Genomic DNA, 113647 nt, shown 5'->3' with positions numbered 1-113647 from the left:
CCGGCAACCTCGACTCCCGCTCCGGCGCCGAGGTGCTCGCGTTCCTGCAGCGCTCCGTCCGGGAGTACGGGCAGACGATCGTCATGGTGACCCACGACCCGGTCGCCGCGTCGTACGCGGACCGCGTCGTCTTCCTCGCCGACGGCTCGATCGTCTCCGAGCTCTACGAGCCGACGCCCGAGTCGGTGCTCGACACGATGAAGCGCCTGGACGTCCTCACCGGTGAGGCGGCGGCCTGACATGTTCCGCGCCACGATGAAAAGCCTGCTCGCCCGCAAGCTCCGGCTGGTGTTGTCGGGGCTGGCGGTCGTGCTGGGCGTGATGTTCGTGTCGGGTGCGTTCGTGCTCACCGACACGCTCGGCCGCTCCTTCGACGCGGTCTTCTCCACGGCCTACTCGCAGACCGACGTCGGCGTTGCCGCCAAGCCCAAGGTGAACGTCAGCGAGTTCGAGGGCGAGGAGGCGGCGGCGCCGTTCCCCGCCTCCACTGTGGACAAGGTCGCGGCGGTGCCCGGTGTGGCAAAGGTCACCGGCTACGTCTCGACCGACGGCGCCCGGCTCATCGGCGACAACGGCAAGGTGGTCACCTCGTTCGGCCCGCCGCAGCTGGGCGAGAGCTGGAACCCTGACGACGGGCTCATCGAGCTGCGCGACGGGCGCGGCCCCACCGCCGACAACGAGATTGCCATCAACAAGACGCTCGCCGACGCCGGCAAGGTGAAGGTGGGCGACAAGGTGGGCGTGCTCACGCGCGAGCCGCGCCAGGACTTCACGATCGTCGGCATCTTCGGGTACAGCGGCGACCGCGACAGCCTCGGCGGCGTGCAGCAGGTGGAGTTCACGCCACCGGTGGCGCAGAAGCTGATGCTCGGCGAGAGCGGCGTGTGGAACCAGATCACCGTCAAGGCCGCCGACGGCGTCTCGCACGAGAAGCTGCGCGACGACATCGCCGCCCAGCTCGGCAGCGGGTACGAGGTGAAGACCGGCAAGCAGCTCGCCGACGAGGCGTCCGGCTCGCTCAAGGAAGGGCTGAGCTTCTTCAACAACATCCTGCTCGGCTTCGCCGGCGTGGCTTTGTTCGTCGGCATCTTCCTGATCCTCAACACGTTCTCGATCATCGTGGCGCAGCGGACGCGGGAGCTGGCGCTGATGCGCGCGGTCGGCGCGAGCCGAAGGCAGATGGTCGGCTCGGTGCTCATCGAGGCGGTGGTGATCGGCCTTGTCGCCTCGGTGCTCGGCCTCGGCGCGGGCGTCGGCGTGGGCGCGCTGCTGGCGTTCGTGTTCGGCAGCATCGGCGGCGGGCTGGAGATGGCGTCGGTCGGTGTGCCGGCCGCCGCGGTCATCAGCTCCTTCGTGGTCGGCCTGCTGGTGACGGTGGTCGCCGCGGTCCTGCCGGCGCTGCGCGCGTCGCGCATCCCGCCGGTCGCCGCGATGCAGGAGGTCGCGACGCCCGACCGTCCACTCACGAAGGTCACCGTGTGGGGCGCCATCGTCGGCGCCGCGGGCGGCGCGCTGCTCGCGCTCGGGCTCAGCGGCAAGGCCGGCGACGACTGGACACTGTGGACGATCCTGGGCGGTGTGCTGGTCACGTTCATCGGCGTGGCGCTGCTGACCCCGCTGGTGAGCAGGCCGGTGGTGGGCCTGCTCGGCCGCATCTTCTCGTGGTCGGTGCCGGGCAAGCTGGGCCGCCTCAACTCCGGCCGCAACCCGCGGCGCACCGCCATCACGGCGGCCGCGCTGATGGTGGGCATCGCTCTGGTCACCGGCGTCACGGTGCTGCTCGGCTCGGCGAAGTCGAGCATCACCAAGCTCGCCGAGGACACCATCAACGCCGACCTCGTCATCTCCGGCGCGCAGAGCGGTCCGCGCCCGCCGAGCTTCGACCCGGCGGTGCTCGACGAGGCCAAGGCGATCCCGGGGGTGAAGGCGGCGACCGGCACGTACGCGGACCTCGGCACGGTCAACGGCGACAAGGAGTACCTCACCGCCGTCACCGACATCGCCGCGCTGAAGGACGTGTACCGGGCCGAGCCGTCGTCCGGGAGCATCGACTCGCTCGGCGCCGACCAGGTGCTCGTCGACTCGGGCACCGCGACGGACAAGGGCCTGTCGGTGGGCTCGCGCCTGACGGTGCAGCTGTCCCGGGGTGACGCGCACACGTACACGCTGTCTGGGATCTACAAGGAGTCCGATCTGTACGGCGGCTTCGTGCTGCCGGTGCAGGCGACCAAGGACTTCGCGATCCCGCAGCCGACGCAGGGGTACATCCAGCTGAGCCAGGGCGCGACCGTCGCACAGGTGGAGCCGCAGGTCGACAAGCTGCTCGCAAACAGCCCCGAGGTGTCGGTGGCCGACCGGAGCAAGTTCATCGAGCAGCAGACCAGCGGGTTCGACCAGATCCTCACGATGATCCAGATCCTGCTGGCACTGGCGATCCTGATCGCGGTGCTGGGCATCGTCAACACGCTCGCGCTGTCGGTGCTGGAGCGGACCCGCGAGCTGGGCCTGCTCCGCGCGATCGGCCTGCGCCGCGCGCAGACGATGCGCATGATCACGGTCGAGGCGGTGGTGATCTCGATGTTCGGGGCGATCCTGGGCGTCGTGGTCGGCACGGGTCTCGGCGCCGCGGTGGTCCGCGCCCTCAAGGACGACGGCATCACCGAACTCGTCCTTCCCTGGTCCCAGATGGGGCTTGCCGTGGTCGTGGCAGCGATCGTTGGAGTGGTCGCCGCGATCCTGCCCGCGATCCGCGCCGCGCGCCTGAACGTGCTCGGCGCCATCGCACACGAATAGCCCACGGGGGACAGATGGGGGCGGCTCGGGCGGGCCGCCCCCATCGGGCGTTTATGCCCGAGGCCGACCGCGCTCCCCGCGGGCCGCAGAGCCGGCGCGGGTTTGAGACGCGGACGGTGAGGCCCCGGGAGGAACGGTCCGGACCACGACGGGCATCGCGGTAGCTCGGATCCCGGTTTGAAAGATCTTGCGCTAGCGGCGCGACCACGCGGCGGCGCGGATGTCCCGCAGCGCCTGCCGGCGGGTGTCGCCGCGGAGCGTGTCGATGTAGAGCTTGCCGTCGAGGTGGTCGGTCTCGTGCTGCAGTGCGCGCGCGAGGAAGCCGCTCCCGCTGATGGTCAGCGGCGCGCCGTACTGGTCGAAGCCCCGCACGGTCGCGAACATGGCGCGCGGCGTCGGGAAGTACAGCTCGGGGATCGACAGGCAGCCCTCGTCACCGTCCTGCATCTCTTCCGACAGCTCGATCGTCGGGTTGACCACGTGGCCCACCTCGCCGTCCGCGTCGTAGACGAACACGCGCGCGCTGACCCCGATCTGGGTCGCCGCGACCCCGGCCCGCCCGGGCGCGCCGAGCAGCGTGTCCATGAGGTCGGTGACGAGCGCGTGCAGCTCGGTGTCGAAGGAGGTGATCGGTTCGGCCGGCGTACGCAGGACCGCGTCGCCCAGCAGCCGGATGGGCCGCATCGTCATGGCCGTCAGGCTATCCGGTTCCTTACCCGCCCGCCTTCCCCGCTCGTGTCGCGCCACCGTTCCACGAGGCCCGCGCGAGCGGGGCGGGGTCTCGCGGTCTGGACGCTGCCGGCCCGGGGCCAAGCGCGGGTCAGGCCTCGCCGGCCAGGGCGGCGCGGAGGGGTGCGGCCTTCGCGGCCGCCTCGTCGACCTCGGCCTCGGGGTCGCTGCCCCAGGTGATGCCGCCGCCGGCCCACAGGTGCAGGCGTTCGCCGTCGGCGGCGGCGGTGCGGATGGTCAGTCCCAGGTCGATCCGGTCGTGGCCGACCCAGCCGAGCGCGCCCATGCTCGCGCCGCGGCCGACCGGCTCCAGCGCGGCGATCTCGCCGAGCGCGGCCAGTTTGGGTGCGCCGGTCACCGAGCCGCCGGGGCACACCGCGCGAAGGAGGTCGGCGAGGCCGAGGCCGGGTGCCGGCTCGGCGGAGACGGTGGACTCGGCCTGCCAGAGGTCGCACCAGCGCCGGATCGCGTACAGGTCGTCGACCCGCACCGAGCCCGTGCGCGCGATCCGGGCCAGGTCGTTGCGCTCCAGGTCGACGATCATGATGTGCTCGGCGCGCTCTTTGGCCGACTCGAGCAGTTCGCGCCGCCCGGCGGCGGTCGCCGCGCGCGTGCCCTTGATCGGCCGGGTCACCACGCGGCCGCCGGAGACCTCCACCAGCGTCTCCGGTGACGCGCAGCCGATCGCCCAGCCGGCGCCGGTGAGCACGCCCGCGTACCGCGCGCCGCGCAGCCCGGCCAGCCGCCGCAGCGCGGGCAGGGGTCACCGAAGTAGGGGGCGGCGGCGTGCCCTACGACGTTCACCTGGTAGACGTCGCCCCGGGCGATCGCGCCCCGCACCGCGCGCACCGCGTCGGCGTGCGCCGCGGGCGTCCAGCTGGAGCGCCACCGGCCCAGCTGCCACCCGCCGCCACCCCGGGATTCGCCATAAACCGGACCGGAAGGACGCGGCAGGCTGGAAGCGGGCACCGGGCCGGCGCTCGTGTGGCCGCTGGCCTCACCCGCGTGGTAGGGCTGGTAGGTGACCGCATCGCCGGCGAGGCCTTGGGAGCCACCGGCGAGGGCGAGCGGTGGGCCGGTTCCCGCGTGGGCGGGTGGCGCCGGGTCGTACACGACGGCGACCAGGTCGGGCACGGCCGGCGCCGGGCTCGGCGGGCCGATCGGCGCGCCCGCGGCCCAGGCACCGGCGGCCGCTGAGACGAAGACCGACGCGCCGGCCGCGGCACCCGGACGGTCCGGTGTGTCGCCGATCCGACCCAGATCCCGCACCGGGAGTCCGTGCCGGTCGAGGAAGGCTTGGAGAACATGGAAGGGATCGCCACCGTGGTCGATCCGCCACTCAATGCGAGAACGCTCTCTGAACGCGCCGTAACGGGAAGGCTGCGCCCCGCTGACAACGTTTAACGTAGTTGGGAGCGTTCCCAGTACGAGTGGGTCGAAGTGCCTCATCCGAAGGGTGGATTCTCCCGTGTTAGTGCCATTACTTGTTCGAAAGAGTGTCGTTTTGCTTGGTAGCGTGCGTCACTGGTCATGTGAACCGTGACACAGCACCCCACAGCCCGGAGAACCCGATGTGTTCGCACAAACCCCCTGCCCCTCCGCTGAAGCCACCGATCGGGATGCCGCACGCGTCGTGGCGTGTTTCCCAGAGCAAGGCTGGAGCCTTCTCTGCAACGGCGTCATCGTCTTCGAGGACACTGGCGAGCTCCTGCCTGACGGCCGGTCCATCGCCCCGCACCGCGGCCCGGCGCGCCACGCCCTCGCCGCCTGAGACAGGGCACGCTCCATCTGAGTGAGCATGCCACCAGCCTCGCCCTCAACGTTCGCGGGCTGAGGCTCTCGACGGACACCGTCGTCCCTCCCCGGTAAGGCCGCCCGACCAAGCGGCCATGCCACCGCGCCCATGCCGGCCCTCCCACCGCCGCCTCGACGCCGCAGGCGCCCGGCCGAGCCCCGCCGCGTGCCCGCGCCGCTCCCACACCTCCGAAACCCGGCCGCGTGCGCCTCCGCTCCCCCGCACCGCCGCACCCAGCCACGCCCTGCCGCGTGCCCACCCCGCGCCGGACCGCCGGAACCCAGCCGAGCCGGAAACACCCGAACGGCCCGAATCCCGGCCGAGCCGAGAACCACCCGGACGGGCCGAACGGCCGGGCCAGAACAACCGGGCCGAGCACGTAACGCCAACACGGGCCGAAACCCCACCAAGCGGAACACCGGGGCGAATCGAACCCCGAAGGGCCGGCCGAAGCCGGCCCTCGAAGCGATCACGCGTACGAGTCGACCGGCGGGCAGGCGCACACGAGATTGCGGTCACCGAAGGCGCCGTCGATGCGGCGGACCGGTGCCCAGTACTTGGCCGCACGGTCCACGCCTGACGGGTACGCCGCCACCGAACGCGGGTACGGGTGCGTCCACTCGTCAGCGGTCACCATCGACGCCGTGTGCGGCGCGTTGGCGAGCGGGTTGTCCGCGCCCCACGACCCCACCGAGTCGATCTCGGACCGGATCGCGATCATCGCGTCGCAGAAGCGGTCCAGCTCGGCCAGGTCCTCCGACTCGGTCGGCTCGACCATCAGCGTGCCGGCCACCGGGAAGGACATGGTCGGGGCGTGGAAGCCGTAGTCGATCAGGCGCTTGGCCACGTCGTCCACGCTCACGCCGGTCGCCTTCGTCAGCGGCCGCAGGTCCAGGATGCACTCGTGGGCGACCAGGCCCTTGTTGCCCGTGTACAGCACCGGGTAGTGCTCGCGCAGCCGCGCCGCCACGTAGTTGGCCGCGAGGACCGCCGCGCCGGTCGCGCGCATCAGGCCGTCCGGGCCCATCATGCGCAGGTACGCCCACGGGATCGGCAGGATGCCGGCCGAGCCGTACGGTGCGGCGGAGACCGTCGTGGACAGGAACGGCGCGAGGTGCGAGCGCACCGCGACCGGCCCCACGCCCGGCCCGCCGCCGCCGTGCGGGATGCAGAACGTCTTGTGCAGGTTGAGGTGTGACACGTCGGCGCCGAAGCGGCCCGGCTTGGCGTACCCGACGAGCGCGTTGAGGTTGGCGCCGTCGACGTACACCTGGCCGCCGGCGTCGTGCACCTTCGCACAGAGCGAGGCGATGCCGGTCTCGTACACGCCGTGGGTCGAGGGGTAGGTGACCATGACGGCCGCGAGGGCGGAACGGTGCGTGTCCACCAGGCGGTCGAGGTCGACGAGGTCGACGTTGCCCTCGTCGTCGCAGGCCACGACCACGACGCGCATACCGGCCATCACCGCACTGGCAGCGTTCGTGCCGTGGGCGCTGGACGGGATGAGGCACACGTTCCGCTCGGTGTCGCCGCGCGACAGGTGGTACGCGCGGATGGCCAGCAGCCCGGCGAGCTCACCCTGGGAGCCGGCGTTGGGCTGGACGCTCACCGCGTCGTACCCGGTGATCTCGGCCAGCCAACCCTCCAGCTGGGAGATCAGCTCGGTGTAGCCGGTCGCCTGGGCGGCGGGCGCGAAGGGGTGCACGTCCGCGAACTCGGCCCACGTCACCGGCTCCATCTCGGTGGTGGCGTTGAGCTTCATCGTGCAGGAGCCGAGCGGGATCATGCCGCGGTCGAGCGCGTAGTCCTTGTCGGCCAGCCGCCGCAGGTACCGCAGCATCGCGGTCTCCGAGTGGTGGCTGTGGAAGACCGGGTGGGTCAGGTACTGCGACTCGCGCGGCAGCGGCACCGTCGCGGTCACCGGCTCGACCGGCTCGACGCCGAACGCGGCCCACACGTGCGAAAGGTGCGCGTACGTCGTGGTCTCGTCGCACGCGATCCCCACCGCGTCCTCGGACACCAGCCGCAGGTTGACCCCGCGCGCCTCGGCCGCTGCCACCACGGCGGCGGCCCGCCCCGGCACGAGCGCGGTCACCGTGTCGAAGAAGTCGTCCGAGGCCAGCGAGACCCCGCCGGCCCGCAGGCCCGCGGCGAGCGTCGCGGCGCGGCCGGCCACGCGGGACGCGATGGCGCGCAGGCCCTCGGGACCGTGGTAGACCGCGTACATGCTGGCCATCACGGCGAGCAGCACCTGGGCGGTGCAGATGTTGCTGGTCGCCTTCTCGCGGCGGATGTGCTGCTCGCGGGTCTGCAGCGCGAGCCGGTACGCCGGGGCGCCGTCCGCGTCGCGGGACACGCCCACGAGGCGACCGGGCAGCATCCGCTCCAGGCCCGCGCGGACCACCAGGTAGCCGGCGTGCGGGCCGCCGAATCCCATCGGTACCCCGAAGCGCTGCGTGGTGCCGGCCGCGATGTCCGCGCCGATCTCGCCCGGCGGGCGCAGCAGCGTGAGCGCGAGCAGGTCGGCGGCGACGGTCACCAGCGCGCCGACCGCGTGGGCGCCGTCGACAAGCGCGGCGTCGTCGCGGATCGCGCCCGAGGCACCGGGGTACTGCAGGTGCAGCCCGAAGAACTCCTCCGGCAGCGGCTCGGCCGCCAGGTCGACGACGCGCACCGTGAGGCCGAGCGGCTCCGCCCGGGTGCGGATGACGTCGATGGTCTGCGGCAGCGCGTCGGCGTCCACCACGTACACCTGGCTGGTGCTCTTGCTCGCGCGGCGGGCGAGGGTCATCGCCTCGGCCGCGGCGGTGGCCTCGTCGAGCATCGACGCGTTGGCGGTGGTGAGGCCGGTGAGGTCGGCCACCATGGTCTGGAAGTTGAGCAGCGCCTCGAGGCGACCCTGGCTGATCTCCGGCTGGTACGGGGTGTACGCCGTGTACCAGGCGGGGTTTTCCAGCACGTTGCGGCGGATGACGGCCGGCGTGTGGGTGCCGTGGTAGCCGAGGCCGATCATCGAGACGGCCACGGTGTTGCGGGTGGCGAGCGCGCGCAGCTCGGCGAGCGCCTCCTCCTCGGAGGCGGCCGGCGGCAGGTCGAGCCCGTCGTGCCAGCGGATGACCTCGGGGATCGCGGCATCCATCAGCTCGTCCAGCGAGCCGTACCCCACGCTCTCCAGCATGCGGCGCTGCTCGGCGGCGGAGGGGCCGATGTGGCGGGCGGCGAAACTCATGGGCGGCTCCCGGAAGGTCGGTGATCCAACCTCCCCCTCTGTCGCACCAGTGCGCGCTTCAGAGTCGCCTGCCCTCGCGGTCCTTCTGCCTGAGAGGTTCCGGGGAGGATTTGCCCCTTCGGCGCCGCCAGTCGAGGCTGGCGGTCTCTCCCGCGCGGGTGGTACCGGCAAGGTCCAACTTACCAGTACCCGTGTTTCCGCTGGATGTCACAGGCTGCGGCTAAGGTCACGCCGTGACCTACGAAGCCGCGGGTGACCGCTACGAGTCCATGACCTACCGCCGCTCCGGGCGCAGCGGCCTCCGGCTGCCGGCGATCTCGCTGGGGCTGTGGCACAACTTCGGGCACGCCCGCCCCCTGGAGACGCAGCGGGCCATCCTGCGCCGCGCGTTCGACCTCGGCGTGACCCACCTCGACCTGGCCAACAACTACGGCCCGCCGGGCGGCGCCGCCGAGGAAAACTTCGGGCGGATCCTGGCCACGGACTTCGCGGCATATCGGGACGAGCTGGTCATCTCATCCAAGGCCGGCTATTACATGTGGCCCGGGCCGTACGGGGAGTGGGGCTCCCGCAAATATCTGGTCTCCTCGCTCGACCAGTCGCTGCGCCGCATGGGCCTTGACTACGTGGACGTCTTCTACCACCACCGCCCGGACCCCGACACTCCGGTCGAGGAGACGATGTTGGCGCTCGACCACATCGTGCGCTCGGGCAAGGCGCTCTACGTGGGCATCTCCAACTACAACTCGGAGCAGACCGCGGCCGCGGCAGCGGTGCTGCGCGAGCTGGGCACTCCGCTGCTGATCCACCAGCCGTCGTATTCGATGGTCAACCGCTGGATCGAGCGCGACGGCCTGCTCGACACGCTCGAAGAGGCGGGCGCGGGCTGCATCGCGTTCAGCCCGCTCGCCCAGGGCCTGCTCACCGACCGCTACCTCGGCGGCATCCCGGACGACTCGCGGATCGCGACCGGCGGGTTCCTCAAGGAGAGCGCGTTGACCGAGGAGACGATGGGCAAGGTCCGCGCGCTCAACGACATCGCCGGCCGGCGGGGGCAGACGCTCGCCCAGCTCGCGCTCGCCTGGGCACTGCGCGACCCGCGCATGACCAGCCTCATCATCGGCGCGAGCAGCGTCGCCCAGCTCGAGGCGAATGTGGCGGCCCTGGACAACCTGGCGTTCACCGCCGAGGAGCTCGCGGAGATCGACAAGCACGCGACCGAGTAAGCCGCCGTGCGGAATTCCGCAAGATCAGGTCACGAAAGGGTCGCAGGCGTGGTCGAGGCTTGACCGCTGCTGGTTGCATGGGCCGTCTGATGCCGCCGGCCAGCGCAGCGGGTCCGTCACTGAGCCCGATGGTTCGCTCGCAGGCTCGCTCACTGGCGCCGCACGGGGGAGGTGTCGATGCTTCGATCCCACGATTCCCTGGCGGCGAGTGCGCCCGCGCCCTCGCTGGTGCCATGGGGGGTGTCGCCGGACGCGGACCTGGTCTACCGGACGCTTGCCACGTTCGGGCCGGCCGCCGCGACGGACCTGGAGCGCAGCCTCGGCATGTCCCGGCGGCGGGTGGTCTGCGCGCTGGACGAGCTTGCCGCCACCGGTGCCGCACGGGGCGGCGCGGTGGCGACGGTCCGGCGCGGCGTCGTCTGGGCCGCGCGACCACCCGACGAGGTGATCGCGGACCGGCGGCGCGCCCGGCTTCGGCTGGTACGCACGGGGTGCAGGAAACGCGCGAGCCGCTTGCGCTCGGCGACGACCTGCGGCACCTGCCGAGCCGGGCCGCCGCCCGCGAGCGCCTCGCCGAGCTTGTCTCGATCGCCTGCCACGAGCACCTGGCGATCAACACCGAGCCGCGGTTCGACGCCGAGTCGAGCCGTTCCGCCGCGCCGATGGACCGCGTCCTGATGAGCCGCGGGATAAGGGTTCGCGTGCTCGGCGTGCAGCCGCCCGACCGGCGCTGGCTCGTGCCGCCGACCGAGAAACCGGACGGGAGACGTCCGGAGTACCGGGAGGCCCCGTCCGTTCCGATGAAGCTCATCGTCGTCGACCGCAAGGTCGCGCTCTTTCCGGTCTCCCCCGCCGACTTCGGCCGCGGATATCTGGAGGTGGCGCAGCCGCCTGTCGTGTCCGCCCTGGTCGCCCTCTTCGAACGGCACTGGGAGACCGCCCAGCCGCCGCAGGAGCACACCTTGTACGACATCGCGCTCGACCCCCGCGAACGCTCACTCGTCGAGCTGCTCGCGCGGGGTCACACCGACGCAAGCGCCGCCCGTGAGCTGCGCATCAGCGCCCGTTCGGTCTCCTACATCCTGCGCGGCCTGATGGACCGGCTGGGCGTGGACAACCGTTTCCAGCTGGGGCTCGCGCTCGGCGCCATGCGCGCCGCCCAGCCACCCCCTTCGACCATGCCGCAGGCGCCCCCGCCGTCGGGAGAGGACGACCGATGATCCGCCGCGCCGTCATAGCCGCCGCCACCGCGGCCGCGCTCCTGCTCGGCTCCTCCCCCGCCTCCGCGGCGTGCCCGTCCGCCTGGTCCACCCGGCTGCGGTGCGTCGAGGGCGACATCGAAAGCGTGTGGCTCGACGAAAACTTCATGACCATGCTCGACGGATGGATCGACCCGTGCCGGCGGCCGGGCCCGCACGAGCGGTTCGGCTTCATCTACTACTCGCAGCGGCCGGGCGCGCCGGAGCCGCAGGGGTACGTGTTCCTGCCCCGGCTGCGCGCGTACGAGGGCGAGCGAACCAAGTTCGTGGGCACGATCGACCCGGCCGTGGAGCCGCTCAACGGCCCGCTGGTGGCCGTCTGCCTCGCGTACGGGCCGGGGAAGGTCATCGACTGCGTCCAGCCGCTGTGGCTGCCTGAGGACGCCGATCCGCGCCCGCCGGTGCCGCCGCTCGCGGTCCTGCGGGCGGCGCCGGTCGTCGTGGAGGAACCGGACGGCACGGACCCGAACTGCGCGACCTGCGTGTAACCGGCCGCGATCCGCGGGGAGGACTCAGCCGGCGCGGCGGCGGGCGCGGCGGGCGGCCAGCTCGTCGCCGACGGCGCCCGGGTCCTCCTCCTCGACCACCTCGGTGGTCACGGGAGCGCCGGCGGCCGGCTCGGCCGGCAGGTGGGACAGCGAGCCCTGGATCTCCTTGAAGGCGCCGCCGATCGCGATGCCGAAGACGCCCTGCCCGCCCTGCAGCAGGTCGACGACCTCCTCGGGCGAACGGCACTCGTACACCGTCGTGCCGTCGGAGATGAGCGTGATGCCGGCCAGGTCCTCGACGCCGCGCGAGCGGAGGGTCTCGATGGCCTTGCGGATGTTCTGCAGGGAGACGCCGGCGTCGAGCAGCCGCTTGACCACCTTGAGCACGACGAGGTCGCGGAACGAGTACAGCCGCTGCGTGCCGGAGCCCGAGGCGTCGCGGATGCTCGGCACCACAAGGGCGGTGCGCGCCCAGTAGTCGAGCTGGCGGTAGCTGATCCCGACCGCGTGGCAGGCGGTCACACCGCGATATCCGACGGTGTCGACCTCTGCGCCACCCACGGCGACGGAGGGGGAACCCTCATCCATGTGGCAACCTCCCAACGGGGCCGTGCAAGCTGCCCACTCGCGCAAAGCCCGGGAACGGCCCAACCCTATAGCGCACCAGGAGTGTTGCCGGGGAAGGTTTGGCACGACACGCCGCGCCCGAGGGACGGTTCACCCTCGCCGGGCACCGCCGCTACCCGGCGAAGTCCTCCGGACGCACCTGCTCCAGGAACTCCCGGAACTTTTCCACCTCGTCTTCCTGCTCGTCCGGAATTACGATGCCGGCCTCGCTCAGCACCTGGTCGGAGCAGCGGATCGGGGCACCCACGCGCAGCGCCAGCGCGATCGAGTCGCTCGGCCGGGCGGAGACCCGCAGGCCGTCGCCGATCAGCAGGTCGGCGTAGAACACGTTTTCCTTCAGCTCGGTGATCTCGACCGCGCGCAGCGGGGCCTTCAGCGCCGCGAGGATGTCGCGCAGCAGGTCGTGGGTGAGTGGCCGGGCCGGTTTGACGCCCTGCTGCTCGTACGCGATCGCGGTGGCTTCGACCGCGCCGATCCAGATCGGCAGGTAACGGTCGCCCTCGACCTCCCTGAGCAGCACGATCGGCTGGTTGCTGGGCAGCTCCACCCGCACCCCGACCACGCTCAGCTCGCGCACCGCCGCCTCCGTGTGGTTGTGTCTTTCCGCCCTCACCGTCACGGTACACGGACCGCCGGTGGCCCGTCCCCCGCGGTTTGTGTCAACGAGCAGTACCCGTTGACACGAAACCTCACCGCCCCAACGCCTCCCGGAGCCCGGCCCGCACGAGCGCCGCGTGCAACTGCTGTGAGAGGCGCACCAGGTCGTCCGCGGTCTGCCCGGCACGGGCGCGCGCCGCCGGGTCGTTCTGGCGGGCCAGCGGCGCCACCAGCTGGGCGAAGAGCCCCACCTCGCGGTCGGCCGCGGCGCGGAACGCGCGCAGGTGCCGCGGCTCCAGCCCGAACGCGGCGAGCCCGGCCACGGCGGTGGCGACGGCGAGCGCGTCGGCGTCGTACCGCCCGGGTGCGATCGGGGCGAGCAGCCCCAGCCGCTCGACCTCGGTGAGCGTCGCCGCGTCCAGCCCGGAGCGCTCGACGAGCTGGTCGCGGGACAGGCGGGAGTCGGACTCCTGCGCGGGGCCGACCGCCACCAGGCGCACGGGCGTGGCGTCGCGCGCGGCGAGCTGCTCGCGGATCACGCGCAGCGGCAGGTACTGGTCCCGCTGGGCGCTCAGCACGAAGCGCAGGCGGGCGATGTCGTCCCAGCTGTACTTGCGGTAGCCGGCCGGCGTTCGGCGCGGCTCCACGAGCCCTTCAGCCTCGAGGAAGCGCAGCTTGGAGATGGTGGTGTCGGGAAACTCCGCGCGCAGCTCGGCGAGCACCTCGCCGATGCTCATCAGCGCCGGCGGGGGTGACGGCGAGCCCGCCGACGCGGCTGGCGAAGCCGACACCCGCTACCGGATGTCCTCGTCCGGGCGCGGCCCGGCGATGAACACCAACCGGAACTTGCCGATCTGCACCTCGTCGCCGTTGCTGAGCGTGGCCGCCTCGACCCGCTCGCGGTTCACATACGTCCCGTTGAGGCTGCCCACGTCGCGCACCGTGAAGGTGCCGCCGTCGCGGTGGAACTCCGCGTGCCGCCGCGAAACCGTCACGTCGTCGAGGAAGATGTCGCTGTCCGGGTGCCGTCCGCTGGTCGTCACGTCGTGGTCGAGCAGGAAGCGGGCACCGGCGTTCGGCCCGCGCCGGACGACGAGCAGCGCCATACCGGGCGGCAGCGAGCCGGACATGCGACTCGGCACCACATCTGCGTCAGGCCCTTCGAGGACCTCGTCGAGCGAACCGAGGTTCAGCGTGGACGTGACGTCGAGTGGGGGAAACTCGTCGTCTGGGCGAGTCATCTGACCACCTCACGGATCTATTCGGGCAGCGCTGAACACCTGCCTGGCTCGACTGGGCGAGCCTAGCCAGCGCCGAAATACAGGGTCAACCAGACGCGCGGGCAGAAGCCGCGCGGTGTCAGCTCGCCGTCAGATCTCGGTATGCCGAAGCGGTCAGAAGCCCGTCCAACGCGGCGGGATCGGCCGGCTCGATCTCGACCAGCCAGCCCGCGCCGTACGGATCGGTGTTGATGACCTCCGGCTCCTCGCCCAGCTTGTCGTTGCGGGCCACCACCGTGCCCGTGAGCGGCGCGTATATCTCCGACACGCTCTTTGTCGACTCGACCTCGCCGAACGACTCCCCCGCCGTCACCGCCGTGCCGGGATCGGGCAGCTGGACATAGACGATGTCACCGAGCGCGTCCTGGGCGAAGTGGGTGATACCCACCCGCACCGGTCCGCCACCCCCGCCGGCCACCCACTCGTGCTCGGCCGTGTAGCGCAGATCCTCGGGAATCACAGACGATCCTTCACCTCAAGAAGTGGGACGAGCGTGCTGCAGGCTGGTCGGGGCTCGCAGAGTCGACACCTCGACCACTTCGTGCTCCTGGACGATCACCGTACCGTTGTCGTTTCCCACCGACTCCACCACCCCGCCGGGAATCTTCAGCGCGGTCTCCATCGTCCGCGGCTCACCGATGACCGTGATCGTGTAGGGCGCGGAGAGCTTGCGCCCGTCCACCTCGATGCCACCGTCCCGGTCGAGGAACCAGGTCGAGGCCACGATCCGCACCGCCGTGCCGTCGCCGCCGGCGATCTGCATCGCCTCCGCGCCCGCGCCGCGCAGCTCCTGGACCGCGTCGAGGATGGCCGACGCCTTGAGCCGCTCCGAACCCTCCTGGAACCGCACGGTCAGCCCCGGCCCCCGCGCCCCGAGCGTGCCGGCGAGCACGCCGAGCTCGTCCGCGCGCCGGGTGGCCTCGTCGAGCGCCGCCTGCCGCCCCTCGGCACCGGAGGTGAGCTGCCGCTGGCTGTCCTCCAGGTCGGCGATCTCGTCGCGCAGCCGCTCCTCGCGCGCCTCCAGGTCGGACAGGATGCGCACCAGGTCCTCCTGCCGCGCCGAGGCCAGGCCCGAGTCGGCCGAGTTGCTCTTGACCTGCACCACCAGCGTGAAGCCGAGCAGCGCCAGCAGCACCGCGATGATCACACCGGCCGAGCTGATCCGCCGCTTGGCCGCCGCCGGCCGCGCGATCTCCGTGGTCTCTTCCTCAGGCAACCCCTCGTCCGGTACCGGCGCCGCGTCCTCGGCGACGGACGGCGACTCGGGCTCGGGGCGGGGCTCCGGCGGTGGCGGCCCGGCGGGCAGCCGCTGCGTCTCCGCCTCCGCGAGGCCGGTCTCGGCCTTCGCCAGGTCGGTCTCGGCCTCCGGCGCCGGTTCGCCTTCCGGCCAGCCGGTGCCTGACGGCTTGTGGTCGTCGCTCACGGCCGTCCTCGCTTCGCGCCGAGCCCGATGTTTCGCTCGCTCATGTCGTCACGCCTTGAACAGCCGCCGGCGGATGGCGGCCACGTTGCCGAAGATCCGGACACCGAGCACGACGACGACGCCCGTCGACAGCTGACCACCCACGCCGAGCTGGTCGCCCAGGTAGACGATCAGGGCCGCGACCAGCACGTTCGAGATGAACGAGATCACGAACTGCTTGTCGTCGAAGATGCCGTCCAGCCGCGCGCGGACGCCCCCGAAGACGGCGTCGAGCGCGGCCACCACCGCGATCGGCAGGTACGGCTGGAGCGCGGCCGGCACCGTCGGGTCCAGCACGACGCCGAGCACGACCCCGACGGCCAGGGCGAGTACCGCGATCATTTTCCGCCTTCCGTGGTGCGAGGGGTGGGCGTGGCGGTCGGCGAGGGCGTCGCGAAGCGCAGCTGCGGGTCGGACGCGGCCGGGAGGGTGATGTCGTCGACGCCGCGTACCGAGAAGGACATGCCCTCGTCCTCGACGAGCGCGCGGAAGAGCCGCGCCGTCGCGCTGTCCTTGAAGTCGTCCTCCAGGTCGCCGGGGCCGATCGCGCGCACCACGTACGGGCGGTTGACCGGCCGGAAGTCGACCAGGATGGCCGAGCCGGCCGCGCGGATCGTCGAGGTGGCGGTCAGCCGCTGGTCGTTGATCGCGATGGCCTCCGCGCCCGCGCTCCACAACGCGTTCGCGATGTCCTGCAGGTCGCGGTCGAGGACCCGGCCCAGGTCCGGCTTTCCCGCACCGGTGACCGCGTCGACCGCGTCCGGCGCGTCGTCGAGCCGCACCTCCACGCCGTCACCGCGCACCCGGGCCAGCCCCGCGGCGGCCTCCTGGTCGCGCAGCCGGGCGGCGTCGCGGTCGTTCAGGACGGCGTCGCGCTGCCGGGCCACCTCGTCACGCAGCTGGTCGGCGTCGCGCTGCAGGTCGTCGGTGGCCGCTTGGCGCTGCTCGATCTGGTCGACCAGCCCGGCCCGCGCCTGGCTGCGGGACGGCTCGTCGGCCATCGTCTGCTTGTACGCCACCACGAGCAGGAAACCGACCGCGACAAGCGTCAACGCGCTCACCAGCCGCACGCCGGTGGCCTGCCAGCCGCGCGGCTCGCCGCCGAGGGCCTTGCGCTTGGCCGCGTCCGCGTACCCCTGGTCGAGCGGGTTGCGGAACAGGTCGGTGAGGAAGTCCGGCGTGTACACCCGGGCCTTGTCGTCGTTGCTCTTGTCGTCGCTCACCGCGTGGCCGCCTTCGCGCGGACGAGCTGGGCGGTCTGCACGACGTAGAACGCCGCGGCCACCCAGTAGAGGACGAGCCCCCACCAGGCGAGGCCCCACCCGATCGGGAACGCGACCGGCGCCGCCCCGTCGGAGGCGTGCGCCAGCAGCAGCACCGGAAACGCGGCCAGGATGATGAACGTGGCCGTCTTGCCCACGTAGTGCACGGGCGGCGGGCCGTACCCGTACCGCCGGAGCACCGCGAGGCTCGCGATCAGCACCAGCTCGCGGGCGAGCAGCGCGGCGGTGAACTGCCACGGCACCACCTCGCGCACCGTGAACGCGAGCAGCGTGGCCAGGATGTACAGCCGGTCGACGGCGGGGTCGAGCAGCTCGCCGAGGCGGCTGACCTGGTCGAGGCGGCGCGCCACGTACCCGTCGACCCAGTCGGTGGTGCCCCCGACGGCGAGGACGACCACCGCGGCCACGTCGTACTCCGGGCCGAGCAGGAGATAGAGGAAGAGGGGGACGCCGAGCAGCCGCACGAAGCTGATCGCGTTCGGAATGGTGAGGACCCGGGAAGCCTGGGCGCCCTGAACCGACACCGAGCCTCCCTCCGCTCCCCCTTTGCAGCCGTTGCACTATATCCACCTCACCTTCGAGCCCTGCGCGGCGCACCCCGCCTGACCTCCTCCGGGCGGTTACTTAACCGGTTGATTTGACCTAGGCATTCATCTACGCTGATGCCGTCACCCAGGGAGCCGGGTGGTCTTTCGCGGGGCTTTGGGCACAGCCCCCGTCCACTGCCCTATGGGCTGCTTCTTGAGGTGATCCATGAAAAGAAAGATCGCTATCGTCGGCGCGGCGGCCCTGGCCCTGCTCGCGTCCGTCATCTTCTTCGTCAAGCCGGCCGACGCCGCCGTGGGCCTGCGCATCAGCAGCGGCCGCATCGTCGAGGCCAACGGCACGAACGTCGTCATGCGCGGCGTCAGCCACCCGCATGTCTGGTACACGAGCCAGACGAGCTCGTTCGCCAACATCAAGGCGACCGGCGCGAACACCGTCCGGGTGGTGCTCGGCAGCGGCCAGCGCTGGGGCCCGAGCAACGACCTCTCCACGGTCGTCAGCCTGTGCCGCACCAACCGCCTGCTCTGCGTGCTCGAGGTGCACGACACCACCGGGTACGGCGAGGAGGGTGCGGCGGCCACGCTCGACCAGGCGGCCAGCTACTGGATCAGCCAGCGCAGCGTGCTCGCCGGCACGGAGAACTTCATCGTCATCAACATCGGCAACGAGCCGTTCGGCAACAACGAGACCGTCTCGGCCACCTGGCCCACCGCCACGTCCAACGCGATCGGCCGGCTGCGCACCGCCGGCTTCGAGCACCTCATCATGGTGGACGCGCCGAACTGGGGCCAGGACTGGCGCTTCATCATGCGCGACAACGCGCAGGCGGTCTTCAACTCCGACCCGCAGCGCAACACGGTGTTCTCGGTACACATGTACGGCGTCTTCGACACCGCCGCCGAGATCACGGACTACCTGGGCCGCTTCCGCACCGCGGGCCTGCCGATCGTGGTCGGCGAGTTCGGCCACAACCACTCGGACGGCAACCCCGACGAGGACACGATCATGTCGTACACGCAGGCCAACGGCATCGGCTACATCGGCTGGAGCTGGAGCGGCAACGGCGGCGGCGTCGAGTACCTCGACATGGTCACCAGCTTCAACCCCGCGCAGCTGACCAGCTGGGGCCAGCGCATCATCAACGGCGCCAACGGCATCCGCCAGACCTCGCGCGAGCTGAGCTGGTTCGGCGGCAACCCGACCACCGGCCCGACCACCCGCCCGCCGACGACACCGCCCACCACTCCCCCGACCACCGCGCCGACCACCCGCCCGCCGACGACACCACCGCCGGGTGGCCGCACCTGCACGGTCGCGTACTCGGTGACCGGCCAATGGCAGGGCGGCTTCCAGGGTGACGTCCGGGTGACCGCCGGCAGCTCGGCGATCAGCGGGTGGACCGTCACCTGGACCTTCGCGTCCGGGCAGACGATCAACCAGGCCTGGAACGCCACGATCACGTCCAGCGGCTCGAGCGTGACCGCCCGGAACGTGAGCTACAACGGCAACCTGGGCGCGGGCGCGAGCACGACGTTCGGCTTCATCGGCTCGTGGAACGGCACGAACACCAACCCGACGCCGACCTGTACCGCCAGCTGATCCCCGCTGGAAGAGGGCCCCGCCGCACCCGCGGCGAGGCCCTCTCACCGTCTACGGCAGGAGCGCGCCCACGTCCACGGGGGACTCGATCAGGCCGTCCTGCAGCGCCAGGTCGGCGAGGGTCTGTACCGAGGCGCGGTTGACGTCGGCCGGCCACTTCGGGAGCGTGACCTGCGCGATCACCTCGGGTGTGATCTTCGTGTACGTGCCGATCACGCGCCGCGCCTCGTCCGGGTGCGCGTCCGCGTAGGCCAGCGACTCGCGCATCGCCTCCGAGAAGCGGCGCACCAGGTCGGCGTCGCGCTCGACGAGGGTCTGCGAGGTGAAGTACACAGCCACCGTCAGGTTGGGCGCCGCGTCCACGTAGCTCGACGCCACCGACCTCGCCCCCTGCGCACGCGCCGCCGACTGGAAGGGCTCGACCATGAAGGCGGCGTCCACCTTGCCGCCCGCCAGCGCCGCCGGCATGTCCGGGAAGGCCAGCTCGGTGAAGCGCAGCGCGGTCGGGTCGGCGCCGGCCTTGCGGACCGAGGCGCGGACCGTGGTGTCGACGATGTTGCGGAGCGTGTTGACGGCGATGCTGTGGCCGGGCAGGTCGGCCGCCGTGCGGATCGGGCTGTCGCCGCGGACCAGCACGCTGCCGAAGTCCTTGCCGTCCTCGCCGGTGGAGTTGTTGCCGTTGCTGACCACCTTGAGCGGCAGGTTCTGCGAGCGGGCCAGCAGCAGCGACACCACGTTGCTGAAGCCGAACTGGTACTGGCCGCTCACCACCGCCGGCACGATCGCCGCGCCACCCTGTGCGGTGGTCAGCGTGAGGTCGATGTCGCGCGCGGCGAAGAAGCCCTTCTCCTTGCCGAGGTAGATCGGTGCCACGTCGAGGATCGCGATGACCCCCACGTTTACCTTGTCGGGGCCACCACCGTCCGATTCGGACGGAGAGCCGTCGCCGCCACAGCTGACGAGCAGCACGCACGCGACGACGAACGAGAGCCGGCGCACCATGCGGTCACCCCCACACCTCTTGTGCGGTCTCCACCACCAGTCGCAGCTTCGCGACCTGCTCGTCGTACGTGAGCGCGTTGCCCTCCACAGTCGACGAGAAGCCGCACTGGGGTGAGAGGCACAGCTGCTCCAGCGGCACGTACCGCGTGGCCTCGTCGATGCGGCGCTTCAGCTCGTCCTTGCTCTCCAGCTCCCCGCGCTTGGTGGTGACGAGGCCGAGCACCACCATCTTGCCGGGCGGCACGAACCGCAGCGGGCCGAAGCCGCCGGAGCGGGCGTCGTCGTACTCCAGGAAGAAGCCGTCGACGTCGAGCTGGTTGAACAGGGCCTCGGCCACGAAGTCGTACCCACCCTCGGCCGCCCACGAGGACCGGAAGTTGCCCCGGCACATGTGGGTGGTGACGGCCATCTCGGGCGGGCGGCCGGCGATGGCCGCGTTGATCTGGCGGATGTACCGCTCGTGCTGGTGCATCGGGTCACCGCCGTGCGCCGCGACGAGCTCGCGCTGCCGCGGGTCGTTGAGGTAGGCGAGGCTGGTGTCGTCGAGCTGGAGGTACGTGCAGCCGAGCAGGCCGAGGCGGCGCACCTCCTCGGCGTACGCGGCGGAGAGGTCGTCCCAGAACTGGTCCAGGTCCGGGTACACCCCCTCGTCGATCGCCGCCCGCCCGCCGCGGTAGTGCACCATGCTGGGTGACGGGATCGTGAGCTTGGGGACGTTGGTCTTGACCTGCGACTGGAGGTAGGTGAAGGCGTCCACGAAGATCGGCTCGGCGAGCGAGACGCGGTCGTGCACGCGCAGCGCGGCCGAGCTGAACTCCAGCGTGCCCTCGTCGTTGAAGAACCGGACGGTCAGCTTCTCGTCGGCGGGGTCGATGCCGCCGAGCTGGTAGATGAAGTCCATGTGCCAGGAGGTCCGGCGGAACTCGCCGTCGGTGGCCGAGCGCAGGCCGACCTCCTCCTGCATACGGACGACCTCGGTGATCGCGTCATCCTCGACCGCGCGGAGCTGCTCGGCCGTGATGCGGCCGGCCGCGCGGTCCTCCCGGGCGCGCAGCAGCGCGGCGGGACGCAACAGGCTGCCGACGTGGTCGGCGCGGAATGGTGGGCGGTTACGCGCATCCATGGGGCTAACGATAGACCTCGATACGCATCCACACCTTCAAGTCGTCCCGGCCTGTTTCGCGAAAGCCGAGGCGGGCGTAGAGGTCGTACGCCCGGGTGTTGACCACCAGCACCTCGAGGCAGATCGCCTGCCCGCGCGCGGCGGCCTCCGCGATCAGGTCGCGCAGCAGGCGCCCGCCGGCACCCTTTCCCTGGTACGCGGGTAGCAGCTCGATCAACCCGACGTAGAGCTCGTCCGGCCGGCGCTCGACGTCGAGGCGGCCGGCGTCCACACCGTTCATCGTAATGATCTTGGTGTGGGGTGGGTCGAAGCCGCGCGCGTGGAAGTCCCGCTGCACCGCCTCGTCCCATCCCCAGACGGCCGTGACGTACGGCCCGAGCGCCGCCTCGTGCAGCGCGAAGCAGAAGTCACTGTCCGCGGGCGTGGCGTCCCGCAGTCCCACCTCCATGCGACGCACGCTACGGCGCGCGCCGCCGGTCGCGGTGGCCGTAAAATCTGATCATGGAGGAGACGCGCTGGCTGACGGACGAGCAGCAGCGTGCCTGGCGGCGCTTCGCGGCCGTGGTGATGCAGCTGCCCGGCACCCTCGACACTCAGCTCCAGCAGGACGCGCACCTGACACACTTCGGCTACTGGGTGCTGGCGATGCTGTCCGAGGCGGAGGGTCGCGCCCTGCGGATGAGCGAGCTCGCCACCCTCTCCAACGGCTCCCAGTCCCGCCTCTCCCACCTTGTCGGGCGGCTGGAGGAGCGGGGCTGGGTGCGCCGCGAGCGCACGCCAGAGGACGGCCGCGGCTACGTGGCGGTGCTCACCGACGAGGGGTACCGCAAGGTGGTCGAGACCGCGCCCGGCCACGTGGAGAAGGTGCGCTCGGTGGTGTTCGACGCGCTGACCCCGGAGCAGGTCGCCCAGCTCGACGAGATCAGCGCCGCCATCCTCTCCCGCATGAACCCGGCCGCCGACTGCTGACCCGGCGAGGGCGGGCGGCGGGCCCACCGCCCGCCGCCCGCCCCCTGGGCGGAGCCTCAGATCGGAGTTCAGATCCGCCCGGTGCCGGCGCCGCTCGTCACCGACGACTTCACGCTGCTCGCGCTGTCCATCTGGTACGAGTACGGGATGCCGGCAACACTGCCACCCGTCTCACCGCTGCCGGAGTTGACGAAGTGGTTGTTCCGCGCGACGAGGTTGCCGTCGGGCGAGCTGCCCTCGCCGCGGTGGAACGGGTCCTCGACGTTCTCGAAGTAGTTGCCCTCGACGAGAACGCCGGCGCCACAGGTCGACGCGACGCCGTAGCTGCCGATGTTGCTGTAGTAGTTGTTGAACACGTGGACCGGGTTGCCGAAGCGGACCCGCGGGTGGCGCTGGTTGGTGCCGTCGAACCAGTTGTTGTTGTACGTCACCCGCAGCTTGCCCCGGTCCTCGCCGCCGTTGTCGTCGGAGTGGCCGAGCAGCGCGGTCTTGTCGTGGTTGAAGAAGCGGTTCCACGAGACCGTGACGTAGTCGGACGCGCGCTTGATGTCGACCGCGCCGTCGCTGCCCGAGCTGAAGCTGTTGTGGTCGATCCAGACCCGGGTGGAGTACTGCACGTTGATCGCGTCGTCACCCCAGCTCCGGAAGTTGATGTTCCGGATGATCACGTTGCTGACGCTGGCGACGTTGAGCCCGCCACCGGTGATGGTGGCACCGCTGCCGACACCGATGATCGTCTTGTTGGCCGCCACCTTCTGCATGCCGCTGATCGAGATCGTGCCGGACACCCGGATCACCCGGGCGCCGCTGGCCTGCATGTTGCTGATCAGCGCTGACGACGTCGTGACGGTCACCGGCGAGGCGCTGCCGCCGCCGCTCGTGCCGCCGCCCTGCGTGGCCCAGCCCTGCAGGTTGAACGTGGCGGCGGACGCGTCCGGCATCGCGACCAGGGCGCCGGCCGCGGCGAGCGCGAGTGCGGCGGCGCCGATCGCCGGCCCACGCCAGCGGCGCGAGCGTGGGCGCTCGGCTTGGTCGGTGCGGTGGAGCGTCATGGGGAAACCTCCCGTGGGACAGTGCGCCGCGCTCGGCCGGCGGCGAGGCAGATCGGCACCGGCGGGCCCGGCGTAGCGGTAGCCCGGAGGACAGGAAAACGCTTTCCAGATCCAACCGTATCGATGTTCATGAATCGTGTCAACCGAGGGGATGCCGGCGCGGATGCGCGCGGGTTACGCTTTTCCGCGCCGGCGGCACCGCCGGACCCCTCGCCCGGCCCCCACTCGGGCGACCTCCGCAGTGCCGCCCCCCGCAGGAGACGACCGAGTGCGCGACCGCACGGACCACCCCGGCACCCGCCCCGCCCGGCCGGCAGAGCCACGCCACGGGGTCTCCTCCGGTGCCCGTTCCCGCCTGCGCCGCCCGAGCCGCTCCGAGGTGCTGCTGCTCTGGGCGCCGACCGCCCTCGGCGTCTCGGTGGCCGTCACCATCATCGCCGCGGTGCTCGTCACCCGCGGCTCCGGCGCCGCGCCGGCACCGCGCGCCTCCATCGACTACGCCTGGACCCCGCCGGTCGCCGACTACACGCCGGCCGTCGCCGTCACGACCCGCGCACCCACGCCGTCGCCGCCGCGCAACACCCTGCCGCCGCTGTCGCCGACGCCGCCCAAGCCCACCACGGCCAAGCCGCGCCCGCCCGCGCCTCCCCCGCCGCCGGTCACCGGCCGGTACACGGTCGTCGACACCTACCGCGGCGGCTTCATCGCCGAAGTCCTCGTCACCAACCCGTCGCCCAACCCTCGCGACTGGACGGTCCGCCTCGACTTCCCGCGCGACGTCGGCCGCCTGCACACCTTCTGGGCCGAGGGCGCCCCACCGCCGGAGCTCGACCGCCTCGGCGACGCGTACGTCTTCACCGGCCGCGCCCCGGTCGCCGTCAGGGGCAAGGTCGCCCTCCGCGTGCAGTTCGAGCGGTGGGGGCGCGACATCGACCCCACCGCATGCACCGTCAACGGCACGCCCTGCACCACCACTTGACAGATCAGGGCTACCGCGACGTCCGCCGTGGTCCGGACCGTTGCTCCCGCGGCCTCACCCCTCGCCGGGGTTGGGCTTGGCCCGCGGACCTCGCGGCGGAGGTCGGGGAAGTCGGCGAGCCCTGCGAGCCGCCGACCTCCGCGTAGCCCGCGGGAAAGCACCCAAAGAAAAACGCTCCGCTGCGCTCCACGTTTCCCCCGGGCCCGCGCATACGGTCCGCAGGTGACGCGGACGCGGGCAGATCAAATCCCACGAAGGCGCGTGCCGCGGTCGTAGAGTGGCGGGCCATGGTGCCGGCGCTCGACCTGTCCGCCGCGGAGCTGGGCAGGCGGATCGCCGCGCGGGAGCTGTCCGCGCGGGAGGTGGTCGGCGCGTTCCTCGACCGCGTCGCCGAGGTCGACCCCGCGCTCAACGCCGTGGTGGAGCTGCGCGCCGAAGCCGCCCTCGCCGAGGCCGCGGCCGCCGACGAGCGGGGGTCGGGCGGGCCGCTGCACGGGGTGCCGTTCACGGTGAAGGACTGGATCGACGCCGCCGGCCTGCGGTGCGCGGGCGGGCAGCCGGCCCACCGCGAGCGCCGCCCGGCCCGGGACGCCACCGCCGTGGCGCGGCTGCGCGCCGCCGGCGGCATCCTGCTCGGCAAGACGGCGGCCGGCCCGGACAACCCGCTCTACGGTCGGGTGGGCAACCCGCACGACCCGCGCTTCACGCCGGCGGGCAGCTCCAGCGGCGAGGCGGCCATCATCGCGGCCGGCGGTTCGGCCCTCGGGCTGGGCAGCGACTCCGGCGGCAGCATCCGCCAGCCGGCACACTGCTGTGGCATCGCCGGCCTGCGGCCGACCACCGGGCGGGTGCCGTTGACCGGGCACTTCCCGTTCATCTGCGCGACCGCCGACCCGCGCACGGTGATCGGCCCCCTCGCGCGGCACGTGGAGGACCTCGCCCTCGCGCTCCGCCTGATCGCCGGCCCGGACGGCGCGGATCCGAGCGCGGTGCCGGTCCCGCTCGGCGACCACGCGGCCGTGCGGCTGGCCGGGACCCGCGTCGCGCTGTACCTCGACCACCCGCACACCACCCCCCACCCCGCCGTGGTCCGCGCCACCCACGCGGCCGCCGCGACGCTCGCCGCCGCGGGGCTTGTCGTGGAGGAGGCCACGCCGCCCGGACTCGCCGACGTCTACCCGCTGACGCTCGACTACTGGCGCCGCCCCGAGTCCGACTCGCCCGACGAGTGGGTGAACGGCGGCACCTTCGACCCCGCCACCCTCGGCCCGATCTCCGCCGAAGACGTGGAACGCTCGCTCTTCACGTGGGACCGTCTGCGCCGGCGCATGCTCCCGTTCATCGGGGCACATCCGCTGGTGCTCTCGCCCGCCGCGGAGAAGCCCGCCGTGCCGCACGGCGAGGACGGCGGCGGCATCCCGTACACGCTGCTGTGGAGCCTGGTGGGCTATCCCGCCGTGGTGGTACGGGCCGGCACGACGGTGGAGGGCCTGCCGGTGGGCGTGCAGATCGCCGCCCCGCCGTGGCGCGAGGACCTGGCCCTGGCGGCCGCGTCCATCGTGGAGCGCACCCGCTAGGAGACCGCTGCGGGGGCGATCTGGGCGACCGCAGGGGTGAACAACGGTCTGGACCACGCTGGCTGCTTGATCGGTCAACAAAGCCCTGCACGGTACAGATCGTGGTCGTTTGCTGCCCCTACAGGGGCAGTCGACGTCCACGATCTCAACGGGACCCGGGGTTGAGCTCGCCCAGCGGGGAGGGAGAGGCCGCGGGAGCAACGGTCCGGACCACCACGGACGTCGCGGTAGCCCGGACCTGTTTCGAATTAGATCTTCTGAACGGCGACCACGATCGCACCCCACCCTGACGTCGAGAGGTCGGCTACAGGCGGACCAGCATCTTGCCGAGGTTGGCGCCGCGCAGCAGGCCGAGGAAGGCGTCCGGCGCGTTTTCCAGACCGTCCACAAAGGTCTCGTCGTAGCGGACGCGGCCCTCGGCCAACCACCGCGTCATGTCGGCGTGGAACGCGGGCGCCAGGTGCCCGTACGACGTGACGATGAAGCCGCGCAGTGTCAGCTGCTTGCCGATCGCCAGCGCCAGGTTGCGCGGCGCGGGCGTCGGCTCGGTCGCGTTGTACTGCCCGATCGCCCCGCACAGCGCCACCCGCCCGTGCGTGTGCAGCGCGCCGATCGCCGCCTCCAGGTGGTCGCCGCCGACGTTGTCGAAGTACACGTCGATGCCCTCGGGCGCGGCCTCGCGCAGCCGGTCGCGCACCGGGCCGTCGTGGTAGTCGAACGCGGCGTCGAAGCCCAACCCGCGCAGATAGTCCACCTTGGACGGTGAGCCGGCGCTGCCGACCACCCGGGCGGCACCGCGCAGCTTGGCGATCTGGCCCGCGATGCTGCCGACCGCACCGGCCGCGCCGGAGACGAAGACCGTCTCGCCCGCCTTCATCGGCGCGATCTCGACAAGCCCCACGTAGGCCGTCAGGCCGGTCCCGCCCAGCGGACCCAGGTAAGCCGTCGCCGGCACCGCCGACGTGTCCAGCACCCGCGTGCGGCCGGCTGGGAGCACGGCAAGGTCGCGCCAGCCGGAGTTGTGCACCACGATGTCGCCCACCGAACGGTCGGGCGACTCGGAGGCGATGACCTCGCCGACCGCCGCGCCGTCGAGTGCGGCGTCGAGCTGGAACGGCGGCACGTAGGACTTCACGTCGTTCATCCGGCCGCGCATGTAGGGGTCGACCGACATCACCTGGTTGCGCACGAGCACCTGCCCGGCCTCGAGCGGTGGCAGGGCGACCTCGACGAGGCGGAAGTTTTCCGGCGCCGGCCAACCGGTCGGCCGGGACGCGAGGTGGATCTCCCGGGCCTTCACTCGGCGACCACCAGGGTCACCTCGACGTTGCCGCGGGTGGCGTTGGAGTACGGGCAGACCTGGTGCGCCTTGCCGACGAGGTCCTGCGCGAGCTCGCGCCCGACGCCGGGCAGCACGACCTCGAGCGTGACCGCGAGACCGAACCCGCCCGCGTCGTCGGGCCCGATGCCCACCCGCGCGCCCACGCTCGACCCGGTGGTGTCCACCTTGGCCCGCTTGGCGACGCCCTTGAGCGCCGAGTGGAAGCAGGCCGCGTAGCCCGCCGCGAAGAGCTGCTCCGGGTTTGTCGCGCCGCCCGGGCCACCCATCGCCTTGGGCACGGCAAGGTCGGCCTCGAACAGCCCGTCCGAGGTGCGGACGTGCCCGCTGCGCCCGTCACCGGTCGCGAGGGCCTCCGCTGTGTAGAGCACGCGCATGCGGCTCATCCTTTCGTCGTGGGTGTGGCGCTTTCGCGCAGTGACCCGGCGAGCCGGGTCAAGGTGCTGTGCAATGTGGACAGCTCGGCGGTGGACAGCCCTGTGGCCGCCGCGAGCGACGCCGGGATCCGCTTGGCCCGCCGGCGCAGCGCGACACCCGCGGGCGTCAGCCGCACCTCGACCACCCGCTCGTCGGCGGCGGACCGCTCGCGGGTCACCAGGCCCGCACCCTCCAGGCGCTTGAGCAGCGGCGATAGCGTGCCGCTGTCGAGGTCGAGGGCCAGGCCGAGCTCACCGACCGTCCGCCCGTCGCGCTCCCAGAGCAGGAGCAGGACCAGATACTGCGGGTACGTCAAGCCGAGCGGGTCGAGCAGCGGCCGGTAGAGCGCGTTGGCCGCGCGGGCGGCATTGTGCAGCGCGAAGCACACCTGGTGTCGCAGCAACAGCTCCTCGTCCACCCACCAAACATAGCGCGCAATTCAATTGTGCACAACTTGTCCGGCCCCGGCCGGTGACTCTACGGTCCACCCATGACGCTGCTCTCGGACCTGGTGGCCGCCCTCGACTCCGGCACGATCGAGGTGGTCGACCTCACCGCTCCCCTGTCCCCGCGGACCCCGATCATCGCGCTGCCGGAGCAGTTCGGGCAGACCAGCCGCTTCGCCCTGTCCGAGATCAGCCGGTATGACGCGGCCGGGCCCGCCTGGTACTGGAACAACTTCACCACCGGTGAGCACACCGGCACGCACTTCGACGCGCCGATCCACTGGGTGACCGGCCGCGACCTGCCCGACGTCTCCCGGGTGCCGGCCGGTGACCTCGTCGCGCCCGCCGTGGTGCTCGACTTCACCGCGCGGGTCGCCGAGGACCCCGACGCGCTGCTGGAGGTCGCCGACATCGAGGCGTGGCAGGAGGAGCACGGCCCCCTCCCGGCCGGCGGCTGGCTGCTGGTCCGCACCGGGTGGGACGCGCGCAGCGACGACGACGCGGAGTACCTCAACGCCGGCCGCACCCCCGGCATGTCGGTGGCCTGCGCCAAGTGGCTGGCCGAGGAGGCGCCGGTGCGTGGTGTGGGCGTGGAGACGGTCGGCACCGACGCGGGCGCGGCACACTCGTTCGACCCGCCGTTCCCCTGCCACTCGTACCTGCTTGGCGCCGGCAAGTACGGCCTCACCCAGCTGCGCAACCTCGCCCAGCTGCCCCCACCGGCGCGGTGCTGGTGACCGGCCCGCTGCCCATTGTGGACGGTTCCGGCAGCCCGTGCCGGGTGCTGGCACTGGTCGAGCGGTGAACGTCGCCTCCGCCGTCGGGCAGGCCCTGGTCGAGCACGGCGTGCGGGACGCTTTCGGCGTCGTGGGCAGCGGCAACTTCCACCTCACGAACGCGCTGGTCGCCGCCGGCGCCCGCTTCCACGCCGCGGCGCACGAGGGCGGCGCGGCGACGATGGCCGACGGGTACGCGCGCGTCTCCGGCCGCCTCGGCGTGCTGACCGTGCACCAGGGCCCGGGCGTGACGAACGCGCTGACCGGGATCGCCGAGGCGGCCAAGAGCGGTACCCCCTTGGTGGTCCTGGCCCCGGAGGCGACGAGCCCGCACTCGAACTTCCACATCGACCTGCCCCATCTCGCCGCGTCGGTGGGCGCGGCGTACCGGCGGGTGGCCGCCGCCTCCGCGCGCGCCGACGTGGCGTGGGCCTGCGGTGCCGGCCGCACGGTCGTGCTGGGCCTGCCGCTCGACGTCCAGTCCGAGCCGGCCGGTGCCGAGGCCGGCACCACACCTGTGGGCGCCACACTTCCGCCCCCGGATGTCACGGCCCTCGTGGAGGCCATCGCGGCCGCCCACCGCCCGGTCTTCATCGCCGGCCGGGGTGCGGCGCGGCGGGGCGCGGACGCGCGTACCGCGATCGCCTCCCTGGCCGACCACCGCGGCGCGCTGCTGGCCGTCTCCGCCGCCGCCCGCGGGCTGTTCGCCGGCGACCCGTGGTACCTGGACGTCTCCGGCGGCTTCGCCACCCCGCTCGCGGCCGAGCTCATCGCCGGCGCCGACCTTGTCGTCGCGTGGGGCTGCGCGCTGAACATGTGGACCACCCGCCACGGCCGCCTGATCACACCCGGCACCACTGTCGCGCAGGTCGACCTCGACGCGTCCGCGCTCGGCCGCCACCGCAAGGTCGACGTTCCGGTGGCCGGCGACGTGGTGGACGTGGCCCGCGCCTGCGCGACCGCCCTCGCCGCCGACGCCGGGTGGCGCACACCGCGGCTGCGCGCGCGGATCGCGGCGGAGGGGCGGTGGCGCGACGTCTCCTACGAGGACGCGACCGGCGGCGGCCGCATCGACCCGCGCACGCTGAGCGCCGCGCTGGACGACCTGCTCCCCGCCGAGCGCACCGTCGTCATCGACTCGGGCAACTTCATGGGCTACCCGTCGATGTACCTTTCGGTGCCGGACGCGGCGGGCTTCTGCTTCACCCAGGCGTTCCAGTCGATCGGCCTCGGCCTCGCCTCCGCGCTCGGCGCCGCGGTCGCCCGCCCCGACCGCCTGACGGTGGCCGCGCTAGGCGACGGCGGCTTCCTGATGTCGGTGGCCGAGCTCACCACCGCCGTGCGGCTGGCGCTGCCGCTGCTGGTGGTCGTCTACAACGACGCCGCCTACGGCGCCGAGGTGCACCACTTCGGCCCGCACGGGCACCCGGTCGACCTGGTCCGCTTCCCGGACACGGATCTCGCGGCCACCGCGCGCGGCTTCGGCTGCGCGGCGGTCACGGTCCGCGATCCACGGGACCTGGCGGCGGTACACGCGTGGCTGAGCGGCCCGCGCGACACCCCGCTGGTCGTCGACGCCAAGGTCGTCTCCGACGAGCCGTCGTGGTGGCTGGAGGAAGCCTTCCGCGGCCACTGAGCCCCGGCTTGAGCATTGTCCCGAAACCCGCGCTGTGGACGGCGTGTCGCGCGGGTTTCGGGACAATGCTCGCGACCTTGGTCCACAGTGGGCGGAGATTGTAGCCAACCGGCCGGATGCGCGGGCCGCCGTCCACAGCGCCGGCCCTTGTCCACAGTTCGATACTCGCGACATGAACGGCGCGGAGCGGTCGACGACCATCGGCCGCATGAACGAGGACCTTCGAGCGTTGCTTGCCCGCCGCGGCGGCGTGGTGCGGCGGGACGAGGCCTGCTGCGCCGTGTCGATCTGGGTGCTGGAGCGGGCCTGCCGCGCCGGCCACGTGCGGCGGCTCCTGCCGGGCGTCTACGCGGACGCCGAGCTGGCCGACCGCCCCGACGTGCTCCAGCGCGCCGCCGTGCTGTACGCCAGCTGGCGCGGGGCGCTCAGCCACACGACGGCACTTGCCGTGTGGGGACTGCACCAGACCCGCCCGGATGAGCCCGTGCACGTGAGCGTCCCGCTGGACGTGCGGCTGCGGTCCCACCCGACGGTGGTCGTACACCGGCGCCGGGGCCTGCGGATCGAGCCACCGGATGTGGTCCCGCGCGCCGGACTGCCCGTCACCCGGCTGGAGACCGCGCTTGTCGACGCGTGGCCTCTCCTGACCGCGGAGCAGCGGCCGGCGCCGCTGATCAGGGCCGTCACCGACCGGCGGACCACTCCAGACCGGGTCTTCGCCGCGCTGGACGGCGTGCCGCAGCTGACCGACCGCGCCGCCATCCGCGTCCTGCTGGGCCGGCTCGCCAGCGGCTGTCACAGCGCGCTGGAGATCTGGGGGCACGAGCGTGTGTTCACCGGACCGGGCATGCCGTCGTTCAAGCGCCAGGTGCCCGTGCGCGTCGATGGCCGGACCTTCTACCTCGACGTGTGGGCGCCCGAGGAACGGGTCAACTTCGAGCTCGACGGCGCGGCCTCGCACGGGGCGCGCGAGCAGCGCGAGGCGGACCTACGGCGCGACGCGCGCTTGGCCCGTCGCGGCATCATGGTGGTCCGGTTTCCCACCGCCGCCTCTTCCGCGAGCCCGAGGCCGTGCGGCGGGAAGTGCTGGACGTCCTCGCCGCCGCCCGCCTCCGGCGCGGCGTGGCGTGAGCGGCCGGTCAGGCGGGTGGGCGGTTGCGGAGGGCGATCACGGTGGCGCCGTGGTGCAGGCTGGCGGCGAGCGAGCCACGCACCCCGCCCACGCCGTCGCGCAAGGCTTCGAGGAGCTCGCCGGCCTTCATCGCGCGGCCGAACAGGTGGCCCTGGCCGGCCGTGCAGCCCAGCTCCCACAGGGCTTGGCGCTGGTCGGCGGTCTCCACGCCCTCGGCCACCACGGTCAGGCCGAGCGAGCGGCCCAGCTCGACCGTGGAGCGGACGGCGGCCTCGGCCTGGGGGGAGGTGCGCATCGCGGCGGTGAAGGTGCGGTCGATCTTCAGCTCGTGGACCGGGACCTCGGAGACGACGGACAGCGACGAGTGGCCGGTGCCGAAGTCGTCCAGCGCGAACCGCACGCCCGCCCTGCGCAGGCCGGTCAGCACGCGCTCGACCGCGTGGAGCTGGCCCACCGACGTGGTCTCGGCCAGCTCCAGCACCAGCGCGCTCGGGTCGAGGCGGTGGGCGCGCAGCTCGTCCAGCACCATCGTGGGGAAGGCGGGGTCGAGCAGGCTGTGCGGCGAGACGTTGAGCGCGACGGCCAGGTCGAAGCCGGCCGACCGCCACTCGCGCAGGCCGAGCAGCGCCTGCCGCAGCACCCGCGCGGTGAACGCGGCGAGCAGGTCGGAACGCTCGACGATCGGGAGCCACTGCTTGGGCAGGAGCACGCCGTGGCGGGGGTGCTGCCAGCGGGTGAGCGCCTCGGCGGCGACCGCCTCGCCGCTGCCCAGGTCGACGATCGGCTGGAAGCGGACGGTGAACTCGCCCTCCGCCACCGCCCGGGCCAGCTCGCCGCCGAGGGAGAGCTGGCGGTGGTCGGCGGTGTCGCGGCCGTGCTGGTAGTCCACGATGGACACGCTGGCGCGCTTGGCCTGGTACATCGCGACGTCGGCGCGGCGCAGCAGCTCGCCCGCGCTCACGCCGGGGCTGGCGAGGGCGATGCCGGCGCTGGCCTGCACGGTGATCTGCATGCCGGCGAGGCCGACCGGCTCGCGCAGGCAGTCGAGGATGCGGCGGGCCCGGTGGATCGCGGTCGCCGGTGCGGGCAGGTTGTCGAGCACGATCGCGAACTCGTCGCCGCCCAGCCGCGCCACCACCGCGCCGTTGTCGTGCGCGGCCGCGCGCAGCCGCCCGCCCAGCTCGACCAGCAACTGGTCGCCGAAGGCGTGGCCGAGCGTGTCGTTGACCTCCTTGAACCGGTTGAGGTCGACGAGCGCGAGCGCGCGGGTGCCGCTGCCCGGCTCCTGCTGGGGTGCGCCGAGGCGGTCCAGAAGCGCGCGGCGGTTTTCGAGGCCGGTGAGCGGGTCGCGGCGGGCGTCGAGGGCGTGCCGGTCGCGCTGCTCGGTCAGCTCCGCATACGCCCTCGCGTTGAGGATCGCGGTGGTCAACGACGCCGCGAAGGCGCGCAGCGTGCTCTCCTCGCGCCCCTGGGCGGCACCCACCATCGTCGACGGCAGCGCGAGCCGCAGCACGCCGATCGCGCTGCCGTCACGCCCGCCGAGGAAGCGGCTGGCGGTCAGCTCGGCGGGCGGGGGCGCCTGGCCGGATGGCCCGTCGTACAGCACTGCCTGCGCGCTCGCGCGGACCAGCCGGCACGGCTCCACGTCCCAGAGCTCGATCTGCGCCTGGCGGGCGTTGAAGACCGCGACCGCACCCTGCGCGGCGGTGCGCAGCACGCCGCTGAGGTCGAGGCCGTTGAGCGCGTCGGTGGCGGCCGCGAGCTGCTCCCAGGTGGCCCGCTCGGCGCGCAGGTGGAGCCGGTGCATGTAGACCAGGTAGAGCACCAGCTGGGCGAGCGGCATGGCGATCATCAGCCGCGGGTCGAGCGCGATGAGCCCGAGGGCGGCGCCGGCGAGGACCATGCCGGCGACGTCGACGAGCAGGCGCACGTCGAGGTCGGTGCGCCAGACCTGGGCCCACGAGCGACCGGTGGCCAGCGCCACGGTGGCCGGGGTGACGATGTGCTCGACCGCGGCGAACGCGGCGGCGGCCAGCGGCAGCGCCAGCAGGTAGGTGGTCCATGGCTGGGCCAGCAGGTCTCCGTCGCGGAAGGGGTGGACGCCGGCCACCATCACCGCGCAGGCGGCGGCGGTGGCGGCGAGGATGTCCTTGCCGCTGTTGTGCAGCGCCTTGTGCAGTGAGCCGCCGCGGTGGCGCACGACGATCCGGGCGAACAGGACACCGGCCGCCGCGCACAGGACGGCCCACCCGGTCGGCACGACGATCGTGGTCAGCAGGATCGCGGCCGATGACGCGTTCAGCCCGAGCTGGGTGCGGATCCGGACCGGCGTCGAGCACGCGGTGCCGACCGCGACGAGGCCGGCGGCGATGACCAGGTAAAGCCACTCGGTGGCGGACGGGATGGCGAGTTGGGTGGCGGCCCAGGTCACGGACCCCGCGGCCAGAAACAGGACGAGACCGGTCAACAGCCGCAGCCGCCCGGTCTCACCCTCTCGCACGCCGACCAGCTCTCTCTACTGTGGAGCTTCGCCATCGACCGATCGACATTCGGTCAGGTTACCGCAGCACGGAGTGAGATCGACAGCCCGTGTGGGTCTCACACCCAGTCGTGATTGCGCCTCATGGCCTGTCCTCCCTCCGCGTCGCCCGCTGACACGGTAGGGAAAATTCGCCCGGGAAAGGAAGGTTAAAACGTCCCTTGCACCACACTGAGCCTATTCAGACGGATCTGTCACGTTCCGTCGGATTTATGCGACGCTCCGCAACCGGCGCAAGGCCACGCGGAGTAACCCTCAACCGGCACTTTACCCAGCTCACGTCACATCAGCACCAGTGGTTTCACCCAAAGGGCGGTACATCGATGGGTGACTGCGGGGCGTATCGACGCGGTTCTACCAGATACCCGGCGTGACCTGGAACCCAGAGTGTCCTGCGGACCCAGAGCCGGTACATGCCGCCGGACGCCCGCCCGGTACGCTCGCGCGGTGGAGGATTCGGGTGCGTTACGGCGGCGTGGCCGTCCCCGGGACCCGGATATGGAAGCGCGGGTCTACAGCGTCGTCGTCCTGGTCTTCGCCGAGAAGGGCTGGGCCGGTTTCACACTGGACGAGGTCGCACGCCGTTCCGGTGTCGGCAAGGCCTCGGTCTACCTGCGCTGGCGCGACAAGCGCGAGCTGCTGCTCGCCGCGATGCGCGACCGCCTCGAGCCGTTCCAGGGCTGGACGCACACCGGTGACCTGCGCGAGGACCTCAAGGCGATGGCGCGGTACGTGTTCGGGATGTACTGGGGCTGGGCCGGCCTGGCGATCATGCGGCTGTGGCTGGACGCCCGCACCTACCCCGACCTCTTTGCCGACCTGCGCGACTTCTACCTTTTCGGCAGCGTGCGCACGGTCGAGGCGATGATCGCGGCGGCGGTCGACCGGGGCGAGCTGCCCGAGGGCACCGCGCCCGCGCTCGTCCTCGGCACGATGTTCGGCGTCGCCACCGTCCAGGTCTCCGTGGCACCGCCCGGCCAGGGCGAGGACCTCACCGCCCGCACCGAGGAGTACGTCGACCGCCTCGTCGACATGGTCCTGACCGGCCTGCGCGGCGGTCACCAGCCCCGCTAGCGCTACAGCGCCGACCGCTGCGGCACTTCGCGGGGGTCGGTCGGGTTGCCGCGGGTCAGGTACTGGGGCACGGGCGCGCGGTCGGTGCCGGTGTCGCGGACCTTGCCGTAGCGGGTGACGCCCCACCGCTCGCGCGGCGGCCGGTTGAGGTCGGCCCACATCCCGCTCCACGTGGCCGGCGTGACCGCCAGGTCGTAGTCGGCGGAGCGGCCGCGCACCTCGTTGTGGTGGAGGGTGACCGTGCCGTCGAGGTAGTAGTACTCGACCTGCCACATCTGCTGCGCGCCGGCCGGCAGCCGGGCCGGGTCGCGGTGCCGCACGCCCATCCAGGTCAGCTCGCCGGCGCCGGGCACGCTGTCGTCCAGGCGGCGCCCGCCACCGGAGGCGGTGTGGAAGAGCTTGCCGAACAGGCCGGTCCAGGTGGGCATCGCGATCTCGCCGCCGCACCGGTAGAAGGCCACGTGCCAGCGCACGGCGAAGTACCCGCGTCCCGTGAGCGTCAGCCGCTGGCCGCCCTCGCGCAGGACGGCTTCGCCGGCGACGTGCGCCCCTTCCGGGCGGCGCGGCAGCTCGCCGGGCGCGCGGCCGGGTGGCGGAGCAGGGTCGGGAGTGTCCACATTGCTCCCGTATGCCGGCTTGGGTGCGATCCGCGCCGGTACCGGCGCCCGCTCCGCCGCGACGTGGCCCCGCGCGCCCGGCTTCGGGTCCCACGGGCTCGGCGCGGGCTCCGCCGGGGCGGTGGCCGGCGGCGGGGCGAGAGCGTCCGGTGTGGACGGTGCCGGCGGGCCGTGCGGCACGATCAGGTACACGGTGCCGACGGCCAGCACCACCGCGCCGGCCAGCAGGCCACCGCGGACGCCGGGACGCGCGGACACCGCGTCCCTGGCCTGGTCGAGGAGCCGTTCGACGGCGCCGGGCGCGTCCGGGTCGGCGTGGGCCGCGACGTCCGCGGCGGCCTTGGTGACGACCGGACCGTGCGCGCCGCCGAGCCTGCTCGCCAGCTCCACTGGTACCGGCAGCAGCGCCACGCCCGCCAGCAGCCGCTCGGCCGGCACCTGGTCGGCCCAGTGCCGCCCGCACTCGCCGCAGCCGCGGGTGTGCCGGATCAGCCGCTTGCGCCACAGCGGGCTGGGCTTGGCGTCCCACCCTTCGAGCAGGTCGATGAGGTCGGCGCAGTGCCGGTCCGACCACAGTGCCCGCACGACCGCGCGGGCGCCCTGCAGCTGGCCCTTCATCCGCTGCACCCGCACCGCGGCGTGCGGCGCGGTGAGGCCGAGCGCGGCGGCGAGCTGCTCGCGGTTCAGCTCGCCGGCGGCCTCCTGCCACCACAGCGCGAGCAGCCGCCGGTCGCCCGGGTCGAGCCACCGGGTCGCCTCGGCCACCTCCTTGCGCTGCCCGGTCAGGCCCAGCTCGGCGATGGTCGCGTCGACGAAGTCGGCGGACGGGTCGGCGAGCTCGCGCACGTCCTCCAAGCCGCCGCCGCGCGCGAGCATCTCCTTGCGCGCCCGGGCGCGTGCCCGCACCTGCTGCATCGCGATCGCGACGAGCCACGCCCGGAAGCGGCTGCTGTCGCGCAGGCCCTTGAGCTTGCGCACGACCCGCAGCATCGTCTCCTGCACGACGTCGTCCACGTCCGGGTGGCCGTCGAGCGCGCGGCCGACCACGTTGTAGACAAGCGGCAGATGCTCGGTGACCAGCGCGTCGAGCGACCGCTTGTCACCGTCGCGCGCCGCGGCGACGGTGGCGGTGTCGACCACCGCTTCGAGCCGCGCGTGCCTCCCCATCGACACCACCTCGCCGGATCGCGGCCGTCCCCGTCCCCACACGGTGACCGTCGCCGTCCGTAGGGCAAGCTAGTTTATTGAACGGCGCGTGTCCATAATTCAGATGCAACTTGCGTCGCATTGGTCACTTCCGTACCACCGCCGTTCACTCCCGCGCGGTGTGCCGTCCAACCCGCCTGAGCAGCACGGACAGCCGCTCCTCCACCTGCCGCGCGGTGGCCGAGCCGCTCATCACCGGCACCTTGCGCCCGCCGGTGGCGACGAGCAGCGCCGGGAACGCGGCCACGCCCATCCGCCGTACCCGTGCGAAGTCCGCCTCGGCGGCCCGCAGCGACCACGGGTGGTCGAAGCCGGCGACGACGGCGTCCTCGTCGAGCCCGTACTCGCGGGCGATGCCCCGGTGCGTCTCCGGCTCGGCGAGGCTGTGCCCCTCCACGAAGAACGCCTCCTGCATCGCCGCCGCCAGCTCCACCGCCCGCTCCGGCGCCTGCCGCCGCAACGCCGCGAAGCCGCGGGCCGCGGCGGTGGAGTTCATGACGAACGAGCCGTCGGCGGTGAGCCGCTGGTACCCGTCGCCGAACCACGCGCCGGTCAGGTCGGCGATCCGCCGGTGGGTGGCGGGCAGGTCGCCGAGGCGCCGGACCGGCACCCGGGCGGACCCCACGTAGAGGCCTCCACAGAGGACCTCCACGGGAACGCCGGGATGCGCGGCGGCCACGTCGACCATCGTCTGGGCGAAGCCGTACGACCACGCACAGTAGCCATCGAACACGTAGATGAGCCCAGGTTCGTTCATCGGTCCCCCAACGACCTCAAACGCTGTGCCGGAGTACGGAACAGGAGCCCGGACAGATGATCAGGCTCAGGAAAATTTCTCGTTTCTGTTCAGCCACCGCCGCCCGCCGTCCGTATTCACCGGCATGACGGCGATGCTGGGCTACGACGACCCGGGCGGTCAGTACCATGCGCCCGGCCCGCGATACGAGCCCTGGCCGGGGCCGCGCACCTACCCCCGGCACCGCGCCGACCTGCCCCCGGGCACTGTCTGGGACGAGCCCCCGCCGGAACGGTCCCGCCGGCGGGGGCCTGGCCGGTTCCTGCTCGCCGGCCTGCTCATCGCCGTCTTCTCGGCGGCCTCGGGCGGCGCCGCCGGGTGGTACGCGTCGCTGTGGGCCAACGTCCAGCAGACGCCGCGCCTCGCCGCGGACGCCGCCGTGCCGGAGGCGCTGGTCGGCGCCGCCGAGGAGGCGCTGCCCGGGGTGGTGTCGATCGAGGTGGTCGGCGACGAGGAGGCATCGTCGGGCTCCGGCTTCGTCATCGACGACCAGGGGCACATCGTCACCAACAACCACGTCGTGGCCTCCGGCGGCCGGATCACCGTGGTCGGCCAGGACGGCGAGGAGCGCACCGCGCGGCTGGTCGGCCGGGTCGCCCGCACCGACATCGCCGTGCTGCGGGTGGCCGAGGGCGCGGAGGCGTTCCGCCCCCTCACTCTGGGCCGCAGCACGGACCTCAAGGTGGGCGAGCCGGTGCTCGCGGTCGGTTCGCCGCTGGGCCTGTCCGGCAGCGTCACGGCCGGCATCGTGAGCGCCGTCGACCGGCAGGTGCGGATGGGCAACGCGGGGCGCCAGTCGGCCGTGCAGACCGACGCCTCGATCAACCCGGGCAACTCCGGCGGCCCCCTGGTCAACGCCCGGGGTCAGGTCGTCGGGGTGAACACGGCGATCGCCACCATCGACGGCAACGGCAACATCGGCATCGGGTTCGCCATCCCGATCGAGCGGGCCGCGCAAACGGCCCAAGAGATCATCGCGGCCGCGTAGTCTGACCCGGGTGGGAATCGTCACGCCCGGCTTTCGCGGCCGGCCGCGTTCATCCGGGCCCGAGCTGCCGCCCGGGCAATACCTGACAGAGGACTTTCCGGTGCTCTCCGCCGGCCCGACGCCACGGGTGCCGATGGACCGCTGGGAGTTCGTGATCACTACCGAGACGTCCCGGGAGCACCGCTGGACCTGGGACGACCTCATGGCCCTGCCCAGCGAGACGCCGACCGTCGACATCCACTGCGTGACCAAGTGGTCCAAGCTCGGCACCACCTGGCAGGGTGTCTCCCTCGACACCCTGATGTCCGATGTGGACACCGCCGCCGACTACGCGTTCGTCCACTCGTACGGCGGCTACACCACCAACCTCCCGCTCGCCGACCTGCTCGACGGGCAGGCGTGGGTGGCGTTCAAGTTCGACGGCGAAGACCTGCACCCCGAGCACGGCGGCCCGGCCCGGCTGCTCGTCCCCCACCTGTACTTCTGGAAGTCGGCCAAGTGGGTGCGCGGCATCCAGCTGCGCTTCGACGACGAGCCCGGGTTCTGGGAGACGGCCGGCTACCACGACTACGGTGACCCGTGGCGCGAGCAGCGGTACCAGGGCGACTGACCTGGCGGGTCGGCACGCTGGCCGAGGCCCGCGCCGAGACGCCCACCGCCCGCACGCTGGTGCTCGACGTGCCCGGCTGGCCCGGCCACCTGCCCGGGCAGCACGTCGACGTGCGCCTCACCGCCGAAGACGGATACAGCACGCAGCGCAGCTACTCGATCGCCGCACCGGCCGACGGCGAGCGGGTCGAGCTCACCATCCAGGCGGTACCCGACGGTGAGGTCTCGCCGTACCTGACCGAGGTCTTCTCCCCCGGCGACCCGGTGGAGCTGCGCGGCCCGGTGGGCGGTTGGTTCGTGTGGCGCACAACCGCCATGGACCCGGTGCTGCTGGTCGGCGGCGGCTCGGGCATCGTGCCGCTGATGGCGATGATCCGCGCGCGGCGGGCGGCGGGCAGCCGCGTGCCGTTCCGCCTCATCTACTCGGTGCGCACGCCGGACGACGTCTACTACGCCGACGAGCTGCGCCGCCGGGCCCGCGACGACGCCGGCCTCGACGTGACGTTCGCGTACACGCGCGAGGTGCCGGACGGCTGGCCGCACCCGCCGCGCCGGGTCGGCGTCGCCGACGTCAACACCAACGGGTGGCCGCCCGCGCTCACGCCCGACTGCTTCGTGTGCGGCCCCACCGGCTTCGTCGAGACCGTGGCCGACATCCTCGTCGCGCTCGGCCACGACCCGCGCCGCGTCCGCACCGAGCGCTTCGGCCCGACTGGAGGCTAAGAGATGACCGATCCCCACCTCGACGGCAACGCGCTCGCCGGGCCGCTGCGGGAGATCTTCGCGGTCGACGTCACCGCCGCGACAAGCCGGTGCGCCGCCTGCGGCCTGTCCGGGGCGGTCGCCGCCCTCCACGTGTACCCGAACGCGCCCGGCATGGTCGCCCGCTGCCCCGGCTGCGAGGAGGTGGTGCTGCGCATGGTCCGCACGCCGGACGCGGCATGGCTCGACCTGCGCGGCGCGGTGTCACTGCGCATCCCGATGTGACCGACCTCGGCGCACCGTTCGCGACCGGCCGCAACGCCGACGTGTACGCGCTGGACGGCGGCCGGGTGCTGCGCCGGTACCGCGACGGCGGCGGCGACACCGCGCGGGAGGCCGCGCTGATGGCGCACGTGGCCGCGCACGGCTTCCCGGTCCCCGAGGTGTACGCCGCCGACGGCCCCGACCTGGTCATGCGGCGGCTGGACGGCCCGACGATGCTCGGCGCGTTCGTCGAGGGCCGCCTCCCGATCGAGCGCGGCGCGGCCGTCCTCGCCGACCTGCACGCCCGCCTCCACGCGCTCCCGCTGCCGGCCGGCGCGCCCACCGGTACCGTCATCGTCCACCGCGACCTGCACCCGGACAACGTGGTGCTGACCCCCGACGGCCCCTACGTGATCGACTGGCGCGACGCCCTGTACGGCCCGGCCGGCCTCGACCTGGCGATGACCGCGCTCATCTGCGCCGAGGTATCCGTCGACCCGACCACCGACCTCGCGGGGCGGCCCGCGCGCTGCTCGTGTCGTTCGCCGCGCTGGTGGGCGGCGACGGCGTGACCGCCGAGCTCGGCACCGCGGTCGCGATCCGGTCCGCCAACCCCACGCTCACGGCGGCCGAGGCATCCCGCGTCGGCGAGGCCGCGGGGCTGGTGGTCGCCTCCGTGCGCGACCTTCCCTGACGGCTACAGTGCGCGGGTGTTCGTGATCATTCTTGACGGCGGCGCCGAGCTGCGCCCGCTGGAGCCCTGGCAGGCCGAGGAGTTCCTCGCACACATCGACCGGGCGCGCGACGCGGTGGACCCGTGGATCCCGTGGGCGACGTTCTCCACGTCGGTGGAATCGGCCCGGAGCACCCTCCAGCGGTACGCGGACAAGGCCGCCGCCGACGCCGGCCGCATCTTCGGCATCTGGCTCGACGGCACGCTGGTGGGCGGCACGATGTTCGTACACTTCGACGCCGCCGGCGGCACGTGCGAGATCGGCTGCTGGCTGGAGCCGGCCGGGCAGGGCCGCGGCCTGGTCACCCAGGCCGTGCGCCACCTTGTCGACTGGGCGGTCCGGACCCGCGGCATCCACCGCGTCACCTGGAAGACCTGCCCGGACAACACCGCCAGCCGCGCCGTGGCACAGCGGCTGGGCATGCGCTTGGACGGTGTGCTACGCGGCGAGTATCTGTACAACGGTGTCCGGTACGACACCGAGGTGTGGTCCCTGCTGGCCCCGGAGTGGCTTCAACCTCAGCCCGCCGCGCGCTGACAGTGGGCTCTCGACCTGGACGCACCGCACAAGTCCGCGCGCGTCAGCGGCACCAGTCACTGACCTTGGGGCCGGCGAGGCCGAAGAGCACGGCGCCGTAGAAGCCGATCCCGAGCCAGGACTGCCCGGAGCCGATCCGGTCGGTCGCGGCGCCGACGATCACGAGCACGATGTTGGCCGCGCAGACGAGCATGGCCACCACGCGGCCGCGGGCCCAGCCGACGAACACGCCGACCGCCGCGACCACCTGTGCGCACGCGAGCAGCACGGCGAACACGGCCGCCGCCACGACCTCGTCCTCCTCGCCGTGGTCGATCGCGTCCCGCACGAGCAGCACGCCGACCACGACGCCCAACACACCGAAGAGCAGCAGGAGCAGCGAAACGATCCACACCGAGGCCGGCCGGCGTGCCGGTCGCTCCGGCTCGGGACGCCGGTAACGCGGCTGCAGGGGCGGCTTGCGCCCGTCATTCGCCATCGAGCGCATGCTATCCCGGTAGCTCTACAGTGGACCACCCCACGCCCTCCCGCCGCCTCCCGCGGCCTCGCGGCTCCGCGGCCTCCTGCGGTTGATCAGGGAGTTGGTGAGCGTGTCGGCCGGCGTGTCCACCCACGAAGTCCCTGATCAACGGGGCTAGCGGCACCCGCGCCGCGCGGAAAGGGCGGCCCGCGCCGTGGCGAGCGGGCGGGCGGGGGTTGACTGGCCGGTAACATACGGCGGAGGGGCACGCGACGAAGCGGGAGGCGACCGGGTGGAGCGTCGGCTGGAAGGGAAGGTCGCGCTGGTCACGGGCGCGAGCCGGGGCATCGGGTACGCCGTGGCGGAGCGCCTGGTCGCGGAGGGGGCCCGGGTCTGCGTCACCGCCCGCAAGGCCGAGCCGCTCCTCGAGGCGGCCACCGCGCTCGGCGGGCCGGAGCGGGCCATCGCGGTCGCGGGCAAGGCGGACGACCCCGAGCATCAGGCGGAGGCCGTGCAGCGCGCGGTGGAGTCGTTCGGCGGCCTGGACATCCTGGTCAACAACACCGGCATCAACCCCACCTTCGGGCCGCTGCTGGAGACGGACCCGGGCGCGGTCCGCAAGGTCTTCGAGGTGAACGTCTTCGCCGCGATCGGCTGGCTCCGCCACGCGTACGACGCCTGGCTCGGCAAGCACGGCGGCGCCGTCGTCAACATGTCCTCGATCGCCGGGCTGGGCTCGGCGCCCGGCCTCGGCGCATATGCCGCGAGCAAAGCCGCCCTCATCCAGGTCACCGCGCAGCTCGCGGTCGAGCTCGCGCCAAACGTGCGGGTCAACGCGGTCGCCCCGGCCGTCGTGAAGACGCAGTTTGCCACCGCGCTCTTCGCCGGGCGCGAGGAGGAGGTGGCCGCCGGGTACCCGCTCGGGCGGCTCGGCGTGCCGTCCGACGTGGCGGGCGCGGTCGCGTTCCTCGTCTCGCCGGACGCCGCGTGGATCACCGGGCAGACGCTGGTGCTCGACGGCGGCCTCACGCTCGTGGGCAACCTGTGACGCCAGGGCTCGACGTCGAGCGCCTCCGGGCGTACCTCGACCGGGAGCACCCCGGCCTGCGCGACGGCGACCTGCGCGCGGAGCTGATCGCGGGCGGCAAGTCCAACCTCACGTACACGCTGCGGGACGACACGCACAACTGGGTGCTGCGCCGCCCGCCACTGGGCCACGTGCTGCGCACCGCGCACGACATGGGACGCGAGCACCGCGTGATCAGCGCGCTGGCGCCGACGGCGGTACCGGTACCGGAAACGGTTTTGCTCTGTGCGGACCCGGAGGTGATCGGCGCGCCCTTCTACGTGATGGGGTTTGTGGAGGGCACTGTCTACCGCACGGCGGCGCAGACGGCGGCCCTGGGCGCGGAGCGGGCGCGCACGCTGTCGTACACCCTCGTCGACGTCCTCGCCGACCTGCACGAGGTGGACCCGGCCGCGGTGGGGCTGGGCGACTTCGGGCATCCGGCCGGCTACCTGGAGCGGCAGGTGCGGCGGTGGAAGAAGCAGCTGGACGCCTCCCGCAGCCGCGACCTGCCCGGCATCGACGAGCTGCACGCCCGCCTCGCGCAGAGCGCGCCGGCGGAGAGCGGCGCCGGCATCGTGCACGGTGACTACCGCCTGGACAACGTGGTCGTGGACGCGGGCGGCCGGGTGGCCGCCGTGCTCGACTGGGAGATGGCCACGCTCGGCGACCCGCTGGCCGACCTGGGACTGCTGCTCGTGTACTGGGACGGGCTCGCGCAGATCGGCGGCAACTCGGTCGCCACCTCGGTCAACGCGGCGGCCGGCTTCCCGCCCGGCACCGAGCTCGCCGACCGCTACGCGCAACGCCGTGGTGCGGACCTCACCCACCTGCCGTGGTACACCGCGTTCGGCTTCTTCAAGCTCGCCGTCATCGCCGAGGGCATCCACTTCCGCTTCACACAGGGCCAGACCGTCGGCGCCGGGTTCGAGCAGCTCGGCGAGATCGTCCCACCGCTGGTCGCGCTCGGCCACGCCACGCTGTCGCAGGAGGCCTAGATGGACTTCGGGTACGACGACAAGACCGAAGAGCTGCGCGCGCGGCTGCTGTCCTTCATGGACGAGTACGTGTACCCGGCCGAGGCGGTCCTCGCCGAGCAGGAGGCGAACGGTCCACAGTGGACGACACCGCCGGTCGTGGAGGAGCTCAAGGAGCGGGCCCGCGAGCGCGGCCTGTGGAACCTCTTCCTCCCCTCGATCGGCCTCACGAACCTCCAGTACGCGCCGCTCGCCGAGATCACCGGCCACAGCCCGCTGCTCGCCCCCGAGGCGCTCAACTGCTCGGCGCCAGACACGGGCAACATGGAGCTGCTGGCCGAGTTCGGCAGCGCGGCGCAGCGGGAGCGGTGGCTGGAGCCGCTGCTGGACGGGCGGATCCGGTCCGCGTTCTGCATGACCGAGCCGGAGGTGGCTTCCTCCGACGCCACAAACATCGCCACGAGCATCACCCGCGACGGCGACGACTACCTCGTCAACGGCACCAAGTGGTGGTCCAGCGGCGCGATGAACCCGCGCTGCGAGATCTTCGTGGTCATGGGCCGCACGGACCCGGCGGCGCCGCGGCACCGCCAGCAGAGCATGATTCTGGTACCGCGGGACACGCCGGGCGTCACCGTGCGGCGCGGGATGAAGGTCTTCGGGTACGACGACGGCGGCCACGGCGGCCACGCGGAGATCTCGTTCGAGGACGTGCGGGTGCCCGCGTCCAACCTGATCGGCGGCGAGGGTGACGGCTTCGCGATCGCGCAGGCCCGGCTGGGTCCGGGTCGCATACACCACTGCATGCGCCTGATCGGCATGGCCGAGCGCGCGCTGGCCATGATGTGCGGGCGGGCCAGCGAGCGGGTGGCGTTCGGCCGGCCGATCGCCGAGCACGGCGTGGTGGCGGACTGGATCGCCGAGTCGCGGGTGCGCATCGAGCAGGCCCGCCTGCTGGTCCTCAAGACGGCGTGGCTGATGGACACGGCCGGCAACAAGGCCGCGCACGCGGAGATCCAAGCCATCAAGATCGTGACGCCGGCGATGGCCGAATGGGTGCTGGACAAGGCGATCCAGGCGCACGGCGGCGGCGGGGTGAGCCAGGACTTCCCCCTCGCCAGGCTGTGGACGCACGCGCGCACGCTCCGCCTCGCCGACGGGCCGGACGAGGTACACCGCTCCGCCCTCGCCCGCCGCGAGCTGCGCGCCCACGCGTCGCCGTCGACGTAGGCGCACGGCCGGACGGCCCGGACGGGCGGGTCCGGGGCTGCGGGCGTACGGCACTATGAGTGGATGTCGAGCGCTACAACACCGGGCGGTGGGGTGTCGGAGTGGACCGCCGCGCTCGGCAGAGGGATTCCGGGCTCGCGGTCGGCCAACTCGCCGGACCGGCGGCTGCCGCGGGGGCGGCACGACCTGCCGCGCGAGTTCGTCGCCCGCACGCAGCGGGACCGGCTCATCGACGCCATGGCGCGCACGGTGGCCGAGAAGGGGTACGTGGGCACGTCGCTCGGTGACGTGTGCGCGGCGGCCGGCGTCTCCACGCGGGCGTACTACCAGCACTTCGCGGACAAGGAGACGTGCTTCCTCGCGGCGTTCGAGCTGGGCGTGGAGCTGCTGCAGAAGAGCGTCGCCGTGGCGTACGGACAGCCCGGTCGGTGGCCCGAGCGCATGCGGCGCGGCCTCGGCACGCTGCTGCACATCCTCGCCGCGGAGCCCGCGTTCGCCGCACTCGCCGTCGTCGAGATCCTCGCCGCCGGCCCCAAGGCACTCGCCGGCCGGCGGCAGCTCCTCGCCAGCTACCTCGACTTCTTCGCCGCCGCGCCACGCCGCGCCGGCCAGCCGGAGGTGCCGCGCGTGGCCGTGGAGGCGGTCATCGCCGGGGTGTACGGGGTCATCTTCGACCACGTCTCCACCGGGCGGGTGGCCGAGCTGCCGCAGCGGTTGCCCGACCTGACGTACGTGGTGCTGGCGCCGTTCGTGGGCCCGAAGGCAGCCGCCGCGGCCGCGGGCCTGCCGGCCAGCGCCTGAACGGCGAAGCGGGCGGGCAGACGGCTCGCGAACCGGCGAGGTTCATCTATCCGCTTTAAGAGATCCTTAATTCCTCCGCGACGTCGATCCAAGCGTGAGATCAGGGCCGTACCCGGGTGCGACAACGATCACGACTGGTTGGGGGACCTCGTGGAGAAGCTCACATGTCAGCGCCGCGGCACCTAGAGGCGCGGCCGGTGGCGGGCCGCGGGCGCCACGCCCGATCGGCGCCGGGACCGGCCGGACGACCGCTCCTCGACAGGCACACGCACCGCACCGGCATCCACCGGGCCGAGGGTGGACTGCTGCGCAGCTTGTACGACCAGCATGCCGAGCCGCTGTTCATGATCGCGCTCAGCTTGACCAACGGCGACCGGCAGCTGGCCGAAGACGTCGTGCGCGAGACGCTGCTGACCGCTTGGCGCGACGTGGACCGGATCGACGTGGCGGCGTCGTCCCTGCGTCCGTGGCTCGTCGGCATCGCCCAGCGGATGGTGGAGGACATCAGGCGCGAGGAGGAGCGCAAGCCGCGCTACGACGAACCGCCCGACGTGTACGGCACCGACCTCGAGCCGGCCGCGCAGCGGATGCTGGTGCTCGACGGGCTGCGCACCCTCCCGGGGCCGGACCGGGAGATCCTCGTCGAGGCGTACTTCAAGGGCCGCGGGGTCCGCGACGTCGCCGACGACCTGGGACTGCCGCCGGAGACGGTGAAGTGGCGGCTCTTCTTCGCACTCCGCGCGCTCCAGAAAGTGCTGATGGGGAGCGGGCACCACGATGCCTGACGGGCCGGGCCCCTGCGTCCACCCGGACGTGGGCGCGTACGCGTTAGGACTGCTCGAGACGGACGAACGCCACGCCTACGAGCGGCACCTGATCACGTGCGCCCACTGCCTGCGGACGCTGGAGGGCCTGGCCCCACTCATCGAGCTGCTCGGCCAGGTCGACGCGGCGACACTGCTCGCCGAGGCCGAAGGTGGGCGGGTGCGCCGGATCCCGGCACACCCGCCCGGTGCGTTGGGGGCCCTTTTCCCCCGCCAGCGGGAGCCCGCCCGCGGCCGGCCGCGGCCGCACCTGCGGGCCTGGGACGAGCTTGACGACCGCTTCCGCACCCCGGTGCGGCGGCCCGATCCGCCCGAGCCCGTCGCGCCGCTGCCGCGCGGTCGAAACACCAGAAACCCGCGAAAGACCAGAAACAACAGCGCCGTGGTACGCCGGCTCGTGCTCGTCGCGGCCGCCCTGACCGTGGTGACGATGCTCAGCCTCGTCACGATCGCGGCCCGATCCAGCGTCACCGACCCGGCCTCCACCGTCGCCGCCCCGCCGCGCAAGGAGCCGGGCACCGCCGCGGCCGCCGGGACAACGCCCGCTCCCCCACCCACGACCGCGCCGCCGGCCACCGCGCCGGCACCGCCCCCGCGGCAGTCCACGCGTCCGGCGACCAGGCCGCCGGTGGCGCGTACCAAGAAGGAGACGAAGCCCACGCCCGGCGCGACGAGGCCCGACTCCGTCAAGGCCAACCCCGGTGGCGACGCGCAGGGCGAGCGCCTCGCGGGCCGCGACCCGGCGACCGGCGCCGCGGCCGAGGTGCGGCTCAGCCGCACCGTGACCGGCCTGGACGTCTCGCTCACCGTCACCGGGCTGGCCGGGCCGCGCGACTGCGTGCTCCGCGTGATCACCACGGACGGCTCCGCGCAGACCGCGCTGCGCTGGCGGATGGAGGCGGGGCAGGACAGCTTCACGGGCCTGGGCGGCACCACCGCGGACCGCGCGGAGATCGACCGCTTCGAGGTCATCGACGCCGCCGGCGCGGTCCTGGTGACGATCAGCTCCAGATAGTCACGTAGACGGGTGGGCGGAAGCGCGACGGCGGCACGCCCGCGCCCGGCGCGCACATCAGCTGCATCGCGTCGGGCGTGCCGAGGAAGTTGCGCAGCCGCCGGGCCGCGTCCGGCCGCCGGTCCGGCGCCAGCGTCGTCACGTGCCAGCAGGCCTGCACCGGAGTGCGGTCGGTCTCCACAATGGACAGCTCGCCGCGCCGCAGCTCGCGGCTGACCAGCGTCGACACGGCCGGCGCCACCCCCGCGCCATCGGCCGCCGCGGACCAGGCCGCGGTCTGGTTGGGAAAGACCCGGATCCGATTCTCCGGTACCCGGAACGCGCGCAGCAGCCGCCCGATGTCGCTGTCCGGATCGGTGCCGGACGGGTCGACGAGCCACGGCCAGCGGCTCGGCGGCCCGGTCGGGCGCTGGCGGGGCGGCCCGACCACGACGAGGCGGTAGCGCAGCACCGGCTCGGAGGTGAGCGCGGGGTCGCTGCTCAGGTCCGGGCCGAGCGCGACGTCGGCGAGGCGGTTGGGCAGCAGGACGCGCATCTCGGCGGCGTTGGCCACGCCGGACGAGGTCTCGATCTGCCCGCTCCACCGCTTCGTGAACGCCTCGACCAGCGGCGTCGCGATGAACTCGGAGATCGTGCTGGTCACCAGCAGCCGCAGCTGCGCGGCCGCGCCCTTCGCCGCGCGCACCGCCGCCTCCGCCTCGGCGCCCAGCGCGACCATCTGCGAGGCGATGCCGAACAGGCGGCTGCCGCCCGCGGTCAGCGCCATCTCGTTGCCCTCGCGGACCACGAGCTGGTCACCGAGGTGCTGGCGGAGCGCGGCGAGCGAGCGGGACACCGCCGGCTCGCTGACGCCGAGCACGTCGGCCGCCGCGCGCACCGAACGCAGCCGCGCGACGAGCACGAAAACGCCGAGCTGCGTGAGTGTCATGTGTGGATCTTTCCTCCGGGCACGCCGTCCCACCAGGGGGCCTAACCATATGGTTATCGTGCTGTTGCGGAGTCCTCACCAGCGGTAAAAGCTGGGCCGATGCAGGTGCCGGCGCATTTCGAGTACGAGCGGGCGACCAGTGTGGACCATGCCCTCGCATTGCTGGCGAAATGGGGCAGCGAGGCGCGCGTGGTCGCGGGCGGGCACAGCCTCATCCCGATGATGAAGCTGCGGCTCGCGCGCCCCGAGGCGCTCATCGACATCAACGACCTTGAGGAGCTGGCGTACGTGCGGCTCGACGGCGACGTGCTCGCCGTCGGCGCCATGACCCGCCACGCCGACCTGCTCGCCTCCCCGCTGGTGGGCGAGCACTACCCGATCTTCCACGACGCGGAGCGGGTGATCGCCGACCCGGTCGTGCGCAACCGCGGCACGGTCGGCGGCTCGCTGTGCCAGGCCGATCCGTCCGAGGACCTGTCGGCCGCCTTCGCGGCGGTCGGCGCGGCGGCGGTCGTGCGCGGGCCGGGCGGTGAGCGGAAGGTGCCGGTGCGCGAGTTCCACACCGGACCGTACGAGACGGTGGTCGCCCCCGGCGAGCTGCTCATCGAGATCGTGGTCCCGGTGCGCCCTGGCGGCGGCTCGGCCTACGAGAAGGTGGAGCGGCGGGTCGGCGACTGGGCCGTGGCCGCCGCGGGCGCGGCCGTGTGGCTGGACGGCGACACGGTCAGCGACGCCGGCATCGGGCTGACCGCGGTCGGCGCGGCGCACTTCCACGCGCCCGAGGCCGAGGAGTTCCTGCGCGGGTCGCCGGCGACCGACGCCAACCTCGTCGAGGCGGGCCGGATCGCCGCCGCGCACTGCGAGCCCGTCGCCGACCAGCGCGGCCCGTCCGACTACAAGAAGCACCTGGCCGGCGAGCTGACCACCCGCGCGTTGCGCCGGGCGGTCGAGCGAGCGAGAGGGGCGATCTGATGCAGATCACCGTCACCGTCAACGGGGACGAGCACACCGCGGACGTCGAGCCGCGGCTGCTGCTCGTCCACTTCCTGCGCGACACGCTCGGCCTCACCGGCACCCACTGGGGTTGCGACACCTCCAACTGCGGCGTGTGCGTGGTCTGGCTCGACGGCACCCCGGTGAAGTCGTGCACCGTGCTCGCCGTGATGGCCGACGGTCGTACGGTGCGGACGGTCGAAGGGCTGGCCGACGGCGCCACGCTCGACCCGGTGCAGCAGGGCTTCGTGCAGTGCCACGGCCTGCAGTGCGGCTTCTGCACGCCGGGCATGATGATGACCGCCCGCTGGTTGCTCGACCGCAACCCCGATCCGTCCGAAAACGAGATCCGCGAGGCGATCTCCGGGCAGGCGTGCCGCTGCACCGGCTACGAAAACATTGTGCGTTCGGTCCAGTGGGCGGCGGTGAACAAGTCATGACCACTGTGGACAAACCACCGGTCGGCTTCGGTCGGATGCACCGCAAGGAGGACGCGCGCTTCGTGCGCGGCCGGGGCACCTACGTCGACGACGTCAACCTGCCCGGCATGCTGCACGGCGCGGTGCTGCGCAGCCCGTACGCGCACGCGCGCATCGTGTCGATCGACACGGCCGCCGCGCAGGCCCACCCGAAGGTCAAGGCCGTGATCACCGGCCAGACGCTGGAGGGACTCAAGCTCGCCTGGATGCCGACGCTCTCGGCCGACACCCAGGCGGTTCTCGCCACCGACAAGGTCCGCTTCCAGGGCCAGGAGGTGGCGTTCGTGGTCGCCGAGGACCGGTACGCCGCGAGAGACGCGCTCGAGCTGATCGATGTGGAGTACGAACCGCTGACCGCCGTGGTGGACGCCCGCCGCGCGCTCGACCCGGACGCCCCCGTGATCCGGGACGACAAGGAGGGACAGGCGGACAACCACATCTTCGACTGGGGCGCGGGCGACGAGGCGGCCACCGACGCGGTGTTCGCGTCGGCGGAGGTGGTGGTCGCGCAGGATGTGCTGTACCCGCGCGTCCACCCCGCGCCGCTGGAGACGTGCGGCGCCATCGCCGACTTCGACGCGGTCACCGGCAAGCTCACGATCTGGTGCAACACGCAGGCGCCGCACGCGCACCGCACGGTGTACGCGCTGGTCGCCGGCCTGCCCGAGCACAAGATCCGGGTCATCTCGCCGGACGTGGGCGGCGGCTTCGGCAACAAGGTGCCCATCTACCCCGGGTACGTGTGCGCGATCGTCGGCTCGATCGTCACCGGCAAGCCGGTCAAGTGGATGGAGGACCGCTCCGAAAACCTCATGAGCACCGGCTTCGCCCGCGACTACCACATGCGCGGCGAGGTGGCCGCGACCCGCGACGGCAACATCCGCGCGCTGCGGGTGAAGGTGATCGCGGACCACGGCGCGTTCAACGGCACCGCCCAGCCGACCAAGTTCCCGGCCGGCTTCTTCCACGTCTTCACCGGCTCGTACGACGTGGAGGCCGCACACTGCGCGGTCACCGGCGTCTACACCAACAAGGCGCCTGGCGGTGTGGCGTACGCCTGCTCGTTCCGGATCACCGAGGCCGCGTACCTGATCGAGCGCATGATCGACGTGCTCGCGTACGAGCTGAAGATGGACCCGGCGGAGCTGCGCATGAAAAACCTGCTCAAGCCGGAGCAGTTCCCGTACCCGAGCCCCACCGGCTGGGAGTACGACTCCGGCGACTATCCGCGCGCACTCCAGCTCGCATTGGACATGGCCGGGTACGACGAGCTCCGCGCCGCACAACAACAGCAGCGCGAGCGTTGGCTCGCCGGCGACCGGACCGGGCCGCTGACGGGCATCGGCCTCAGCTTCTTCACCGAGGCCGTGGGTGCCGGGCCGCGCAAGCACATGGACATCCTCGGCCTCGGGATGGCCGACGGCGCCGAGCTTCGCGTGCACCCGACCGGCAAGGCGGTGCTGCGCATCTCGGTGCAGTCGCAGGGCCAGGGGCACGAGACCACGTACGCGCAGATCGTCGCCGAGGAGCTGGGCATCCCGGTGGACGACATCGACGTGGTGCACGGCGACACCGACCAGACCCCGTTCGGCCTCGGCACGTACGGGTCGCGCTCCACCCCCGTCTCCGGCGCCGCGACCGCGGTCGTCGCCCGCAAGGTACGCGAGCGGGCCAGGCAGGTCGCCTCCGCGATGCTGGAGGTCGACCCGGGCGACCTGGAGTGGGAGAAGGGCCGCTGGTTCGTCCGCGGCGACCAGGGGCAGGGCCGCACGATCCAGGAGATCGCGCTCGCCGCGCACTCCAGCCTGGAGCTGCCCGAGGGCATCGAGGGGCACCTCGACGCGACCACCGTCTACAACCCGCCCAACCTCACGTTCCCGTTCGGCGCGTACATCTGCGTGGTCGACGTCGACCCCGGCACCGGGCAGGTGAAGGTGCGGCGGTTCGTGGCTGTCGACGACTGCGGCGTGCGCATCAACCCGACGATCGTCGAGGGCCAGGTGCACGGCGGCCTCGCGGACGGGGTCGGGATGGCGCTGATGCAGCTGATCGCGTTCGACGAGGACGGCAACTGCCTCGGCGCGTCCTTCATGGACTACCTGCTGCCCACCTCGATGGAGTGCCCGTCCTGGGAGCTCGGCGAGACCGTGACGCCGTCACCGCACCACCCCATCGGTGCCAAGGGAGTCGGTGAGTCGGCCACCGTCGGCAGCCCGGCCGCCGTCGTCAACGCGGTCCTGGACGCCCTCAAGCCCTATGGGGTACGGCACGCCGACATGCCCCTCACACCCGCGCACGTGTGGCGCGCCATCCAGGGACGGCCGCTGCGCACGGACCTGGCCATCACATGAGAACCGACCTGATGCTGCGGGCCTCGGACCTGCGCGCCCAGCGCAAGCCGTTCGTGATGGCGACGGTGGTCCGGGCCCAGCGTCCCACGAGCGCGAAGGCCGGCGACACCGCGCTGATCCTGGCCGACGGCACGCTGGACGGCTTCGTGGGCGGCACCTGCGCCACGTCGACGGTGCTGGCGCAGGGCCTGCGCCTGCTGACCACCGGCGAGTCGACGCTGCTGCACATCACCCCCTCGGCCGGGGACGCGCCGGCCGAGGAGGGAGCGGTCACCGTCGCCAACCCGTGCCTGTCCGGCGGCGCGCTCGACATCTTCCTGGAGCCGATGCTCCCGCCGCCGCTGGTACACGTCCTCGGCGACGCCCCGGTCGCCCGAGCCCTCGCCGCGCTCGGCGGCCCGCTGGGCTACCAGGTGACCGCGGTCGTCGACCCGTCCGCGCCGATCCCGCCGGACGCGGTCGCGGTGGTCGTCGCCTCGCACGGCCACGACGAGGAGCCGGTGCTCACGGCCGCGCTGCGGACCGGTGTGCCGTACGTCGCCCTTGTCGCCAGCCGCCGCCGCGGCTCCGCCGTCCTGTCCTCTTTGGACGTGGACACCTCCGCGGTGCACTCGCCGGCCGGCCTCGACATCGGCGCCCGCACCGCCCCCGAGGTGGCGCTCTCCATCCTCGCTGAGATCATCGCGAGCCGCCCGCGCGCCGCTCCCCCACCTCCGGTGGTCCCGCCCAAAGCCTCCCTGCTGCCCGTTCTGGAGTGACCCGTGCGCCTCGACCATGAGTTCGTCGTGCCCCGCCCGGTGGACGAGACGTGGGCCGTCCTCACCGACGTCGAACGGATCGCACCCTGCATGCCCGGCGCCAAACTGACCGAAGTGGACGGCGACGACTACCATGGCACGGTGCGGGTCAAGGTCGGCCCGGTCGTCGCCCAGTACGCCGGCGTGGCCCGCTTCCGCGAACGCGACGCTTCCCGCCATCACGCCGTCCTGGAGGCGACTGGCAAGCAGAGCGGCGGGCCGGGGCGGGCGTCCGCGGTGGTCACCGCCGACCTGACCGGCGAGGGCGACAGCACCCGCGTGACGGTGGCGACCGACCTGACGGTGGCGGGGCCGCTGGCGCAGTTCGGGCGGGGGGCGATCGCGCAGGTCAGCGGCAAGCTGCTGGACCAGTTCGTGACGTCGCTCCGCGAGACGGTGCTGTCGTCGGCCCCGTCCCCTTCTCCCACGGCCGCTCCCGCCGCTCCCGCCGCTCCCGCCGCTCCCGCCGCTCCCGCCGCTTCGGCCGCTTCGGCCGCTGCCGGCGAGGGTCCCGCGCCCGGTCACGAGTCCGGCGCCGACGACATCCCCGCGGCGGGCGAGCCGGCCCCGGTCGATTTGCTGCGGGCCGCGGCGGCTCCGGTGCTGGTCCGCCTGATCCCCGTGGCACTGGCGATCGTGGTCGCGATCATCCTGCTCGTCTGGCTCGTCTGAGGCGGCTCACGCGGTGCGGACCGCTCCCGGGCGCCCGTCCTCCACCGCAAACCTCGCGTACACCGACTCCGGCGCGTCGCGGCGGCTCACCGTCGAGACCACCCTCAGCTCCGCCCGCATCTCCGCCCGCCGCACCTCGCAGCGCACGTACCCGCGGCGGTCGCCGTCGAAGAACCTGATGTGCGGGTTGTACCTGATCATCGGGCCGTAGTAAGGGCCGTAGACCTCGCCGTCACCGTTCGTGGAGATGGACGTGCCGACGAACTCGGTGGCCACCACCGGCGAGGACGGGTTGTCGAAGTCGCGCTTGATGTCGTTGACGAACGTGGAGTGCCAGTCGCCCGTCACCACCACCGGGTTGCTCACCCGGTGCCGCGCCCACGCGGACGTGAGGCGGTTGCGCGCCGCCGGAAAGCCGTCCCACGCGTCGTGCCACAGCAGGTCGCCGGCCGCGCCGTCGTGGTCAAGGCGGCCGACCATCACGTTGCTGCCCAGGATGTTCCAGCGCGCGCGTGACTCGGCGAAGCCCTGGTACAGCCAGCGCTCCTGCTCCTCGCCCAGCATCGTGATCGACGGGTCGTACGCCTCGGGGCACGCCTGCGCCTCGCCCCACCCGCACGGCGGGATCGAGCGGTACTGGCGGCCGTCCACCAGGTCGACCTGCGCGAGCTGGCCCCACCGCAGGCGGCGGTAGATGCGCGGCCCGCCGGCGGCGGGGCGGGCCGGCGCGCGCACCGGCTGGTGTTCGTACCACGCCTGGTACGCGGCGGCGCGCAGCACGCTGATGTCGCCCTCGTACTGCGACTCGGTGTTCGCGTAGTCGTTCTGGACCTCGTGGTCGTCCCACGTGACAAGCCACGGGAAGCGGGCGTGCGCCGCCTGCAGGTCGGGGTCGCTCTTGTAGAGCGCGTACTGCATGCGCCACCGCTCCACGTCGCGCGGCGCCTCGCGCAGCACGTCCGGCGTCGCCACGCCGCGGTAGCCGCCGTCCGCCGGGATGCCGCCCTCGTAGACGTAGTCGCCCAGGTGGAGCACCAGGTCGAGGTCCTCGGCGGCCATGTGGCGGTACGACGGGTAGTAGCCGCTGTCCCACGCCTGGCACGACGCGAACGCGAACGCCAGCGCGCCACCCGCACCGGCCTGGGGCGCGGGCGCTGTCCGGGTGCGGCCGACCGGCGAGAGGTCGCCGCGGTAGCGGAAGCGGTAGAACCACTCGCGGTCCGGGCGCAGCCCGTCCACCTCGACGTGTACCGAGTGGGCGAGCTGCGGCAGCGCCCACGCCACGCCTTCGCGCACCACCTGGCGGAAGCGGGCGTCGGTGGCCACCTGCCACTCCACGGTTGCCGCCCGCCGCGGCATGCCGCCGCCGGGCGCGAACGGCTCCGGCGCCAGCCGCGTCCACAGCACGGCACCGGTCGCTGTCGGGTCGCCGCTGGCAACGCCCAGCGTGAACGGGTAGCCGGCTGGCCGCGGCGTGGCCGTGGCCCGCGCGGCGGGGATCTGGGCGGCCGCCGCGAGGCCGGCGACGCCCGCGACGCCGGCAAGGAAGCCGCGGCGGTGGACGTGAGCGGTCATAGGCCGCAGTCAACCCCAGCGGCGGTGATCGGCGGGCGAGCACGACACGAACAATGTACGACGGTTCACGTCCGAAAACGGCCAGCCCCGCGCGGCGGAACCTGGTGGAGTGGAGGCCATGACAAGCCAACTCGACAAGACCGCCGCCTTCCGCGCCATGCACGCGCCGGGCGCCCTCCTCGTGCTCCCGAACGCGTGGGACGTCGCCACCGCCCGCCTCGCCGAAGACGCCGGCGCCGCGGCGGTCGCCACCACCAGCGCGGGCGTGGCGTGGAGCCTCGGCGCGGCCGACGGCGACCACCTCGGGCGCGACCTCGCCGCCGGCCTAGTCGCGCGGATCGTGGCGGCGGTGGGCGTGCCGGTCACCGCGGACGTCGAGGGCGGCTACGCGCCCGACCCGGCGGGGGTGGCGGAGACCGTGCGCGCGATCGTCGACGCCGGCGCGTGCGGCATCAACATCGAGGACGCCGGCCCCGCCGGGCTGCGCGACACCGCCGAGCACGCCGAGCGCCTCGCGGCCACGAGGGAGGCGGCCACCGCGACCGGGGTACCCCTCTTCGTCAACGCCCGCACGGACGTCTACCTGCGCGCGGTCGGTGACCCGGCGACCCGGCTGGACGCCACGCTCGAACGGGCCGCCGCCTACCTGGCCGCCGGCGCCGACGGGATCTTCGTGCCCGGCGTGGCCGATGCGGACACGATCGCCCGCCTCGCCGAGGGCATCGACGCGCCGCTCAACATCATGGCGGGTCCCGGCTCCCCGCCCGTGCCCGATCTGGCCAAGCTCGGCGTCGCGCGGGTGAGCGTCGGCGCGTCGATCGCCCTGTCCGCGTACGCGCACGCCCGCCGCGGCATGCGCGAGGTGCTGGGCAGCGGCACGTACGAGTCGCTGGCGAGCGACCTGGACTACGGCCAGCTGAACGGGCTTCTCGGTAAGCTCAACCCATGATCGTCGGCACGGGGGCGAGCGGGTCGTACGTGGTCACCGGCGCCGCCCGCGGCATCGGGCGCGCCATCGCCGAACGGCTCCTGCACGACGGTCCGGTCGTCGGCGTCGACGCCGACTGGCACGTCCCGCTTCCCCACGGCCACACCGACGTGGACGTGGAGGTCGGCTGGCCCGGAGAGCAGCGGCCACACCGCCTCCTGACCGTCACCGGCGACGCCGCCGACGAGGAGGTGGCCACCCGAGCCGCGGATCTCGCCGCGATACACGCGCCGCTCGCCGGCTGGGTCAACAACGCCGCCGTCTTCCGTGACGCCTCGCTGCACAACGCACCGGCGCGCGAGGTGCTCGACCTCGTGGCGCTCAACCTCGGCCTGGCGATGGCCGGCTGCGCCGCGGCGGTCAAGCACTTCCTCGCCACCGGCACGCCCGGCGCCATCGTCAACGTCTCCTCGCACCAGGCCCAGCGCCCGGTGCCGGGCGCGCTGCCCTACGCCACCGCCAAGGCCGCGATCGAGGGCCTGACCAGAGCACTCGCCGTCGACTACGGCCGGCACGGCATCCGGGTCAACGCGGTGGCACTCGGCTCGATCGCCACCGAACGCTACGACGCCTACCTCACCGACGCCGGCCCGGCCGGCGCCACCCTCATCGACGCCGAGATGCGCCGCCTCCACCCGCTGGGCCGCGTGGGCCGCGCCGACGAGGTGGCCGCCGCGGTGGCCCACCTGCTCTCGCCGGACTCCAGCTACATCACCGGCGCCGTGATCCCCGTCGACGGCGGCCGCGCCGCCCGCGGCCAAGACCCCGAGGAACGCTAGCCCCCGCGACACCCGCGCCCGTCCGGTCTCCTTCAGGCGGACGTCGCGGTAGCTCAAAATCTCCGGTGAATGTCGGTCACGCGGCCGCCCTCGCGCGCCAGGCGTAGTCGGGGTCGGCTTCGTCGCGGGCCGGCTCGAGCACCGGGTCGGGCTGCTCGGTCGCGAGCGCGACCACCGCGAGCAGCGCGAACGCCAGGCCCGCCGCGCCGAACGCCCACGCGTAGCCGCTCGTCGTGGCCGCCGTGAGGTCCGCCCCGCCGACGTGGGTGCTGCGTGCGGCCGCCACGGCCATGAGCAGGGCGACGCCGAGGGTGGGGCCGATCTCCATGAACGTGTTCATCAAGCCGCCGGCGAGGCCGGCCTGGCGGGGCTGCACGTCGGCCATGGCCAGCACCGTCGCGCCGGAGAAGGCCAGCGCGACCCCGGCCGGCACCAGCACGAGCCCGGGCAGCAGGCCGGTCAGGTAGGTGGTCGCGGGGTCGAGGCCGGACAGGTGCAGGAAGCCGGCGGCGGTCAGCGCGAGGCCGGTGGCGACGACGGCGGGTGCGCCGTAGCGCTCGATGGGGCGGCGGCCGATGCGGCCCATGACGATCAGCGAGACCGCGTACGGCACGAACGCCAGCGACGTGTGCAGCGTGGTCCAGCCGCGGACCTGCTGCAGGTACAGGCCGAGGAGCAGGCAGATGATCGACGAGCCGGCCGCGGCGAGGCCGATGGCGAGGAGGGAGATCACGCGGCGCGAGTTGGCCAGGAAGGACAGTGGCAGCAGCGGGCTGTTGCCGCGCAGCTCCACCAGCACGAACGCGAGCATCAGCGCGAGGCCGCTCACCAGTGGGCCGGTCACCTGGGGTGAGGACCACGGGTACTGGTCGGTGATCACGAAGCCGTAGCTGAGCATCGTGATGCCGCCGGTGGCGAGCACCGCGGCGGGCAGGTCGAGGCGGGGGCGCTGGCCGGGGTGGACGCGCGCCGCCTCGGGCACCAGCCGGGGCGCGATGAGCAGCGCGAGCGTGGCGATCAGCGCGGGCGCGGCGAACATCCACCGCCACGACACCCACGTCGTGGCGATGCCGGCGAGCACGACGCCGGACGTGGCGCCGAGCACCGAGATGCCGCCCCACCGGGCCATCGCGTGGTGGTAGCTGACCGGGTCGGCGAAGACGCCGCGCAGCACCGCGGTCAGGGCCGGCGCGATGATCGCGGCGCCGATGCCCTGCGCGAACCGGGCGCCGACCAGCATCTCGTAGCCCAGCGCGTATCCGGCGCTGATCGAGGCCGCGGCGAACAGGAACAGTCCGATCAGGAGCATGCGGCGCCCGCCGTACCGGTCGGCGAGCCGGCCGCCGAAGAGCAGCAGGCCGCTGAACGACAGCGCGTACGCCGCGCTGACCAGGATCAGCTGCGCGCGCTCCAGGCCCAGCTCGCGACCGATCGCGGGCAGCGGCACCGACACGACCGTGATCGTGAAGATGAGCGTGGCCTGCACGAACGCCAGCAGCGTGAACGCTCGCCTGCGCCGGGCCACCACGCGCCTCGGCAACGGAACGATGGCTAGTGTCACGGCTCCTCCCGCCAAAGAGAACCGCGGATATTTTCACCTATACGTCGACGCTGCGTGCCTGGTTCACTACCGGGCGCATCAATTCTCTGTGACGGGAGTGGTCAATGTCCACTCACGGACGGTGACTACGGTCCGCCGGACGCGGTGCCCTCCTGGTAGCGGGTGCCGGCGACGCCGTGCGGGTCGGCCGCGGCGGGCGGCGGCGTGGTCGCGGGATCGCCGGCGGAGATGCCGCGGCGCCGGTCGCGCCACATCAGGTAGCCGCCGCCGGCGGCGATGAGAACGACGAGTACACCGATGACGACAAGCGCTTCCATGCACCGAGGGTAGGGCGCGCGGACCAGGCGGTCAGCCACACCTTCAGGCGCGCATGGACTTCAGCGCGGCGGTGGCGGCCTGCTCCACGATCTCGATGCCCTTCTCCTGGGTCGAGTGGTGGTCGGAGAGGACCGCCATCAGCCAGTCGTGGCCGTCTTCGGTGATGCGGCCGATGCTGTTGACCACCCACAGGCCGTTGTCGGCGCTGACCTGGACCCAGCCGTTTTTGACCCACACGCCGGAGGTCGCGGCGGGCGCGGCGGCCGGCACGCCCCACCGCTGCTCCTCGACGACCTTGCTCATCAGCCCGAGCACGAACCGCGCCGCGGCCGTCGACAGTGGACCGCCGTTTGTCGTGATCGTGCGCAGCAGCCGCACCTGGTCGGCGGCCGTCGTGGTGGTCACTCCCCACGCGGAGTTAGCCTTTGTCTCCTTCATCCCCAAGGCGGCATTAGCCCTGTTGAGCCCGGAAACCCCGCCGACCGTGCGGAAGAGGCGGCTCGCCGCGTCGTTGTCGCTCACCGTGATCATGTCGGTGGCGAGCGAACGCTGCGTCGAGCTGAGCGTGTCGTCGGCGAGCAGCAGCGCGGCGAGGATGTCGACCTTCACGATGCTCGCGGTGCGGAACCGCCGGGTGCCCACCGAGAGCCCCGCACCGGTTACCCGGTCGTGCAGCGCGACGCTGACCCGCCCGCCATTGGCCCGCACCAGCCGCTCCAGCACGACCTTGGTCTCGGCCACCCGGTCGGGCGTCGGCGAGGGTGTGGGCGACGGCCGGCTGGCTTTGGGCCCGGCGCCGCTCGGGCCGGACGCGCCGGCCGAGTCTTGCGATCGGAGAGTCACGACACCGGCACCTGCTGTAGCCAACCCAGCGACACCGGCCGCTGCGGCCAGGGATAGCAACCCGCGACGGGAGGTGGTCCTCACATGTCAGTTGTACGCGTACCAACTCGGTGTTCGTTCAACGCCTGCACCTCCGCGTAGCTGACCAGGTCTTTCGCCGGCCCGCTCCCGTCGGCCACGGCCGCGGCCGCCTCCACCGCCGCGGTCAGCGCGACCCGGAAGAGCAGCGAGCCCGTGCTCACTCGCCGCACGCCGAGCGCGGCCAGGCGGTCGAGCGAGAGTCCAGGTACAAATAGGACATTGAGCGGCACCAGCGCTTTCTCCACCAATGCGCCAATCGCCGCGTCGTCGGTCACTCCGGGCACGAAGACGCCGTCGGCGCCGGCCTCCGCGAACGCGCGCACCCTCCGCAGCGCCTCCTCCAGCGGCGCGGGGGTCGCCCCCCCGCAGCCAGTGCGTGTCCGTGCGGGCATTGACAAACATTTCCGGTACCCGTGCCTTGATCCCGCCGATCACGGACAGCTGGTGGCCGATCGGGGCGAGGGTGCCGTCCGCCCGGCCGTCCTCGATGTTGATGCCCACGACGCCGAGGCCGGCGAGTTCGGTGACGAGGTCCGCCACCTCCTCGGGCCGCTCGCTGAAGCCGCCCTCGATGTCCACGCTCACCATGCACGGCAGCCCGCGAAGCCGCCGGGCCAGGTCGACCGTCTCGTCCCGGGTCGCCCCGGTGCCGTCCGGCTTCCCCGCCGCCGCCGCGACGCCGAGACTCGTGGTACCGACGGCGGCGAACCCCCGCGCCGCCAGCGCGGCCGCCGACGCGTGGTCCCACGCGTTGGGCAGCATGAGCAGCCGCTCGCCGTGGTGCAGGTCCCGGAAGCTCATCGCCCCTCCCCCGTCCCGGTGCCGGACAGCGCGGTGACGGAGCCGGATGGCGCCGCCGCCCCCGTCGCGATGGCGAGCGCGTGCGCGCGTCCGGGGCAGACCCGCGGCTCCCCGCCGAACGGCAACCCGGCCGCCGCGAGGTCCAGGACGAGCACGTCTCCCGCCGCGACCACCGTCCCGCCCAGCGTGGTGTCCACAGTGGCCACTCGCCGCGTCGCGCGTACCGGCGGCTCCGCCCGCAGCCCGTCCGCCACCGACCCGTGCGCCACCGCGGCGCGCACCAGCCCGGCCGTCGCCGCGTACGCCTGCACGAGCAGCCCGATCCGGTTTGCCACCATTTCGTCACCCGCCGCCGGGAGCAGCGCCACCAGCGCGGCCACCCCGCCGTCCGCGGCCCTCTCGGCGTGCGCGTCGCCCGGCGCCAGGTAGACGGCCGCCACCGCGGGCAGCGCCGCGACCACCCCGTCGACATCGCGCACGCCGAGCGCCTCGGCCAGCACCGCGACCGCGACCTCTGCGGCGGGGCGGCCCGAGGCGGCGGCCGCGGCGCGGAGCTGTTCCGGATCGATCGCGGCGAGCTCGCCCTCGACGATGGCCCGCCGCCGCGCGTGCGCCGGCCCGTGACTGAACCGCGCCACCGCCGAGCGCAGCCACGCCATCGATCCGGCCGGTCCGTCCGCCGGCGGGGGCACCGGCACGAAGCGGCCGTCCGCGAGCACCGCACGCACCTCGTCGGGCGCGTTCAAGAAGATCTCCACACCGCAGACGCTAAACCCGGGATCCTTCGGTGGCGGCCGAAGCGACCCCTCAGTCCTCCGGCCGCCGCTCCCGGAACTCCCGCTTGAGCCGCTCCCGCCGCTCCTGGTCACGGCGGCGCCAGTCGTCCATGTCCGCCTCCGACCGCTCCCGCACCTCCGCCGCCGGGTCCCAGGCGAGGTCGAGCCGGCGCACCTCGTCGTACAGCAGCTCCGGCGGAACACCCAGCTCGCGCAGCCGGGCCAGCGTCTCCAGCGAGGACAGGCCGTCGAGGAAGGCGAAGACCGGGTCGGCGTCCGCGTAGTGGACCGTGGCCCGCAGCTCGCGGTCGAGCACCAGGCGCACCGCCCGCCGGGGTGGCGAGGGTGTGGCGAGGAAGACCAGGTCGGGCGCTTCGGAGTCCATCGGGTCGAGGTCGAACCCGGCGCCGGCGAGGGCGTGCTTGAGCCACGCGTACGAGCGGAACCGCAGCTCGCCGCGGGACACCAGCTCCTCGCCGCCGGGAAACCGGAAGTGCGTCTCGTAGCCCACGAGGTCGCCGTCGGCGCGGGCGTTGGCGCGCCAGACCTCCACGCCGCCGCCGACGACGCGGTGGCTGTCCGGCGGCGTCCACTGTGTCCAGCACCGGGCGGCCGGGTTGCGGCTGTCGAACACCAGCCGCCCGCCAGGTCGCAGCGCCCGCCGGATCGCCGCGAACGTGGCCAGCAGCGCCCGGTCGTCGGTGATCTCCTGTACGACGTTGCCGGAGAGCACCACGAGGTCCCACTCTCCGGGAGCGAGGAGCGTCGCGTCGCCGCGCGCCCAGCGCACCAGGTCACCGCCCGGACGCCGGCGCGCCGCGTCGAGCATCGCCGCGCTCGGGTCGACACCGAGCACGCGGTGGCCGCGCCCGGCCAGCTCGACGGCGAGCCGGCCCGTGCCACAGCCCACGTCGGCGACCGTGTCGGCGGGCAGCTGGGCAGCCAGGTCGACGTAGAACGGGACATCGGGTCGCTCGGCGGTCAGGCTGTCGTACAGGGCGACAAGCCGCGGATCGAGGTACTCCTCCCCCACGCGGCCAAGCCTAGAGCGTCAGGGCTCGATCACGATCTTCCGGCCGACACCTTCCCGAAACTGACCCATCGCTTTGGCGTAATCGTCGAGCGGATAGTGGTGGCTGACGAACACCTCGGCGTCGAGCAGCCCACCGGCCCACAGCTCGCCGGCCCGGTCGAAGCTGTGCAGCACCGCCATCGAGCCGGTGATCGTGATCTCCTGGTTGTAGATCTTGTACGGCTCGATCACCGCGCGGGCGCCGTACGAGGCGACGCCGAACTGCAGGAACGTGCCGCCCTTGCCGACCCGCCCCAGCCCGTCGGTGATCGCCGCCTCCACGCCCGTACAGTCGACGACCACGTCCCACCCGCGCGGCGCGACGAGCTCGTCCGCCGAGGTCACCGCCGCCGAGCAGCCCAGCAGCCGGGCGGTCTCCAGCCGCGCCGGGTTGATGTCCACCATGGACACCGACGCCGCGCCGGCCCGCTTGGCCAGCTCCATCATCATCAGCCCCATCGTGCCGGCGCCGTAGATGAGGTAGTGGTCGGCGAGCCGGCGCGGCAGGACGTCGAAGCCGCGCACCGCACAGGACAGCGGCTCGATGAGCGCGGCATCCGCCACGTTGACGCCCTCGGGTAGGCGGAAGCAGTTGGCGACCGGCGCGAGCGCGAACTCGGCGGCGCCGCCGGGCCTGGTGACGCCGATCGCGTTCCAGTTTTCGCACAGGTTGCCGCGGGCCCGTTTGCACTGGTAACACTCGCCACAGTGCAGGGACGGGTCCACGGCCACCTGCTCCCCCACCGCGAGCTCGGTCACCGCGCTGCCCACCTCCACGACGCGGCCGGCGAACTCGTGGCCGGGACGATCGGGTAGGCGGGTGCGAACTCGCCATCCATGATGTGCAGATCAGTGCCGCAGATCCCGCACCCGGCCACCTCGACGACCACGTCGCGGGGGCCGGGCGTGGGGTCCGGCACCTTCTCGATCGCGATCTGCCCGGGGGTGACAACCACAGCGGCCTTCACTTGACGGCTCCCATCGAAAGGCCCCGCACGAGCTGCTTCTGCGCCAGCCAGCCGGCCAGCACGACGGGCAGGGAGACGAGCGTGGCGGCGGCACACAGCCGGGCCAGGAACAGACCTTCGGAGGAGATGAACCCGACCAGGAAGATCGGCGCCGTTCCGGCGCGGGTCGCGGTCAGGTTGACCGCGAAGAAGAACTCGTTCCAGGAGAAGATGAAGCAGATCAGCGCCGTCGCCGCGAGGCCCGGCGAGACGATCGGCAGCAGCACCCGGCGGATCGAGACGAGCAGCCCGGCGCCGTCCATCTCGGCGGCCTCGAGCACCGACGCCGGCACCTCCAGCAGGAACGAGCGCATCATCCAGATGGCCAGCGGGAGGTTCATGGCGCTGTAGAGGATCACCATGGTCCAGACGTTGTCGAGCATGCCAAGCTCCTTGACCACCAGGTAGATGGGCAGGAGCGCGGCGACCGCCGGCAGCATCTTGGTGGAGATGAAGAAGAACAGCGCGTCCCGCCACTTGCCCACCGGCCGCAGCGACAGCGCGTACGCGGCGGGCGTGGCCAGCACCAGCACGAGCAGCGTGGAAAAGAGGCTGGCCATCAGCGAGTTGAGCAGGTACGGGGTGAGGTCCCGGTCGAACACCTGCCGGTACCCGTCGAGCGTGGGCATGAAGACCCAGGTGGGCGGGTTGGACGCGGCGTCGGCCTCGCGCTTGAAGCCGGTCAGCACCATCCACAGCACCGGGAAGAAGAAGGCCAGCCCGCACGCCCAGGCCAGGATCGTCCAAGGTAGACGCCTCATCGGGAGACCTCCATCTTGAAGAGGCCGGAGATGACCCGCAGCGCGAACGTGGCGACGACGATCGTGCCGATCACCACGACGACGCCCGCGGCTGCGGCCTCGCCGTACTCGAACTTGCGGAACGTGGTCAGGTAGATCTCGTAGGGCAGGTTGGTCGTCGCCGTGCCCGGCCCGCCCTGCGTGATCGTGAAGACCGCGTCGAACGTCTGCACCAGGTAGATCGAGCCGAGCAGCGCGGACAGCTCCAGGTAGGGGCGCAGGTACGGGAGCGTGACGTGCAGGAACGTCTGCCATCCCGTCGCGCCGTCGACCCGTGCCGCCTCCAAAGTCTCCAGCGACTGCGACTGCAGCCCGGCCAGGATGATCAGCATCATGAACGGTGTCCACTGCCACACGAGCGTGGCGACCACCGCGACCATCGGGTAGCTGGAGACCCAGTCGGTGTCACCGCCGAGGACGCCGTTGATGAGGCCGTACGCCGGGTTGTAGATGGCGTGCTTCCACAGCAGCGCGGCCGCCATCGGCATCACCAGGAACGGCGTGATCAGCAGCGTGCGCACGATCCCCCGGCCGGGAAACTTGCGGTCGAGCAGGATCGCGAGCCCCAACCCGAGCAGCACCGACACGATCACCGCGCTGGCGGTGAGCACGACGGTGTTGAGGAGCGCGGCGCGCAGCCGACCGTCGGACAGGACCGTGGCGTAGTTGGACAGGCCGGTGAACTCGCGCGAGCCGGGGCGCAGCGCGTTCCAGCTCAGCGTGGACAGGTAGAGCGTGACGAGGAACGGCACCTGCGTCACGATGATCGCGAAGATCAGCGCGGGGAGCAGCGGCGCCCGCCGGGACCACCGGTCGCGCCGGGAGGCCGCCGGCCCGGCCCGCTTGGTGGCGGGCCGGACGGGCGCCTTCTCCAGGGTGGCGGCGGAGCTCATGCCCGGCCTCGCTTCGCTCCGGGCGGGCAGGGGCCGCGAAGGGCGGAGGGTCTCATTTGCGGTACTTCTCCGCGACGGTCTCGGCGAGCTTCTGCCCGTCGGCGAGCGCCTTCTCGACGGATGTCTTGCCGGCGATCGCCGACGCCACCTCCTGGGAGACCTTGGTACCGAGGTCCGCGAACTCGGGTATGCCGACGAACTGCACGCCCAGCGCCGGCCGCGGCTGCAGGCCCGGGTTGGTCGGGTCGGCCTCCTCGATGGCCTTCAGCGTGATGTCCGCGAACGCGGTGGCCGACTGCTTGTACTCCGGCAGGTTGTAGGTCGAGGTGCGCTTGCCGGCCGGCAGCCGCGACCAGCCCAGCTTCTCGCCGACCAGCTTCTCGTACTCCTTGCCGGTGGCCCACGAGATGAACTGCCACGCGGCGTCGGCCTGCTTGGTGGTCTTCGGCATCGCCCACGCCCAGGCCCACAGCCACCCGGACGACCTGGTCTTGTTCACCGGCGCGTACGCGTAGCCGACCTTGCCGGCCACCTTCGAGGCCGACGCGTCTTCGAGGGTGCCGGCGGCGGAGGTCGCGTCGTACCACATCGCCGCCTTGCCCTGCCCGAACGTGTTCAGGCACTCGGTGAAGCCGGCCTGCGACGCGCCCGCCTCGCCGTACTGCCGGACGAGGTCCACGTAGAACTTGGTGGCCTGGGTGAACTCCGGTGAGTTCACCTTGGGCGTCCAGTCCTTCTCGAACCAGGTGCCGCCGAACGTGTTGACCACGGTGGTCAGTGGCGCGAAGACCTCGCCCCAGCCGGGCAGGCCGCGCAGGCAGATGCCGGCGACACCGGCCCGCTTGTCGTTGAGCTGCTTGGCGAACTCGGCGACCTGCTGCCAGGTCGGGCGCTCCGGCATCGTGATGCCCTTGGCCGCGAACAGCTCTTTGTTCCACATCAGAAACGAGGACTCACCGTAGAACGGTGCCGCGTACAGGTTTCCGTCCTCACCGGACAGTGACTTGACCATGGGCTCGAGCAGGTCGGCCGAGTCGTAGCCGGAGTCCTTGTCGGCGTAGCTGGACAGCTCGTGCAGCCAGCCGTTCTTGGCCCAGATCGGCGCCTCGTACGCCCCGATGGTGACCACGTCGTACTGCCCGCCCTGGGTCGCCACGTCCTGGGTGACTTTGTCGCGCAGCTCGTTCTCCGGGAGGATCGTGAACTTCACCGTGATGCCGGTTTCCTTGGTGAAGGCGTCCGCGGTGAGCTTGGCGATGTCCTCCATCTGCGGGTTGCCCACCATCAGCGCGGTGATGGTCTTGCTGTCCCCGTCACTGCTCGAACCGGATCCACCGGCGCCCGAGCAGGCGGCGAGCGTCATAACAAGTGCGGAAATACCGATAAATAAGGGGCGGCGTGGCACGGCAAACCTCCCGTGATAGCGAGTTATCGGGGGTTCAGACCCGCAGGACCTGCGGGCCGAGCAGGGAGTAGCGATGGGCCTCCGACGCGGGCAGCGCCGCGTCGGTGACGATGGTTTCGAAGTCGGCGATCTCGGCGAAGCGGCAGAAGCTGCTCACCCCGAACTTCGTGTGCACCCCGGCGAACACCCGCCGCCGGGAGACGCGGACGACCTGTGACTTCACGTCGGCCACCGCCGGGTCGGGCGTGGTGAGCCCGTGCTCGCGCGAGATCCCGTTGGCGCCGACGAACGCCAGGTCGATGACGAAGCCGGCCAGCATCGCGGTGGCCCAGTGATCCACGGTGGCGAGCGTGCGCCCGCGCACCCTCCCCCGAGCAGCAGCACGGTGGTGGCCGGGTTGGCGGCGAGGACCGCGGCGGTGCTGAGCGAGGCGGTGACCACGGTCAGGCTCCGGTCGGCGGGCAGCGCCTCGGCGATCAGCTGGGGCGTGAACCCCTCGTCGACGAAGATGGTCTCGGCATCGCCCACGAGATCGGCGCAGGCGGCCGCGATCCGGCGCTTTTCGGGCACCCGCCGGGTCGTCCGCATCGCGAGAGTGGTCTCGAAGCGGGCGGTCTCCACCGCGCGCGCCCCGCCGTGCGTACGCCGGACCAGACCGTGCTGCTCCAGGGTGCGCAGGTCACGCCGGATGGTCTCCGGCGCCACGGCGAGCTCGGCGGCCAGCTTGCCCACGTCGACGTCGCCGTTGCTGCGGGCCAGAACGAGGATGCGGTGCTGCCGCTCGTCGGCATTCATCCGCTCCACCTCCGTCCCGTCTTCCGGAAACAGCAACACGCGAATAACCATGTTCTAACACCGCCGAAACGGTGTGAGCCGGTTCACAGGGCGGTTTCCTGCGCCTGACTTTGCCCGCTCGGACCAGCGGGAGCAACGTTTACCAGCAGATCTATCCCGACATAGCCGCTTAATCCGGATGCCCGAACGGGCGAAGTTCGCGCCCGTTCCCTGCCCGTTTGATGCGCCCGCCCGCGTACGACGTGCGGTGTGGATGCGAAGAATCGGGACATAAGAGATGTCCCGGGCCGCGCCGCGAGGGCGACGAAGGCGATCGGGCCCGCGGCGGCCGTCGCGACCGCGCTGAGCGCGATCGCGCTCAGCGCGATCGCGGCCAGGATCAGCATGCCCCGGGTATGACCGACGGGCACGCCCAGCGACCGCGCGGTGTCTTCGCCCATCTCCAGCAGCGCCAGCTTCCGTCCATAGTGGAGGTCCACCCGCTCAGCAGGAACACGAGCAGCAGCGCGCCCGCGGCGAGGAGCGGGCCGCCGCCCCTGGCCGCTCCGGCGGCCCCTCTCGCCATACGCACGACGGTTAGATTAGCCTCGCCTTACTATGCGTGGGGATCAAGGAACCGTCCTGGGCCGGGCGATCGGCGGCCAGCGGCGACATGTCGGGCTGGCCGCCTTGTTCGCCGCCAGCCATCAGGCGGGCGAGGCACTCGTACCCGTGGTGATCGGTGTGGTCATCGACACGGCCGTCGCGACCGGCTCGGTGACCCGCCTCGTGCTGTGGCTGGCCGTGCTGGCGGCCGTCTTCGCGGTCCTGTCGTTCAGCTGGCGGTTCGGGGCCAGGGCCGCCGAGCGCGCCTCGGAGTGGGCCGCCCACGACCTGCGGGTCGACCTGACCCGCCGCATCCTGCACCCCGGCGGCGGTGCCGAGACCGGCCGACTGGCCGGCGAGCTGGCGAACATCGCGACCGGCGACGCGGGACGGGTGGGCGGCGTCAACGTCGTACTCCCCTCGGCCATCGCCGCGCTCACCGGCTTCCTGGTCAGCGCCGTCGCGCTGCTCTGGATCTCCGTCCCGCTCGGCCTCGTCGTCCTGCTCGGCGCTCCCCCGCTGCTGTGGCTCGGCCACCTGCTGGGCCGCCCGCTGGAACGCCGCAGCGCGGTCGAGCAGGAGCGCGCCGCCCACGCCTCCGGGGTCGCCGCCGACCTTGTCGCCGGCCTGCGGGTGCTCAAGGGCATCGGCGCCGAGCGCGCGGCTGTCGACCGCTACCGCGGTACCAGCCAGGAGTCGCTGGCCGCCACGCTGCGCGCCGCACGCACGCAGGCCGCGCACGACGGCGCCATCCTCGCCCTGACCGGCGTCTTCATCGCCGCGGTGGCGCTGGTCGGCGGCCGCCTCGCGGCCAGCGGCGACATCAGCGTCGGTGACCTGGTGGCGGCGGTCGGCCTGGCCCTGTTCCTGCTCAACCCGCTGCAGCTCTTCGCGTGGGTCAACGCCGAGCTGGCACAGGGGCGCGCCTCCGCGAAGCGGATCGCCGCCGTCCTGGCCGCGCCCGCGGCGGTCACGGCCGGCGGTGCCCGGCTGCCCGATCCGGTACGCGGCCGCGTCACCCTGACCGGTGTCCACCACGGCCCGCTGTCCGGTGTGGACCTGGAGGTGGCGCCCGGCGAGCTGCTCGGTGTCGTGGCGCCCGACCCGGCCGCCGCGACCGCGCTGCTGTCGGCGCTGGCCCGCGACGCGGACCCGGCCGAGGGCGAGGTGGCGCTCGACGGCGTCCCGCTGTCCACACTGGACCCAGCGGACCTGCGCGGCGCCATCCTGGTGGCCGCGCACCACGCCACCCTCTTCGCCGGCCCCCTCCTCGCCAACGTCACGCCCGCCTACGCCACCGCCGGCGGCGTGGACCGCGCGCTGGCCGCCGCCAGCGCCGACGAGGTCGCCCGCAGCCTCCCCGACGGCGTCGACACCGTCCTCGGCGAACGCGCACAGTCCCTGTCCGGCGGCCAGCGCCAGCGCGTCGCCCTGGCCCGCGCGCTCGCCGCCGACCCGCCGGTCCTCGTGCTGCACGACCCCACGACGGCGGTGGACGCCGTGACGGAGTCCCGGATCGCGGCCGGCATCCGCGAGATCCGCGCCGGCCGCACGACGGTCGTCGTCACGACCAGCCCCGCGCTGCTGGCCGCCACCGACCGCGTGGCCGTCCTCGACGGCGGCACGGTCACCGCCGTCGGCCGCCACGCCGACCTGGTCGCCACGGACGCCACGTACCGCGCGACGGTCCTTCAATGACCGCCAACGAACAAACGGTGACCGGCAACGAAGGACAGGAGAGCGACGTGACCGCCACTTCCGGCCGGCTGCTGCCCACCGCGAGCGGGCGGGAGACGTGGGCGGCCGTACGCGGCCTGCTGCGCGGGCGGCGGCTGCGGGCGCTCGGCGCGTTCGCCGTGCTCGTGGCGGCCACCACCGCGGGCCTGCTGACCCCGCCGCTGCTCGGCCGGATCGTCGACCTCGTCGCGGACGGCCAGCCGGCCGGCGCGCTCACCACGCCCGTGGTGCTGCTCGTCGTCGTCGCGGTCGTCCAGGGTGGACTCACCGCGCTGGGAGTGGCGATGGTCGCCGGGCTGGGCGAGGAGATGCTGGCCCGGCTGCGGGAGCGGTTTGTGGCCCGGGCGCTGCGCCTCCCCTCGAACAGGTCGAGCGGGCCGGCTCCGGTGACCTCAGCGCCCGAGTCACCGCGGACGTCGCGATCGTCGCCGAGGCCGTCCGCCGCGCACTGCCGCAACTGGCCCGCGCCGGCCTCACGATCGTGCTCACGCTCGTCGGCCTCGCGCTGCTGGACTGGCGTTTCATGCTGGCCGCTCTCCTCGCCGTGCCCGTGCAGGCGCACACCGTCCGGTGGTACGTGCGCCACGCCATCCCGCTCTACGCCGAGCAGCGGATCAGTGTCGGTACGCAGCAGCAGCAGTTGCTCGACACCGTGGGCGGCGCCTCGACGGTGCGCGCGTTCCGGCTCGCCGACCGGCACGTCGACCTCGTCACCGAGCGCTCGTCCGCCACGGTCACGCTCGCGCTGCAGGCGGTACGGCTGATCACCCGCTTCTTCGGGCGGCTCAACCTCGCCGAGTACATCGGCCTGTCCGCCGTGCTCGTCACCGGTTTCGTGCTGGTGCGCGCGGACGCGGCGAGCATCGGCACGGCGGCCGCCGCCGCGCTGTACTTCCACAACCTCTTCAACCCCATCAACATCGCGCTCGCCCTGGTGGACGACGCGCAGGTCGCCGCCGCGGGCCTCGCCCGCCTGGTCGGCGTCGCGTCGCTGCCGGCCAGCCCGGAGACGGGGGCGCCGCAGGTCGTCGGCGGCTCGGTGAAGGCGGCCGGCCTCGGCCACTCGTACGTGCCCGGCCACCCGGTGCTCCGCGACGTCGACCTGCACATCGAGCCGGGCGAGCGGGTAGCGCTCGTCGGCGCCAGCGGCGCCGGGAAGACCACGGTGGCCAAGCTCGTCGCGGGCATCCACCGCCCGACGGCGGGCACGGTACACCTCGGCGGGCTGCGCCTGGACGAGCTCGGGCCGTCCGCGACCGGCGGCGCCGTCGCGCTGATCACGCAGGAGGTACACGTCTTCGCCGGCCGCCTCGACGACGACCTGCGCCTGGCGCGGCCCGGCGCGACCGAGCCCGAGCTGCGCGCCGCGCTCGACCGGGTGGGCGCGCTCGCCTGGGCGGATGCGCTGCCGAACGGGGTGTCCACAGTGGTCGGTGAGGGCGGGCACGAGCTCACCGTGACGCAGGCGCAGCAGCTGGCGCTGGCCCGCCTCGTCCTGGCCGGCCCGCCGATCGCCGTCCTGGACGAGGCGACCGCCGACGCCGGCAGCGCGGGCGCGCGGGTGCTGGAGGAGGCGGCGACGGCCGCACTGGCGGGGCGCACCGCCCTGGTCGTCGCCCACCGGCTCACCCAGGCCGCCTCGGCCGACCGGGTCATCGTGCTCGAGGCGGGCCGGGTGGTCGAGTCCGGCACGCACGACGAGCTGGTGGCCGCCGGCGGCCGCTACGCCGCCCTGTGGGCGGCCTGGTCCACGACCCGCTGACCGCGCGTCAGCGGGCGTCCATCGACTCGCGGAGGCTGTTCGGGCGCAGGTCGGTCCAGCGCGCCTCGACATACGCCAGGCACGCGTCCCGCGAGTCCTCCCCGAAAACGGCCGCCCAGCCCTCGGGAACGTCCACGAAGGACGGCCACAGCGAGTGCTGCCCTTCGTCGTTGACGAGAACGTAGTAGCGGCCCTCGGGGTCCTCGAACGGGTTTGTCACTTCACTTCCTCCTCGGTTGAGCTCACGGAACGGGCGAGCGCCGTAAGCGCCCTGAACCACGCCTCCGCCAGGTCCCTGACTGTTTCTTCGGTCAGCAGCGCGGCCGGCCACTCCCAGGTGGCGCTCAGCACCGGACCGCCGGGGCGGTCCTCGGCGTGCGCGTTGACGGTGAGGGCGTAGTCCATCGGTGTCGCCGGGTCGGCGCCGATGTCGACCGCGTGCGTCTCCGGCGCGTACGCCCAGTCGGCCGCCTCCGGGAAGTCGAACCGGCCCAGGTAGTTGAACTGGATCGCCGGCGCCGGCCGGGCGGCGAGGACCGCCGCGATGCGGGGGTTGAGGTGCCGCAGCAGGCCGTACCCGATGCCGCTGTCCGGAATCCGGGCCAGGTGCGCCCGGATACGGGCGACGGCCGCGCGGGCCGCGGGGCCACCCGCGACCGCGCCGGCGAGGTCGACGCCGCCGAGGTCGAGGCGGACCGGGTACACGCTGGTGAACCAGCCGACCGTCCGGGACAGGTCGATGTCGTCGCCACCCACCCGCTCCTCGCGGCCGTGCCCTTCCAGCGCGACGAGGAGCGGGCCCAGCCCCCGGTCGGCGGCGGCGAGGGCGAGGCCGGCGAGCAGCACGTCGTTGACGCTCGCGCCCAGCGCCGCCGGCACCGGGCCGAGCAGCGGCGCGGTCACGCCGGCGGGCAGCGTGAGCGTCACCTGGCGGCCGGTGGCGACCGTGTCACGGGAGCGGTCCACCGCCTCGCCGAACGTGGCGGCACCGTCCAGGATCTCCGTCCACAGTGGCAGCTCCGCGGCACGGTCCGGTGCGGTGGCACGCTCGGCGAGGCGGCCGGCCCACCGGGCGAACGGGGTGCCGACCGGCGCGAGCGCCGCCGGACCGTCCCGCCACGCCGCGGCGAGGTCAGGGATGAGGATGCGCCACGAGACGCCGTCGACGACCAGGTGGTGTACCACGAGCAGGAGGCGTCCGGGCCGGGCCGGGCCGGCGTCGAGCCACACCGCCCGCAACATCACGCCGGCGTCCGGGTCGAGCGCGGCCTGTGCCACCCGCGCCTCGCGGGCGACCACGTCCGCCAGGTCGGCGCCGTCCACTCCGGACACGTCGACGCGCACCGTCCACCCCGCGGCGGGCGCGGTGCCCCGCCCTCGTACGGCCAGGCGCCAGTCGCCGGAGCGGTCCAGGCGGGCGCGGAGCATGTCATGCCGGTCCACGACGGCGTCGAGGGCGCGCAGCAGCCGCTCCCAGCCGAGGTCGGCCGGCACCTGGAGCACGGCCGACTGGCTGTACCCCTCGATCGGCCCGCCCAGCTCGCGCAGCCACCGCATCACCGGGGTCAGCGGCAGCTCGGCCGGCCCGTCATCGGCGCCGCCCGGCACGGCGACGGCGGTGGCGAGCGGCGCGAGCGCGGCCACCGTCCGGTACCGGAACAGGTCGCGCGGGCGGATCGCGAGCCCGGCCGCGCGGGACCGGCTGACCAGCTGGATGGAGACGATGCTGTCACCGCCGAGCGCGAAGAAGTCGTCGTCGACGCCCACCTCGGCCACGCCGAGCACCTCGGCGAAGACCCGGCAGAGCAGCCGCTCGCGGTCGCTTGCGGGCGGCCGTGCGGTACCGCCGGCCGCGTAGTCGGGCGCGGGCAGCGCGGAGCGGTCCAGCTTGCCGTTCGGCAGCAGCGGCAGCCGCGAAAGCCGCACGATCGCCGCCGGCACCATGTGGTCGGGCAGCGCGGCGGCCGCGTGCCGGCGCAGCTCGGCGGCGTCCACGTCGGACCGTGCCACCACGTAGGCGACGAGGTGGCGGGGGCGGCGGGCGTCCTCGCGGACCACCACGACCGCCTCGGCGACGCCGGGGTGCGCGGCCAGCACGGACTCGATCTCGGCGGGCTCGATGCGGTACCCGCGGATCTTGACCTGGTCGTCGGCCCGGCCGAGGTACTCCAGCCGGCCGTCCTCCGTCCAGCGGGCCAGGTCACCGGTACGGTACATGCGCGCGCCGGCCGGGCCGTACGGGTCGGCGACGAAGCGGTCGGCGGTGAGCCCGCCACGGCCGAGGTACCCGCGGGCCAGACCGTCACCGGCGAGGTACAGCTCACCGGCGGCGCCCGGCGGCAGCAGGCGCAGGGCGGCGTCGAGCACGTACGCGCGGGCGTTCTCCACCGGGCGCCCCACCACCGGGCGGGCGGTGTCACGCACCCGGGCGACGAGCGCGTCCACGGTGCACTCGGTCGGCCCGTACAGGTTGTACGCCTCGGTGCCGGGCAGCTCGCTCAGCAGCGTCCACAGTGGCTCGGGCACCGCCTCGCCGCCGACGCCGACCACGGCGAGCGGGCACCGGCCGTCCCGGACCAGCCCGAGCGCGGCCATCTGCGCGAAGTACGACGGCGTGACCTCCAGGAAGTCAAGCTCCCGCGCGGCGGCGGCGAGCAGCTCGGGGTCGCGCTGCGTCTCCTCGTCCAGCACGTGCAGCTCGTGCCCGTCCAGCAGCCACAGCTGCGGCTGCCACGACGCGTCGAACGAGAACGACCACGCGTGGCCGACCCGCAGCCGCTGCCGTCCCGTGGCGGTGACGGCGGGGCGGTACAGCGTCTCGCGGTGGGAGTGGAAGAGGTTGGCGAGGTTGGCGTGCGTGACGACGACCCCCTTGGGGCGGCCGGTCGAGCCGGACGTGTAGATCACGTAGGCGGCGTGGCCGGGGCGGGCCGGGCTCGCCGCCGCGGGGGCTGACTGAGCGGTCAGCCCGTCGAGGGTGACGACGGGCAGGTCGCCGGCGCGGAAGCCGGCCGTGGTGACCACGCAGGCGGGCGCGGCGTCGGCCAGCATGAACGCGATGCGGTCGGCCGGGTAGCCCGGGTCGACCGGCAGGTACGCCGCGCCGGCCTTGTGGGTGCCGAGGATCGCGGCGATCATGTCGGCGGTGCGGGGCAGCGCGAGTGCGACGACCCGCTCCGGGCCGGCGCCGTGCCCGACCAGCCGCTCGGCGATCGCGTCGGCGCGGGCGTCCAGCTCGGCGAACGTCCACCGCGTGCCGCCGCTGACCACCGCCGTGCGGTCCGGCCCGGCGGCGACCTGGGCGGCGAAGAGCTCCGGCACCGTGGCCGGCGCGGCGGTACGCCTCGCGCCCCGCCCGGCGGTCAGCACGCGCTCACGCTCGCCGGCGCCGAGCAGGTCGATCCGGCCGACCGGCAGCGCCGCGTCGCCGGCGAGCGCGGCGAGCACCGCGGCGAACTGAGCGCTCAGTCGGGCGACCGCCGGCTCGTCGAAGAGGTCGCCCCGGTACTCGGCCACCAGCCGCAGCCGCGCACCCTCCGACCCCCTCGCCGCGCCCCCCGGACCGGAACCCGCCCGCCCCAGGTCGACTGCCCAGGTCAGCGGATAGTGCGTCGCGTCCTCGCCGCCGCCGCCGACCACCCGCACGTCGCCGGGCAGGCCCTGCACCTCGGCGGCGCCGTCGGGGAAGTTCTCGAAGACCACCAGCGTGTCGAAGAGCTCGCCGAGCCCGGCCAGGCGCTGGATGTCCGCGAGGCCGAGGTGCTGGGCCTCGACGAGGCCGGACTGCGCCTCCCACAGCCGCTCCAGCACGGTGCCGACCGGGTCGGCGGGTGCGCAGCGCACGCGCACCGGCACCGTGTTGATGAACAGACCGATCATCGACTCGACGCCCGGCAGGTCGGCCGGGCGGCCGGAGACGGTCGCGCCGAAGACCACGTCGTCACGGCCGGTGAGCCGGGCGAGCACGACTCCCCAGGCCGCCTGGACGAGGGTGCTCACGGTCATGCCCCGCCGGCGGGCGGCCTCCGTTACCGTCGCGGTCAGCTCCTCCGGCAGCTCGGCCGTGTACCGGCGGGGCGCGACCGGCACCCGCTCGGGGTCGGCCGGCACGATCCGGGTCGGCTCCGCGAGGCCGGCCAGGGCGTCGCGCCAGGCCGCCTCCGCCTCGGCGCGGTCGCGCCGCGCGAGCCAGGCCAGGTAGTCCCAGTAGGGCACCGCAGGCGGCAGCGTCCCGCCAATGTAGAGGGTCATCAGCTCGCGGACCAGCGGGCCGCCGGACCAGCCGTCGAGCAGCAGGTGCTGGTGGGTCAGGACCAGCCGGAACTGCGCCGGGCCGAAGCGCACAAGCGCCAGCCGCAGCAGGGGCGGCTCGGCGGGGTCGAAGCGGTCCCGCTGCCCGGCAAGACAGCGGGACCACGCCTCGTCGCGCTCCGCGACATCCACACCGGACAGGTCCAGCTCCGTCCAGGGCAGCGTCGCCCGCGCCGGCACGACCGCCACGCCGCGACCGGAGCGCAGGTACCGGAAGCCGGCGCGGAGGTTGGCGTGCCGGTCGAGCAGGCCCTGCCCGGCCGCACGCAGCGCCGCCGCGTCGACCGGACCGGCCAGCTCGAAGTACGACTGGACCGTGTAGACGTCCGGTCCGTCGCTGTCCAGCGTGGAGTGGAACAGCAGTCCGGCCTGCAGCGGCGAGAGCGGCAGCACGTCGGCGGCGCCGGACAGCTCGGCGCGTTCCGACTCGTCCAGGTCGACCAGCGTGGACGGTGCGGGTGCGGCGGTCGCGACCTCGCCGGCGAGCGCGGCGAGGCCGGCGACGGTGCGGCCGGTGAAGACGTCGCGGGGCCGGATCGCCAGGCCGGCGACGCGAGCCCGGCCGACCAGTTGGATGGCCACGATGCTGTCCCCGCCGAGGGCGAAGAAGTCGTCGTCCACGCCGACCTCGGGCAGGCCGAGCAGGTCGGCGACGACCCGGCCGAGCGCCGCCTCGCGGGCGTCCCTCGGCGCGGCGGTGCCGGTGGTGAACACCGGTGCGGGCAGCGCCTTGCGGTCCAGCTTCCCGTTCGGCGTGAGCGGCAGCGGGCGGTCGAGCAGCATTACGGTCGCCGGCACCATGTAATCCGGCAGGACAGTGCCGACATGGGCGCGCAGGGCCGCGCCGTCGACAGTGGCGTCGGACGGCACGGCGTACCCGACGAGGCGCACCAGCGTGCCGGTGCGGTGCGGCACGACGACCGCCTGGGCCACCGAGGGGTGGCCGGAGAGCGCCGCCTCCACCTCGCCGAGCTCGACCCGGAACCCGCGGATCTTCACCTGGTCGTCCACCCGGCCGAGGAAGTCGAGCGTGCCGTCCGCGCGCCACCGTGCCCGGTCGCCGGTGCGGTACATCCGGGCGCCGGGGCCGGCGAACGGGTCGGCCACGAAGCGGGCGGCGGTCAGGTCCGGCCGTCCCAGATAGCCGCGGGCCAGGCCCCGGCCGCCGACGTACAGCTCACCGACCACGCCGGGCGGCACCGGGCGGAGGGCGGCGTCGAGCACGTACGTGCGGGTGTTGGGGTCCGGCCGTCCGATGGGGACGGAGCCGCTCCAGCCCGGCTCGGCGGGCCAGAGCGTGGAGTTGACTGTCGCCTCGGTCAGCCCGTACGCGGCGATCAGGCGCACCCGGCCGGCCCAGCGCGCGATGAGGTCCGGCGGTACGGTCTCGGTGCCGACGAGGATCACCGAGCCCTCGGGCAGCTCGCACTCCGGCGGCAGCGCGGAGACCAGCGACGGCGGCAGGATCATGTGCGTGATCCGCTGCTCGTCCAGGAAGTCCGTGAGCACCTTGTCGGCCACGCGCGCCTCGTCCGGTACGAGCACCAGCCGCGCACCGGTGCACAGGGCCATGGCGAGCTCGAAGACCGCGACGTCGAAGCCGACCGAGGCGAAGTGCAGCACGTGGCTGTCCTCGGTGACGCCCATCCGGTCCTGGGCGGTGGCGACGAGGCTGGCGATGCCCTCGTGCGGCAGGACGACGCCCTTGGGGCGGCCGGTCGAGCCGGAGGTGTAGATGACGTACGCGGCCTGGTCGAGGGGGACGTGCGGGGCCGGCGCCGTCCCGTCCACCGCGCGGCCGGCCAGGTCCGCCGGGGTGAGCACGAGCTGGGCGCCGGAGTCCTCGACCATGTACGCGAGCCGCTCCGCCGGGTGCACCGGGTCGAGCGGCAGGTACGCGGCGCCGATCCGGAGCGTGCCGAGGATCGCCGCGACCATGTCGGCGGTGCGCGGGATGTCGATGCCGACGACGCTCTCCGGGCGTACCCCGCGGGCGTGCAGCAGCCGGGCGATCTCGCCGGCGCGCGCGTCCAGCTCCCGGTACGTGACGTGGCGGTCGCCGTCGACCACCGCGACCGCGTCCGGCCGGGCGGCCACCTGGCGGGCGAACAGCGCCGGCAGCGACTGCTCCGGCACGGCCCGGTCGGTGGCGTTGAAGCCGGCCAGCACCCGCTCGCGTTCCGCTTCGCCGAGCAGCTCGATCCGGCTTATCGGCGAGTCAGGCGCGGCGACCGCGGCGGCCAGCAGCCGGTTGAGCCGCTCGCCGAGCCGCTCGACGGTGTCCGCGTCGAACAGGTCGGTGCGGTACTCCAGCAGGACGTCGAGCCGCCCGCCGTCCGCCTCGACGAAGCCGAAGACGAGGTCGAAGCGGGCGGTGCCGGTCTCCACCGGCTCGGGGGTCACGTCGAGTCCATCCAGGACGGCGTCGCCGGCCGCGCGGTTGCGGTACACGACCATGACCTGGAAGAGCGGGTTGCTGGCCAGCGAGCGGTCGGGGTTGAGCTCGCGCACCACCGCCTCGAACGGCACGTCCTGGTGCGAGAAGGCGGCCAGGTCGTCGCGGCGCACCCGGGCCAGCAGCTCGCTGAAGCTCGGGTCGCCGCCGAGGTCGGTGCGGAGCACCAGCGTGTTGACGAAGAACCCGACCAGGTCGTCGAGGGCCTCGTCGGTGCGGCCGGCGATCGGTGCGCCGAGCGGGATGTCGGTGCCGGCACCGAGACGGTACAGGAGCGCGGCGACGGCGGCGTGCGCGGCCATGAACATGCTGGCGCCCGCGCGCTGGGCCAGGTCGCGCAACCCCTGCGCGGCGGCGTCGTCGAGGGGTACCGTCAGTGCCCCGCCCGCCGCGCCCGCGGCCGGCCCGTGCGGCGTCCGGTCGGTGGGCAGGTCGATCCGCTCCGGCGCGCCGCGCAGCGCCTCCCGCCAGTAGGCGAGCTGCTTGGCGGCGAGACTGTCCGGATCGGACTCGTCGCCGAGCAGCGCCCGCTGCCAGAGCGTGTAGTCGGCGTACTGGACCGGCAGCGGCGACCACTGTGGACGGTGGCCGGCGCGGCGGGCGGCGTACGCGGTCGCGAGGTCGCGCAGGAACGGCCCGTCGGACCACTCGTCGGTCGTGACGTGGTGCAGCAGCACGGCGACGACGTGCTCGTCCGGGCCGTGCGGGACGACGGTGACCCGCAGCGGCAGCTCGGTCGCGAGGTCGAACGGCCGCCGCACGAGCGCGTCGAGGTCGGCGTCCGGCACGACCTCGACGACCGGGCGCGCCTCGGAGGCCGGCACGATCCGCTGCACCGGCCGCCCGTCCCGCTCGGCGAAGACGGTGCGCAGCGCCTCGTGGCGGGCCATGACGTCGCCGACCGCGGCGCGCAGCGCGGCCAGGTCGAGCGGGCCGCGCACCCGCATGACGATCGGGAAGTTGTACGCCGCGGTCGAGCCGCCGTCGAGCTGGTGCAGCACCCACAGTCGCTGCTGGGCGTACGAGGCGGGCACCTCGTCCGGCCGGGCCACCGGCACCAGCGCGGGACGGGCCGGGTCGCCGCCGCCCGCCCGGCTCGCGAGCTCGGCGACGGTCGGTGCCTCGAAGAGGTCGCGGATGGCCAGCTCGGCGCCGAGGGCGGTGCGGGCGCGGCTGACCAGCCGGGTGGCGAGCAGCGAGTGGCCGCCGAGGTCGAAGAAGTTGTCGTCCACACCGACCCGGGCGAGGCCCAGCACCTCGGCGAAGAGTCCACACAGGACCTGTTCCTGTATGGTGGCCGGCTCGCGGCTCGGTGTGAGCGAGACCGCCGGTTCGGCGTCGGGCAGCGCGCGCACGTCGAGCTTGCCGTTGACGGTGAGCGGCAGCCGGTCCAGCGGGACGATCGCGGCCGGCACCATGTAGTCGGGCAGGTGCCGCTTGAGGTGCTGGCGGAGCGCCGGCACCAGGTCTGCCTGCGCGCGGGCCGCCGCGGGGTCGTTGGTGAGCCGCTTCTTCGGCTCGCCGGCCGGGGTCACCGGCAGCGAGGCGTCCCGGAGGAAGAGCGCGTCGAGGCTCCCGTCCGCCGCGTCCGACCACGTGACGTGGACGTGGTAGCCGAGCCGCTCGCCGAGCGCGTGCAGGTCCTCGGGCTCCACGCCGCCATCGACCAACCGGCCGTTGGGGATGCCGGTCACCCGCGCCGCCGCGCCGTGGATGGCGTCGAGCGTGGTCAGGGGCGCGTCGATGGGCGCCGGTGCGGGTCCACGGTGGAGCACCGCGTCGTATCGGTAGCGGGTCAGCTCGTTGTGCGCCCGGCCGCGCCGCACCCGCACCGTCGCTGGGGCGAGCGTGGCGAAGTAGTCCGGGTCGACCAGCAGCTCCTTGTCCAGCACGGCGGCGCGGTCGACCCGGCCGCCGCGCGCGGCCGCGACCGCCTCGTGGAAGTGGTGCGCCAGCCGGAGGTTGCGCACGTCGCCGACGAAGACCCGCCCGCCGGGCACGACGAGGTCGAGCGCGGCGGTCAGGACGCGGGTGAGGTACTCCTCGCCCGGAAAGTACTGGACCACGGAGTTGACGACGACGGTGTCGAAGAAGCCGCGTGGCAGCCCGTCCAGGTCGTGTGCCGGCTGGCAGCGCAGCTCCACGTGGGACAGCTCGGGCACCGCCGCGGTGTCCGCGCGGAGCGCGGCGATGACGGAGGGCGCGAAGTCGGTGCCCCAGTACGCCTCCACGTCGGGCGCGACCGCGCCGAGGATCAGTCCACTCCCGACGCCGATCTCCAGCACCCGGCGCGGCGCCAGCTCGCGGATCCGCGCGACGGTGGTCTCCCGCCACTCCCGCATCTCGTCGACCGGGATCGGGGTGCCGTCGTAGCTGCTGTCCCAGCCGGAGAAGTCCTCGGCCGGCACGGCGGTGCCGATCTGCGTGTACTCGGCGTCGTAGATCTCCAGCCACTCGCCGATCTGGGCCCGCTCGGCGGCGTCCCGCTCGGCGCCGGCCGGCGCGGCGGGCACGACGTACCCGCGGAGCCGCCCGTCCCGGATCGTCACGGCCGCCTGGGCCACGCCGGGGTGTGCCGCGAGCGCCGACTCGATCTCGCCGAGCTCCACCCGGTACCCGCGGATCTTGACCTGGTCGTCGGTGCGGCCGAGGAAGTCGAGGTTGCCGCGTACCTGCTCCCCTAACCGCGTGGGGCCCGGAGGTCGGCGGCGCACGAGGTCGCCGGTGCGGTACATCCGCCCGCCGGGCACCGCCGGGTCGGCGACGAAGCGTTCGGCGGTCAGCGCGGGCCGGTCGAGGTAGCCGCGGGCCAGGCCGGCGCCGGCGATGTACAGCTCCCCCGCCGTCCCGTCCGGCACCGGGCGCAGCCAACCGTCCAGGATGTACGCCCGGGTGTTCCAGATCGGACGGCCGACGGTGGGTGAGGCGCTCTCGTGCGTGCCGCCGCCGAGGGTGTTGATGGTGTACTCGGTCGGCCCGTACAGGTTGTAGCCGAACGTGCCCTCGGTGTCCCGCAGCCGGCCCCACACGGTCTCGGAGACGGCCTCGCCGCCGAGCAGCACGAGCGGCGGCACGTGCTCCCCGTCGAGCAGCCCTTCCTCGATGAGGTGCTGGGCGTAGGTGGGGGTGACGTTGACGACGTCGATGCGGTGCCGCGCGCAGTACGCGACGAGCGCCTCGGCGTCGCGGCGCAGGTCCTCGTCGCAGACGTGCACCTCGTGCCCCTCGACGAGCCAGAGCAGCTCCTCCCAGGACATGTCGAACGCGAACGAGACCGTGTGCGCGATCCGCAGCCGCCGCCCGCCGGCCGACGCGATCGTCGGCGCGAAGATGGCCTCGCGGTGGTTGAGCTGCATGTTCGTCAGCCCGCGGTACGGGGTGACGACGCCCTTGGGCCGGCCGGTGGAGCCGGAGGTGTAGATGACGTACGCCGGGTGCCGCTGGTCGAAGCGGAGCCCGAGCGGCGCGCTGTCCTGTGTGGACAGCTCGGACCGCACGGCGGGGTCGTCCAGCTCCAGGCAGGCGGCGGGCAGCGTCGCGGCGACGGCGGCCGTGGAGACGACGCAGACCGGCCGGGCGTCGTCCAGCATGAGGGCGAGCCGCTCGGTGGGGTGGTCCAGCTCCAGCGGCAGGTACGCGGCACCGGTGCGGAGCACGGCGAAGAGCGCGACGACCATGTCGGCCGAGCGGGGCAGGGCGAGCGCGACGACCTTCTCCGGTGCGGCGCCGCGGGCGGCCAGGAGCCGGGCCATCCGGTTGATCCGGGCGTCCAGCTCGGCGTACGTGACCCGCTCGTCGCCGAAGACCAGCGCGACCTCGTCGGGTGTCCGGGCCGCCTGGCTGCCGAGCAGGTCGGCGACCGTCTCCTCGGGCAGGTCGTGGCGGCTGGCGTCCCAGTCGGCCGCCAGCCGCTCGCGCTCCCCCGCGGGCAGCGGGTCGAGCCGCCCGACCGGGGTGCGGTCGTCGGCGGCGATCCGCTCCAGCACCGCGGTGAAGCGGTCGAGCACCCCGGCGGCGACGGCGCCGGACAGCACGTCGGGGCGGTACGCGAGCATCACCCGCAGCGCCGCGGACGGCGTGACGACGAGCGCGAGCGGGAAGTGGGTGGCGTCCACGCTCCCCGCCTGCTCGACGCCGTGCCGCTCGCGCAGGGCGGCCAGCTCCTCCTCGCCGCCGACGTTCTGCAGCGCGAAGAGCGTGTCGAAGAGCTGGGTGTGCCCGGTCTCCCGCTGGATCGCGCCGAGCCCCACGTGCTCGTACGGCATCAGCGCGGTCCGCTCGGCCTGCACGCGGCGCAGCAGGTCGGCCACCGGCTCGCGCGGGTCGAGCGTGACCCGCACCGGCACGGTGTTGAGGAACAGGCCGATGGCCCGTTCGATGTGCGGGATCGGCGCGCCGCGGCCGGCGACGGTAGCGCCGAAGACGACGTCGGTGCGGCCGGACACGGTGGACAGCACGAGCGCCCAGGCCGCGTTCAGGAGCGTGTTGAGCGTGACGCCGCGGTCGCGGGCGACAGCGCGGAGCCGGTCGCTCAGTGCCTCGGTCAGCTCGGCGCGGTGCCGTTCGGGCAGGGTGGGGCGGTCGCCGCGGCCGGCCGGGCCGACGAGCGTGGGCTCGGCGAGGCCGGCGAGCGCGTCCCGCCATGCCTTGTTGGCCCGGTCGCCGTCCTCCGCCGCGAGCCAGGCGAGGTAGTCCCGGTAGGAGCCGGCCGCCGGGACGGTCTCGGCGCCGCCGTAGAGGCTCAGCAGCTGCTCCAGGAAGAGGGAGGCGGACCAGCCGTCCCAGAGCAGCACGTGGTGGGTGAGCACGAGCCGGTCCCGGCCGCCGCCGAGGCGCACCAGCAGGAGCCGGAACAGCGGCGGGTGGGTCAGGTCGAAGCGGCGGGTGCGGTCGTCGCGGAGCAGGTCGTCGACGCGTGCGTCCCGCTCGCCCGCCGGCAGGCCCGAAAGGTCCACCTCGGACAGTGGCACCTCGACGGCCGCGCCGACGAACTGCACCGGTGAGCGCAGGCCGTCGCTGGTGAAGCCGGCCCGCACCGCCGGGTTGCGGTCGAGCAGGGTGGCGCACGCGGCGCGCAGCCGGCCGGCGTCGACGCCGCGGACGAAGTCGAACGAGGCCTGCGCGGTGTACACGTCGATGCCGCCGCTGTCGTAGCTGGCGTGGAAGTAGAGGCCCTCCTGCAGCGGGGACAGCGGCCAGATGTCGGCGACCGGCACGGGGCTGGCCCGGCGGACGGTGGCCATCTCGTCGCCGGTGAGCGCGACGAGCGGCGCGCCGGAGACCTCGGCCGCGGAGGGTGCGCCGGCCGCCGCGGCGAGGGCGGCCGGGGTGCGGTGGGCGAAGACGTCGCGGGGGCTCACCGACAGGCCCGCCGCGCGGGCCCGGCTGGAGACCGCGATGGAGAGGATGCTGTCGCCGCCGAGCGCGAAGAAGTCGTCGTCCGGTCCGACCTCGGGCAGGCCGAGGACCTCGGCGACGGTGGCGCACAGCAGCCGCTCGCGGTCGTCGCGCGGGGCGCGGGCGGCGGCGCGGGTGGCCTCGGGCGCGGGCAGGGCGGCCCGGTCGAGCTTGCCGTTCGGCGTGCGGGGCAGCGCGTCCAGCGTGACGAAGGCGGACGGCACCATCGGTTCCGGCAGCGCGGCGGCGAGGTCGGAGCGCAGCCCCTCGAGGTCGAGCGGGCCGGCGGGCACCAGGTAGGCGACGAGCCGCAGCCCGCCGGGGCCGTCGGCGCGGGCGAGCACCGCGGCGTCCGTGACACCGGCGTGGCGGCGCAGCCGGGCCTCGACCTCGCCCGGCTCCACCCGGTTGCCGCGGATCTTGACCTGCTGGTCGGCGCGGCCGAGGTATTCGAGCGCCCCGTCCGGCAGGCGCCGCACGCGGTCGCCGGTGCGGTACATGCGCTCGCCCGGCCCGCCGAACGGGTCGGCGACGAACCGGTCCGCGGTCAGCGCCGCCCGGCCGTGGTAGCCGAGCGCGAGCTGCGGGCCGGCGATGTAGAGCTCGCCGGTGGTGGCGGGCCGCAGGAACGGGTCGAGCACGTACAGCCGGGTGTTCCACACCGGACGTCCGATGGGGACGGTGCCCTCCCCCACCTCCTCCACGTGCCAGGAGGTGACCTGCACGGCGGCCTCGGTGGGCCCGTACACGTTGTGCAGCGGCACGCTCGTCGCGTCCAGCCAGCGGCGGGCGGTGGCGGGGGTCAGCGCGTCGCCGCCGGCGAGCACCCGCCGCACGCCGGCGAACGCGGCGGGGTCGGCGTCGGCGAGCGGGCCGAGCAGCGACGAGACCGTGAGGATCGTGGTGACGCCGTGCTCGCGGACCAGCCCGGCGATGTACCGCGGGTCGCGCAGCCCGTCCGGCCGGGCGAGCACCACGGCCGCGCCGGTGGTGAGCGGCCAGAAGATCTCCAGGATCGACGGGTCGAAGCTGGTGGAGAGCTGGTGCAGCACCCGGTCGTCCGGGCCGAGCCCGAACCTGTCGCGGGCCCAGGCGAGCTGGTGGCCGATCGCCCGGTGGGTGACGAGCACGCCCTTGGGGGTACCGGTGGAGCCGGACGTGTAGAGCAGGTAGGCGGGGTCCTCGGGGCGCGGTGCCGGGCCGCCGGCCGGAAGGGCGTCGACGTCGAGGTCGCGCAGGACGAGGGCGGCGCCTGAGTCGGCGATCAGGAACGCGATGCGGTCGGCCGGGTGGTCGACGTCGACCGGCAGGTACGCGGCGCCGGCCTTGAGCACGCCGAGCAGCGCCACGATCTGGTCGACCGAGCGGGGCACGGCGACGGCGACGACCCGCCCGGCGCGGGCGCCGCGGGCCCGCAGCCGCCCGGCGAGCGCGGTGGCGCGCGCGTCGAGGTCCGCGTAGGTCACCCGCTGGTCACCGGCGATCAGCGCGGTCGCCTGCGGGCGGAGGGCCGCCTGCTCCTCGAAGGCCGCGACGAGCGTGGCCCGCGGTACCGGTCGCTCGGCGCCGGCCAGTGGCGCCGGCTCGGCCTCCGTGCGCAGGTCGGCGCGGGCCACCGGCACGTCGGGGTCGCTCGCGACGGCGGCGAGGAGGTGGGCGAGGCGGGCGGCGATGTCCCGTACCGCCGTGGCGTCGAGGCGTGCCGCGTCGTGCTTGAGCCGCAGCTCCAGCCGGTCGCCCGGCATCACGATCAGGGCGAGCGGGTAGTGCCCGGTGTCCACGTAGTCCGGCACGCCGGCGCGCAGCGTGCCGCTGGGGTCGGCGAGGTCACCGTCGACCGGGTAGTTCTCCAGGACGACGATCGTGTCGAAGAGCTCGCCGAGACCCGCCATCCGCTGCAGCTCGGCGAGGCCCACGTGCTGGTGGTCCAGGAGCGCGGCCCGCTCGGCCTGCAGCGTGCCGAGCGCGGCGGCCAGCGACTGGCCGGGCCGCCAGCGCATGCGCACCGGCAGCGTATTGATGAGCAGGCCGACGAGCGACTCGACACCGTCCACGTCGGCGGCGCGGCCGGACACGGTGGTACCGAAGACGACGTCGGTGCGGCCGGTCAGGCGGCCGAGAAGCAGGCCCCACGCGCCTTGGACGACCGTGCCGAGGGTGAGCCCGCGTTCGCGGGCCCGCGCGGCGAGGCCGGCGGTGACGTCTTCGGGCAGTTCGACCCGCACCTCCTCGTGGCGCGGGGGCGCGCTCGCGGCCGCTTGGACGAGCCGGGTGGGTTCGTCGAGGCCGTCGAGCGCGGTGCGCCACGCCTCGGTCGCCGCGGCGCGGTCCCGGCCGCCGAGCCAGGCGAGGTAGTCGCGGTACCGGGTGGGCGGTGGCAGGTCGGCGCCGCCGTACAGGGCGAGCAGTTCGCGCAGCAGCACGGAGACCGACCAGCCGTCCGCGACGATGTGGTGGAAGCGCAGGACAAGCTCGTGCCGCTCGTCGCCGCGACGGATCAGGGCGGCACGGACGAGCGGTCCGGTGCCGAGGTCGAACGGCGCGTCCACGTCGGACCACGGCAGCTCGGCCGACTGAGCGATCAGCTGGACGACCCGGCCGTCGGGGCGCTGGCGGAACGTGGCGCGCAGCGGCGCGTGCCGGTCGATAAGCGCCTGCGCGGCGCGGCGCAGGGCGGTAACGTCCAGCGGCCCGGCGAGGTCGACGGTGAGCCGGACCGCGTAGACGGCGCCCGCCGCCCCCGCGTCCAGATGAGCGTGGAAGAAGAAGCCCTCCTGCAGCGGCGAGAGCGGCAGCACCTCGGCGGCGCCCTCCTCGCCGGGCGCGGGTTCGAGCGCGACCGGCCGGGCATCCACTGTGGACGCGATGCCGGCCGCGGCGGCGAGGGCGGCTGCCGTGCGGTGCCGGAAGACGTCCCGCAGCGACAGCGCGAGGCCGGCCTTGCGGGCCCGGATCAGCAGCTGGATCGCGACGATGCTGTCGCCGCCGAGCGCGAAGAAGTCGTCTTCGACGCCGACTCCGGGCAGGTCGAGCACCTCGCCGAAGAGCGCGCACAGCACGCTTTCGCGGGCGTCGCGCGGCGGGGTGCCGGTGGCGAGCGCGGCGAAGTCGGGCGCCGGCAGGGCTTTGCGGTCGAGCTTGCCGCTCGTCGCGACCGGCAGGCGGTGCAGGGGCACGATCGCGGCCGGCACCATGTACTCCGGCAGCCGCTCGCGGGCGTACGACCGCACGGCCCGCAGGAGCGCGTTGACGTCGGCGAACGCGGCCGGGGTGTTCGCCGGCGCGGGCCTGACCCGCCGGCCGGGCCGGTACACCGAGCCGAAGCCCGTGCCGGGCCTGGCGAAAATGGCGTCCAGCTCGCCGACCAGGCCGTCGCCGGCCCAGGTGACCGCCACGTCGTAGCCGAGCTCGGCGGCGAGGTCGTGCAGGTCCTCCGGCTCGACGCCGCCGACGGCCAGCCGGGCGTTGGGGATGCCGGTGACGCGCAGCCGGTCGAAGCGCCCCTCCCGCAGCAGCGCCTCGCTGGCCGGCCACGGCACCTCCGGCACCTCCGGCGGCACCGGCGCGGCGCCGGTCGCGAGCACCACGTCGTACCGGTAGCGGCTCAGCTCGTTGTGGTACCGGCCGCGCTTGACCCGGATGTCGGCGGCGGCGACGCCGGGCAGGTCGGTGAAGTAGTCGGGGTCGAGCAGCAGCTCGCGCTCCCAGGCGACGGCCCGCTCCACGTCCGCCGGCCCGCCACCGCGTCCCGCCTCGACGGCGGCGCGGAAGTGGCGCAGCAGGCGGTGGTTGCGGATGTCGCCGGCGAAGACGCGGCCGCCCGGCGCGAGCAGGCCGAGCGCGGCGGTCAGCACGGACGTGAGGTAGGCGGCGCTCGGGAAGTACTGCGCCACCGAGTTCAACACGACGGTGTCGAAGAACCCCTTCGGCAGCCCGTCGAGGTCGTGCGCGGGCTGGCAGCGCAGGTCCACATGGGACTGTCCGGCGAAGCGCTCGCCCAGCCGCCGCACCGCCTCCGCGGACAGGTCGATGCCGACGTACGCCTCGGTGTGCGGCGCGACCGCGGCCAGGACGAGCCCACTGCCGACGCCGATCTCCAGCACCCGGCGGGGGCGCAGCGCGAGGATGCTCTCCACGGTGGCGTCCCGCCAGGCGTGCATCTCGGCGGCCGGCAGCGGTTCGCCGTCGTAGCTGCTGTTCCACCCGGCGAACGGGTTGTCCGCCTCGGCCTCGAAGAGCGCGTCGTGCGCCTCCCGCCAGCCGTCGACCTGGGTGGCCGCGTCCGGCTCCGCGCCGACGGCGGGCACCACGTACGCGACGAGCTTGCGCTCGCGCGCGACGACGGCCACCTGCGCGACGGCCGGATGTCCACCGAGGACGGTCTCGACCTCGCCCGGCTCGATCCGGTACCCCCGGATCTTGATCTGGTCGTCGGCCCGCCCGACGAAGTCCAGCCGGCCGTCGGGCAGGACCCGCACGAGGTCGCCGGTGCGGTACATGCGGGTGCCGGGCTCGAACGGGTTGGCGACGAACCGCTCGGCGGTCAGCGCCGCCCGCCCCAGGTAGCCGCGGGCCAGCCCGGCGCCGGCGAGGTACAGCTCCCCCTCGCCGGTGGGGCGCAGGGCGCCGTCGAGGACGTACGCGGCCGTGCCGGGGTCGGCGACTCCGATGGGGACGGACGCACCGGAAGGGGTGCCCGGGTCACACAGGCCCAGCGTGGAGTTGACCGTCGCCTCAGTCGGTCCGTACGCGTTGAACATCCGCCGGCCGCGGGCGTGCCGCGCGACGAGCTCGGGCGCGACCCGCTCGGTACCGGCCAGCAGCGTGGCGCCCTCGGGCAGCACGCAGTCGGCGGGGAGCGCGGCCAGCAGCGCCGGCGGCAGGATCATGAAGTTGGCGCCGTGTTCGTGGATGTAGTCGGTGAGCGCGGGCCCGGGCACCCGGCGGTCGGCCGGCACCACGATGAGCCGGCCGCTGGACAGCAGCCCGAGGCAGAGGTCCCAGAAGGCGACGTCGAAGCTCGGCGACGCGAACTGGAGCACCCGGCTGTGCGGGCCGACGCCGAAGCGCTCGACCTGGGTGGCGACGAGCTTGGCGACACCGGTGTGCGAGAGCACGACGCCCTTGGGGCGGCCGGTGGAGCCGGAGGTGTAGACGACGTAGGCGGCGTTGGTGACGTGGAGCGACCGGACAGGGTCGGTGTCGGGCTGCCCGGCGGACAGCGCCTCGATCTCGAGGACGTCGTCCAGGACCACGACCGGCGCGGCGTCGGCCACCATGAAGGCGATCCGCTCCGCCGGGTAGTCCGGGTCGAGCGGCAGGTACGCCCCACCCGCCTTGAGCACGGCCACCTCGGCGACGATCATCTCGACCGAACGCGGCAGTGACAGCCCCACGACCCGCTCCGGGCCGGCGCCGCGCGCGACGAGCGCGTGGGCCAGCCGGTTGGCGCGCGCGTTGAGCTCGGCGTACGTCAGCGCGGTGCCCTCGAACACGAGGGCCACCGCGTCCGGCGTGGCGCTGACCCGCGCCTCGAACAGCTCCGGCCAGGTCGCTCCCACGCTCACGGCCGTGCTCGCTTCGCTGCGCGCGGCCGCGAGGCTCCGATAGCGCTGTGCCTGATGGTTCGCTCGCTGCGCTCGCTCACTTGCTGTTTCCTCCGGCGAGAATCGGCACTGCCTGGTCGATCGCGTACGGGATGCTGAGCACGGTGTTGAACGAAAGCGCGCCGACCGGCTTGACGCCCAGCGCCAGCGCCGCGTCCTGGTCGCTGAGGCCGAGCGTGACCACGCGGGCGGGCCCGGACTTGATCTCGGTGCTGCCGTACCTGTGCGCCACCGTCACCGGGAAGGCGTCCTGGCCCGCGCTCGCGGCCGGTCCTGCGCTGTCGTCCGTCGCGGAGTCGGATCCGCAGGCTCCCAGAGCAAGCGCGGCTGCGAAGGGCAGGCGTGATCGCAACATGTCGCTCCTCAAATCTGTCCGAGCAGTCAGTCAGGCGGTCGTGTACTGCGCGGCGGCGGCCGGCACGCCCGTGCCGACGATCGAGGCCAGGATCTCGGCGGCCCGGATCGCGGTGTTGGAGAGCAGCGACGACGTGATGCCGTGCGTGTGCTCGGTGCCGCCCTGCAGGTAGATGCCGGGTCCCAGCGCGGGATCGGTCACCACCCGGTAGTCCCGCCCGACCCGCAGCCGGCCCGCCTCGTCGCGGTCGCACGGGTAGGACGCGAGCAGCGGCCCCGGGTCGGCCGGCCGGTAGCCGGTCGCGTAGACGATCGCGTCGGCGTCGAGCACCGTGCGCTCGCCGGTGGCCAGGGACTCCACTGTGGTCCGTACGCCCGACGGCGTCTCGACGGCGTCCACGACGCGGGAGACGTTGAACAGCCGCAGCCGCTGCGCGCCGAGCACCTTCTCGCGGTAGACCCGCCGGTACAGCTCGTCGATCAGGTCGATGTCGACGACCGAGTAGTTGGTGTTCGCGTGGTAGTCCACAAGGGACTGCTTGACGTGCGGGGGCGCGTCGTAGAAGGCGTCGACCGCGGCGGGGTCGAAGATGCGGTTCGCGAAGGCGCTGTCGTCGGCCGGGCTGTACCCGTACCGCGCGAAGACCGCGCACACCTCGGAGGCCGGGAAGCGGTCGTGGAGGAACGCCACCACCTCGGCCGCGCTCTGCCCCGCCCCCACCACGACGAACCGCTTGCCGGCCTGCAGCTCGGCGGCCCGGCCCAGCAGGTCGCGGTTGTGCCATACGCGGTCGGACGGCACGACACCGGCCGGCAGGTGCGGTCGCAGCCCGGTGGCGAACACGAGGTTGCGGGCGCGGTAGACGCTGACGCCGTCGCGGCTGCGCGCGGTGACGTCCAGGAAGCCGCCCTCGACGGGCTCCACGCTGACCACTTCATGCCCGTAGCAGACGAGGTCGTCCACCTTGGCCGCCGCCCACTCCAGGTAGTCGTGGAACTCGACGCGGAGCGGGAAGAGGTTCTTGTGGTTGATGAAGTCGATCAGGCGGTCCTTGCTGTGCAGGTAGCACAGGAACGAGAACTCGCTGGTCGGGTTGCGGAGGGTCACCAGGTCCTTGAGGAACGAGACCTGCATGGTCGCGTCCTCGATCAGCATGCCCCGGTGCCAGCCGAACCGCGGCTGCCGCTCCAGGAAGACGCCGGTGGTCTTGACCGGCGAGATCGCGTTGTGCTCGGTCAGCGCGATGGCCAGTGCCAGGTTCGACGGCCCGAAGCCGACACCGACGAGGTCGTACACGGGTACCGCCTGCGACATGCCTGCCCCATCACTCGGTTGCGACTTAGGACAGCCTTGCTTAAGTTACCGTGTTAGGCAAGCCTTGCTTAACTGATCACACATGAGGAGGCACATTCATGCGGGTCGTGATGTTCGGGTACCAGACCTGGGGACACCGCACCCTCCAGGCCCTCCTGGAGTCGAGCCACCAGGTTGTCCTGGTGGTGACCCACCCGAAGAGCGACCACGCGTACGAGAAGATCTGGGACGACTCCGTCGCCGAGCTGGCCGACAAGCACGGCGTCCCCGTGGAGATCCGCAGCCGCCCCGACGAGAGCCTTGTCGAGCGGCTGCGCGAGGTGGAGCCGGACGTCATCGTCGCCACCAACTGGCGCACCTGGATCCCGCCCGCGATCTTCCGCCTGCCCCGCCTCGGCACCCTCAACGTGCACGACTCCCTGCTGCCGGCGTACGCCGGTTTCGCGCCGCTGATCTGGGCCTTGATCAACGGGGAGGAGCAGGTCGGCGTGACCGCGCACATGATGGACGAGGACCTGGACGCCGGCGACATCGTGCTCCAGCGCGCGGTGCCGGTCGGGCCGAGCGACACCGCGACCGACCTCTTCCACCGCACGCTCGAACTCTTCGGTCCGATCACAGTGGACGGTCTCGCGCTGATCGCGGGCGGACACACGGACTGGGTGAAGCAGGACCGCTCCAAGGCCAGCTTCTTCCACAAGCGATCCATCGAGGACAGCCGCATCGACTGGAACTGGCCGGCGGCGGACATCGAGCGGCTGGTGCGCGCGCAGTCCGACCCGTACCCGAACGCGTTCACATATCACCGGGGGCAGCGGCTGCGGATCCTCTCGGCGGCGGTCTCCGCCGGCCGCTACGGCGGCACGCCCGGCCGCGTCTTCATCCGCGAAGGCGACGGGGTCGTGATCGTGGCGGGCGCGGACGCCCGATATGGCCGCAACCATGGACTTCTGGTCAAGCGGGTGCGCCTCGAGGACGGCGCCGACCGCACCGCGGTCGAGCATTTCACGTCCATGGGCGGATATCTGACGCAGCATCCGTGATTGCCGCCGGGCGCAAGAATCCCCTAGGGCCGGCCTCCCATAGCTTGACACTTATCTAGGTCTATGTAACAAAGTGGAAACGTAGTCCTAACCGCCGAGGAGGCCGGTATGGGACAGGTTTCGGCACCGAGTGGGCACCTGGTGCGGGTGGCCATCCGCTCGCCCCGGCGCCTGTTCCGCGACACCCTTGCGGTCTGCCTGTCCGGGCAGCCGGAGTTCACGGTCGTCGGGCACGTCTCCGACGACGCCGCCCTGCTCGGGCTCTGCGACCTCTGCGGGCCCGACCTTGTCGTGTACGACGCCGGCACCGGCGTGGGCGAGGCGTTGCGCGCCCTGCGGACGCTGCGCGCCCGCTACAGCCGGCTGCGGCTGGTCGTGATCTACGACCGACTTTCCCCCAGCGACATGTCGGGCAGCCGGCAGGTCGGGGTGGACACGCTGATCCCCTGCTCGCACGGGCTGGACGCGCTGCTCATGCTGCTGCACCAGCACGCCGACGCGCTGCGGTCGGGCACCGCGGTGCCGGTGCCGGGCGGGGTCACCTCGCAGGAACGCGAGATCATCACCCTCACGGCCGCCGGGCATCCGGTCAGCCGGATCGCCGAGCTGCTCAACATGACGCCGTTCGCCGTGGAGAACTGCAAGCGGCGCATCTACCAGAAACTCGCGGTCACCAGCCAGAGCCACGCGATCGCCCGCGCGATCACCCTCGGCCTCGTCAACCGGGCACCGCTGCCCCGACCCCGCGTCTACGCGGCCGGCGGCCTCACGTTGGCTGTCCTTTGTGGACCGGATGTGCCCGCCCGCTACGACGTGGCGGTGGCACTGCTCGCGCAGCACATCCCGTTCGTGACGGACGGCGGCAACGGCGACGAAGGCCTGGACCTGTGGGACCAGGCCGGCTCCGGCACGGTACCGGTGATCCTCGTCGACCCGACGCCCGCCGCCTGGCAGCGCCTCGGCGACGCGCGCGTGCCCATCATGGTGGTCACCTCGCGCCAGATGAGCCGGGGCGAGACGCTGGACGCGCTGGGCCGGGGGCTGTGGCCATCGTCGCGGCCGAGCGGGTCGGCGAGGCGCTGGTGCCGGCGCTCACGCTCGCCGCGGCCGGCCACCTGACCATCGACCCCGCCGCCGCGAACTGGCTGATCGCGGCCGCCGGCAGCCACGCCGGCGAGGCGGAGGGCGGCCTGCCCGAGCTGACGATCCGCGAGGGCGACATCCTGCGCTCCATCGCCGCCGGCCACAGCGTCCGCCAGACCGCGCGGTCGCTGGGCATCGCCGAGAAGACCGTCGAGAACACGCAGGCGCGGCTGTTCCGCAAGCTCGGCGCCCGCAACCGGGCCGGCGCGCTCGCCACCGCGCACGCACTGGGACTGCTCGAACTCCTCGATCCATAGACGCGGGCTACCGCGACGCCCGCCGTGGTCCGGACCGTTGCGCGGGGCCCCCGGGCAAACGTGGAGCGCAGCGGAGCGTTTTCCTGGGGTGCTTTCCCGCGGCGTCACCGTGCGTGATACGCGAGGTCGGACCAGGACGCCCGCTGTGCTCCGGGCCGCGTTCCGGCGGCGGCCGCGCGGTGCCGGCGCAAACGGCCGGCGGCGCGGGGTTCGCCCCGCGCCGCCGGCCGCCCATCGGTGCACGCGCCCGTTAACCAGGCTGCTCGCCCACGGCGAACTGGACCGCGCCGTTGGCGTCCACCGCCGCGTCCAGGGACTTGTCGTCCAAGATGCGGGCGGCCTCCGTCTCGAGAAAGACCCGGGCGCCCGCCTCGTCGCGCACCTCGTCACCGTCCATCGGCTCGGCGGCGAGCGTGAGCATCAGCGCACCCTGCGCCGTGTCTGTGGCGATGCGGAGACCTGCGCCTTCGGGCACCTGCGGTTGCTCGGTGAGGTTACGGATCACCGCAACCGCATTGTCGGTCAGCGTGAGCATCGGAAGCTCCCTCCAGTTCTGCTGCATGCAGCTTCCCGGCCGCCATACCCAGGGATCCGCCCGCCGAACCCGTCTTGACGCCATCGACATGCGCACTTAACGTCTCGAAAAGAACAGCGGACGTCCTATGTCTGATCGTCAACGCGAGTGGAGACCCCATGACCCACGTGACAAGATCGGCTGTCTTACTGCTCGGCGCCGCCCTCGTCGCCACGACCGGCGGCGCCGCCGCGGCCGGCGGCACCGAGCCCGCGAAGGCGCGGTGCGACGCCTCCGTCCCGTACACGTCCGGCACCGACGGGTACAGCGCGTTCCGCATCCCGGCGGTCATCGCCACCCGCTCGGGCGCCCTCCTCGCGTTCGCCGAGGGGCGGGTCGGCGGCCTCGGCGACGCCGGCAACATCGACCTGGTCCTGCGCCGTTCCACCGACGGCGGCTGCACGTGGGGCGCACTCCAGGTGGTCGCCGACAGCGGCGCGAACACGTCCGGCAACCCGGCGCCCGTGGTCACCGCGAGCGGGCGGGTGGTGCTGCTGTCGACGTACAACGGCGGGACCGCGACGGAGGCCGCCATCATGCGCGGCGAGGTGCCGGCCGACCAGAGCCGGCGGGTCTTCGTGCAGGCCAGCGACGACGAGGGGGCGACCTGGTCGGCGCCGCGTGAGATCACCGCGACGGCCAAGGAGGCCAACTGGCGCTGGTACGCGACGGGACCGGTGCACGGCATCCGCCTGGCCCGCGGCCCGCACCGCGACCGGCTGGTCATCCCGGCCAACCACTCGATCGCGCCACCCGCCGGGTCGGCCGACACCGGCACCGAGGCCAAGTACTACGGCGGTCACACCCTCTACAGCGACGACGGCGGCGAGACGTGGGCGATCGGCGCGGTCGACGACAACCCCAACGGGTACCTCAACGTGAACGAGACCACCGTCGCCGAGCTGCCCGACGGCCGGCTGTACCTGAACACGCGCGAGCACAACGGCACCGCGCCGGGCAACCGGGCGGACGCGTACAGCGCGGACGGCGGCGTCACGCTCGAGCTGCCCTACCGGCCGCAGGCGACGCTCGCCGGCCCGGTCGTGCAGGGCAGCGTCCTGCAGCTCGCCGGGCCGGGCGCGCCGCTCGTCTTCGCCGGACCCGCCGACCCGGCCGCCCGCGCGGCGATGACGCTGCGGGTGAGCAACGACCAGGGCGCGACGTGGCGCGCGGTACTCCCGCTGTCGGGGCTGCCCGCCGCGTACTCGGACCTGGTGCAGCTCGGACCGGCCACGCTGGGCGTGTTGTACGAGACAGGCGACTTCGGCGCCAACGAGCGGATAGCCTTCCGCCGGATACCGATCCAGGGCATTCGATAGGGTAACCTCGGACGTCCTATGACCTGACTGACAGCTGACAGACGGAGCACGAATGACCCAGCCGCGGCGGGGAGCCAGCGAAAATCAGCGCGCGCTGCAGGAGGCGATCAAGGAGTTGATCGTGCGGCGTGGCCTGGCCCCTGGCTCCCTGCTGCCGACCGAGACCGAGCTGATGGCCGAGCTCTCGGTCAGCCGCCACCCACTGCGCGAGGCGATCAAGGCGCTGCAGGCGCTCGGCATCGTCGACATCCGCCACGGCCTCGGCACGTACGTGGGGACGCCCTCGTTCTCGCCGCTCGAGGCCGGCCTCACGTTCCACTCACACCTCTCGCTCCGCGGCGACCTGCGCGACATCGGCGACCTCGTGCAGATCCGCGAGGTGCTGGAGACCGGGCTGGTGCGCCAGGTGCTCGCCATGGTCGACACCGCCGACCTGGACACGCTGGAGAGCGCGGTCGCCACGATGGAGCGCGAGGCCGCGGAGGGGCGCTACTCCCCCGAGGCCGACTGGCTGTTCCACAAGACGCTGTACGCGCCGCTGCGCAACGAGCTGATCAGCGACCTGCTGCGCGTGTTCTGGAGCGTGTTCGACAAGGTCAATGCCGAGCTGCCCCGCACCGTCGAAACCCCGCAGGTCGCCGCCGCCGCGCACCGCAACATCCTCAACGCGCTGCGGGACGGCGACGCGCAGGTGCTGACCGCCGCGGTGGCCGACCACTTCAACGACATCCGCGAGCGGATCTCGCGAGTCCCGCGCCGCTAGCGCACCCGGTGCGGGCGTAGCATCGGGCCCGTGAACCGCGGCGAGGTGTGGACCATCGGTGACCGCACCGACCTGCGGTACAGGGTGGTTGTGCTTTCCGGTGACGCGCACAACGAGCGTCCCAACGCCGCGCCGTACTGCGCACCGGTCGTGCGGCAGCGCGGCACGACGGACCTCCCGCCGTTCGCGGTGCCGCTGTCGGAGACCGACCCCGTCTCGGGCGTGGTCGTGGTCAACCGCATGCGCCGCCTCCCGGTCACCTCCGGCGCCGAGCGCCTAGGCATGATCACCGGCGCGAGCCTCTCCCGCGTGGACGACGCGCTACGGAGCCTCTTCGAGCTCTGATCCGCGCCCGCGGTCAGCAGTTCCACATCAGAAGCTCGGTCACGCTGCCCTTCAGGGCGCGCTCCTTCGCCGTCAGGGCTTCGATCGCCGGGTCGCTCACGCCCTCCAGGGTGACGCGTTCGCCGTACAGGCGGCGGTTGTCGTCGCTCAGCGTCGTCGGGTAGCCGTCGGCCGGGCCGGGCAGCGTCGTCGCCCTGCCCTCCGGGCTGATGACCGTCGGGCCGCCGTCGCCGGGCACCGCCGTCCAGCCGGTGGCGTTGACCGCGGTCGCCGGCATCGCCCGTTCCGGCCAGTGGGTGACCTCGCCGGTACGCAGGTCCCAGCGGGCCGGCGCGGTGACCAGCTTGCCGCCGGCGGCGGCCTTGCCCAGCAGGTCGAACAGGCGCTGGTCCTGCTCGGTGCCCTGCGCGCGCGGGGCGACCGGCCGGTCCTCGGGCGGGGTGGTCTCGTCGGGGTGCAGCGCGACCCAGCCAGCGGCCCAGTCGCCGCGGACCGCCAGCGCCTGGCCGGCGGTGGCGCCCGGCGGAAGCTGGAGCGAGCGGCCCGTGCCGTCGACGTGCCAGGCGTACGGCGCGGCGCCCTCACCGCGCGTGCCGACCACCGTGCGGCCGCCGCCGACGCCGGAGCCGCGCACGTCGTTGGGACGGGTGAGCAGCTTCGGGTCGTCGCGGGGCGCGGCCAGCGACCAGGCCACCACCGCAAAACGCACCCCGCGCCACGCCTCGCCGGTCACCTCGCCGTCCTCGTCGATGGACAGCGGCACCCACCACTCGTAGCCGGGCACGCCGCTCAGCTTGGTGACGCGGCCGTCCTGGTAGATCCAGGCCAGCGGACCGCCGTCGTCGGTGGAGGAGGTGCCGACCACGACTCCGGCGGAGTTGACGGCGCGCGGCTGGGCGGGGCTGCCGACGGCGGGCAGCACCTCGGGTTCGCCGTCGGTCCAGCGCACGACGCGCATGCTGCCGTCGGACTGCACGACGCTGGCCGCCGCGTACCGGCCGGTGGGGTCGGCGACCACCTGCCCGGACAGGTAGCCCTTGCCGGCGGGCGCCGCCAGCGCCGACACGGTGCACGCGCTGAACGGGGCGGGTGTCGAGGTGACCGTCTCGCCGATCGGCACGTCCAGCTGGTCGCCGCCGCCGGTGCGGTCGAGTGCCTGCCCCACCACGGCGGTACCGGCGAGGGCGAAGAGGGTGGCCGCGGCGACGGCGGCGTAACGCCGGCGGCGCCGCACCACGGTCCCCGCCGTGATCGCGCGGGCCAGGTCCGCGTGGGCCGGCGGCACCTGAGCGCTCTCCAGCAGCACGCGAACGTCGTCCGCCCGCTCCTCGAACTCTTCGGTCACTCGCTGAATCCCCCACCCTTGCCCGTGCCCACCCCGGCGAGCGGCGCCTCGCCGAGGCGTGCGCGCAGCGTCGCGAGGCCGCGCGCGGTCTGTGCCTTCACGTTTCCGGTGGAGCACCGCATCGCCGCGGCCACGCCCTCCACCGGCATGTCGAGCAGGAAGCGCATGACAAGGACCGTCCGCTGGCCCTTCGGCAGGTCGGCGAGCGCCCGCACCACAAGGTCGCGCTCCTCGACGCCGCTGTCACTTGACGCCCCGCGCTCGGGGGTCGCGGACATCAGCCACACCTTCGACCAGGCCAGCCGCTTCTCGTCGATGTACGCCCGGACCAGCATCCGGTGCACGTACCCGTCGAGGTTGTCGGCGCTCCGCGCACGTTCCCAGTGCACGTACAGCCGGGTGACCGTGGTCTGCACCAGGTCGTCGGCGCGGTGCTCGTCGCCGCACAGCAGGTAGGCGGCGCGGTGCCACCGGGCCAGCCGCGCCGACACGTACTCGACGTACTCGGACGTGCCGTCCGCCCGCATCCAGTGCACTCCTCCCGACAACCCTCACCACGATGACGGTCGAGGGTCACGGCCGGGTTGCGCCCGCGGTCAAGAAAAAGAGCGGGCCCCGTGGTGGGCCCGCTCCTCAGGCGGTCGTCACGCGCCGCAGGCCGCGTTGTTCAGGCGTACCCCGGTGGGGCCGGGCGTCCCGCTGCTGACGAACCCGATCGTCACGCTCGCCCCGGCCGCGAGGCTGGTACCGCCCCACGACGGCGGCGTGGCCGTGACGGTCGTACCGCTCTGCGTGACCGTCGCGTTCCAGCCGCTGTTGATGGTCGCGCCGGCCGGCATCGTCCACGTCGCCGTCCACGGGTTGACCGCCGCGGTGCTGTTGTTTCGCACCGTCACCTCACCCTGGAAGCCGCCGGACCACTGGCTGCTGGTCCGCACGGTCGCGGTGCACGTCGCCGGGCCGCTGGTGCTCGGCGGCGGGCTGGTCGGCGGCGCCGAGGTGGGCGGCGCGGACGTGGGCGGCGGGGACGTGGGCGGCGGGGAGGTCGGGTTGGTACCGCCGAAGTTCACGTCGACGCAGTTGTAGAACGCCTCCGGGCTGTCCGAGCGCTGCCAGATCGAGTAGATGATGTGGCGGCCCTGCTTCGACGGCAGGCGGGCGTCCCAGTAGTACTCCGAACCGGACGGTCCGCCCTGGGTCGGCGGGTTGGTCACCTGGTCGAACGGCGTCGCCTCGAGGTCCGACCACTTCAGCGGCTGGGTCGGGTCGTAGCCGTCCCGGGTGATGTACTGGTACCACGTGCCCGGGTGCGGCGCCCACGCGTTGTAGCGGAACTGCATCGTGCCGCCGGACTGCACCTGGGTGGTGGGCCAGTCGGTGCGGGCCGCGTTGTAGGCGGCGTACTTGGTGGTGCCGCCGCCGCAGAGCTGGCCGTCCGGGATGATCGTGCGGTGCTGGCCCGCGGCGTTGCTCTGCAGGAGCCCGAAGAAGTCCCACAGCGGCTGCTTGCCACCCGCGGCCACGGCGGCCACGCAGGCCGGGTTGGTGGGGTTGAGGTCGCCGCCACCGTTGGCGCGGCCGTCCACATAGCACGCGTACGTGCGGGTGGCCGGCGACACGAACGCGCCGTGCGCCTCCACCGGGCTCGGCTTCAAGAGCAGCGGAACCCCGCTGCCGAGCAGCGCGGCGGCGGCGAGCACCGCCAACCTGCGTCTGGCTTTCACGTCGTTGCCTTTCGTCCTGATGTGCAAAGGTCGTCCAGAAATACTCCTGGGGACGCCCGGACAGGCGAGGGCGCCCACCGGGGGTGCCGCCCGTTCACACCCGAGCCCGGCGCGCCTTCGCGGTCGAGAAAGGCCACTCGCGAAAAATTATTCAATCATGCAAATGCGTCGCTGAACAAACGGGCCCGACCTCCGCAGAGGTCGGGCCCGTCCGCCGGTACTGGGCTCAGTAGCGCGTCTGGCTCTGCGCGTTGAGCTGGTGGAACCGGTTGAACTCAGCGCCGAAGAGCCGCCAGTCCCGCACCTGCAGGACGTCGAGACCCTTCACGATGTCGTTCGAGTAGATGTAGCCGTTGTAGTAGTACGCCGACCAGGAGCCGCCCAGGAGCAGTTCCGTCTCGGAAAGCGGGCCCCGCTCCCAGTACGCGATCTCCTTCGGCCGGGACGAGTTGGTGAAGTCCCAGACGGAGATGCCGCCCTGGTACCAGGCCTGCACCATGACGTCGCGGCCGGGAACCGGGATCAGCGAGCCGTTGTGCGCCACGCAGTTTTCGGTCGCGGCGTTGACCCGGGGGATCTTGAAGTAGCTCTTGAACTGGAGCCGGCGGTGCTTGCCCCAGCCCTGGATGTCGTAGATCGCGTCCGCGCCCTTGGTCGGGCCGACGCTGTCCAGGCACTCCGCGGCGACGCCGCCACCCAGCTCATCGGTGAAGATGACCTTGGTACCGGCGTTGTTGAACGTGGCCGAGTGCCAGAACGCGAAGTTTTCCGTGTCCCGCACCCGCGTGATCACCGAGGGCGCCTCCGGCTTGCTGATGTCCAGCAGGATGCCGTCACCCATGCACGCACCCGCGGCGATGTCCTTCTGCGGGTACGCGGTGATGTCGTGGCAACCGGTCGTCTCGGTGCTGGGCGTGCCCGGCGGGTTGCCGGTGTTGCCCGGGAAGAGGTTCGGCGTCGCCACGACGGCGGCGTCGGCCGGCTTCCGCGTCGGCACCTTGATGATCGAGATGAGGTCGTGCGGCGGCTGGCAGTCCGGCAGCGTGGCCGCCGGGAAGTACGACGAGACGTAGAGGTAGACCGACTTGCGGTCCTTGCCCGGCACCACGGTGTGGGTGTGCGAACCGCAGTTGGTCTCGACGGCCTTCACGTACCGCGGGTTGCGGACGTCGCTGATGTCGAAGATCCGGACGCCCTCCCACGACTCCTTGATCGTCGCAGACTGCGCCGTGCTGCTGCAGGAGTCGTCGCTGCGCGACGAGTCGACCGACATGAAGAGCAGGTTGCCGTAGACGGAGACGTCACCCTGCCCGCCGATGCAGGCGACCTGGCTGACGAGCCTCGGCGAGGCCGGCCGGCTGATGTCGAAGACGGCGAAGCCGTTGAAGTTTCCGGCGAACGCGTACTTGCCCTGGAACGCGATGTCGGAGTTGATGCCCGTGGCGAGCGGGCCGCTCAGCGGCACGTTCGTCACCAGGCGGATGTTGTTGCTGCTGACGATCTCGTCGACGCCGGGAATCTCGTTTGTGGACGGCGACTGGGCACTCGTCGGGGAAGCGGAGGCCGCGACGGCCAGCGTGAGGGCGAACGCGGCCGCCGCGACGGCACTGAGCCGCCGCAACCCTTGTGGGGCGGATCTGAACATGGACATACCCCGTCTTTCAGGCCCTTTCCTCGGCGAAAGGGCGCCAGGTTGGTGCACACCTTACCGAGGCATCGTAACGGTCGATGTGACACCAGTCACTTGGACAGGCACAGTGGCGATATACGATCGCCGGCACCTGGTGGCAGGTGTTTCGGGGAAGGATGAGCAGATGAGCCGTCGCGCGTACGCGATCGTCGCCGCCCTGGTCGTGGCGGTGGCCGGCGTCGCGGTGGCCCTCGGGGTGCGCGCCGCCGGCCCGGACGACGACACGCCCGCGGCGAGCGCGTCACCGAGCCCGACCACGTCGCCGGTACCCGTAATCGTGCCCGGACGTCCCGGCGAGAGCGCGTCGGTGATCCCCTCCGACCAGCTGCCCGCGCCCGACGGCACCCTCTACAACGCCGCCGACACCTTCTTCATGCGGATGATGATCCCGCACCACGCGCAGGCCCTGGAGATGGCCGCCCTCGCCGGCGACCGGGCCGGGCACGCGCAGATCCGCTCCGTCGCCTCCCGCATCACCGCGGCGCAGAAGCCGGAGATCGCCGTCTTCCAGGCGTGGCTGAAGGCGCGCAACCTCAGCGAGACCGAGGACGGCCACAGCCACGCCGGCATGAAGGGGATGCAGCCGCCCGACGCCATGAAGGCGCTGGCCAGCTTGAAGGGCGACGCGTTCGACAAGATGTTCGTGGACATGATGGTCGCCCACCACGAGGGCGCGATCGCGATGGCCACGGACGTGGTGAGCTACGGCCGCGACGAGCGCGTCAACGAGATCGCCACCGGCATCGCCGCCGAGCAGCAGGCCGAGATCGGCCGGATGCGCCAGATCCCCCTGTAGCCCTCCGCTCTCATGATCCACACAGAATCCCCGTTTTTGCTGCCTCGCACGGCAGCTGAGGCAGCGAAAACAGGGATTCTGCTGGGATCTTGACGCGAAACGTCAGCAGCCGACGCGCGTGGTGGACAGGGCGATGTCGTCCAGCAGCACGTCGTACGCCGGCGGCGTGGGGTTGCCCTGGTAGAGCTGCCACCCGATCTTCACGGTGTCGAAGCGGGGAACACGAAGTCCACCGGGTTGCCGCCGTGCTCCGTCGTCGTGACCGTGAGGTCGGGCTGGTGCGCGCCGTCGATCCACACGTCGATGCGGTTGTCGGTCGCGTCCGCGCGCCACTCGACGCACTGCCAGCGGCCCGCCACCGACGGTGCGGACTCGCGCCAGTTGGTCCAGTCGCCGGTGGGGCCGCCGTCGGCGCCGACGCCCCACAGGGCGCGATCGAGCGTGGGCACGTACTGGCCGCCGAGCGGGCGCACGATCTCCGCGCCCTGGCCGGTCGCCTCGACCAGCGTGTAGTGCGCCCAGTCCGGCGCGGTCGGAAACGCGGCCACCCGCAGCCGCACGCGGCCGAAGAAGCTGTTGCCCGGCGCGGCGAAGTCGTCGACCTTGAGGAAGGCGCGGCCGTTGCCCTCGGTGTGCACGTGCAGGACGCGGTCGCCGCGGTGGCGCTCGACGGTCAGGGTGCCGTGTTTGGTGTCTATGCCCACTTGAGGCTGGCGGCGCCGCCGAGCGGCAGCCGTTCGAAATCCTCGCAGAACAGGAAGCGGTCCGTGCACCCACCGCGGGAGTGGGCGGGCGCGGCGGCCGGAGCGGCGAACAGGAGGAGTACACCGGCCGCGGCGGCCGCCAACCTCGTCATCATTTCGATATTCTTACATACGTCAATCTCAACCCGGCAAGGGCTGGACGCCGAACGACGTTCGGCACTGCGGCATGATGCCGACACTTGTCCGGATTTGGTTCGGAACCGCTGGCCGGCGTAGGAGCGCGTGCCTAGCGTCACCGGCATGACGTTCGAGCACGAGCAGCTCACCATCCACAAGGGACAACGCAGCGGACTGCCGGTCGCCATCGCCGTGCACTCGACCACGCGCGGCATGGCGGTCGGCGGGTGCCGGCTCAAGCACTACGCCGACTGGCGCGACGGGGTGGCCGACGTGCTGCGGCTGGCGGAGGCGATGACGTACAAGACGGCCGTCGCCGGCCTCCCCCACGGCGGCGGCAAGACCGTCGTGGCCCTGCCCACCGCGGCGCCGCTGTCCCCGCACGGCGGCGGGAGGTGCTGCTCGACGTGGGCGACGCGGTCGAGTCGCTCGGCGGGCGGTACGGCACGGGGCCTGACGTCGGCACCGGACCGGCCGACATGGTCACGGTCGGCGAGCGGACGCGGTGGGCATTCTGCCGCCCGGCCGAGCACGGCGGCAGCGGCGACTCCTCCGGCCCGACAGCCGAGGGTGTCCTCGCCGCGATCGGCGCGCTGTGCGCGCACCGGTTCGGCAGCGCGGACGTGGCCGGGCTGCGCGTCACGCTGATCGGGCTCGGCAACGTCGGCACCCACCTGGCCAAGGCGCTCAGCTCCGCCGGCGCCACGCTCACCGTGACCGACGTCGACCCCGGCCGCCGCGCGCTGGCGGACGCGGTGGGCGCGACCTGGGTCGCACCGGACGAGGCGGCCACCGCGCCGGGCGACCTTCTCGTGCCGGCCGCGCTGGGCGGGCTGCTGAGCCCCGACGTGGTACCGCTCCTGCGCTGCGCCGCCGTCGCGGGGCCGGCCAACAACCAGCTCACCGGCGAGCACGTCGCCGCCATGCTGCACGAGCGGGCGTGCTCTGGCTGCCCGACCCGGTGGTGAGCGCGGGCGGCGTGATCTACGGGACGGGCGTGGAGCTGCGCGGCCTCTCGCCGGAGGCGGCGCTCGCGGAGGTGCGCGGCATCGGCGCGACGGTCACCCGGATCCTGCGCGCCGGGGGCAGCCCGCACGCCGCGGCGAAGGCGCTCGCGCGGGAGCGCCTCACGGCAGCGTGAGGCCCGCGTCGTGGGCAAGCAGCGCCACCTGTACGCGGTTGTTGAGCTCCAGCTTCGTCAGCACCCGGGACACGTGCGCCTTGACCGTCGCCACGCTCATGAAGAGCTCGCCGCTGATCTCCGCGTTGGACTTGCCGCGGCCGACCGCGACGGCCACCTCGCGTTCCCGCTCGCTCAGCCGGCCGAGCAGCTCCAGCGCATGGCGCCGGCGGCCGTCCGCACCGGTGTCGCTCACGTGGTCGATCAGGCGCCTCGTCACCGCCGGCGACAGCATCGGCTCGCCGATCGCGACCCGCCGGACCGCGCGCAGGATCTCGGCCGGCGGGGTGTCCTTGAGCAGGAAGCCGCTGGCGCCGGCGCGGAGGGCGCGCAGCACGTACTCGTCCGCGTGGAACGTCGTCAGCACGATCACCTCGGGCGCCTCCGGCCGGCGGCGGAGCGCCTCGGTCGCGGCCAGCCCGTCGAGGCGGGGCATCCGGATGTCCATGAGCACGACGTCCGGCGCGTACGAGCGGACGGCGGACGCCACCTCGGCGCCGTCGGACGCCTCGCCCACGACGGCGATGTCGGTCGCGCCGCCGAGGATCATGGCGAGGCCCGCGCGGACGAGCGCGTCGTCGTCCACGATCAGCACCTTGATCGGCGCCTCGCCCGCCGCGTCCGCGCTCACGCCGGCCACGGCAGCCACGCCCACAGCCGGAAGTCGCCGGACGGGGTGCGGCCGTGCTCCAGCCGCCCGCCGGCGAGCGTGGCCCGCTCGGTGAGCCCCACGATGCCGGTGCCGGTGCCCGGGATCTCCGGCCCGGCCGGCACTCCCACCGGCCACGGGTTGCGCACCTCGACCGACAGCCCGTCGCCGGCCGCACCCGTCACGATGACGTCCACAGTGGAACCGTACGCGTGCTTGCGGGCGTTCGTCAGGCCTTCCTGCACGATCCGGTACGCGTTGCGCCCCACCGCCACCGGCACCGCGCCCAGGTCGTCGACCCGGCGGTCGAGCCGCACCCGCATGCCGGCCAGCCGCGACTCGTCGACGAGGCCGGGCAGGTCGGCGAGCGTGGGCTGGGGACGGTCGGGCGCGTCCTCGGCCGGGTCCTCGCGGAGCACCCCGATCACCTCGCGCAGCTCCTGCAGCGCCTCGTGCGCGCTCGCGCGGATCACGCCGGCGGCGCGGGCCACCTCCGCGGGTGGCGCGTCCGGCCGGAACTCCAGCGCGCCCGCGTGCAGGCTCAGCAGCGAGATCCGGTGCGCCAGCACGTCGTGCATCTCGCGGGCGATGCGGGTGCGCTCGGCCTGGCGCGCCTGGGCGACGCGCAGCTGCTGCTCGGACTCGGCGCGGTGGGCGCGGTCGCGCAGCGAGTGGACGAGCTGGCGGCGGGCCCGCACCACGAGGCCCCAGGCGAGCACGAGCGCGGTGATGATCGTGGCCCAGGCGAAGTCGACCCAGAAGCTGCTGCTGCCCCACTCCGGCCGCAGCAGCGGGAAGAGGAAGCCCGTGGCCACGCCGACCACGGCGACGGCGAGCGCGACCACGAAGCGCCGGTGCACCGCCACCGTGAAGAACGCGACGAGCGCCGCGCCGATGCTTGTCGCCGACCAGATGCCGGCGACCGTCACGATCAGGCAGATCGCGACCGGCCACCGGCGGCGCCACCACAGCCCGACGCAGCACAGCACGCCGACGATGAAGTCGATCAGCGTGCGCCCCTCCTGGACGCCCTCCTCGAAGCTGAGCGCGGCCATGCCGACCGCGACCGCCACCGCGAAGAGGAAGAGGAACACGTCCACGACCCAGTCGCGGGCCGTGCGGCGCACCGGCCCGCGGGTCTCCGGGTAGGGTTCGGCCAGAAGCGCGCCCGGCAGCAGCGCGCGATATTCGGGCGTCACCGCACCAACCATGATCAAATGGTACGGCCCGTCGCGTCCGGGAGCATCCGACCAAAGTCGAATACCGCCGGTAGACCTCGGTCGTGCGGGCGAAGACCTCGGTCACCCGCCGCCGACCTCGGGCCGAGGCGCGGGCACCGGCGCCGGCCGCAGGCTGGACGCATGATCAGTGTGGAGCACCTGACCAAGCGGTACGGCACACACACAGCCGTCGACGACGTGTCGTTCCGCTGCGAGACCGGCACCGTGACCGGGTTCCTCGGGCCGAACGGCGCCGGCAAGTCCACGACCATGCGGATGATCTGCGGCCTCACCCCGCCCACCGGCGGCGCGGCGAGCGTGGACGGCGTGCCGTACCGGCGGCTGCCCAACCCGGGCCGCCGCGTCGGCGTACTCCTGGACGCCTCGGCGCAGCACCCGGGCCGCACCGGGCGCGAGACGCTCAGCCTCGCGGCACACGTCATGGGCGTGGACCGCGGCCGGGTCGACGCGCTGCTCGACCTCGTCGGGCTGGACGCGAAAGCGGGACGCAAGCGGGTCCGCCAGTACTCCCTCGGCATGCGCCAGCGCCTCGGCCTGGCACACGCCCTCCTGGGCGACCCCCGCGTGCTCATCCTCGACGAGCCGGCCAACGGCCTGGACCCGGAGGGCATCTTCTGGATGCGCGGGGTGCTGCGCGACTTCGCCGACCGGGGCGGCACCGTGCTGCTCTCCTCGCACCTGCTGCGCGAGGTCGAGGCGGTGGCGGACCGGCTGGTGGTCATCGGGGTGGCCGGATCGTCGCCGACGGCAGCAAGGAGGAGCTGCTGGCCGGCAGCGGCATCCGGGTACGCGGCCTCGAGCCGGACAAGCTGGAGTGGGCGCTCACCACGGCCGGCGTGAGCGCGTCGCGCACCCCGGACGGTGCGTTCCTGGCGCAGGCGGACGCGGAGGCTGTGGGGCGCGCGGCCGCGGAGGCCGGCGTCGTGCTGCTGGAGCTGCGCCCCGCCGACGGCGCCGGCCTGGAGCAGCTCTTCCTCGAACTCACCGCCAACGGAGGCACCCGATGACCGCCACCGCTACCGCCACGCCGACCGTGCCCGCGCCGCACGCCACTGACGCAGGCCGCCCCTCGATCGGCCGGCTCACGCTCGTCGAGCTGCGCAAGATGACCGACACCCGGGCCGGCTTCTGGCTGCTGGCGCTGACCGCGTTCGGGTACGCGGCGCTTGTCGCGGTCATGTTCTTCGCCGCCGAGCCGCCGGACCAGACGTTCTACGGCTTCTTCCAGATCACGCTGCTCCCCTCCGGCGTGCTGCTGCCGGTCATCGGCATCCTCGCGGTGACCGGCGAGTGGACGCAGCGGGGCGCGCTCACGACGTTCACGCTGGTGCCCGAGCGGGAGCGGGTGGCCGCCGCCAAGCTGCTCGCCGGCGTGGTGCTGGCCGGCGCCTCCGTCGTGGCGGGGCTGCTCTTCGCCGCGCTGGGCAACGTGGCCGGCGTCGCGTTCGCCGACGGGGACGGCAGCTGGCAGCTCACCGCGGGCGAGCTGGGCAGCGCGGTGCTGTTCCAGATCATCAACATCACCATGGGCGTGGCGTTCGGCATGCTGCTGATGAACTCGCCGCTCGCGATCGTCCTGTACTTCCTGCTCCCGACCGTGTGGAGCATGCTCACCGGCCTGATCGACGCGCTCAGGACGCCGGCCGAGTGGCTCGACCTCAACGTGACGTCGATGCCGCTGACCGAAAACGCGATGTCCGGTTCGGACTGGCCGAAGCTCGCCGCCTCCGTGGGGCTGTGGGTGGTCGTACCACTGGTGGCTGGTTTGGCGCGACTGCTGCGGCGCGAGGTGTCGTAGGCGGTACTTCGGGCGCGCCGCAGGCGGTATACAAGGGGAATGGCTGCTGACGGCGTACCCGCTCACATGTCCGAGGCGGCGGAGGCGCTGCTTTCCGCGATGGGCGGGGAGCAGCGCTCTCTCGCGTCACGGCCCTTCGACGACGAGGCCGCGCGGCGGTGGATCGAGTACCGCCCGCGCGCCCGCCCCGGCGCCTGCCTGGCCGACCTCGACCGCACCGCGCGCAAGGCCGCGCACCGGCTGCTGGCGACCGCGTTGAGCCCGCCGGCGTACGCGCAGGCGATGGCGATCGTCGCGCTGGAGGAGGTGCTCGACCGCGAGGAGGAGTGGGCGCGGGGCCGGCACAGCAACGACTACTGGGTGGCGGTCTTCGGCGAGCCGGGGCCGGACACCGAGTGGGGCTGGCGCTTCGAGGGCCACCACATCTCGGTGAGCATGACCGTCGCCGACGGCGTCGTCTCCCCCGCGCCGATCTTCCTGGGCGCCAACCCGCACCGCGTCGGGTACGCCGGCCGCACCGTCCTGCGCCCCTCGCCGCCGAGGAGGACCTGGCCCGCGCACTGCTGGAGGCGATGTCCGCCGCCGACCGCCGGGCCGCCGTCGTCGCCGACCACGCGCCGGGCGACATCCGCACCGCCACCAGCGCGTCGGCGGGCGACCCGATCGAGCCGCGCGGCGTGGCCGCCAGCCGCCTGGGACCGGGCGCGCGGGCCGCGCTGGACCGCCTGGTCACGCTGTATTTGGACCGCATGCGGCCGGAGCTGGCCGGGCGGGAGTACGCGCGGATCGCGAGCGGCGAGCAGTGGTTCGCCTGGGAGGGCCCGACCCGCCCGGGCGGCCGCCACTACTACCGGGTGCAGGGCGAGGATCTGCTGATCGAGTACGACAACACCAGCGACGACGGCAACCACGCCCACACGGTGCTGCGCCGCCCGCACGGCGAGTTCGGCGCCGACGTGCTGGCCGCCCACCGCGCCTCCACCCACCACCATTAGCCAGAGATTTCGAGCTGCCGCGATGTCCGCGGTGGTCCGGACCGTTGCTCCCGCGGCCTCACCCTCCGCGGGAGCGCGGGCTTGCCGCGCGGACCTGGCAGCGGAGGCCGGGGGATCTCGGCGAGCGCCAAGCTCGCCGCCGGCCGCAGCGGTGCCCGCGGGAGCGTGCGGTCCGCAGGTGAGGCGGGCGGGGCAGATCGGCTTTGGAAAGGGCCTTACGGCACGGAGCGGCGGGCGGCGGCCTGGGACCACTCGAGCAGCAGGAGGGTCGCGTCGTCGGACGGCGGGCCGCCCTGGTGGTCGCGGACCGCGTGCGAGATCCGGCGCACGGTCTCGGCGATGGGAAGGCCGTCCTCGGCGTGGCGCTCGACGAGGTCGACGAGGCGTTCGAGGCCGAAGAGCGCGCCGTGCTCGTCGCGCGCCTCGGTGACGCCGTCGGAGTAGAAGAGGATGCGGTCGCCGGGCTCGAGGCGCTCCTGGGCGACCGGGGTGGGCGCGGGCACGCCGAGCGGGGTGCGGCGGCCGCCGGCCAGCGCGCGGACGGCCTTGCCGCGGCGCAGCAGCACGGGCGGCGGGTGGCCGGCGCCGACGTAGCGCAGGCGGCCGGCCTTGAGGTCGAACTCGCCGAGCACCGCCGTCACGAAGCGCGAGTCGGTGAACTGCGACTTCAGCGCCGTGTCCACCGCCTCCGCCACCCCGGCGAGGTCGGCGCCGGCGCGGCGGCTGGCGCGGCTGGCGCCGAGCGCGACGGCGGTGGTGAGCGCGGCGGGCATGCCTTTGCCGACGCCGTCGTACACGGCGAAGCGCGCCAGGCCGTCGTCCACTGTGTAGTCGAAGGCGTCGCCACCCACCTCGTAGCAGGGCTCCAGGACGGCCGCGAGGACGAAGTGGTCGGTGGCGAACGTGAGCGGCGGCAGCAGCTGCCACAACAGCTCGGCGGCCGGCGTCATGGGGCGGGAGCGGCGAGCCTTGGCGATCGCGTCGCCGTACGAGGTCATCGACGTGATCATGTGCCCGATCAGGCCGGCGAGCAGCCGCGCGCCGGCGACGGTCTCGGGCGCGGTGGGGTCGGTGCCGGCGGGCACGCGGACTTCGAGGACGCCGATGCGCTCGGTGCCGTTGACGATCGGCATCCACACGCCCGGCTCCGCGCCGTGCCTGATCAGCGGCGTCAGCGTCATGAACGCGCGCCCCGCGATCGACCCGCCGACCGGGAGCGGCTCGGGCAGCGGCGCGTCCGGGTCGACGGCCAGATCGCGGGTCAGGGCGCGCAGCCGTTCCTGCTCGTGGTCGACGAGGTGGATCGTGACGCCCATGCCGGCGCGCGCGGCCGAGTCCTGGACGATCGCGGCGAGCCCGCTGGGCCCGACGAAGTGGGCGACGTCGATCAGCTCGGCGAGGAGGCTGTGCCACACCACCACCGGGGGCGGCACCGTCATGCCGCCCCGGGCAGCCCGAACAGTGGTGCCACCCCGGTGATCTGCAGAACCTCCAGGACGATGCGGCGGGGGTCGCGCACGTAGAGCTGCACGCCGCGGCGCTGGGCCGCCTCCCTGCCGCGCAGCAGCGCGCGGACGCCGCTGGAGTCCAGGAACGGCACCGCCGACAGGTCCACCACGACGTCACGCTGCGGGCCGTCGAGCGCGGTCTCGATCTCCGCGACGACCTTCTCCTCGGCCTGCATGTCGAGGTCGCCTTCGAGATAGATCACGGCGGCCCCACCAGCCTCGTCCACACCGCCTTGTGCGAGCGTCATCGAGCCCTCCTAAGCCGTGATCAAGTCTCATTTACCCCCGACTCGCCATTCTCACACCCTCCCCGTGCCTCTCGACAAGGGTCGCGTGAGGTAACTACCCTACCGTTCATGAGTCCTTACACAACCGGGCCGGCGGCAGCCTGGCAGGAGAGCTGGGATCGCCAGCAGGAGGCGTACATGCCGGACCGCGAGGAGCGCTTCGCCGCCCTCCTCGACACGGTGGACGCGGTCACCGCCGGCCGCCCACCCCGCGTCCTCGACCTGGCCGGCGGCACCGGCTCGATCTCGTTGCGGCTGCTGCGGCGCTTTCCCGAGGCCAGCACCACCCTCCTCGACCTCGACCCGGTGCTCCGCCACATCGCGGCCGGCACGCTGGGGGGTCGCGCCACGGTGGTGACGGCCGACCTGCGCGCCGGCGACTGGGTGGCCGCCCTCCCCCACCGCGAGTTCGACGCGGTGCTGACCGCGACGGCGCTGCACTGGCTGGACCCCACCCGCCTGGCCGCCCTCTACGGCGAGATCCGCGAGGTCCTGCGCCCGGGCGGCGTGTTCGTCAACGCCGACCACATGCCCGACGACGGCCTGCCCGGCCTGTCGAAGCGGCTGGGCGAGCGCGCGGACGCCCAACGCCACGCGCGGTACGCGGCCGGCGCGGCCCTGTCGTGGGCCGACTGGTGGGACCGGGTGGCGGCGGACGCGGAGCTGGGGCCGCTGGTGATCGAGCGCAAGCGCCTCTTCACAGAGCACCACAGCTCGGAGTGGACGCCCCCGGTGTCCTGGCACGTGGAGGCGCTGCGCGCCGCCGGCTACGCCGAGGTGGGGCTGGTGTGGCGCGGCGCCAGGGACGCCGCGGTCGCGGCTGTCAACGCCTGAGGCGGTGACCCCGCTGGTTCGCCGGGTGCCCCGGCGAACCAGCGCCGACACCGGTCGCCAGCGCCAGCCAGGGACGGTGCACGATCTCACCGGCTTCGAGCCTGGCCTCGATCGCGCCGGGGTCGAGCAGCTGCTCGGTGATCACCCGATAGAGGGCGGCGGGCTGGGGCAGGTTTTTGATGTCCCGCACGGTCCTGTCCACGACCCCGGACCTGAATGTGAGCCTGCCGTAGTTGAGGATCCGCCCCGCGGGGGTCTGCAGGCATCTCAGCTCCGCGGCCAGCGACAGCGGTGCCGCTCCGAGCACCGGCGCGCGGATTCCGGAGACGACGATCAGCCGCTGGTCCGTCACGACGAAACGGTTGCAGTACCAGGACAGCAGCCGCCAGCCGAACAGCAGCGCACCGGCGGCCACGGTCACGACGGCGCCGCCGGCGAAGACGAGCCAGCCGCCACCGCTCAGGACGCCGACCAGCAGGCCGGCCGATCCGACCGCGGCGACCGGCCCCCACAGGGACCTGCCCACGAGGTCGACCCAGTGGCGGCGCCACTCGCCGCGGATGACCTCACCGGGCAGCAGGCATGCCTCGACGTCGAACCGGGGGTCGCCGTGGCCGCTCTCCCTGAGCAGGGCGAGGACGTCGACCAGGAACGCCAGGCGGCGCGGCCGCACGCCGCCGGCACCGAACGCCCCGGCGATCGCCGGCGCGGACCGGAGCAGGCCGGCGGAGAACCGGATGCCGCGCCACAAGCGGGTGATCGGCAGGGCCTCGGCGCCACGGATGATGTGGTGCAGCTCCCCCTCCCATGCCTCCAGGTGCTCGCGGCGCAACTGCGCGGGCAGCCTGCGGCCGGCCAGCTTCAGCAGCCACCGGGGCAACCGGTCGAGCCGGCCGCGCACCTCCTCGCTCAGCAGGTCGCCGAGCGCGGTGCCGACCACGATGAGCAGGGCCCCACCGACCGCGGCGTACAGCACGCTCATGCCACACCACCCGCTGGCCGGAGCGCGCCGCGGGTCCGGGCGGGAGCCGTCTGGCGGTGCAGGGTCTCGACCTCACGGCCGGCTCGCACGACGCCGTCCGGGCTCAGGCGGTACCACCGGCGGGGCGGCCGTCCCACCACCCGCGGGTCGACCTGCTCCATCTCCGTCTCGAGCCAGCCACCCGCCTGGAGCTTGGCGAGCATCGGGTAGAGCTTTCCGCTCGGGAAGCCGGTGATCTTCATCAGCTCGTAGCCATACCGCTGCTCGCGAACGTCTGTCAGGAACACCTGCAGCAGCAGCACGACGTCGCGGGTGACTCGGAACGCGGCCATAGCTAAAAGTTTTACATAGCCTCTACGCAACGCAACCGGCCGTGCGCTCCGCGCGAATTCGGGTCACATATTGATCATGTGGCCGGCCAGGCCGTGGATGGCTTCCTTCACGGCTTCGCCCAGGGTGGGGTGGGCGTGTACGTTGCGGGCCACCTCGTGCACGGTCAGGTCCCACTGCTGGGCGAGCGTCAGCTCGGGCAGCAGCTCGGTCACGTCCGGGCCGATCAGGTGGGCGCCGAGCAGCTCGCCGTACCGGGCGTCGCTCAGCACCTTCACGAAGCCGGCCGTGTCGCCGAGGCCGTTGGACTTGCCGTTCGCCGTGAAGGGGAACTTCGCCACGCGCACGTCGAAGCCCTTCTCCCGGGCCTGCGCCTCCGTCCAGCCGAAGCTGGCGATCTGGGGCTGGCAGTACGTGGCGCGCGGGATCATCACGTAGTCGAGCTCCATCGTCTCGGCGCCGGCGATCGTCTCGGCCGCCACGATGCCCATCGACTCGGCCGCGTGCGCCAGCATCAGCTTGGCGGTCACGTCGCCGATCGCGTAGATGTGCGGCACGTTCGTGCGGCAGCGGCCGTCGATGTCGATGGCGCCCCGCTCGGTGAGGCGCACGCCGGTGTTTTCCAGCCCGTAACCCTCGACGCGGGGCTGGAAGCCGATCGCCTGCAGCACCTTGTCCGCCTCGAGCACCTGCTGCTGGCCGTCTTTCGACACCGTGACCCGCACGC

101 protein-coding genes, 7 pseudogenes and 1 riboswitch (1 of these 109 cut by a window edge) are annotated in these 113647 nt (G+C 73.2%); of the genes and pseudogenes, 51 read left to right on the top strand and 57 right to left on the bottom strand.

Going from position 1 to position 113647, the window contains the following annotated elements:
- Nucleotides 1–239, top strand: partial view of an ABC transporter ATP-binding protein gene (locus Phou_RS35505; protein ID WP_173065322.1) — the final stretch only. The gene continues 532 nt to the left of window position 1, outside the view; 239 of the gene's 771 nt are visible here — the last part of the coding sequence; its start codon lies off the left edge, out of view; its stop codon occupies nt 237–239.
- Nucleotide 240: 1 nt separating this feature from the next.
- Complete coding sequence (locus tag Phou_RS35500; RefSeq protein ID WP_173068759.1) at nt 241–2793, top strand: ABC transporter permease; 2553 nt, start codon at nt 241–243, stop codon at nt 2791–2793.
- Between the two features lie 192 nt (nt 2794–2985).
- Here Phou_RS35500 and def read toward each other — a convergent pair whose 3' ends face one another.
- Nucleotides 2986–3483, bottom strand: a complete 498-nt coding sequence (def, locus tag Phou_RS35495; protein ID WP_173065319.1) for a peptide deformylase — start codon at nt 3481–3483, stop codon at nt 2986–2988.
- Nucleotides 3484–3613: 130 nt separating this feature from the next.
- Nucleotides 3614–4656: pseudogene (locus Phou_RS35490) on the bottom strand (chorismate-binding protein).
- 437 nt (nt 4657–5093) lie between these two features.
- On the opposite strand from Phou_RS35490, the pseudogene Phou_RS35485 reads away from it, so the two are divergent.
- Nucleotides 5094–5293: pseudogene (locus Phou_RS35485) on the top strand (DUF5999 family protein).
- Between the two features lie 493 nt (nt 5294–5786).
- Here Phou_RS35485 and gcvP read toward each other — a convergent pair.
- Nucleotides 5787–8546 carry an aminomethyl-transferring glycine dehydrogenase gene (gene gcvP, locus Phou_RS35480; protein WP_173065316.1) on the bottom strand — a complete coding sequence of 920 codons (2760 nt, stop codon included), beginning with the start codon at nt 8544–8546 and terminating at the stop codon, nt 5787–5789.
- Between the two features lie 67 nt (nt 8547–8613).
- A riboswitch (glycine riboswitch) is annotated at nt 8614–8709 on the bottom strand.
- Nucleotides 8710–8779: 70 nt separating this feature from the next.
- Here gcvP and mgrA point away from each other — a divergent pair.
- The 3 genes from mgrA to Phou_RS35465 all read left to right on the top strand — a co-directional run bounded on the left by mgrA (nt 8780) and on the right by Phou_RS35465 (nt 11519).
- Nucleotides 8780–9772 (top strand): L-glyceraldehyde 3-phosphate reductase, encoded by a 993-nt coding sequence (mgrA, locus tag Phou_RS35475; RefSeq protein ID WP_173065313.1) that lies wholly within the window; start codon nt 8780–8782, stop codon nt 9770–9772.
- 491 nt (nt 9773–10263) lie between these two features.
- Nucleotides 10264–10992, top strand: a complete 729-nt coding sequence (locus tag Phou_RS53540; protein ID WP_173065310.1) for a helix-turn-helix transcriptional regulator — start codon at nt 10264–10266, stop codon at nt 10990–10992.
- Nucleotides 10989–11519: a hypothetical protein gene (locus tag Phou_RS35465; protein WP_173065307.1), complete on the top strand. Its 531-nt coding sequence runs from the start codon at nt 10989–10991 to the stop codon at nt 11517–11519. Before Phou_RS53540 ends, Phou_RS35465 begins: the two co-directional genes overlap by 4 nt.
- Nucleotides 11520–11543: 24 nt before the next feature.
- On the opposite strand, the gene Phou_RS35460 is transcribed toward Phou_RS35465, so the two are convergent.
- The 9 genes from Phou_RS35460 to clsA form a co-directional block, all read right to left on the bottom strand.
- Nucleotides 11544–12107: a MerR family transcriptional regulator gene (locus tag Phou_RS35460; protein WP_173065304.1), complete on the bottom strand. Its 564-nt coding sequence runs from the start codon at nt 12105–12107 to the stop codon at nt 11544–11546.
- 151 nt (nt 12108–12258) lie between these two features.
- Complete coding sequence (locus Phou_RS35455; protein ID WP_173042466.1) at nt 12259–12723, bottom strand: bifunctional nuclease family protein; 465 nt, start codon at nt 12721–12723, stop codon at nt 12259–12261.
- Nucleotides 12724–12835: 112 nt separating this feature from the next.
- Nucleotides 12836–13480, bottom strand: a complete 645-nt coding sequence (gene ftsR / locus Phou_RS35450; RefSeq protein ID WP_173068756.1) for a transcriptional regulator FtsR — start codon at nt 13478–13480, stop codon at nt 12836–12838.
- Nucleotides 13481–13537: 57 nt separating this feature from the next.
- Entirely contained in the window at nt 13538–13984 is a 447-nt protein-coding gene (odhI, locus tag Phou_RS35445) for an oxoglutarate dehydrogenase inhibitor Odhl (RefSeq protein WP_173065301.1), read from the bottom strand.
- A 118-nt stretch (nt 13985–14102) separates the two neighbouring features.
- The gene (gene gcvH, locus Phou_RS35440) at nt 14103–14483 is read right to left on the bottom strand and encodes a glycine cleavage system protein GcvH (protein ID WP_173065298.1); all 381 of its coding nucleotides are present in this window, start codon (nt 14481–14483) and stop codon (nt 14103–14105) included.
- 15 nt (nt 14484–14498) lie between these two features.
- Nucleotides 14499–15446, bottom strand: coding sequence for a DUF881 domain-containing protein (locus Phou_RS35435; RefSeq protein ID WP_173065294.1), 948 nt, complete (start codon nt 15444–15446; stop codon nt 14499–14501).
- 48 nt (nt 15447–15494) lie between these two features.
- Nucleotides 15495–15827: a small basic family protein gene (locus Phou_RS35430; RefSeq protein ID WP_173065291.1), complete on the bottom strand. Its 333-nt coding sequence runs from the start codon at nt 15825–15827 to the stop codon at nt 15495–15497.
- Nucleotides 15824–16708, bottom strand: coding sequence for a DUF881 domain-containing protein (locus Phou_RS35425; protein ID WP_173065288.1), 885 nt, complete (start codon nt 16706–16708; stop codon nt 15824–15826). The genes Phou_RS35430 and Phou_RS35425 overlap by 4 nt, the downstream gene beginning before the upstream one ends.
- Nucleotides 16705–17292 carry a cardiolipin synthase ClsA gene (gene clsA, locus Phou_RS35420; RefSeq protein ID WP_173065285.1) on the bottom strand — a complete coding sequence of 196 codons (588 nt, stop codon included), beginning with the start codon at nt 17290–17292 and terminating at the stop codon, nt 16705–16707. The genes Phou_RS35425 and clsA overlap by 4 nt, the downstream gene beginning before the upstream one ends.
- Before the next feature lie 229 nt (nt 17293–17521).
- Between clsA and Phou_RS35415 the strand changes: the two genes are divergently transcribed.
- Entirely contained in the window at nt 17522–18913 is a 1392-nt protein-coding gene (locus tag Phou_RS35415) for a cellulase family glycosylhydrolase (protein WP_173065282.1), read from the top strand.
- A 51-nt stretch (nt 18914–18964) separates the two neighbouring features.
- Here Phou_RS35415 and Phou_RS35410 read toward each other — a convergent pair whose 3' ends face one another.
- The 3 genes from Phou_RS35410 to Phou_RS35400 are packed head-to-tail and all read right to left on the bottom strand — an operon-like array spanning nt 18965 to nt 21486.
- Complete coding sequence (locus tag Phou_RS35410; RefSeq protein WP_173065279.1) at nt 18965–19915, bottom strand: ABC transporter substrate-binding protein; 951 nt, start codon at nt 19913–19915, stop codon at nt 18965–18967.
- A 4-nt stretch (nt 19916–19919) separates the two neighbouring features.
- The gene (locus Phou_RS35405; protein WP_173065276.1) at nt 19920–21038 is read right to left on the bottom strand and encodes a 5-methyltetrahydropteroyltriglutamate--homocysteine S-methyltransferase; all 1119 of its coding nucleotides are present in this window, start codon (nt 21036–21038) and stop codon (nt 19920–19922) included.
- Between the two features lie 4 nt (nt 21039–21042).
- Nucleotides 21043–21486 (bottom strand): GNAT family N-acetyltransferase, encoded by a 444-nt coding sequence (locus tag Phou_RS35400; RefSeq protein ID WP_173065273.1) that lies wholly within the window; start codon nt 21484–21486, stop codon nt 21043–21045.
- Nucleotides 21487–21539: 53 nt separating this feature from the next.
- Between Phou_RS35400 and Phou_RS35395 the strand changes: the two genes are divergently transcribed.
- A complete protein-coding gene (locus Phou_RS35395) occupies nt 21540–22007 on the top strand; it encodes a MarR family winged helix-turn-helix transcriptional regulator (RefSeq protein ID WP_173065269.1) in 468 nt (155 codons plus the stop codon).
- 68 nt (nt 22008–22075) lie between these two features.
- Here Phou_RS35395 and Phou_RS35390 read toward each other — a convergent pair whose 3' ends face one another.
- Nucleotides 22076–23059 (bottom strand): pectate lyase family protein, encoded by a 984-nt coding sequence (locus tag Phou_RS35390; RefSeq protein ID WP_173065266.1) that lies wholly within the window; start codon nt 23057–23059, stop codon nt 22076–22078.
- 268 nt (nt 23060–23327) lie between these two features.
- Here Phou_RS35390 and Phou_RS35385 point away from each other — a divergent pair, with 268 nt between their 5' ends.
- Complete coding sequence (locus tag Phou_RS35385; protein WP_173065263.1) at nt 23328–24038, top strand: hypothetical protein; 711 nt, start codon at nt 23328–23330, stop codon at nt 24036–24038.
- A 287-nt stretch (nt 24039–24325) separates the two neighbouring features.
- On the top strand, nt 24326–25615 hold the full coding sequence (locus Phou_RS35380; protein WP_173065260.1) for an amidase: 1290 nt from the start codon (nt 24326–24328) through the stop codon (nt 25613–25615).
- Nucleotides 25616–25919: 304 nt separating this feature from the next.
- Here Phou_RS35380 and Phou_RS35375 read toward each other — a convergent pair whose 3' ends face one another.
- The 3 genes from Phou_RS35375 to Phou_RS35365 are packed head-to-tail and all read right to left on the bottom strand — an operon-like array spanning nt 25920 to nt 27789.
- Complete coding sequence (locus Phou_RS35375) at nt 25920–26915, bottom strand: NADP-dependent oxidoreductase (RefSeq protein WP_173065257.1); 996 nt, start codon at nt 26913–26915, stop codon at nt 25920–25922.
- Complete coding sequence (locus Phou_RS35370) at nt 26912–27331, bottom strand: organic hydroperoxide resistance protein (protein WP_173068753.1); 420 nt, start codon at nt 27329–27331, stop codon at nt 26912–26914. The genes Phou_RS35375 and Phou_RS35370 overlap by 4 nt, the downstream gene beginning before the upstream one ends.
- Before the next feature lie 5 nt (nt 27332–27336).
- The gene (locus Phou_RS35365) at nt 27337–27789 is read right to left on the bottom strand and encodes a MarR family winged helix-turn-helix transcriptional regulator (protein ID WP_173065254.1); all 453 of its coding nucleotides are present in this window, start codon (nt 27787–27789) and stop codon (nt 27337–27339) included.
- Nucleotides 27790–27861: 72 nt separating this feature from the next.
- Between Phou_RS35365 and Phou_RS35360 the strand changes: the two genes are divergently transcribed.
- The 3 genes and pseudogenes from Phou_RS35360 to Phou_RS55125 all read left to right on the top strand — a co-directional run.
- Nucleotides 27862–28554, top strand: coding sequence for a cyclase family protein (locus tag Phou_RS35360; RefSeq protein WP_246274119.1), 693 nt, complete (start codon nt 27862–27864; stop codon nt 28552–28554).
- 64 nt (nt 28555–28618) lie between these two features.
- Nucleotides 28619–30229: a thiamine pyrophosphate-binding protein gene (locus Phou_RS35355; protein WP_173065251.1), complete on the top strand. Its 1611-nt coding sequence runs from the start codon at nt 28619–28621 to the stop codon at nt 30227–30229.
- Nucleotides 30230–30401: 172 nt separating this feature from the next.
- Nucleotides 30402–31208 (top strand): annotated as a pseudogene (locus Phou_RS55125) (DUF559 domain-containing protein); the annotation flags it as partial.
- 160 nt (nt 31209–31368) lie between these two features.
- Here the strand turns inward: Phou_RS55125 and Phou_RS35345 are convergent.
- Nucleotides 31369–33861: a putative bifunctional diguanylate cyclase/phosphodiesterase gene (locus tag Phou_RS35345; protein WP_173065248.1), complete on the bottom strand. Its 2493-nt coding sequence runs from the start codon at nt 33859–33861 to the stop codon at nt 31369–31371.
- A gap of 537 nt (nt 33862–34398) precedes the next feature.
- Between Phou_RS35345 and Phou_RS35340 the strand changes: the two genes are divergently transcribed.
- Nucleotides 34399–34974 (top strand): TetR/AcrR family transcriptional regulator, encoded by a 576-nt coding sequence (locus Phou_RS35340; RefSeq protein WP_173065245.1) that lies wholly within the window; start codon nt 34399–34401, stop codon nt 34972–34974.
- 2 nt (nt 34975–34976) lie between these two features.
- On the opposite strand, the gene Phou_RS35335 is transcribed toward Phou_RS35340, so the two are convergent.
- Together Phou_RS35335 and Phou_RS35330 are read right to left on the bottom strand one after the other, a co-directional pair.
- A complete protein-coding gene (locus tag Phou_RS35335) occupies nt 34977–36758 on the bottom strand; it encodes an RNA polymerase sigma factor (RefSeq protein WP_173065242.1) in 1782 nt (593 codons plus the stop codon).
- Nucleotides 36759–36903: 145 nt separating this feature from the next.
- Complete coding sequence (locus Phou_RS35330) at nt 36904–37554, bottom strand: DsbA family protein (RefSeq protein WP_173065238.1); 651 nt, start codon at nt 37552–37554, stop codon at nt 36904–36906.
- A gap of 124 nt (nt 37555–37678) precedes the next feature.
- On the opposite strand from Phou_RS35330, the gene Phou_RS35325 reads away from it, so the two are divergent.
- The 7 genes from Phou_RS35325 to Phou_RS35300 are packed head-to-tail and all read left to right on the top strand — an operon-like array spanning nt 37679 to nt 41427.
- Nucleotides 37679–38581 carry a S1C family serine protease gene (locus tag Phou_RS35325; protein WP_173065235.1) on the top strand — a complete coding sequence of 301 codons (903 nt, stop codon included), beginning with the start codon at nt 37679–37681 and terminating at the stop codon, nt 38579–38581.
- Nucleotides 38582–38591: 10 nt separating this feature from the next.
- A complete protein-coding gene (locus Phou_RS35320; protein WP_173065232.1) occupies nt 38592–39191 on the top strand; it encodes a sulfite oxidase-like oxidoreductase in 600 nt (199 codons plus the stop codon).
- Nucleotides 39161–39913 (top strand): ferredoxin reductase, encoded by a 753-nt coding sequence (locus tag Phou_RS35315; RefSeq protein ID WP_173065229.1) that lies wholly within the window; start codon nt 39161–39163, stop codon nt 39911–39913. The genes Phou_RS35320 and Phou_RS35315 overlap by 31 nt, the downstream gene beginning before the upstream one ends.
- A gap of 3 nt (nt 39914–39916) precedes the next feature.
- Nucleotides 39917–40177, top strand: coding sequence for a DUF6510 family protein (locus Phou_RS35310; RefSeq protein ID WP_173065226.1), 261 nt, complete (start codon nt 39917–39919; stop codon nt 40175–40177).
- A complete protein-coding gene (locus Phou_RS35305; RefSeq protein WP_173065223.1) occupies nt 40174–40728 on the top strand; it encodes a phosphotransferase in 555 nt (184 codons plus the stop codon). Before Phou_RS35310 ends, Phou_RS35305 begins: the two co-directional genes overlap by 4 nt.
- A complete protein-coding gene (locus Phou_RS54725; RefSeq protein ID WP_281365134.1) occupies nt 40725–40850 on the top strand; it encodes a hypothetical protein in 126 nt (41 codons plus the stop codon). Before Phou_RS35305 ends, Phou_RS54725 begins: the two co-directional genes overlap by 4 nt.
- A 16-nt stretch (nt 40851–40866) precedes the next feature.
- Nucleotides 40867–41427, top strand: a complete 561-nt coding sequence (locus Phou_RS35300) for a GNAT family N-acetyltransferase (protein WP_173065220.1) — start codon at nt 40867–40869, stop codon at nt 41425–41427.
- 43 nt (nt 41428–41470) lie between these two features.
- Here the strand turns inward: Phou_RS35300 and Phou_RS35295 are convergent, their stop codons facing one another.
- The gene (locus Phou_RS35295) at nt 41471–41905 is read right to left on the bottom strand and encodes a hypothetical protein (protein WP_173065217.1); all 435 of its coding nucleotides are present in this window, start codon (nt 41903–41905) and stop codon (nt 41471–41473) included.
- A gap of 274 nt (nt 41906–42179) precedes the next feature.
- On the opposite strand from Phou_RS35295, the gene Phou_RS35290 reads away from it, so the two are divergent.
- From Phou_RS35290 to Phou_RS35265, 6 genes are all read left to right on the top strand, one after another.
- Entirely contained in the window at nt 42180–42935 is a 756-nt protein-coding gene (locus tag Phou_RS35290) for an SDR family oxidoreductase (protein WP_173065214.1), read from the top strand.
- A complete protein-coding gene (locus Phou_RS35285) occupies nt 42932–43951 on the top strand; it encodes a phosphotransferase family protein (protein ID WP_218579416.1) in 1020 nt (339 codons plus the stop codon). The genes Phou_RS35290 and Phou_RS35285 overlap by 4 nt, the downstream gene beginning before the upstream one ends.
- On the top strand, nt 43952–45160 hold the full coding sequence (locus tag Phou_RS35280; RefSeq protein WP_173065208.1) for an acyl-CoA dehydrogenase family protein: 1209 nt from the start codon (nt 43952–43954) through the stop codon (nt 45158–45160).
- A gap of 63 nt (nt 45161–45223) precedes the next feature.
- Nucleotides 45224–45961, top strand: a complete 738-nt coding sequence (locus tag Phou_RS35275; RefSeq protein ID WP_173065205.1) for a TetR/AcrR family transcriptional regulator — start codon at nt 45224–45226, stop codon at nt 45959–45961.
- A gap of 164 nt (nt 45962–46125) precedes the next feature.
- On the top strand, nt 46126–46746 hold the full coding sequence (locus tag Phou_RS35270) for a sigma-70 family RNA polymerase sigma factor (RefSeq protein WP_173065202.1): 621 nt from the start codon (nt 46126–46128) through the stop codon (nt 46744–46746).
- On the top strand, nt 46739–47800 hold the full coding sequence (locus Phou_RS35265; RefSeq protein WP_173065199.1) for a zf-HC2 domain-containing protein: 1062 nt from the start codon (nt 46739–46741) through the stop codon (nt 47798–47800). The genes Phou_RS35270 and Phou_RS35265 overlap by 8 nt, the downstream gene beginning before the upstream one ends.
- Here the strand turns inward: Phou_RS35265 and Phou_RS35260 are convergent.
- On the bottom strand, nt 47787–48728 hold the full coding sequence (locus Phou_RS35260; protein ID WP_173065196.1) for a LysR family transcriptional regulator: 942 nt from the start codon (nt 48726–48728) through the stop codon (nt 47787–47789). The genes Phou_RS35265 and Phou_RS35260 overlap by 14 nt on opposite strands.
- Before the next feature lie 99 nt (nt 48729–48827).
- On the opposite strand from Phou_RS35260, the gene Phou_RS35255 reads away from it, so the two are divergent.
- The 5 genes from Phou_RS35255 to Phou_RS35235 are packed head-to-tail and all read left to right on the top strand — an operon-like array spanning nt 48828 to nt 54020.
- Nucleotides 48828–49700, top strand: coding sequence for an FAD binding domain-containing protein (locus Phou_RS35255; protein WP_173065193.1), 873 nt, complete (start codon nt 48828–48830; stop codon nt 49698–49700).
- Nucleotides 49700–50161, top strand: coding sequence for a (2Fe-2S)-binding protein (locus tag Phou_RS35250; protein WP_173065190.1), 462 nt, complete (start codon nt 49700–49702; stop codon nt 50159–50161). The genes Phou_RS35255 and Phou_RS35250 overlap by 1 nt, the downstream gene beginning before the upstream one ends.
- Nucleotides 50158–52551: an aerobic carbon-monoxide dehydrogenase large subunit gene (locus tag Phou_RS35245; RefSeq protein ID WP_173065187.1), complete on the top strand. Its 2394-nt coding sequence runs from the start codon at nt 50158–50160 to the stop codon at nt 52549–52551. Before Phou_RS35250 ends, Phou_RS35245 begins: the two co-directional genes overlap by 4 nt.
- The gene (locus tag Phou_RS35240) at nt 52548–53309 is read left to right on the top strand and encodes an XdhC family protein (RefSeq protein ID WP_173065184.1); all 762 of its coding nucleotides are present in this window, start codon (nt 52548–52550) and stop codon (nt 53307–53309) included. The genes Phou_RS35245 and Phou_RS35240 overlap by 4 nt, the downstream gene beginning before the upstream one ends.
- Nucleotides 53310–53312: 3 nt before the next feature.
- Nucleotides 53313–54020: an SRPBCC family protein gene (locus Phou_RS35235; protein WP_173065180.1), complete on the top strand. Its 708-nt coding sequence runs from the start codon at nt 53313–53315 to the stop codon at nt 54018–54020.
- 6 nt (nt 54021–54026) lie between these two features.
- Here the strand turns inward: Phou_RS35235 and Phou_RS35230 are convergent, their stop codons facing one another.
- Entirely contained in the window at nt 54027–55595 is a 1569-nt protein-coding gene (locus tag Phou_RS35230) for an alkaline phosphatase D family protein (protein WP_173065177.1), read from the bottom strand.
- A 118-nt stretch (nt 55596–55713) separates the two neighbouring features.
- On the opposite strand from Phou_RS35230, the gene Phou_RS35225 reads away from it, so the two are divergent.
- On the top strand, nt 55714–56544 hold the full coding sequence (locus Phou_RS35225) for an isocitrate lyase/PEP mutase family protein (RefSeq protein ID WP_173065174.1): 831 nt from the start codon (nt 55714–55716) through the stop codon (nt 56542–56544).
- On the top strand, nt 56541–57362 hold the full coding sequence (locus Phou_RS35220; RefSeq protein ID WP_173065171.1) for an SDR family NAD(P)-dependent oxidoreductase: 822 nt from the start codon (nt 56541–56543) through the stop codon (nt 57360–57362). Before Phou_RS35225 ends, Phou_RS35220 begins: the two co-directional genes overlap by 4 nt.
- A 76-nt stretch (nt 57363–57438) precedes the next feature.
- Here Phou_RS35220 and Phou_RS35215 read toward each other — a convergent pair whose 3' ends face one another.
- The 14 genes and pseudogenes from Phou_RS35215 to Phou_RS55115 all read right to left on the bottom strand — a co-directional run bounded on the left by Phou_RS35215 (nt 57439) and on the right by Phou_RS55115 (nt 68193).
- Nucleotides 57439–58923 carry an MFS transporter gene (locus tag Phou_RS35215; protein ID WP_218579415.1) on the bottom strand — a complete coding sequence of 495 codons (1485 nt, stop codon included), beginning with the start codon at nt 58921–58923 and terminating at the stop codon, nt 57439–57441.
- A gap of 125 nt (nt 58924–59048) precedes the next feature.
- A complete protein-coding gene (locus Phou_RS35210) occupies nt 59049–59240 on the bottom strand; it encodes a hypothetical protein (RefSeq protein ID WP_173065168.1) in 192 nt (63 codons plus the stop codon).
- 43 nt (nt 59241–59283) lie between these two features.
- The gene (locus tag Phou_RS35205) at nt 59284–60084 is read right to left on the bottom strand and encodes a serine hydrolase (RefSeq protein WP_173065165.1); all 801 of its coding nucleotides are present in this window, start codon (nt 60082–60084) and stop codon (nt 59284–59286) included.
- Between the two features lie 80 nt (nt 60085–60164).
- Nucleotides 60165–60557 (bottom strand): isocitrate lyase/phosphoenolpyruvate mutase family protein, encoded by a 393-nt coding sequence (locus tag Phou_RS54720; protein WP_281365133.1) that lies wholly within the window; start codon nt 60555–60557, stop codon nt 60165–60167.
- Nucleotides 60558–60615: 58 nt separating this feature from the next.
- Nucleotides 60616–60927, bottom strand: a pseudogene (locus Phou_RS54715) (isocitrate lyase/phosphoenolpyruvate mutase family protein); the annotation flags it as partial.
- A gap of 35 nt (nt 60928–60962) precedes the next feature.
- Entirely contained in the window at nt 60963–61724 is a 762-nt protein-coding gene (locus tag Phou_RS35195) for a cytochrome P450 family protein (RefSeq protein ID WP_178134995.1), read from the bottom strand.
- 49 nt (nt 61725–61773) lie between these two features.
- Complete coding sequence (locus Phou_RS35190; RefSeq protein ID WP_173065162.1) at nt 61774–62775, bottom strand: class I SAM-dependent methyltransferase; 1002 nt, start codon at nt 62773–62775, stop codon at nt 61774–61776.
- 18 nt (nt 62776–62793) lie between these two features.
- Nucleotides 62794–63585 carry a zinc-binding dehydrogenase gene (locus Phou_RS55825; RefSeq protein ID WP_371872244.1) on the bottom strand — a complete coding sequence of 264 codons (792 nt, stop codon included), beginning with the start codon at nt 63583–63585 and terminating at the stop codon, nt 62794–62796.
- Complete coding sequence (locus Phou_RS55120; protein WP_308784717.1) at nt 63570–63782, bottom strand: alcohol dehydrogenase catalytic domain-containing protein; 213 nt, start codon at nt 63780–63782, stop codon at nt 63570–63572. The genes Phou_RS55825 and Phou_RS55120 overlap by 16 nt, the downstream gene beginning before the upstream one ends.
- A complete protein-coding gene (locus Phou_RS35180) occupies nt 63779–64582 on the bottom strand; it encodes a carbohydrate ABC transporter permease (protein WP_173065159.1) in 804 nt (267 codons plus the stop codon). The genes Phou_RS55120 and Phou_RS35180 overlap by 4 nt, the downstream gene beginning before the upstream one ends.
- Nucleotides 64579–65514 (bottom strand): carbohydrate ABC transporter permease, encoded by a 936-nt coding sequence (locus Phou_RS35175; protein ID WP_173065156.1) that lies wholly within the window; start codon nt 65512–65514, stop codon nt 64579–64581. Before Phou_RS35175 ends, Phou_RS35180 begins: the two co-directional genes overlap by 4 nt.
- A gap of 52 nt (nt 65515–65566) precedes the next feature.
- On the bottom strand, nt 65567–66877 hold the full coding sequence (locus Phou_RS35170; protein ID WP_173065153.1) for an ABC transporter substrate-binding protein: 1311 nt from the start codon (nt 66875–66877) through the stop codon (nt 65567–65569).
- A gap of 76 nt (nt 66878–66953) precedes the next feature.
- A pseudogene (locus tag Phou_RS35165) lies at nt 66954–67714 on the bottom strand (DeoR/GlpR family DNA-binding transcription regulator).
- A gap of 83 nt (nt 67715–67797) precedes the next feature.
- Nucleotides 67798–68193 carry an iron chelate uptake ABC transporter family permease subunit gene (locus Phou_RS55115; RefSeq protein ID WP_308784716.1) on the bottom strand — a complete coding sequence of 132 codons (396 nt, stop codon included), beginning with the start codon at nt 68191–68193 and terminating at the stop codon, nt 67798–67800.
- A gap of 118 nt (nt 68194–68311) precedes the next feature.
- On the opposite strand from Phou_RS55115, the gene Phou_RS35155 reads away from it, so the two are divergent.
- Both Phou_RS35155 and Phou_RS35150 read left to right on the top strand, forming a co-directional pair.
- Entirely contained in the window at nt 68312–69997 is a 1686-nt protein-coding gene (locus Phou_RS35155) for an ABC transporter ATP-binding protein (RefSeq protein ID WP_173065150.1), read from the top strand.
- Between the two features lie 97 nt (nt 69998–70094).
- Nucleotides 70095–71798 (top strand): ABC transporter ATP-binding protein, encoded by a 1704-nt coding sequence (locus tag Phou_RS35150; protein ID WP_443094378.1) that lies wholly within the window; start codon nt 70095–70097, stop codon nt 71796–71798.
- 7 nt (nt 71799–71805) lie between these two features.
- Here Phou_RS35150 and Phou_RS35145 read toward each other — a convergent pair whose 3' ends face one another.
- The 4 genes from Phou_RS35145 to Phou_RS35130 all read right to left on the bottom strand — a co-directional run bounded on the left by Phou_RS35145 (nt 71806) and on the right by Phou_RS35130 (nt 91236).
- Entirely contained in the window at nt 71806–72018 is a 213-nt protein-coding gene (locus Phou_RS35145) for an MbtH family protein (protein ID WP_173065147.1), read from the bottom strand.
- Nucleotides 72015–89528, bottom strand: a complete 17514-nt coding sequence (locus tag Phou_RS35140) for a non-ribosomal peptide synthetase (RefSeq protein WP_173065144.1) — start codon at nt 89526–89528, stop codon at nt 72015–72017. Before Phou_RS35140 ends, Phou_RS35145 begins: the two co-directional genes overlap by 4 nt.
- 76 nt (nt 89529–89604) lie before the next feature.
- Nucleotides 89605–89922: an ABC transporter substrate-binding protein gene (locus tag Phou_RS51555; protein WP_218579414.1), complete on the bottom strand. Its 318-nt coding sequence runs from the start codon at nt 89920–89922 to the stop codon at nt 89605–89607.
- Between the two features lie 30 nt (nt 89923–89952).
- The gene (locus Phou_RS35130) at nt 89953–91236 is read right to left on the bottom strand and encodes a lysine N(6)-hydroxylase/L-ornithine N(5)-oxygenase family protein (protein WP_173065141.1); all 1284 of its coding nucleotides are present in this window, start codon (nt 91234–91236) and stop codon (nt 89953–89955) included.
- Nucleotides 91237–91334: 98 nt separating this feature from the next.
- Between Phou_RS35130 and Phou_RS35125 the strand changes: the two genes are divergently transcribed.
- The 3 genes from Phou_RS35125 (at nt 91335) to Phou_RS35115 (ending at nt 93679) form a co-directional block, all read left to right on the top strand.
- Nucleotides 91335–92279 (top strand): methionyl-tRNA formyltransferase, encoded by a 945-nt coding sequence (locus Phou_RS35125; RefSeq protein WP_173065138.1) that lies wholly within the window; start codon nt 91335–91337, stop codon nt 92277–92279.
- A gap of 108 nt (nt 92280–92387) precedes the next feature.
- Nucleotides 92388–93398: a response regulator transcription factor gene (locus Phou_RS35120; RefSeq protein ID WP_173065135.1), complete on the top strand. Its 1011-nt coding sequence runs from the start codon at nt 92388–92390 to the stop codon at nt 93396–93398.
- Nucleotides 93323–93679: a LuxR C-terminal-related transcriptional regulator gene (locus Phou_RS35115; RefSeq protein ID WP_173065132.1), complete on the top strand. Its 357-nt coding sequence runs from the start codon at nt 93323–93325 to the stop codon at nt 93677–93679. Before Phou_RS35120 ends, Phou_RS35115 begins: the two co-directional genes overlap by 76 nt.
- Nucleotides 93680–93929: 250 nt before the next feature.
- Here Phou_RS35115 and Phou_RS35110 read toward each other — a convergent pair whose 3' ends face one another.
- On the bottom strand, nt 93930–94214 hold the full coding sequence (locus tag Phou_RS35110) for an adhesin (RefSeq protein ID WP_173065129.1): 285 nt from the start codon (nt 94212–94214) through the stop codon (nt 93930–93932).
- A 158-nt stretch (nt 94215–94372) separates the two neighbouring features.
- On the opposite strand from Phou_RS35110, the gene Phou_RS35105 reads away from it, so the two are divergent.
- Genes Phou_RS35105 through Phou_RS35095 form a run of 3 tightly spaced genes read left to right on the top strand, consistent with a single transcriptional unit; the run spans nt 94373 to nt 96680 of the window.
- Nucleotides 94373–95572: a sialidase family protein gene (locus Phou_RS35105; RefSeq protein WP_173065126.1), complete on the top strand. Its 1200-nt coding sequence runs from the start codon at nt 94373–94375 to the stop codon at nt 95570–95572.
- A gap of 52 nt (nt 95573–95624) precedes the next feature.
- Entirely contained in the window at nt 95625–96335 is a 711-nt protein-coding gene (locus Phou_RS35100) for a FadR/GntR family transcriptional regulator (RefSeq protein WP_173065123.1), read from the top strand.
- Between the two features lie 30 nt (nt 96336–96365).
- Nucleotides 96366–96680 (top strand): type II toxin-antitoxin system PemK/MazF family toxin, encoded by a 315-nt coding sequence (locus tag Phou_RS35095; protein ID WP_173065120.1) that lies wholly within the window; start codon nt 96366–96368, stop codon nt 96678–96680.
- A 13-nt stretch (nt 96681–96693) separates the two neighbouring features.
- Here the strand turns inward: Phou_RS35095 and Phou_RS35090 are convergent, their stop codons facing one another.
- From Phou_RS35090 to Phou_RS35075, 4 genes are all read right to left on the bottom strand, one after another.
- Nucleotides 96694–98025: a hypothetical protein gene (locus Phou_RS35090; protein ID WP_173065117.1), complete on the bottom strand. Its 1332-nt coding sequence runs from the start codon at nt 98023–98025 to the stop codon at nt 96694–96696.
- The gene (locus tag Phou_RS35085) at nt 98022–98552 is read right to left on the bottom strand and encodes a SigE family RNA polymerase sigma factor (RefSeq protein ID WP_173065114.1); all 531 of its coding nucleotides are present in this window, start codon (nt 98550–98552) and stop codon (nt 98022–98024) included. The genes Phou_RS35090 and Phou_RS35085 overlap by 4 nt, the downstream gene beginning before the upstream one ends.
- Before the next feature lie 117 nt (nt 98553–98669).
- The gene (locus Phou_RS35080) at nt 98670–99749 is read right to left on the bottom strand and encodes a lytic polysaccharide monooxygenase auxiliary activity family 9 protein (protein ID WP_173065111.1); all 1080 of its coding nucleotides are present in this window, start codon (nt 99747–99749) and stop codon (nt 98670–98672) included.
- Nucleotides 99750–99975: 226 nt separating this feature from the next.
- Nucleotides 99976–101394 (bottom strand): LVIVD repeat-containing protein, encoded by a 1419-nt coding sequence (locus Phou_RS35075; protein WP_173065108.1) that lies wholly within the window; start codon nt 101392–101394, stop codon nt 99976–99978.
- A 169-nt stretch (nt 101395–101563) separates the two neighbouring features.
- Between Phou_RS35075 and Phou_RS35070 the strand changes: the two genes are divergently transcribed.
- Nucleotides 101564–102235, top strand: a complete 672-nt coding sequence (locus Phou_RS35070) for a DUF305 domain-containing protein (protein WP_173065105.1) — start codon at nt 101564–101566, stop codon at nt 102233–102235.
- 200 nt (nt 102236–102435) lie between these two features.
- Here the strand turns inward: Phou_RS35070 and Phou_RS35065 are convergent, their stop codons facing one another.
- Both Phou_RS35065 and Phou_RS51550 read right to left on the bottom strand, forming a co-directional pair.
- Nucleotides 102436–102939: a hypothetical protein gene (locus tag Phou_RS35065; RefSeq protein WP_218579413.1), complete on the bottom strand. Its 504-nt coding sequence runs from the start codon at nt 102937–102939 to the stop codon at nt 102436–102438.
- Entirely contained in the window at nt 102930–103094 is a 165-nt protein-coding gene (locus tag Phou_RS51550) for a hypothetical protein (protein WP_218579412.1), read from the bottom strand. The genes Phou_RS35065 and Phou_RS51550 overlap by 10 nt, the downstream gene beginning before the upstream one ends.
- 145 nt (nt 103095–103239) lie before the next feature.
- Here Phou_RS51550 and Phou_RS55820 point away from each other — a divergent pair.
- The 3 genes and pseudogenes from Phou_RS55820 to Phou_RS51535 all read left to right on the top strand — a co-directional run.
- A pseudogene (locus Phou_RS55820) lies at nt 103240–103413 on the top strand (amino acid dehydrogenase); the annotation flags it as partial.
- Nucleotides 103414–103511: 98 nt separating this feature from the next.
- Nucleotides 103512–104084 (top strand): Rossmann-fold NAD(P)-binding domain-containing protein, encoded by a 573-nt coding sequence (locus tag Phou_RS53515; RefSeq protein ID WP_246274118.1) that lies wholly within the window; start codon nt 103512–103514, stop codon nt 104082–104084.
- Nucleotides 104057–104257, top strand: coding sequence for a Rossmann-fold NAD(P)-binding domain-containing protein (locus Phou_RS51535; protein ID WP_218579409.1), 201 nt, complete (start codon nt 104057–104059; stop codon nt 104255–104257). The genes Phou_RS53515 and Phou_RS51535 overlap by 28 nt, the downstream gene beginning before the upstream one ends.
- On the opposite strand, the gene Phou_RS35055 is transcribed toward Phou_RS51535, so the two are convergent.
- Nucleotides 104244–104846 carry a response regulator gene (locus Phou_RS35055; RefSeq protein ID WP_173068746.1) on the bottom strand — a complete coding sequence of 201 codons (603 nt, stop codon included), beginning with the start codon at nt 104844–104846 and terminating at the stop codon, nt 104244–104246. The two genes, Phou_RS51535 and Phou_RS35055, sit on opposite strands and share 14 nt — an antisense overlap.
- Before the next feature lie 77 nt (nt 104847–104923).
- A complete protein-coding gene (locus tag Phou_RS35050; RefSeq protein WP_173065102.1) occupies nt 104924–106156 on the bottom strand; it encodes a sensor histidine kinase in 1233 nt (410 codons plus the stop codon).
- Nucleotides 106157–106306: 150 nt separating this feature from the next.
- Between Phou_RS35050 and Phou_RS35045 the strand changes: the two genes are divergently transcribed.
- The 4 genes and pseudogenes from Phou_RS35045 to Phou_RS35035 all read left to right on the top strand — a co-directional run bounded on the left by Phou_RS35045 (nt 106307) and on the right by Phou_RS35035 (nt 108979).
- Nucleotides 106307–107026 (top strand): ATP-binding cassette domain-containing protein, encoded by a 720-nt coding sequence (locus Phou_RS35045; RefSeq protein WP_503827013.1) that lies wholly within the window; start codon nt 106307–106309, stop codon nt 107024–107026.
- Nucleotides 106921–107193 carry a DUF8746 domain-containing protein gene (locus Phou_RS56215; protein WP_503827016.1) on the top strand — a complete coding sequence of 91 codons (273 nt, stop codon included), beginning with the start codon at nt 106921–106923 and terminating at the stop codon, nt 107191–107193. The genes Phou_RS35045 and Phou_RS56215 overlap by 106 nt, the downstream gene beginning before the upstream one ends.
- Complete coding sequence (locus tag Phou_RS35040) at nt 107190–107984, top strand: ABC transporter permease (protein WP_173065099.1); 795 nt, start codon at nt 107190–107192, stop codon at nt 107982–107984. Before Phou_RS56215 ends, Phou_RS35040 begins: the two co-directional genes overlap by 4 nt.
- 39 nt (nt 107985–108023) lie before the next feature.
- Nucleotides 108024–108979, top strand: a pseudogene (locus Phou_RS35035) (DUF3500 domain-containing protein).
- 215 nt (nt 108980–109194) lie between these two features.
- On the opposite strand, the gene Phou_RS35030 reads toward Phou_RS35035, so the two are convergent.
- Nucleotides 109195–110418: a PP2C family protein-serine/threonine phosphatase gene (locus Phou_RS35030; RefSeq protein ID WP_173065096.1), complete on the bottom strand. Its 1224-nt coding sequence runs from the start codon at nt 110416–110418 to the stop codon at nt 109195–109197.
- Complete coding sequence (locus Phou_RS35025; protein ID WP_173065093.1) at nt 110415–110735, bottom strand: STAS domain-containing protein; 321 nt, start codon at nt 110733–110735, stop codon at nt 110415–110417. Before Phou_RS35025 ends, Phou_RS35030 begins: the two co-directional genes overlap by 4 nt.
- Nucleotides 110736–110843: 108 nt before the next feature.
- On the opposite strand from Phou_RS35025, the gene Phou_RS35020 reads away from it, so the two are divergent.
- The gene (locus Phou_RS35020; RefSeq protein WP_173065090.1) at nt 110844–111608 is read left to right on the top strand and encodes a class I SAM-dependent methyltransferase; all 765 of its coding nucleotides are present in this window, start codon (nt 110844–110846) and stop codon (nt 111606–111608) included.
- Here Phou_RS35020 and Phou_RS35015 read toward each other — a convergent pair.
- The 3 genes from Phou_RS35015 to Phou_RS35005 all read right to left on the bottom strand — a co-directional run.
- On the bottom strand, nt 111598–112590 hold the full coding sequence (locus tag Phou_RS35015) for a PH domain-containing protein (protein ID WP_173065086.1): 993 nt from the start codon (nt 112588–112590) through the stop codon (nt 111598–111600). The two genes, Phou_RS35020 and Phou_RS35015, sit on opposite strands and share 11 nt — an antisense overlap.
- Nucleotides 112587–112922 (bottom strand): PadR family transcriptional regulator, encoded by a 336-nt coding sequence (locus tag Phou_RS35010; protein ID WP_173065083.1) that lies wholly within the window; start codon nt 112920–112922, stop codon nt 112587–112589. The genes Phou_RS35015 and Phou_RS35010 overlap by 4 nt, the downstream gene beginning before the upstream one ends.
- 63 nt (nt 112923–112985) lie before the next feature.
- The coding region (locus Phou_RS35005; protein ID WP_173065079.1) for an oxidoreductase dimerization domain-containing protein at nt 112986–113647 on the bottom strand (662 nt) is incomplete at its 5' end.

Source organism: Phytohabitans houttuyneae (genome assembly GCF_011764425.1).
GTDB lineage: Bacteria > Actinomycetota > Actinomycetes > Mycobacteriales > Micromonosporaceae > Phytohabitans > Phytohabitans houttuyneae.
This window is presented reverse-complemented; position numbering and strand designations above follow the sequence as displayed.

Bases quoted from the DNA above. Each gene is read 5' to 3' on its own strand.
- Phou_RS35265 (WP_173065199.1), top strand. From the start codon at position 46,739: ATGCCTGACGGGCCGGGCCCCTGCGTCCACCCGGACGTGGGCGCGTAC.
- Phou_RS35180 (WP_173065159.1), bottom strand. From the start codon at position 64,582: ATGAGGCGTCTACCTTGGACGATCCTGGCCTGGGCGTGCGGGCTGGCC.
- Phou_RS35070 (WP_173065105.1), top strand. From the start codon at position 101,564: ATGAGCCGTCGCGCGTACGCGATCGTCGCCGCCCTGGTCGTGGCGGTG.
- Phou_RS35040 (WP_173065099.1), top strand. From the start codon at position 107,190: ATGACCGCCACCGCTACCGCCACGCCGACCGTGCCCGCGCCGCACGCC.
- Phou_RS35395 (WP_173065269.1), top strand. From the start codon at position 21,540: ATGGAGGAGACGCGCTGGCTGACGGACGAGCAGCAGCGTGCCTGGCGG.
- Phou_RS35050 (WP_173065102.1), bottom strand. From the start codon at position 106,156: ATGGTTGGTGCGGTGACGCCCGAATATCGCGCGCTGCTGCCGGGCGCG.
- Phou_RS35105 (WP_173065126.1), top strand. From the start codon at position 94,373: ATGACCCACGTGACAAGATCGGCTGTCTTACTGCTCGGCGCCGCCCTC.
- Phou_RS35340 (WP_173065245.1), top strand. From the start codon at position 34,399: ATGGAAGCGCGGGTCTACAGCGTCGTCGTCCTGGTCTTCGCCGAGAAG.
- Phou_RS35010 (WP_173065083.1), bottom strand. From the start codon at position 112,922: ATGGCCGCGTTCCGAGTCACCCGCGACGTCGTGCTGCTGCTGCAGGTG.
- Phou_RS35360 (WP_246274119.1), top strand. From the start codon at position 27,862: ATGACGCTGCTCTCGGACCTGGTGGCCGCCCTCGACTCCGGCACGATC.
- ftsR (WP_173068756.1), bottom strand. From the start codon at position 13,480: ATGAGCATCGGCGAGGTGCTCGCCGAGCTGCGCGCGGAGTTTCCCGAC.
- Phou_RS35250 (WP_173065190.1), top strand. From the start codon at position 49,700: ATGCAGATCACCGTCACCGTCAACGGGGACGAGCACACCGCGGACGTC.
- Phou_RS35175 (WP_173065156.1), bottom strand. From the start codon at position 65,514: ATGAGCTCCGCCGCCACCCTGGAGAAGGCGCCCGTCCGGCCCGCCACC.
- Phou_RS35120 (WP_173065135.1), top strand. From the start codon at position 92,388: ATGGGACAGGTTTCGGCACCGAGTGGGCACCTGGTGCGGGTGGCCATC.
- Phou_RS35055 (WP_173068746.1), bottom strand. From the start codon at position 104,846: ATGATCCTCGGCGGCGCGACCGACATCGCCGTCGTGGGCGAGGCGTCC.
- Phou_RS35085 (WP_173065114.1), bottom strand. From the start codon at position 98,552: ATGCGGGCGGACGGCACGTCCGAGTACGTCGAGTACGTGTCGGCGCGG.
- Phou_RS35310 (WP_173065226.1), top strand. From the start codon at position 39,917: ATGACCGATCCCCACCTCGACGGCAACGCGCTCGCCGGGCCGCTGCGG.
- Phou_RS35255 (WP_173065193.1), top strand. From the start codon at position 48,828: ATGCAGGTGCCGGCGCATTTCGAGTACGAGCGGGCGACCAGTGTGGAC.
- Phou_RS35125 (WP_173065138.1), top strand. From the start codon at position 91,335: ATGCGGGTCGTGATGTTCGGGTACCAGACCTGGGGACACCGCACCCTC.
- def (WP_173065319.1), bottom strand. From the start codon at position 3,483: ATGACGATGCGGCCCATCCGGCTGCTGGGCGACGCGGTCCTGCGTACG.
- Phou_RS35155 (WP_173065150.1), top strand. From the start codon at position 68,312: ATGCGTGGGGATCAAGGAACCGTCCTGGGCCGGGCGATCGGCGGCCAG.
- Phou_RS35100 (WP_173065123.1), top strand. From the start codon at position 95,625: ATGACCCAGCCGCGGCGGGGAGCCAGCGAAAATCAGCGCGCGCTGCAG.
- gcvP (WP_173065316.1), bottom strand. From the start codon at position 8,546: ATGAGTTTCGCCGCCCGCCACATCGGCCCCTCCGCCGCCGAGCAGCGC.
- Phou_RS35390 (WP_173065266.1), bottom strand. From the start codon at position 23,059: ATGACGCTCCACCGCACCGACCAAGCCGAGCGCCCACGCTCGCGCCGC.
- Phou_RS35460 (WP_173065304.1), bottom strand. From the start codon at position 12,107: ATGGATGAGGGTTCCCCCTCCGTCGCCGTGGGTGGCGCAGAGGTCGAC.
- Phou_RS51555 (WP_218579414.1), bottom strand. From the start codon at position 89,922: ATGTTGCGATCACGCCTGCCCTTCGCAGCCGCGCTTGCTCTGGGAGCC.
- odhI (WP_173065301.1), bottom strand. From the start codon at position 13,984: ATGACTCGCCCAGACGACGAGTTTCCCCCACTCGACGTCACGTCCACG.
- Phou_RS35075 (WP_173065108.1), bottom strand. From the start codon at position 101,394: ATGTTCAGATCCGCCCCACAAGGGTTGCGGCGGCTCAGTGCCGTCGCG.
- Phou_RS35465 (WP_173065307.1), top strand. From the start codon at position 10,989: ATGATCCGCCGCGCCGTCATAGCCGCCGCCACCGCGGCCGCGCTCCTG.
- Phou_RS35170 (WP_173065153.1), bottom strand. From the start codon at position 66,877: ATGACGCTCGCCGCCTGCTCGGGCGCCGGTGGATCCGGTTCGAGCAGT.
- Phou_RS35430 (WP_173065291.1), bottom strand. From the start codon at position 15,827: ATGATCGCGGTACTCGCCCTGGCCGTCGGGGTCGTGCTCGGCGTCGTG.
- Phou_RS35295 (WP_173065217.1), bottom strand. From the start codon at position 41,905: ATGGCGAATGACGGGCGCAAGCCGCCCCTGCAGCCGCGTTACCGGCGT.
- Phou_RS35370 (WP_173068753.1), bottom strand. From the start codon at position 27,331: ATGCGCGTGCTCTACACAGCGGAGGCCCTCGCGACCGGTGACGGGCGC.
- Phou_RS35015 (WP_173065086.1), bottom strand. From the start codon at position 112,590: ATGAGCGTGCTGTACGCCGCGGTCGGTGGGGCCCTGCTCATCGTGGTC.
- Phou_RS35405 (WP_173065276.1), bottom strand. From the start codon at position 21,038: ATGGATGCGCGTAACCGCCCACCATTCCGCGCCGACCACGTCGGCAGC.
- Phou_RS35045 (WP_503827013.1), top strand. From the start codon at position 106,307: ATGATCAGTGTGGAGCACCTGACCAAGCGGTACGGCACACACACAGCC.
- Phou_RS35240 (WP_173065184.1), top strand. From the start codon at position 52,548: ATGAGAACCGACCTGATGCTGCGGGCCTCGGACCTGCGCGCCCAGCGC.
- Phou_RS35400 (WP_173065273.1), bottom strand. From the start codon at position 21,486: ATGGAGGTGGGACTGCGGGACGCCACGCCCGCGGACAGTGACTTCTGC.
- Phou_RS35415 (WP_173065282.1), top strand. From the start codon at position 17,522: ATGAAAAGAAAGATCGCTATCGTCGGCGCGGCGGCCCTGGCCCTGCTC.
- Phou_RS35130 (WP_173065141.1), bottom strand. From the start codon at position 91,236: ATGTCGCAGGCGGTACCCGTGTACGACCTCGTCGGTGTCGGCTTCGGG.
- Phou_RS35335 (WP_173065242.1), bottom strand. From the start codon at position 36,758: ATGGGGAGGCACGCGCGGCTCGAAGCGGTGGTCGACACCGCCACCGTC.
- Phou_RS35260 (WP_173065196.1), bottom strand. From the start codon at position 48,728: ATGACACTCACGCAGCTCGGCGTTTTCGTGCTCGTCGCGCGGCTGCGT.
- Phou_RS35410 (WP_173065279.1), bottom strand. From the start codon at position 19,915: ATGGTGCGCCGGCTCTCGTTCGTCGTCGCGTGCGTGCTGCTCGTCAGC.
- Phou_RS35280 (WP_173065208.1), top strand. From the start codon at position 43,952: ATGGACTTCGGGTACGACGACAAGACCGAAGAGCTGCGCGCGCGGCTG.
- Phou_RS35020 (WP_173065090.1), top strand. From the start codon at position 110,844: ATGAGTCCTTACACAACCGGGCCGGCGGCAGCCTGGCAGGAGAGCTGG.
- Phou_RS35220 (WP_173065171.1), top strand. From the start codon at position 56,541: ATGATCGTCGGCACGGGGGCGAGCGGGTCGTACGTGGTCACCGGCGCC.
- Phou_RS54720 (WP_281365133.1), bottom strand. From the start codon at position 60,557: ATGCCCGCACGGACACGCACTGGCTGCGGGGGGGCGACCCCCGCGCCG.
- Phou_RS35030 (WP_173065096.1), bottom strand. From the start codon at position 110,418: ATGACGGTGCCGCCCCCGGTGGTGGTGTGGCACAGCCTCCTCGCCGAG.
- Phou_RS35245 (WP_173065187.1), top strand. From the start codon at position 50,158: ATGACCACTGTGGACAAACCACCGGTCGGCTTCGGTCGGATGCACCGC.
- Phou_RS35500 (WP_173068759.1), top strand. From the start codon at position 241: ATGTTCCGCGCCACGATGAAAAGCCTGCTCGCCCGCAAGCTCCGGCTG.
- Phou_RS35225 (WP_173065174.1), top strand. From the start codon at position 55,714: ATGACAAGCCAACTCGACAAGACCGCCGCCTTCCGCGCCATGCACGCG.
- Phou_RS35230 (WP_173065177.1), bottom strand. From the start codon at position 55,595: ATGACCGCTCACGTCCACCGCCGCGGCTTCCTTGCCGGCGTCGCGGGC.
- Phou_RS35275 (WP_173065205.1), top strand. From the start codon at position 45,224: ATGTCGAGCGCTACAACACCGGGCGGTGGGGTGTCGGAGTGGACCGCC.
- Phou_RS51550 (WP_218579412.1), bottom strand. From the start codon at position 103,094: ATGATGACGAGGTTGGCGGCCGCCGCGGCCGGTGTACTCCTCCTGTTC.
- Phou_RS35110 (WP_173065129.1), bottom strand. From the start codon at position 94,214: ATGCTCACGCTGACCGACAATGCGGTTGCGGTGATCCGTAACCTCACC.
- Phou_RS35025 (WP_173065093.1), bottom strand. From the start codon at position 110,735: ATGACGCTCGCACAAGGCGGTGTGGACGAGGCTGGTGGGGCCGCCGTG.
- Phou_RS35270 (WP_173065202.1), top strand. From the start codon at position 46,126: ATGTCAGCGCCGCGGCACCTAGAGGCGCGGCCGGTGGCGGGCCGCGGG.
- Phou_RS35330 (WP_173065238.1), bottom strand. From the start codon at position 37,554: ATGAACGAACCTGGGCTCATCTACGTGTTCGATGGCTACTGTGCGTGG.
- Phou_RS35380 (WP_173065260.1), top strand. From the start codon at position 24,326: ATGGTGCCGGCGCTCGACCTGTCCGCCGCGGAGCTGGGCAGGCGGATC.
- Phou_RS35210 (WP_173065168.1), bottom strand. From the start codon at position 59,240: ATGGAAGCGCTTGTCGTCATCGGTGTACTCGTCGTTCTCATCGCCGCC.
- Phou_RS35325 (WP_173065235.1), top strand. From the start codon at position 37,679: ATGACGGCGATGCTGGGCTACGACGACCCGGGCGGTCAGTACCATGCG.